General features: G+C 57.6%; 102 protein-coding genes and 1 pseudogene (2 of these 103 cut by a window edge). 61 read left to right on the top strand and 42 right to left on the bottom strand.

Annotation, left to right across the window (positions count from 1 at the left end):
• Positions 1-322: the beginning of a ChaN family lipoprotein gene (locus DFT_RS23815; protein ID WP_054034028.1), read on the bottom strand. 536 nt of this gene lie to the left of the window's left edge; the window shows 322 of its 858 coding nt (coding positions 1-322); it begins with the start codon at positions 320-322; the stop codon falls past the left edge of the window.
• A 334-nt stretch (positions 323-656) separates the two neighbouring features.
• Here DFT_RS23815 and DFT_RS23810 point away from each other — a divergent pair, with 334 nt between their 5' ends.
• Both DFT_RS23810 and DFT_RS23805 read left to right on the top strand, forming a co-directional pair.
• A complete protein-coding gene (locus tag DFT_RS23810) occupies positions 657-1,775 on the top strand; it encodes an oxidoreductase (RefSeq protein WP_054034026.1) in 1,119 nt (372 codons plus the stop codon).
• Positions 1,776-1,779: 4 nt separating this feature from the next.
• The gene (locus tag DFT_RS23805; protein WP_054034024.1) at positions 1,780-2,217 is read left to right on the top strand and encodes a YcgN family cysteine cluster protein; all 438 of its coding nucleotides are present in this window, start codon (positions 1,780-1,782) and stop codon (positions 2,215-2,217) included.
• Positions 2,218-2,227: 10 nt separating this feature from the next.
• On the opposite strand, the gene DFT_RS23800 is transcribed toward DFT_RS23805, so the two are convergent.
• Together DFT_RS23800 and DFT_RS23795 are read right to left on the bottom strand one after the other, a co-directional pair.
• Complete coding sequence (locus tag DFT_RS23800; protein WP_152972131.1) at positions 2,228-4,609, bottom strand: protein kinase family protein; 2,382 nt, start codon at positions 4,607-4,609, stop codon at positions 2,228-2,230.
• Between the two features lie 95 nt (positions 4,610-4,704).
• The gene (locus DFT_RS23795; RefSeq protein ID WP_076750849.1) at positions 4,705-5,451 is read right to left on the bottom strand and encodes an FHA domain-containing protein; all 747 of its coding nucleotides are present in this window, start codon (positions 5,449-5,451) and stop codon (positions 4,705-4,707) included.
• A gap of 232 nt (positions 5,452-5,683) precedes the next feature.
• Between DFT_RS23795 and clpB the strand changes: the two genes are divergently transcribed.
• Positions 5,684-8,269, top strand: a complete 2,586-nt coding sequence (gene clpB, locus DFT_RS23790) for an ATP-dependent chaperone ClpB (protein WP_054034019.1) — start codon at positions 5,684-5,686, stop codon at positions 8,267-8,269.
• Between the two features lie 221 nt (positions 8,270-8,490).
• Here the strand turns inward: clpB and DFT_RS23785 are convergent, their stop codons facing one another.
• Entirely contained in the window at positions 8,491-9,408 is a 918-nt protein-coding gene (locus tag DFT_RS23785; protein WP_054034017.1) for an IF-2B domain-containing protein, read from the bottom strand.
• A gap of 37 nt (positions 9,409-9,445) precedes the next feature.
• Positions 9,446-10,753: an ArsB/NhaD family transporter gene (locus DFT_RS23780; RefSeq protein ID WP_054034015.1), complete on the bottom strand. Its 1,308-nt coding sequence runs from the start codon at positions 10,751-10,753 to the stop codon at positions 9,446-9,448.
• Between the two features lie 237 nt (positions 10,754-10,990).
• On the opposite strand from DFT_RS23780, the gene DFT_RS23775 reads away from it, so the two are divergent.
• From DFT_RS23775 to DFT_RS23730, 10 genes are all read left to right on the top strand, one after another.
• The gene (locus tag DFT_RS23775; RefSeq protein WP_076750848.1) at positions 10,991-12,046 is read left to right on the top strand and encodes a DHH family phosphoesterase; all 1,056 of its coding nucleotides are present in this window, start codon (positions 10,991-10,993) and stop codon (positions 12,044-12,046) included.
• Complete coding sequence (locus tag DFT_RS23770; protein ID WP_054034013.1) at positions 12,043-12,810, top strand: MBL fold metallo-hydrolase; 768 nt, start codon at positions 12,043-12,045, stop codon at positions 12,808-12,810. The genes DFT_RS23775 and DFT_RS23770 overlap by 4 nt, the downstream gene beginning before the upstream one ends.
• Positions 12,811-12,890: 80 nt before the next feature.
• Complete coding sequence (locus tag DFT_RS23765; RefSeq protein WP_054034010.1) at positions 12,891-13,586, top strand: precorrin-2 dehydrogenase/sirohydrochlorin ferrochelatase family protein; 696 nt, start codon at positions 12,891-12,893, stop codon at positions 13,584-13,586.
• Between the two features lie 9 nt (positions 13,587-13,595).
• Entirely contained in the window at positions 13,596-14,417 is an 822-nt protein-coding gene (ccsB, locus tag DFT_RS23760) for a c-type cytochrome biogenesis protein CcsB (protein ID WP_054034009.1), read from the top strand.
• Positions 14,418-14,425: 8 nt separating this feature from the next.
• The gene (gene hemA, locus DFT_RS23755; RefSeq protein ID WP_054034007.1) at positions 14,426-15,694 is read left to right on the top strand and encodes a glutamyl-tRNA reductase; all 1,269 of its coding nucleotides are present in this window, start codon (positions 14,426-14,428) and stop codon (positions 15,692-15,694) included.
• Positions 15,695-15,714: 20 nt separating this feature from the next.
• The gene (gene fabD, locus DFT_RS23750; protein ID WP_076750847.1) at positions 15,715-16,653 is read left to right on the top strand and encodes an ACP S-malonyltransferase; all 939 of its coding nucleotides are present in this window, start codon (positions 15,715-15,717) and stop codon (positions 16,651-16,653) included.
• A gap of 142 nt (positions 16,654-16,795) precedes the next feature.
• Positions 16,796-17,158 carry an RNA polymerase-binding protein DksA gene (gene dksA / locus DFT_RS23745; RefSeq protein ID WP_054034005.1) on the top strand — a complete coding sequence of 121 codons (363 nt, stop codon included), beginning with the start codon at positions 16,796-16,798 and terminating at the stop codon, positions 17,156-17,158.
• Positions 17,159-17,365: 207 nt separating this feature from the next.
• Positions 17,366-18,256 carry a PHP domain-containing protein gene (locus DFT_RS23740; RefSeq protein ID WP_054034003.1) on the top strand — a complete coding sequence of 297 codons (891 nt, stop codon included), beginning with the start codon at positions 17,366-17,368 and terminating at the stop codon, positions 18,254-18,256.
• Positions 18,257-18,263: 7 nt separating this feature from the next.
• Positions 18,264-18,986, top strand: a complete 723-nt coding sequence (gene rnc / locus DFT_RS23735; RefSeq protein ID WP_054034002.1) for a ribonuclease III — start codon at positions 18,264-18,266, stop codon at positions 18,984-18,986.
• Entirely contained in the window at positions 18,983-20,464 is a 1,482-nt protein-coding gene (locus DFT_RS23730; protein ID WP_054034000.1) for a radical SAM protein, read from the top strand. The genes rnc and DFT_RS23730 overlap by 4 nt, the downstream gene beginning before the upstream one ends.
• A gap of 311 nt (positions 20,465-20,775) precedes the next feature.
• On the opposite strand, the gene DFT_RS23725 is transcribed toward DFT_RS23730, so the two are convergent.
• Complete coding sequence (locus DFT_RS23725; RefSeq protein WP_054033998.1) at positions 20,776-22,473, bottom strand: ABC1 kinase family protein; 1,698 nt, start codon at positions 22,471-22,473, stop codon at positions 20,776-20,778.
• Between the two features lie 750 nt (positions 22,474-23,223).
• Between DFT_RS23725 and aroA the strand changes: the two genes are divergently transcribed.
• The 5 genes from aroA (at position 23,224) to DFT_RS23700 (ending at position 28,059) form a co-directional block, all read left to right on the top strand.
• On the top strand, positions 23,224-24,486 hold the full coding sequence (aroA, locus tag DFT_RS23720) for a 3-phosphoshikimate 1-carboxyvinyltransferase (protein ID WP_054033996.1): 1,263 nt from the start codon (positions 23,224-23,226) through the stop codon (positions 24,484-24,486).
• Positions 24,487-24,604: 118 nt separating this feature from the next.
• Positions 24,605-25,702, top strand: a complete 1,098-nt coding sequence (gene aroC / locus DFT_RS23715) for a chorismate synthase (RefSeq protein WP_054033994.1) — start codon at positions 24,605-24,607, stop codon at positions 25,700-25,702.
• On the top strand, positions 25,699-26,853 hold the full coding sequence (locus DFT_RS23710) for a pyridoxal phosphate-dependent aminotransferase (protein WP_054033992.1): 1,155 nt from the start codon (positions 25,699-25,701) through the stop codon (positions 26,851-26,853). Before aroC ends, DFT_RS23710 begins: the two co-directional genes overlap by 4 nt.
• Positions 26,850-27,608 (top strand): prephenate dehydrogenase/arogenate dehydrogenase family protein, encoded by a 759-nt coding sequence (locus DFT_RS23705; protein ID WP_054033990.1) that lies wholly within the window; start codon positions 26,850-26,852, stop codon positions 27,606-27,608. The genes DFT_RS23710 and DFT_RS23705 overlap by 4 nt, the downstream gene beginning before the upstream one ends.
• Before the next feature lie 133 nt (positions 27,609-27,741).
• Positions 27,742-28,059, top strand: coding sequence for an ATP-dependent Clp protease adaptor ClpS (locus DFT_RS23700; RefSeq protein ID WP_054033988.1), 318 nt, complete (start codon positions 27,742-27,744; stop codon positions 28,057-28,059).
• A 76-nt stretch (positions 28,060-28,135) separates the two neighbouring features.
• On the opposite strand, the gene DFT_RS23695 is transcribed toward DFT_RS23700, so the two are convergent.
• The 4 genes from DFT_RS23695 to DFT_RS23680 form a co-directional block, all read right to left on the bottom strand.
• Positions 28,136-29,344 (bottom strand): GNAT family N-acetyltransferase, encoded by a 1,209-nt coding sequence (locus DFT_RS23695; RefSeq protein WP_054034145.1) that lies wholly within the window; start codon positions 29,342-29,344, stop codon positions 28,136-28,138.
• A gap of 65 nt (positions 29,345-29,409) precedes the next feature.
• On the bottom strand, positions 29,410-29,751 hold the full coding sequence (locus DFT_RS23690) for a hypothetical protein (RefSeq protein WP_054033986.1): 342 nt from the start codon (positions 29,749-29,751) through the stop codon (positions 29,410-29,412).
• A gap of 18 nt (positions 29,752-29,769) precedes the next feature.
• Complete coding sequence (locus DFT_RS23685) at positions 29,770-30,210, bottom strand: glycine/sarcosine/betaine reductase selenoprotein B family protein (protein ID WP_054033983.1); 441 nt, start codon at positions 30,208-30,210, stop codon at positions 29,770-29,772.
• A 102-nt stretch (positions 30,211-30,312) separates the two neighbouring features.
• Positions 30,313-31,137 carry a M48 family metallopeptidase gene (locus DFT_RS23680; RefSeq protein ID WP_054034143.1) on the bottom strand — a complete coding sequence of 275 codons (825 nt, stop codon included), beginning with the start codon at positions 31,135-31,137 and terminating at the stop codon, positions 30,313-30,315.
• 225 nt (positions 31,138-31,362) lie between these two features.
• Here DFT_RS23680 and DFT_RS23675 point away from each other — a divergent pair, with 225 nt between their 5' ends.
• The 7 genes from DFT_RS23675 (at position 31,363) to DFT_RS23645 (ending at position 39,397) form a co-directional block, all read left to right on the top strand.
• Complete coding sequence (locus tag DFT_RS23675) at positions 31,363-32,052, top strand: cyanophycinase (RefSeq protein ID WP_054033980.1); 690 nt, start codon at positions 31,363-31,365, stop codon at positions 32,050-32,052.
• Between the two features lie 66 nt (positions 32,053-32,118).
• Positions 32,119-33,381, top strand: a complete 1,263-nt coding sequence (locus tag DFT_RS23670) for a Type 1 glutamine amidotransferase-like domain-containing protein (RefSeq protein ID WP_152972130.1) — start codon at positions 32,119-32,121, stop codon at positions 33,379-33,381.
• Between the two features lie 189 nt (positions 33,382-33,570).
• The gene (locus DFT_RS23665) at positions 33,571-35,223 is read left to right on the top strand and encodes a Gfo/Idh/MocA family protein (protein WP_161807242.1); all 1,653 of its coding nucleotides are present in this window, start codon (positions 33,571-33,573) and stop codon (positions 35,221-35,223) included.
• Positions 35,224-35,251: 28 nt separating this feature from the next.
• Entirely contained in the window at positions 35,252-36,265 is a 1,014-nt protein-coding gene (locus tag DFT_RS23660) for a Gfo/Idh/MocA family protein (RefSeq protein ID WP_161807241.1), read from the top strand.
• A 126-nt stretch (positions 36,266-36,391) separates the two neighbouring features.
• Positions 36,392-37,381 (top strand): GNAT family N-acetyltransferase, encoded by a 990-nt coding sequence (locus tag DFT_RS23655; protein ID WP_054033973.1) that lies wholly within the window; start codon positions 36,392-36,394, stop codon positions 37,379-37,381.
• Positions 37,382-37,444: 63 nt separating this feature from the next.
• A complete protein-coding gene (locus DFT_RS23650) occupies positions 37,445-38,680 on the top strand; it encodes a glycosyltransferase (protein ID WP_054033971.1) in 1,236 nt (411 codons plus the stop codon).
• A 21-nt stretch (positions 38,681-38,701) separates the two neighbouring features.
• The gene (locus DFT_RS23645) at positions 38,702-39,397 is read left to right on the top strand and encodes a PIG-L deacetylase family protein (RefSeq protein ID WP_054033969.1); all 696 of its coding nucleotides are present in this window, start codon (positions 38,702-38,704) and stop codon (positions 39,395-39,397) included.
• 81 nt (positions 39,398-39,478) lie between these two features.
• Here DFT_RS23645 and DFT_RS23640 read toward each other — a convergent pair whose 3' ends face one another.
• Complete coding sequence (locus tag DFT_RS23640; protein WP_054033967.1) at positions 39,479-40,441, bottom strand: carbon-nitrogen hydrolase family protein; 963 nt, start codon at positions 40,439-40,441, stop codon at positions 39,479-39,481.
• Between the two features lie 33 nt (positions 40,442-40,474).
• The gene (locus DFT_RS23635) at positions 40,475-41,095 is read right to left on the bottom strand and encodes a histidine phosphatase family protein (RefSeq protein ID WP_054033965.1); all 621 of its coding nucleotides are present in this window, start codon (positions 41,093-41,095) and stop codon (positions 40,475-40,477) included.
• A 633-nt stretch (positions 41,096-41,728) separates the two neighbouring features.
• On the opposite strand from DFT_RS23635, the gene DFT_RS23630 reads away from it, so the two are divergent.
• Positions 41,729-42,934 (top strand): aminotransferase class I/II-fold pyridoxal phosphate-dependent enzyme, encoded by a 1,206-nt coding sequence (locus tag DFT_RS23630; protein WP_054033963.1) that lies wholly within the window; start codon positions 41,729-41,731, stop codon positions 42,932-42,934.
• Positions 42,935-42,952: 18 nt separating this feature from the next.
• Here the strand turns inward: DFT_RS23630 and DFT_RS23625 are convergent, their stop codons facing one another.
• Positions 42,953-43,690, bottom strand: a complete 738-nt coding sequence (locus DFT_RS23625) for an ABC transporter permease (protein WP_054033961.1) — start codon at positions 43,688-43,690, stop codon at positions 42,953-42,955.
• Entirely contained in the window at positions 43,687-44,661 is a 975-nt protein-coding gene (locus DFT_RS23620) for an ABC transporter ATP-binding protein (RefSeq protein WP_054033959.1), read from the bottom strand. The genes DFT_RS23625 and DFT_RS23620 overlap by 4 nt, the downstream gene beginning before the upstream one ends.
• A 199-nt stretch (positions 44,662-44,860) precedes the next feature.
• Between DFT_RS23620 and DFT_RS23615 the strand changes: the two genes are divergently transcribed.
• Both DFT_RS23615 and DFT_RS23610 read left to right on the top strand, forming a co-directional pair.
• Entirely contained in the window at positions 44,861-46,297 is a 1,437-nt protein-coding gene (locus tag DFT_RS23615; protein ID WP_054033957.1) for a CoA-binding protein, read from the top strand.
• Between the two features lie 65 nt (positions 46,298-46,362).
• Complete coding sequence (locus DFT_RS23610) at positions 46,363-47,064, top strand: TerC family protein (protein WP_054033954.1); 702 nt, start codon at positions 46,363-46,365, stop codon at positions 47,062-47,064.
• Between the two features lie 3 nt (positions 47,065-47,067).
• Here the strand turns inward: DFT_RS23610 and DFT_RS23605 are convergent, their stop codons facing one another.
• From DFT_RS23605 to DFT_RS23585, 5 genes are all read right to left on the bottom strand, one after another.
• Positions 47,068-48,765: an AMP-binding protein gene (locus DFT_RS23605; RefSeq protein ID WP_054033953.1), complete on the bottom strand. Its 1,698-nt coding sequence runs from the start codon at positions 48,763-48,765 to the stop codon at positions 47,068-47,070.
• An 89-nt stretch (positions 48,766-48,854) separates the two neighbouring features.
• Positions 48,855-49,646 carry a 3-oxoadipate enol-lactonase gene (pcaD, locus tag DFT_RS23600; protein WP_054033951.1) on the bottom strand — a complete coding sequence of 264 codons (792 nt, stop codon included), beginning with the start codon at positions 49,644-49,646 and terminating at the stop codon, positions 48,855-48,857.
• Between the two features lie 111 nt (positions 49,647-49,757).
• Complete coding sequence (locus DFT_RS23595; protein WP_152972129.1) at positions 49,758-50,660, bottom strand: HEAT repeat domain-containing protein; 903 nt, start codon at positions 50,658-50,660, stop codon at positions 49,758-49,760.
• A gap of 113 nt (positions 50,661-50,773) precedes the next feature.
• Positions 50,774-54,160, bottom strand: coding sequence for a UvrD-helicase domain-containing protein (locus tag DFT_RS23590; RefSeq protein WP_054033946.1), 3,387 nt, complete (start codon positions 54,158-54,160; stop codon positions 50,774-50,776).
• Positions 54,161-54,162: 2 nt separating this feature from the next.
• A complete protein-coding gene (locus DFT_RS23585; RefSeq protein WP_235506314.1) occupies positions 54,163-55,779 on the bottom strand; it encodes a KamA family radical SAM protein in 1,617 nt (538 codons plus the stop codon).
• 416 nt (positions 55,780-56,195) lie between these two features.
• Between DFT_RS23585 and rdgC the strand changes: the two genes are divergently transcribed.
• The 5 genes from rdgC (at position 56,196) to DFT_RS23560 (ending at position 62,314) form a co-directional block, all read left to right on the top strand.
• Positions 56,196-56,810, top strand: coding sequence for a recombination-associated protein RdgC (rdgC, locus tag DFT_RS23580; RefSeq protein ID WP_054033941.1), 615 nt, complete (start codon positions 56,196-56,198; stop codon positions 56,808-56,810).
• 9 nt (positions 56,811-56,819) lie between these two features.
• Positions 56,820-57,347, top strand: coding sequence for a hypothetical protein (locus DFT_RS23575; RefSeq protein WP_054033939.1), 528 nt, complete (start codon positions 56,820-56,822; stop codon positions 57,345-57,347).
• Positions 57,348-57,637: 290 nt separating this feature from the next.
• Complete coding sequence (gene dnaN / locus DFT_RS23570) at positions 57,638-58,756, top strand: DNA polymerase III subunit beta (RefSeq protein ID WP_054033937.1); 1,119 nt, start codon at positions 57,638-57,640, stop codon at positions 58,754-58,756.
• An 8-nt stretch (positions 58,757-58,764) separates the two neighbouring features.
• The gene (gyrB, locus tag DFT_RS23565) at positions 58,765-61,161 is read left to right on the top strand and encodes a DNA topoisomerase (ATP-hydrolyzing) subunit B (protein WP_054033935.1); all 2,397 of its coding nucleotides are present in this window, start codon (positions 58,765-58,767) and stop codon (positions 61,159-61,161) included.
• A 361-nt stretch (positions 61,162-61,522) separates the two neighbouring features.
• Positions 61,523-62,314 (top strand): thymidylate synthase, encoded by a 792-nt coding sequence (locus DFT_RS23560; RefSeq protein ID WP_054033933.1) that lies wholly within the window; start codon positions 61,523-61,525, stop codon positions 62,312-62,314.
• Positions 62,315-62,325: 11 nt separating this feature from the next.
• Here the strand turns inward: DFT_RS23560 and asnS are convergent, their stop codons facing one another.
• Together asnS and DFT_RS23550 are read right to left on the bottom strand one after the other, a co-directional pair.
• A complete protein-coding gene (gene asnS, locus DFT_RS23555; protein ID WP_054033930.1) occupies positions 62,326-63,690 on the bottom strand; it encodes an asparagine--tRNA ligase in 1,365 nt (454 codons plus the stop codon).
• A 21-nt stretch (positions 63,691-63,711) separates the two neighbouring features.
• Positions 63,712-65,106 carry a Do family serine endopeptidase gene (locus tag DFT_RS23550; RefSeq protein ID WP_076750871.1) on the bottom strand — a complete coding sequence of 465 codons (1,395 nt, stop codon included), beginning with the start codon at positions 65,104-65,106 and terminating at the stop codon, positions 63,712-63,714.
• Positions 65,107-65,166: 60 nt separating this feature from the next.
• Here DFT_RS23550 and DFT_RS23545 point away from each other — a divergent pair, with 60 nt between their 5' ends.
• From DFT_RS23545 to DFT_RS25325, 11 genes are all read left to right on the top strand, one after another.
• Positions 65,167-67,701 (top strand): TIGR03960 family B12-binding radical SAM protein, encoded by a 2,535-nt coding sequence (locus DFT_RS23545; RefSeq protein WP_054033926.1) that lies wholly within the window; start codon positions 65,167-65,169, stop codon positions 67,699-67,701.
• An 84-nt stretch (positions 67,702-67,785) separates the two neighbouring features.
• The gene (locus DFT_RS23540; RefSeq protein ID WP_235506313.1) at positions 67,786-69,318 is read left to right on the top strand and encodes an Rne/Rng family ribonuclease; all 1,533 of its coding nucleotides are present in this window, start codon (positions 67,786-67,788) and stop codon (positions 69,316-69,318) included.
• Positions 69,319-69,585: 267 nt separating this feature from the next.
• A complete protein-coding gene (gene rpmH, locus DFT_RS25335) occupies positions 69,586-69,720 on the top strand; it encodes a 50S ribosomal protein L34 (protein WP_076750845.1) in 135 nt (44 codons plus the stop codon).
• Positions 69,721-69,836: 116 nt separating this feature from the next.
• On the top strand, positions 69,837-70,196 hold the full coding sequence (gene rnpA / locus DFT_RS23535) for a ribonuclease P protein component (RefSeq protein ID WP_054033922.1): 360 nt from the start codon (positions 69,837-69,839) through the stop codon (positions 70,194-70,196).
• On the top strand, positions 70,150-70,377 hold the full coding sequence (gene yidD, locus DFT_RS25330) for a membrane protein insertion efficiency factor YidD (RefSeq protein WP_076750843.1): 228 nt from the start codon (positions 70,150-70,152) through the stop codon (positions 70,375-70,377). The genes rnpA and yidD overlap by 47 nt, the downstream gene beginning before the upstream one ends.
• Positions 70,378-70,508: 131 nt before the next feature.
• Positions 70,509-72,179 (top strand): membrane protein insertase YidC, encoded by a 1,671-nt coding sequence (gene yidC / locus DFT_RS23530; RefSeq protein WP_054033921.1) that lies wholly within the window; start codon positions 70,509-70,511, stop codon positions 72,177-72,179.
• Positions 72,180-72,196: 17 nt separating this feature from the next.
• Complete coding sequence (gene jag, locus DFT_RS23525; RefSeq protein ID WP_054033919.1) at positions 72,197-72,946, top strand: RNA-binding cell elongation regulator Jag/EloR; 750 nt, start codon at positions 72,197-72,199, stop codon at positions 72,944-72,946.
• 64 nt (positions 72,947-73,010) lie between these two features.
• The gene (gene mnmE, locus DFT_RS23520; protein WP_054033917.1) at positions 73,011-74,447 is read left to right on the top strand and encodes a tRNA uridine-5-carboxymethylaminomethyl(34) synthesis GTPase MnmE; all 1,437 of its coding nucleotides are present in this window, start codon (positions 73,011-73,013) and stop codon (positions 74,445-74,447) included.
• Between the two features lie 45 nt (positions 74,448-74,492).
• Positions 74,493-75,161, top strand: a complete 669-nt coding sequence (locus tag DFT_RS23515) for a YkgJ family cysteine cluster protein (RefSeq protein WP_054033916.1) — start codon at positions 74,493-74,495, stop codon at positions 75,159-75,161.
• An 11-nt stretch (positions 75,162-75,172) separates the two neighbouring features.
• Positions 75,173-75,508, top strand: a complete 336-nt coding sequence (locus DFT_RS23510) for a hypothetical protein (RefSeq protein WP_054033913.1) — start codon at positions 75,173-75,175, stop codon at positions 75,506-75,508.
• A gap of 25 nt (positions 75,509-75,533) precedes the next feature.
• Positions 75,534-76,376 carry a 50S ribosomal protein L11 methyltransferase gene (locus tag DFT_RS25325; protein WP_076750842.1) on the top strand — a complete coding sequence of 281 codons (843 nt, stop codon included), beginning with the start codon at positions 75,534-75,536 and terminating at the stop codon, positions 76,374-76,376.
• A 159-nt stretch (positions 76,377-76,535) separates the two neighbouring features.
• Here the strand turns inward: DFT_RS25325 and DFT_RS26890 are convergent, their stop codons facing one another.
• The 4 genes from DFT_RS26890 to DFT_RS23485 all read right to left on the bottom strand — a co-directional run bounded on the left by DFT_RS26890 (position 76,536) and on the right by DFT_RS23485 (position 79,477).
• Entirely contained in the window at positions 76,536-77,420 is an 885-nt protein-coding gene (locus DFT_RS26890; RefSeq protein WP_152972127.1) for a rubredoxin-like domain-containing protein, read from the bottom strand.
• Positions 77,421-77,568: 148 nt separating this feature from the next.
• On the bottom strand, positions 77,569-77,874 hold the full coding sequence (locus DFT_RS23495) for an antibiotic biosynthesis monooxygenase family protein (protein ID WP_054033907.1): 306 nt from the start codon (positions 77,872-77,874) through the stop codon (positions 77,569-77,571).
• Positions 77,875-77,892: 18 nt separating this feature from the next.
• Positions 77,893-79,023, bottom strand: a complete 1,131-nt coding sequence (locus tag DFT_RS23490; RefSeq protein WP_054033906.1) for a sodium ion-translocating decarboxylase subunit beta — start codon at positions 79,021-79,023, stop codon at positions 77,893-77,895.
• Between the two features lie 55 nt (positions 79,024-79,078).
• On the bottom strand, positions 79,079-79,477 hold the full coding sequence (locus DFT_RS23485; RefSeq protein WP_054033904.1) for an OadG family protein: 399 nt from the start codon (positions 79,475-79,477) through the stop codon (positions 79,079-79,081).
• A 298-nt stretch (positions 79,478-79,775) separates the two neighbouring features.
• Between DFT_RS23485 and DFT_RS23480 the strand changes: the two genes are divergently transcribed.
• The 4 genes from DFT_RS23480 (at position 79,776) to DFT_RS23465 (ending at position 83,698) form a co-directional block, all read left to right on the top strand.
• The gene (locus DFT_RS23480) at positions 79,776-81,221 is read left to right on the top strand and encodes an aminoacyl-histidine dipeptidase (protein WP_054033901.1); all 1,446 of its coding nucleotides are present in this window, start codon (positions 79,776-79,778) and stop codon (positions 81,219-81,221) included.
• A gap of 121 nt (positions 81,222-81,342) precedes the next feature.
• A complete protein-coding gene (locus DFT_RS23475) occupies positions 81,343-81,609 on the top strand; it encodes a phosphopantetheine-binding protein (protein WP_054033899.1) in 267 nt (88 codons plus the stop codon).
• Positions 81,610-81,617: 8 nt separating this feature from the next.
• A complete protein-coding gene (locus tag DFT_RS23470; protein WP_054033897.1) occupies positions 81,618-82,769 on the top strand; it encodes a beta-ketoacyl-[acyl-carrier-protein] synthase family protein in 1,152 nt (383 codons plus the stop codon).
• 56 nt (positions 82,770-82,825) lie between these two features.
• Positions 82,826-83,698, top strand: coding sequence for a hypothetical protein (locus DFT_RS23465; protein WP_054033895.1), 873 nt, complete (start codon positions 82,826-82,828; stop codon positions 83,696-83,698).
• A 7-nt stretch (positions 83,699-83,705) separates the two neighbouring features.
• Here the strand turns inward: DFT_RS23465 and typA are convergent, their stop codons facing one another.
• The 3 genes from typA to DFT_RS23450 all read right to left on the bottom strand — a co-directional run bounded on the left by typA (position 83,706) and on the right by DFT_RS23450 (position 88,730).
• Positions 83,706-85,547: a translational GTPase TypA gene (typA, locus tag DFT_RS23460; protein WP_054033894.1), complete on the bottom strand. Its 1,842-nt coding sequence runs from the start codon at positions 85,545-85,547 to the stop codon at positions 83,706-83,708.
• Positions 85,548-85,847: 300 nt separating this feature from the next.
• On the bottom strand, positions 85,848-87,620 hold the full coding sequence (locus DFT_RS23455) for an SLC13 family permease (RefSeq protein ID WP_054033891.1): 1,773 nt from the start codon (positions 87,618-87,620) through the stop codon (positions 85,848-85,850).
• 3 nt (positions 87,621-87,623) lie between these two features.
• Complete coding sequence (locus DFT_RS23450) at positions 87,624-88,730, bottom strand: DUF362 domain-containing protein (protein WP_054033889.1); 1,107 nt, start codon at positions 88,728-88,730, stop codon at positions 87,624-87,626.
• Positions 88,731-88,834: 104 nt separating this feature from the next.
• On the opposite strand from DFT_RS23450, the gene DFT_RS23445 reads away from it, so the two are divergent.
• Complete coding sequence (locus DFT_RS23445) at positions 88,835-89,536, top strand: hypothetical protein (protein ID WP_054033887.1); 702 nt, start codon at positions 88,835-88,837, stop codon at positions 89,534-89,536.
• A 362-nt stretch (positions 89,537-89,898) separates the two neighbouring features.
• On the opposite strand, the gene DFT_RS23440 is transcribed toward DFT_RS23445, so the two are convergent.
• Positions 89,899-90,675 (bottom strand): alpha/beta fold hydrolase, encoded by a 777-nt coding sequence (locus tag DFT_RS23440; RefSeq protein ID WP_054033886.1) that lies wholly within the window; start codon positions 90,673-90,675, stop codon positions 89,899-89,901.
• 16 nt (positions 90,676-90,691) lie between these two features.
• Positions 90,692-91,462, bottom strand: a complete 771-nt coding sequence (locus DFT_RS23435) for an EI24 domain-containing protein (protein ID WP_054033884.1) — start codon at positions 91,460-91,462, stop codon at positions 90,692-90,694.
• Between the two features lie 242 nt (positions 91,463-91,704).
• Between DFT_RS23435 and DFT_RS23430 the strand changes: the two genes are divergently transcribed.
• Positions 91,705-92,325, top strand: a complete 621-nt coding sequence (locus DFT_RS23430; RefSeq protein WP_054033881.1) for a DUF3786 domain-containing protein — start codon at positions 91,705-91,707, stop codon at positions 92,323-92,325.
• A gap of 10 nt (positions 92,326-92,335) precedes the next feature.
• A complete protein-coding gene (locus DFT_RS23425; RefSeq protein WP_054033880.1) occupies positions 92,336-93,775 on the top strand; it encodes an aldehyde dehydrogenase family protein in 1,440 nt (479 codons plus the stop codon).
• 78 nt (positions 93,776-93,853) lie between these two features.
• On the opposite strand, the gene DFT_RS23420 is transcribed toward DFT_RS23425, so the two are convergent.
• Positions 93,854-94,354, bottom strand: coding sequence for an ACT domain-containing protein (locus tag DFT_RS23420; protein ID WP_054033878.1), 501 nt, complete (start codon positions 94,352-94,354; stop codon positions 93,854-93,856).
• Between the two features lie 40 nt (positions 94,355-94,394).
• Complete coding sequence (locus DFT_RS23415; protein ID WP_054033876.1) at positions 94,395-94,940, bottom strand: helix-turn-helix domain-containing protein; 546 nt, start codon at positions 94,938-94,940, stop codon at positions 94,395-94,397.
• A 263-nt stretch (positions 94,941-95,203) separates the two neighbouring features.
• Between DFT_RS23415 and DFT_RS23410 the strand changes: the two genes are divergently transcribed.
• A complete protein-coding gene (locus DFT_RS23410) occupies positions 95,204-96,160 on the top strand; it encodes an ABC transporter substrate-binding protein (protein WP_054033874.1) in 957 nt (318 codons plus the stop codon).
• Positions 96,161-96,348: 188 nt separating this feature from the next.
• On the opposite strand, the gene DFT_RS23405 is transcribed toward DFT_RS23410, so the two are convergent.
• A complete protein-coding gene (locus DFT_RS23405) occupies positions 96,349-96,816 on the bottom strand; it encodes a MarR family winged helix-turn-helix transcriptional regulator (protein WP_054033872.1) in 468 nt (155 codons plus the stop codon).
• Between the two features lie 192 nt (positions 96,817-97,008).
• On the opposite strand from DFT_RS23405, the gene DFT_RS27430 reads away from it, so the two are divergent.
• The gene (locus DFT_RS27430) at positions 97,009-97,230 is read left to right on the top strand and encodes a thioredoxin domain-containing protein (RefSeq protein WP_054033870.1); all 222 of its coding nucleotides are present in this window, start codon (positions 97,009-97,011) and stop codon (positions 97,228-97,230) included.
• A 12-nt stretch (positions 97,231-97,242) separates the two neighbouring features.
• Positions 97,243-97,557, top strand: a pseudogene (locus DFT_RS27425) (redoxin domain-containing protein); the annotation flags it as partial.
• A gap of 204 nt (positions 97,558-97,761) precedes the next feature.
• On the opposite strand, the gene DFT_RS23390 reads toward DFT_RS27425, so the two are convergent.
• The 5 genes from DFT_RS23390 to DFT_RS23370 form a co-directional block, all read right to left on the bottom strand.
• Positions 97,762-98,610 (bottom strand): 3-hydroxybutyryl-CoA dehydrogenase, encoded by an 849-nt coding sequence (locus DFT_RS23390; RefSeq protein ID WP_054033866.1) that lies wholly within the window; start codon positions 98,608-98,610, stop codon positions 97,762-97,764.
• 43 nt (positions 98,611-98,653) lie between these two features.
• Positions 98,654-99,829 (bottom strand): acetyl-CoA C-acetyltransferase, encoded by a 1,176-nt coding sequence (locus DFT_RS23385; RefSeq protein WP_054033864.1) that lies wholly within the window; start codon positions 99,827-99,829, stop codon positions 98,654-98,656.
• A 185-nt stretch (positions 99,830-100,014) separates the two neighbouring features.
• A complete protein-coding gene (locus tag DFT_RS23380; protein ID WP_054033862.1) occupies positions 100,015-100,653 on the bottom strand; it encodes a response regulator in 639 nt (212 codons plus the stop codon).
• Positions 100,650-103,115: a PAS domain S-box protein gene (locus tag DFT_RS23375; protein ID WP_054033860.1), complete on the bottom strand. Its 2,466-nt coding sequence runs from the start codon at positions 103,113-103,115 to the stop codon at positions 100,650-100,652. The genes DFT_RS23380 and DFT_RS23375 overlap by 4 nt, the downstream gene beginning before the upstream one ends.
• Positions 103,116-103,127: 12 nt before the next feature.
• On the bottom strand, positions 103,128-105,533 hold the full coding sequence (locus DFT_RS23370) for a penicillin-binding protein 1A (protein WP_054033858.1): 2,406 nt from the start codon (positions 105,531-105,533) through the stop codon (positions 103,128-103,130).
• A gap of 236 nt (positions 105,534-105,769) precedes the next feature.
• On the opposite strand from DFT_RS23370, the gene hisI reads away from it, so the two are divergent.
• From hisI to DFT_RS23345, 5 genes are all read left to right on the top strand, one after another.
• Positions 105,770-106,150: a phosphoribosyl-AMP cyclohydrolase gene (hisI, locus tag DFT_RS23365; protein ID WP_054033856.1), complete on the top strand. Its 381-nt coding sequence runs from the start codon at positions 105,770-105,772 to the stop codon at positions 106,148-106,150.
• 1 nt (position 106,151) lies between these two features.
• The gene (gene hisG, locus DFT_RS23360; protein ID WP_054033854.1) at positions 106,152-107,027 is read left to right on the top strand and encodes an ATP phosphoribosyltransferase; all 876 of its coding nucleotides are present in this window, start codon (positions 106,152-106,154) and stop codon (positions 107,025-107,027) included.
• A 16-nt stretch (positions 107,028-107,043) separates the two neighbouring features.
• The gene (locus DFT_RS23355; RefSeq protein ID WP_054033853.1) at positions 107,044-108,189 is read left to right on the top strand and encodes a pyridoxal phosphate-dependent aminotransferase; all 1,146 of its coding nucleotides are present in this window, start codon (positions 107,044-107,046) and stop codon (positions 108,187-108,189) included.
• Between the two features lie 21 nt (positions 108,190-108,210).
• On the top strand, positions 108,211-108,942 hold the full coding sequence (sfsA, locus tag DFT_RS23350) for a DNA/RNA nuclease SfsA (protein WP_054033851.1): 732 nt from the start codon (positions 108,211-108,213) through the stop codon (positions 108,940-108,942).
• Positions 108,943-109,159: 217 nt separating this feature from the next.
• Complete coding sequence (locus DFT_RS23345; RefSeq protein WP_054034141.1) at positions 109,160-110,521, top strand: sigma-54 interaction domain-containing protein; 1,362 nt, start codon at positions 109,160-109,162, stop codon at positions 110,519-110,521.
• A gap of 65 nt (positions 110,522-110,586) precedes the next feature.
• Here the strand turns inward: DFT_RS23345 and cooS are convergent, their stop codons facing one another.
• Complete coding sequence (cooS, locus tag DFT_RS23340; protein WP_054033849.1) at positions 110,587-112,572, bottom strand: anaerobic carbon-monoxide dehydrogenase catalytic subunit; 1,986 nt, start codon at positions 112,570-112,572, stop codon at positions 110,587-110,589.
• A 416-nt stretch (positions 112,573-112,988) separates the two neighbouring features.
• Between cooS and DFT_RS23335 the strand changes: the two genes are divergently transcribed.
• Positions 112,989-113,243 (top strand): glutaredoxin family protein, encoded by a 255-nt coding sequence (locus tag DFT_RS23335; protein WP_054033847.1) that lies wholly within the window; start codon positions 112,989-112,991, stop codon positions 113,241-113,243.
• Positions 113,243-113,575 (top strand): ferredoxin-thioredoxin reductase catalytic domain-containing protein, encoded by a 333-nt coding sequence (locus DFT_RS23330; protein ID WP_054033845.1) that lies wholly within the window; start codon positions 113,243-113,245, stop codon positions 113,573-113,575. The genes DFT_RS23335 and DFT_RS23330 overlap by 1 nt, the downstream gene beginning before the upstream one ends.
• A 78-nt stretch (positions 113,576-113,653) precedes the next feature.
• Here the strand turns inward: DFT_RS23330 and DFT_RS23325 are convergent, their stop codons facing one another.
• The 3 genes from DFT_RS23325 to nqrF form a co-directional block, all read right to left on the bottom strand.
• Positions 113,654-114,097: a flavodoxin domain-containing protein gene (locus tag DFT_RS23325; RefSeq protein WP_054033843.1), complete on the bottom strand. Its 444-nt coding sequence runs from the start codon at positions 114,095-114,097 to the stop codon at positions 113,654-113,656.
• A 61-nt stretch (positions 114,098-114,158) separates the two neighbouring features.
• Positions 114,159-114,344, bottom strand: coding sequence for a hypothetical protein (locus DFT_RS23320; RefSeq protein WP_054033841.1), 186 nt, complete (start codon positions 114,342-114,344; stop codon positions 114,159-114,161).
• 314 nt (positions 114,345-114,658) lie between these two features.
• Positions 114,659-115,343, bottom strand: partial view of an NADH:ubiquinone reductase (Na(+)-transporting) subunit F gene (gene nqrF / locus DFT_RS23315; protein WP_054033839.1) — the 3' portion only. 542 nt of this gene lie beyond the right edge of the window; the window shows 685 of its 1,227 coding nt (coding positions 543-1,227); its start codon lies off the right edge, out of view; the stop codon is at positions 114,659-114,661.

The raw sequence follows: 115,343 nt of genomic DNA, 5'->3' as shown, positions 1-115,343 counted from the left end.
CATCGATGCGGCCGCTGATCCATCGATCCAGATCCTCCTGGCTCTCCCGTCGGAACATCTCCAGACCCACCGCCACCTTTTTGCCACCCTCGACGAGGGTGCGGATCACCTCCAGCTGCGCCCGGTGGTGCGCAGTCACCGCGTGATGCTCCCCCACCAGAATGACCCTGGCCTCGGCCAAGCGCTCCAGGGATGCAACGGGCTCGAGCTCCTGCTGATGTTTCAGGTCGTATAGACGCAGTGCCTCGCTGCCCAGCATGGCGTGGCAACCCAGAATCACCCCATAAACAGCGACGGTCAAGGCGATTAGCGGTTTTTTCATGCGCCCCCCTTTACGGTGATGCTGCTCGCTCAGTGTCTCTATCAAGCCGTGTCTCCATAGAACTGGACCAAATATAGCGCGCCGATGCCGTCTGTCAAAATTGAAAACCCTGCCAGTATTAGTGCATATCGTGCTATATAACTTTTGACGACACCGTAAGAAGTCCAATATCTGCGTTGCGCTCATCCCGTCGTCCTTGCGGCGTACCACAAGTTCGCCTCAGGACACGGGATTTCGCGCGCCTTGATCTTGAACTTCTTACGGCGCCGTCCGGCAACGACTTTTTACAAGTTCCATCAATTTTTTTATACCCCACTCGAAAAGAGGCCCACCCATGTTCAGCCACTTGTTTTCCGGCATCACCATCCAGGGAGTGACCCTGCCCAACCGCTTGACCATGGCGCCGCTCTACCTCGGCTATGCCGGCGAGGGCGGCACGGTCAGTCCGATGCTATTGGACCACTACCGCCTCATGGCCCAGAGCGGGGTAGCCATGGTCGTGGTGGAAAACGCCACCGTGGATCATCCCGGCGGCAGCGGTTCGAACCGCACGTTGCGGGCCGACACCGACGAGGGCCTCGATGGCCTGCGCACCCTGGCCCAAACTATCCATGAGGCGGGTGCCCGGGCCTGCCTGCAGATCAACCATGCGGGACGCTTTGCCCACGCTGCCCCCGAACCGCTGGCGCCATCCGCCGTGGAGACCTTCCGCCGAATGCCCAGGGCCCTGGACGAATCGACCATTCAGCACATCATCGGCTGCTATTCCCAGGCCGCGGCGCGGGCCAAGGCCGCTGGGTTCGACATGGTCGAACTGCACGGCGGTACCGGGTACCTGCTGGCCCAATTCCTCTCTCCGCACACCAACCGCCGCGACGACCGCTACGGCGGCAGTCTCGACAACCGCCAGCGCTTCGCCCTGGAAGTGCTGGGACAGGTGAAAGCGGCAGTGGGTCACCTTCCTGTGGGCTACCGCTTTCTGGCCGATGAATGGCTGCCCGGCGGTCTGCAATTGGAGGATTCGCGCCGATTCGCCAAAACCCTGGCGGATGCGGGCATCGCCTACATCTCCGTGATGGGGGGGACCTACGAATCCTTTTCGCGGCCCGAGATCGTGGAAAAATCAAAACAGACCGGCTACATGCTCGATCTGGCGGCGGCCATTCGCGAACAGGTCGATGTGCCGGTCATCGCCGCCGGCCGTCTGTCCACCGGCGCCATCGCCGAACAGGCCGTCGCCCAAGGCAATACCGACCTGATCGGCCTGGCCCGCGTCTTGTGGGCCGATCCCCAATGGCCGCTGAAGGTCCGCGACGGCCGGGAAGACGAGATCATTCACTGCGATCCGAGCTGCGGCGAGGCCTGCATGCAGATGGTTATGAAAGGGCGACCGGCCTTTTGCGTGCGCTGGCCGGCCGAAAAAATGAAAGCCTGGAAGGAAAAGTTCGTTTAGCGCCGTGGACCCTTTCTGGAAAAACAACACCCTGGACCAGCTCACGCCGGCGCAATGGGAAGCCCTGTGCGACGGCTGCGGGCGTTGCTGTCTGCAGAAACTCAAAAATCCCACCACCGGCAAGGTCTACTATACCTGGGTGGCGTGTCATCTGCTGAACATCGAAACCTGCCGCTGTGACCAATACGAGCTGCGCCACGTTCTCGTCCCGGATTGCCTGGAACTGACACCGGGCAATATCCCCAGACTCCACTGGCTGCCGCGAACCTGCGCCTATCGCCTGGTGGCCGCCGGAAAAGAGCTGCCCCCCTGGCATCCACTGGTCAGCGGCAAACCGGAAACGGTGCATACGGCCGGAATTTCCATCCGTCACCGTGCCATTTCAGAAGCATTCGTCCATCCCGACGACGTGGAAAATTTCATCCTGAAAAACCGCTTTTAGACCGCGGCGCCTACATCGTCGCCTGATAGGTGGTGATGTCTTCCGCAAGGTAGGCTCGGCTGCCATAGAGTTCGGGAGCCAGAGCCGGCCAGCGGGCCGGATACATGGCGGTGAAGACGCGCTGGAACATGGCGTCGAGCAACTGGTCGGCGGTGATGGTGGCACTGGGTGCCTTGAGGGTCGCCTCGGCCTGCTGGATCTTTTCCTGGCGCGCCTTGAGCCTTTCGAGGAGCTCAAAATAGAGCAACACTTCTTCCCGGTGCTGGGGTTTGTCCTCGCCGCTCTCCATCTCCTGGGTGAGCTTGCTTCTCATCTGGCCGATTTTTTCGGCGGGGGCCTCTTTAAGATAGCGGCGTTTATCACCGCTGCTGAAAAAGGATTGATCGCTGACCGCCTGGCCGACCATATTTTCGATCTCCCTCAGATCCGCCTTGAGCCCGTCTGCAATGTCTCCGACCAGCGCCTGGGGTATGGTGACATCCACGCGGGCGAACAGGTCGGCGTGCATGGCCATGTTGGTTTGAAACTCAGCCACGGCGCTGTTCCAGAAGAGCCGGTTGATGCGGATCACCTCGTCCATCAGGTCCGGTCCGGCCGGGTCGACCACCTTGAGCCGGTTGAGGATCTCTGGAAAAACGTGGGCGGTGGTGGCGAACAGGTTCTCGCCGCTGACCAGCTTGAAGATGATGGCGATGGTGGCGAACCAGTCCTGAAGATGCAGAATGGTGGGCAGGTCCTCGTAGGCTTCCAGTAGAATGGCATTGGACATGAGATGGGTCGGGGTGGCATACAGGGGGGTTCCGGCCAGTTGGGGCTGGGGTATCAGGATCGGATCTTCGGCATCGGTGAATACGGCTGTCTCCACGTCTATCAGGCCGATGGAGAATTTGTCGGGATGATTGAGAAAGACGGGATAGTCGTCCGGATTTCCGGCCACGAAGAGATTCTCCGGTTTCAAGTCGCGCAGGGCCAATCCACGTTGACCGATCCAGGCCAGCAGGTCCAACATATTGGTCGCCAGGCTCTCGAATTGCCGTCGATGTTGGGAAAATCGCGTTTCGCGAATGTAATCGGTCAGGTGGCGACGATACAAGTCGACTTGGAAGCGATGCGTACGGACCACCTCGGCCAGCAATCGGTTGAGTTGTTCGACCGTTTCGGCAGGCAGCGCAACCTCCTCTCGTCGCAGAGATTCCCCGGCCATGTGGGATAGAAACCACTGCTTGAGGTGGTAGGTGGGCACGGTTTTACTGGCGCCGACCTGTTCGAGCACGTCGCGCATCTGGCCTTCACACCGATAATAGGCATCCTGGAGGGCCTGACAGACCGGTCCGGCCGCCTCGCCATAGCGACAGATGAATCCGTGCTGGTCCCACAGCAATTCCGGATGCTGACGCGCCTCGGCCATGAGCTGGTGGTAACCGTTGTGAATCTCCTCGAGGGTGGCGCTGAGAAAACAGTGTTTGGCCAGATCCATGAAAAAGGCAAAGGAATCGTCGATTTTCAGGTGTTCCTGCAGCTCGCCGTCGGACTGCAACAGGCGAACATACCTTTCTTCCAGCACCTCTTCGGGAAGCTTTTCGCTGTCGGCCAACGGCTGGACCGCCTTCAGGATAACCGACACTCGCGGCACGATGCACGGTCTGGGCGCCAACCGATCGACGATGCGCCCCTCGGCTGCGATCTGGCGTTTGTAATCGCCGAACCGATTCATGGGCACTGGCGGGATTTTAATCACCATATGGGAATCATAGATCACATAAAAGCACCGACTGCGACTGCCGCCACCCTGGCCCAGCATGCCGATGGACATGCGGCGGGTCACCCATTCGTCGCTTTGAAGGATGCGCATCTCGTAGGTTTCATTGGGGCAGGTAAGACGCATCTCGGTGCGGACGAGCTGGGCGGGTGAATCCGGGTCAGCCCCCTGCTGCCGTTTGAACAGCTGAAGAAAAAAGCGCAGCACCTGTTGCTGGTCAGAGAGTTTCGCCGTCGGGCGGGAGGTTTTCCGCGGCAAAATGGTTTTGGGAACAGCAGTGCCCGTTCGCCGGGGTGCACTCAGCGGATGAGCGGCGTGCCTGGCGTCGGCTTCCGGCGTGCGACGGGGTCGCAACAGCATGGCAATCAGGATGGCAACCACCAGCACAGGCGCGCCGATAACCCATTTGGCGTAAAGCTTGAGGGCCTCCTTGTCCACCTCGATTGCGCCGAGCAATTTTCGGAGACCGTTTTCTCCGGCGGACCCATCCAAGCCGGACGGGTCGGACGGGGCTGGGCGCTCCAACCGAACCTGGGCTGCAAGGCGACCGCCGGCCGGCGACTCTCCTGATATTGCCGGGCAAACGCCACCCCACAAGAGCGCGGACAACACGAGCACAGTGATGAGACGCATGAATAGGATAAGGCGTTTGGGCATCGTCGTTTAAAATTTTATGCACACATGGCCGCTCAAGCCATGAAAGACAATCGGTTCGTTCCGGCGACGGGTCACGCGGCCACCCGCTCGCACAATTGCACCTCGAGTTTGATCGGCCCCACCTCCACCACATCCTCGTGGTTGAGTTTCACGGTGCCCTTGACGCGGGCGCCGTTCCGTTTGGGCTTGATCCATCCGCCGGCATATCTCAAAAAGTAGTCCCCCGCCTGTTTGGTAATTACCGCCGCCGGACCGCCCATCAGCACGGCCCACAAGCCACCGATGACGATATCCGCGTCCGGGTTGATACCGATGGCCAACTGCCGCTCTGGCAACGAACGGGTGCCTTCGCCGCCGGCCAGAAAAGCGAGGCGGTCGTTTTTGGGACGCACCGTTTTGGGTTTTGCGGATGCCGACCTGTTTTTCCCGCCTTTGGCATAGGCGTCCGTCATCAGGATCGTGCTTGCGGTGTCCAGATTCCCTGGAAGGGTGTCGAAGGCCTCGTCCGATCGCTCCACGACAATGGTATCGGACCAGTCGGCTTTCAGCACATGTTTACCGATAGTGACCTCGTCGTTGTTGTTGAGCACGATCTGGGTGATGCGCTGGCCGTTGCAGAATGTCCCGTTTTTACTGTCCAAATCAGTTAACAAAATACGATCGCCCTGATGATCGACCCGGGCGTGGTGACCGGATACCGCCAGGTTCTCGATGACCATATTGTTGTCGGTCCGCCGGCCGATGGTCAGCCGGTCCCCTGCACTCAAGGGGTAAGCCGACAGGATTTTGTCTTTGAACATTAGTATAAGTTTCGACATTGTCGGTTTTCCTCACGCTATCGTGTCCTGCCACCGGCGGTTCCGGGTCGCGCGGTGACAAAATTTGTCTCGCCGGTCGGTCGTCCTGCCAGTGGCCCGGCGTCCCGATTCCGATGGCCATCGCCATGATCGCCTGCCGATTCGGTGCCATAGCGGTTTGACAACCCATCGGACATGATTAATCTCTCATAGCTTTTATGCAAAAAACAGACCATTGATTTGGGGAGGAGATATGCGTTTCGACAAGTTTACCATTAAGTCCCAGGAGCTGATTCAAAGTGCCCAGAGTACGGCCAATCGCTTCAACCACCAGCAAATCGAACCCGAGCACCTGCTCGTGACCATGCTCGCCGAACGCGAGGGCGTGGCTAATGCGATTCTGCGCAAACTGGGCGTTAGTCCCGGCGCCATCGCCCAGGAGGCCACCGCGGCGCTGGAGCGTCTGCCCAAGATCACCGGTGCCGGCGATGTCTATTTGTCGCCCCGGGCCAAGGCCGTTTTGGAGCGGGCATTTGCCGAAGCCGACAAAATGAAGGACGAGTATGTCAGCATCGAGCACATCCTTCTGGCCGTGGTGGACGACAAGAGCGGCGATGCACGCAGGATCCTGCAGCGTTACGGAGTGGACCGGGATGCCATATTGAAAGTGCTCATGGAGATCCGCGGCAGCCAGCGCATCACCGACCCCAATCCCGAGGAAAAATACCAGGCCCTGGACAAGTTCAGCCGCGACTTGACCGAACTGGCCCGCCTGGGCAAGATCGACCCGGTCATCGGCCGCGACGACGAAATCCGGCGTATCGTGCAGGTGCTCTCCCGGCGCACCAAAAACAACCCGGTGCTCATCGGCGAGCCGGGCGTAGGCAAGACGGCCATCGTCGAAGGGCTCGCCCAGCGCATCGTGGCCGGGGACGTATCCGAGAGCCTCAAAAATCGGCGTCTGGTGGCGCTGGACATGGGCGCCCTGATCGCCGGCGCAAAATATCGCGGCGAGTTCGAGGACCGGCTCAAGGCCGTGCTCAAGGAGGTGGAAAAGGCCGAGGGCGAGGTGATCCTGTTCATCGACGAACTGCACACCCTGGTGGGCGCCGGCGCGGCCGAGGGGGCCATGGACGCCTCCAACATGCTCAAGCCGGCCCTGGCGCGCGGCACCCTGCGCTGCGTGGGCGCCACCACCATCAACGAATACCGCAAGCATATCGAAAAAGATGCGGCCCTGGAGCGGCGCTTCCAGCCGGTGCTGGTGACCGAACCCACGGTCGAAGACACCATCTCCATCCTGCGTGGCCTCAAGGAAAAGTACGAGGTGCACCACGGCGTGCGCATCAAGGATTCGGCCATCGTGGCCGCCGCTACCCTATCGGACCGCTACATCGCCGACCGCTTTTTACCGGACAAGGCCATCGATTTGATCGACGAATGCGCCTCCAAGCTGCGCATCGAGATCGATTCCATGCCGGTCGAAATCGACGAGGTGCAGCGCAAAATCACCCAGGCCGAAATCGAACGCCAGGCCCTGAAAAAGGAGACCGATGCGGCCTCCCGCGAACGGTTGGCCAAGCTGGAGAACGACCTTGAGGCCGCACGCGCCAACCTGGCCCAGATGAAGGCCCATTGGGATCGCGAAAAGAGGGCCATCGAAACCATCCGCAAGATCAAGGAGGAGCTGGAGCAGGTGGGCATCGCCCAGCAGAAGGCTGAACGGGAAGGGGATCTGGCCCGTGTGGCCGAACTGCGTTACGGCCGGGCCATCGAGCTGAACAAGCAGATGGAAACGGCCCGGGCCGAACTGGAAGCCCTGCAGGCCGAACGAAAAATGCTCAAGGAAGAGGTCGACGACGAAGACGTGGCCGAGGTGGTGGCCCGCTGGACCGGGATCCCGGTCAGCCGCATGCTCGAGAGCGAACGGGAAAAACTGGTGGGTATGGAGGATCGCCTGAGCCGGCGGGTCATCGGTCAGAAACGGGCCATCGAGGCGGTTTCCAACGCCGTGCGGCGGGCCCGTTCGGGGCTGCAGGACCCCAACCGGCCCATCGGTTCGTTCATCTTCATGGGACCTACCGGCGTGGGCAAGACCGAACTGGCCAAGGCCCTGGCCGAATTCATCTTCGACGACGAACAGGCCATCGTGCGGGTCGATATGTCCGAATACATGGAAAAGCATTCGGTGGCGCGGCTGATCGGCGCTCCCCCGGGCTATGTGGGCTATGAGGAGGGGGGGTATCTCACCGAGGCGGTGCGGCGGCGTCCCTATTCGGTGGTGCTCTTCGACGAGATCGAAAAGGCCCATCCCGAGGTGTTCAACGTACTCCTGCAGATCCTGGACGACGGCCGCATGACCGACGGCCACGGCAAGACTGTGGATTTCAAGAACACGATCATCATCATGACCTCCAACGTGGGCAGCCAGTACATCCAGGAGTTGGGCAGCAATCAGCGCAGCGAAATGGAAAGGCGCGTGACCGAGGCGCTGCGGGCTCAGTTCAAGCCGGAGTTTCTCAACCGCATCGACGAGACGATCATCTTCTTCAACCTGTCGGCCGATCAGATCGGGGCCATCGTGGAGATCCAGATCGGACGTCTGGCCAAACGGTTGGCGGATCGCAAGATCACACTGGAATTGGAAGATAGTGCCAAGCGACTGTTGATCGAGATCGGATACGATCCGGTGTACGGCGCCCGGCCGCTCAAGCGGGCCATCCAGCACCACATCGAGAACCCCCTGGCCATGGCCATCTTAAAGGGCGAGATTGCCGACGGCGCCTCGTTGCGCGTGGCGGCCGAGGGAGACCGGATGGTGTTTCGGCCAGCGGCGTGAATCAGTTGGGGGTTGGGTGTCTGGCATTCGTTGGCCGGGTGGAGGATTTCCGTTCAGCTCGACACTTTGGACAGTTAAGTGTCCGTCCACAAATAGGCAAATTGGGTCGAGATCAAGGCGCAAGAAAAATTTAACCGCAGGCATATGGTCGATATTCCGAGGATTAAATTTTTCGCGCAACACCGATATCGGGCCAATTGGCCATTTTTGGACGGACACGTTTAACAACAGCCGAGGCGCCTCGACTGAATCTCTTGGACGTAGGAGCCGATCTTATCTTTGGGAAAGATCCCCTCTTCTGTGATGAGAAAATCGACCATGTCCAGATCCAGCATGTCGTGGGAATAGGTGGTCAGCACATAGTTGGTGTTGTTCTGGACGGTGGCCACCCGCTTTTCGTGGATGCACTGATCCTCGCTCAACCCGTGGGAAAACTTGAGCGTGTTGGCAAAAAGGTAGACCGGAATCTTGTGAAAATGGCACAGGCTGGCGACGTTGGCCGTGCCCACGGCCGAAACCACCTTCATGTCATGGGTAATGGATAGGGCGCCGGTGAGCATTTTGTTGGCCTTGCCGATGTAGTGGCTCAACGAGAATTCGGGCACGGTTTCCAGCTCGACCTGCGCCTGCTTGAGAATATCGATCAGCTTCTTGGTCTTGATGAAGTCCTGTTTGAGCACGATCACCTGGAGACGACGTTCCATCACCTCCTTGGCCAGCGCGATCATCCTGGTCACATCGGAGCTGGCCGTGTGCATGACGATCACGTCGCCGTCGTCGATACAATCGAGCCCGATCTGGATGATCCGGGCCACCTTCTCTTTTATACGATCATGCTTGGCCTGCAGGATCTCGCACGCCTTTTCCCGCAATTGATCCGCCTCCGCGCCGAAATGGGGGGCCATTTCGGTTTCGAACTCCTCGATGAGGTGAATCAGGGGAACGATCTTGGGCCGGGTGTTTTTGATGGCATCGACCAGGGCGGCATATTGGTTGGGGATCTCCTCCGGGGCGCACTTGAGCTCCTGGATGGAGGCCTTGAAGGCCTGAAGGGCCAGCATGGTGGCACGCGAGGAGCCCACCAGATCTTCGTGATCGCGGATCAGTCGACATAAAATGGTTTTGTCTGCTTCGTTCATAGTTCTCTCACAAACGTACCCTTGGTATTGTTCACGATTAAGGCAATGTCAGTCGCAGGAAGATCACCAGGTAGATCGAAGAAAGAATCAGGGTGATGATCGTAATGACGGCGCTGAACTTCATAAACTGGATAAAAGAGATATCGACCCGGAAACGCTTGGCCATGCCCACGGTGACGATGTTGGCCGATGCGCCGATCATGGTGAAGTTGCCGCCCAGGCAGGCGCCCAGGGCGAGAGCCCACCACAGGATATTGTGGGGGATCGGCGTGGTTTCCAGGATCAACCGGACGATGGGAATCATGGTGATGGTGAAGGGGATGTTGTCCAGAAATCCCGAAACGATGCCCGATACCCAAAGCACCATCAACACGATCACATAGGGATTGTCGCCCACTTGAAGGAAAATGTTGCGGGCGATCCATTCGATGACGCCCTTTTCCTCCAGCACCCCCACCAGGATGAAGAGGCCGGCGAAAAAGAGCAGGGTGCTCCACTCGATCTCTTCGAGCATGTGCTCGACGTTCACGCGGGTGATGACAAACAGCACCATGGCCATGAGCAGGGCCACCACACCGGGAGAGAGCTTGGTGATGGTCTGGGTCACGAAGAGCAGAATGGTGAGAATCAGGCAGCCGAGGCTTTTAAACAGAAAAACCCGGTCGATTTTGGTCGCCAGAAACTCGTAACGGATCTTTTCCAGGAGCAGCTGTACGGAAAAAAGCTTGCCAAGGTTGGTGTCGATGGGTTTGAACTTGGATCGATTGGCCACCCAGATATAAAAAAGCACCACCACAAAACAGACGATGATCGGCGGCGTGAGGTTGAAGAGGAACTGGTTGAATGTCAGGCCCACTTTGGAGCCGATGATGATGTTGGGCGGGTCGCCGATCAAGGTGGCCGTACCGCCCACGTTGGAGATGACCGCCTGACTGATGACATACACCTTGGGGTCCAGCCCCATGCCCCGGGTCAGCTCGATGACGATGGGCACAATGATCAGGACCGTGGTCACGTTGTCCAGAAAGGCGGACAGTGACGCCGTGACGATGGAAAACAGGACCAGGATCTTAATCGGGCTGCCCTTGGTCAACTCGGCGATCTTTACCGATAAAATAGTAAAAAAGCCTGATTTCCGGACGATGGCCACGATGGACATCATGCCCAGCAGCAGCATGATGGTCTCGAAATCGATGAATTCGACCGCCTTGTGCTCGGAAACCACGTGCAGCACCAGCAGCACCATGACGCCGAGCAGCGCGGCCACCGCCTTGTTGACCAGTTCGAACGAGATCAATGCGTAGACGATGACGAAAACTACAACCGGAATTAAGGCCCCTTCCATGATGGTTCAACCTTCCCTGTCGCGAGTGGAGATAATTTAGTACAAATATTCAGTGGCTTAAATAAAATTGGGTGATATATCCCCAAATGCGGCAGGTGTCAATGTTCGATTTTGTTCCATTAAACGGCCATAAGGTATGGACCGCCGACGTTTCTATAGGGGGGTTGTCAAGGCACGGTTAAGCTTATAGATTAAGGATAAAAAAAGACTCCAATTTCAGAAAAAGGCACGAGACACATGCCCCTTTCCGCCAAAGAGCGCCTGAGACGCTTCTATAGCCGGTTCAACGGGGATGATCATGTCTTGATTCCCATTGTGGCCGACCCGGATGCCATTGCCAGCGCCATGGCCGTCAAACGGTTATTGTGGCGCAAGGTGGCGAGCGTGACCATCTCCAATCTCAACGCGATCCAGCGCACCGACAATCTGGTGCTGATCCGCCTGGTGGGGGTCACCCTGGTACCGTTCGCACAAATCGACCTGGATCGTCACGAGCGCATTGTACTGGTCGACGGTCAGCTCGACCACCATGAGCTGTTGCTCGGTCTCAAGCCGGATGTGATCATCGATCACCATCCCCCGGGTGCCTCGGCCCAGGCCCCTTTCGTGGACATTCGACCCAAATACGGCGCCACGGCCACCATTATGATCGAATACCTGCGCGCAGCCAAAATCAAGCCGTCCGCCAAATTGGCCACCAGCCTCTATTACGCGATCAAAACCGATACCAGCAATTTCGAACGTCATACCGTGGCCGAGGACCTGCAGGCCTTTCAGTTCGTGTTTCATCTCTCCAATATCGCCTTGGCGCGCCGCATCGAGTGCGCCGAAATCCGGCTCGACTTCCTGAAATTTTTCCGAAAGGCACTGGAAGAGATGCATCTGCACAAGGGGCGCGCCTGTGTCTGTCTGGGCGTGGTCAACCATCCGGATGTGTGCGTGCAAATCGCCGATTTTTTCATGCGCATCGATTCGGTCAACTGGAGCATCGTGGCCGGAGTGCACCAGGGCAAGCTGGTGACGATTTTCCGAAACGACGGCATCCGCAAAGATGCCGGCAGCCTGGCCAAGAACAGTTTCGGTCGCTGGGGCCTTGCCGGCGGCCACAAAAGCGCAGCGAGGGCCGAAGTGCCCCTCGATGCCATCGCGTCGCTCGTCAATGTCACAGATTGGAAAGCGCTTTCCGACTGGATCCGCCTGCGCATCGAGCGGGGCATGCGGGCCGGGCGCCAGAAGCCCCCCCCATCTGAAACGGCGGGCCCGACACAAACCAAGCGGTTGAAATCAAAATGAAAATCACGATCCTGGGATCGGGCACCTGCGTGCCCCGTCTGACGCGCAGCGCCAGCAGCGTGCTGGTGGAGAGCGGCCGTGCCAAAATCCTGGTGGACCTCGGGCCGGGCACCATGCATCGCCTGTTGCAATACGGGTTGACCATCTTTGACCTGACCCACATTTTTTTGACCCATTTTCACCCGGATCACACCGCCGAATTGGTCCCGCTGCTTTTCGCCACCAAATATCCTGACGCCGAGGCGCGCACACACCGTCTGACCCTTGCCGCGGGTACCGGACTGAAACGGTTCTACCAGGGATTGCGGGCGGTCTATGACCATTGGATCGTCCTGCCCGAAGACCAGATGGCCTTGCAGGAAATCGACACCCTGGCCGGTGAGACGATCCGCTATTTCGAAGATTTTGTGCTGACTGCCCGGCCGGTGAACCATCGCCCTGAAAGCCTGGCCTACCGTATCAGCGATCCAGACGGTCGATCGATGGCCTGTTCGGGAGATACGGATGTATGCGATGCTTTGGTCGACGTGGCCCGGGAGGTTGACCTGTTCATTTGCGAGTCGGCCATGCCCGACAGCCACAAAGTGCCGGGACACCTCACCCCCTCTCTGGCCGGCCGCATCGCCGGCCGGGCCGACGCCCGGCACCTGGTGCTCACCCATCTCTATCCCGAGTGCGATGGACAGGATCTTGTCAAACAGGCCGCCGGCACGTATAAGGGGCCGGTGACCGTAGCAGAAGACTTGATGTCCTTCGTTTTGTGATGAAACGTCTTGACGTCTGACAGAAAGCTGTCGGCGAAGGTACGACGTGGCCAGACGCCCAGCCGATGCAAAGGAGGCTTATGAGATACTATCCGGTATCCCTGGACATACAGGGGCGCGCCTGCCTGGTGGTGGGCGGCGGTCAGGTCGGCTCACGCAAGGTGGGCGCGCTGCTGGCGTGCGGTGCCCGGGTCACGGTGGTCAGCCCCCAGGCCACCGAGACCATCGCCAATCTCGCCCAACAGGGTCGCATCACATGGAAGCAGCGCGCCTACCGCAGTACCGACCAGCAGGGCACCTTTCTGGTGATCGGCGCCACCAACGATGAGGCGCTGAACCAGCGCATTCATGACGATGCCGAACAAGCCGGCCGTCTTTGCAACATCGCCGATCAGCCCCAGCGGTGCAATTTCGTATTGCCGTCGGTGGTGCGCCAGGGGAACCTGACCATCGCCATCTCCACCTCCGGTCAGAGCCCGGCCTTTGCCAAATACATGCGTCGGCAGTTGCAGGCCCAATTCGGACCCGAATATGGCCGTTTCCTGGATCTTATGGGGGCGTTGCGCCGGCGACTGCTGGCCGAGGCACATGCCCCCGAAGCGCACAAGCCGATTTTCGAGCGGCTCATTGACGAGGGACTGCTGGCGTTGATTCGCCAGGACGATCACCCGAAAATCGATGCCCTGCTGGCCCGGGTGGTCGGGCCGGACGTGACCTATGCGGGTCTGATGGCGGACGATGCGGTGGATGACCGCCATCTTCCTCCAAAAGAATAAGGAAACCTTATGCAGATCGCCTTTATTGCGGCCATTCTTTTATACATGCTGAGCAGCGCCGCCTATTTCGCCTATCTGTTCATACAGCGCGATCGGCTGCAGCAGATCGGCGGCCTGTTGCTGATGGTCGGATTCGCCTGCCACACGGTCTCCATCGGCTGGGCGTTTGCGGACACCGGCCACGTGCCGGTGAACAATCTTCACGAAACGCTCTCCATGACGGCCTGGGCCGTGGTCGGCGCCTTTCTGGTGCTGAATCTGAAATTTCGAATTAAAATATTGGGGGTTTACGTGGCGCCGCTGGTGGTCTTCATTCTTCTGATCGCCACCCAGTTTCCCCGCGAACCCCTTCAGCCGCAAAATATGCTCAAGGGCATCTGGCTGCTGGTGCATATCATCACTATTTTTGCGGGTGACGCGGCCTTTGCCCTGGCCGCAGGAGTGGGCGGTCTCTATCTGCTCCAGGAACGCAACATCAAAGCCAAGACACGCGGTTTCTTTTTCAAGCGTCTGCCGTCCCTGGATTTGCTTGACACCACCGGATATGCATGTATTGTCTGCGGGTTTACCCTGCTGACCATCGGTTTGATCTCGGGTATGGTCTACGCCAAAATCCTGTGGGGGCGGTTCTGGAGCTGGGACCCCAAGGAGGTGTGGTCGGCCATCACCTGGATCTTCTATGCTGTCCATCTGCATGTCCGTCTGGCCATCGGATGGCGGGGTCGGCGCGCGGCAGTCATGGCCATCGTGGGGCTGGGCGTGTTGCTGTTCACCTTTTTGGGAGTAAACTTCCTGCTTTCCGGCCATCACGGCCAATTTACGCAGTATTAGTTGAATTTATGGACAAACTCATCCTCATTGGCCTGAATCACAAAACCGCACCCATCGAGATCCGGGAGTGCTTTGCCTTTTCCGATGAGGATGCCCGCGCCGCACTCGCCTTGCTGTGCGCGGACCCGGCCATAGAAGAGGCCGTGCTCCTGTCCACCTGCAACCGCGTGGAGCTCATCCTGGTCACCGGCCGGAACGCCAATGCCATCGAAAAAGCAAAACAGTTTCTGGCCCGGACCAAGCAGGTACCCCTGGAACATTTCGACGCCAGCCTCTATATTCATCGGGGTGAAGCGGCGGCCCGCCACCTGTTTCGTGTGGCCGCCAGCCTGGACAGCATGGTGCTGGGCGAACCCCAGATTCTCGGGCAGGTCAAGGCCGCCTATCGCATGGCCACCGAGCTGAGGAGCTCGGGTGTCATTCTCAACCGCCTCTTGCACCGGACCTTTTTCGTGGCCAAACGTATCCGCACCGAAACCGGCATCGGCGATCATGCCGTGTCGATCAGTTATGCCGCCGTCGAACTGGCGCGAAAAATTTTCGGCGAACTGGAAGGTAAAAAGGTCCTGTTGATCGGTGCCGGTGAGATGGCCGAGCTGGCCGTCGAACATCTGATCCACAACCGCACCGGCACTGTGTTTGTGGCCAACCGGACCTTTGAAAGGGGCATGGAGCTGGCCGACCGTTATCATGGCACGGCCATTCATCTTGAGGAGATCGTCCCCCATCTTCAAAAGGTGGACATCATCATCAGCTCTACCGGCTCCCAGGACTATATCCTGAGGACGCCGGACGTGAAAGGCATCATGCGCCACCGTCGTAATCGCCCCCTGTTTTTTATCGACATCGCCGTGCCGCGCAACATCGATCCGCGCATCAACCAGATCGACAACGCCTATGTCTACGACATCGACGACCTCACTCAGGTGGTGGATGACAACATCCAGGATCGCCAGAGGGAGGCCGTAAAAGCCGATCGAATCATCGACTCGGCCGTCATCCAGTTCCGGCAGTGGTATGAGCGTCTGGATGTGGTACCCACCATCAAGGCCCTGCACGCAAAAGTGAGGGGGCTGGCCCACTCCGAAGTGGCCAGGACGCTCGGTCAATTGCCCCATCTCACCCCCCACGATCGGGCGGCGATTGAAATTATGATGGAAGCGGCCGTAAAAAAAATTCTGCACGATCCCACCCAGTTTCTCAAGGGCGACGGGTGTCACGGAGATCGATCGAATTCACTGGACGTCGCGCGCAGACTGTTTAAATTAGACGATTAGGAGATGCAAAGGAGGGGTTCTTGAAAAAGATTGCATTCTTGTTTCCCGGGCAGGGCTCGCAGAAGGTGGGCATGGGCCAGGATCTCTACGAGGCCTTCGAGGATGTAAAAGCCATTTTTACGGCGGCCGACCAGGCGTCGGGCCTGCCGATCACAAAACTGTGCTTCGAGGGCCCCATGGAGACCCTGACCGAAACCGTCAACCTTCAGCCGGCCATCACCGCCGTCAACCTGGCCTGTCTGGTCGGCATCGTAAAAAAGGGGATCACCCCCCAACTTTGCGCTGGGCACAGCCTGGGTGAATACAGCGCCCTCTATGCCGCGGGGGTGGTTTCGGCCACCGATTGCATCAAGCTGGTATACAAACGCGGAGAGCTCATGCAGCGCGAGGCCGATCGACACAAGGGCGCCATGAGCGCCGTGGTGGGGATGACCATCGATCAGCTCCGCCCCACTGTCGAACAGGCGGCAACCAGCGGGATCGTCGCCATCGCCAATCATAACAGCGCCGAGCAGATCGTCATCACCGGTGCGCCCGACGCGGTGCAGTCGACCGGAGATGCCGCAGCGGCCCAGGGGGCTCGGGCCATTGCGTTGAAAGTCAGCGGAGCCTGGCACAGCCCCCTGATCCAGGGCGCCGAAGCGGACTTCAAGGCCTTTCTGGATGGCGTGACGTTTCATGCCCCCAACTATCCAATCATCCACAACGTCACAGCGGATACCGCCGCCGAACCCGACCAGATCAAGCGACTCATGGCGGCCCAGCTTTGCAGCCCGGTTCGCTGGTACGATTCGGTCTTGAAGATGCTCGCCTCAGGAATCGACGTGTTCGTGGAAGTCGGCCCCGGTAAGGTGCTCACCGGATTGGTCAAGAAAATCGTCCCGGCCGGTCACGATGTCCAGCTGTTCAATGTGTACGATATGAAAACCCTCGAAACATTTCTCGATGCGGTGGCCTGATGTAAATACATTGAACCCTGATGGACAGGGGATGCCATGGCAAACATGCATTGTGCAACATTTCGCTTTACATCGATATTTTTAATATGGTAATCGGTCTTTTTTTAATTGGCGAAAACCCAATGCTCAAAGAGAGTTGCCTATGAAAAAGAAAGAACTTAAATATTTTGAGGAACTTCTGCGCAACCGACTCCAGGAGCTGTTGAGCCAGGCCGACCATACTGTTTCGGGTATGACCGAGCAGAAAGAGAACTTTCCAGACCCCACAGATCGTGCCACTTTGGAGTCCGATCGCAATTTCATGCTTCGCATTCGGGACCGGGAACACAAGCTGATTAAAAAAATCAAAAAGGCGTTGGAACGCATTGAGAACGGCACTTTCGGCATTTGTGAATCCTGCGGCGAAGAGATCTCCATCGAACGTCTTAAGGCGCGCCCGATGACCACCCAGTGCATCGAGTGCAAAACCAAAGAGGAGGCCTTCGAAAAGTCCCTGGGTCTTTAAATGCGCCCTCTTTAAATCCTTGACCCGGCCTCGGTCGTCAGAAAAAATCCGCGGTCGTACCCCAGCGATCACCGGCAGGATTGCCGTTGATTGAACATTCTCGGAAACGCCATTCAACTTGCACACGAAGAAGGTTACCGTTCGCCACCCTGGCGCTTCCACGCGTCAGGGTGGCGTTATTTTGCGCGCCAATAGAAAGGTCGTCTCATGGGCATAGAACCGGCTGGAAATATTGATCTCCACATCCACACCACCGCCTCGGACGGCACCTTCACGCCTTCGGAAATCATACAGATGGCCCTGGCAAGAGGGCTTGGGGCCATTGCCATAACCGATCATGACACCCTGGCCGGCAGCCGTGCCGCCCTGGCCATGCAACCGCCCGACCACCTGAACATCCTCAGCGGTGTGGAAATCAGCACCGCAGCTCCGGAGGGATTTCCCATGGCCGGCAGCCTCCACATCCTCGGTTACGGGGTGGACCTCGACGACGAGCCCCTCGAACAGGCCCTGGTCGATCTTCAGCATGGCCGGGACGAACGCATTCCCAAGATCGTCACCAAGCTCAATCGGGCAGGCATTCCCGTTTCCATCGCCGATGTGATGGCCATGGTTGTCGAGGGCAGCGCCGGCCGCCCCCATGTGGCCCAAGCCTTGATCCGTGCCGGGGTCGCACGGGATGTCAACGACGCCTTCGACCGCTTTCTGGCCAAGGGGCAGCCGGGTTACGTCGAAAAAAGACGCATCGATTGCCGGCAGGCCATCGCCTTGATTCGTGGTGCCGGCGGCATCGCAGTGCTGGCCCATCCCTATCTGGCGCCCGGCGGACAAAGCGCGGCCCTGGCCGATCTGCTGGCCACCCTTTGCGACATGGGTCTCCAGGGGATCGAGGCCTACTATTCGCGCCACTCGCCCCAAAACGTGGCCCTCTACCTCGAGATGGCCCGCCGGTTCGATCTGGTCGTCACCGGTGGCAGCGATTTTCACGGCGACTTGATACCGGACATTCTCTTGGGCAACGGCGAGGGGGATCTTTCCATCCCCTACTCGGTATACGAAGCCCTCCTTACCAGAATCGCGAAGCAAAAGGCGGCCTGAGCGCACTATGGATCCCGGCAACGAATATCTTCAACTCCAGCACCACCTGCAATACCAGTTCAACGATATCACCCTCCTGGAGGAGGCGTTGCGTCACAGTTCCTATGTCAACGAGCAGGCCGACGGCGGATTGCGCGACAACGAACGGCTCGAGTTCCTCGGTGATGCAGTCCTCAATCTGGTCATCGGGCACCTGCTCATGCGCGCCTACCCCCAGATGCGAGAGGGCGATCTTTCCCGCATACGCGCCAACATGGTCAACGAAACCCAACTGGCCGACGTGGGCCGCCACATGGATCTGGGACGCTGCCTGATGCTGGGCAAGGGGGAAATCCAGACCGGGGGCCAGGAAAAAAACTCCATTCTAGCCGATGCCGTAGAGGCGATCATTGCCGCCATCTATCTGGACGGCGGCTTTGAACATGCTTTCGCTGCCATCGAAACCCATTTCGGCGATCTCATCGCGGCGGCTCCCGATCTGGTTTCCGGGCAGGATTTCAAGAGCCGCCTGCAGGAATCCATACAGGGAAAAATCCAGGCCCTGCCGAGCTACCGCGTCGTCGATGCCTGCGGTCCCGACCACGACAAGACCTTTTACGTGGAGATGACGGCCGGAGAACTCAAGACCCAGGGCATCGGCAAGAGCAAAAAGCTGGCCGAACAGGACGCGGCCCGTCAGGCGCTGGCCCTGCTGGAAGCAGAAAAAAGAAATCGGGGACCCGAGGCTTGAGCGCACCCACACCTTCGCCGCGACCGTTCATCGTGCCGGTGTTCATTCCCCATGCCGGCTGCCCCCACCGTTGCATTTTCTGCAACCAGCACGCGACAACGGGCCAAAAGGCCTCCATGCCTTCCCTGGTCGATCTACGCAAGCACATCGACGAGTTCCTGGCGCACCGCCGGGACCCGAACCGCTACACCGAAATATCGTTCTACGGGGGCACGTTTCTGGGCCTGGCGAAGGAACAGATCCAACTCCTCCTGGCAACCGCAGCCGGCTATGTGCGTAAGGGCGTGGTCGATGGCATTCGATTTTCCACCCGCCCCGACACCATCGATGCCGAACGATTGGAACTGATTGCGCCCTATCCGGTCACCACCGTCGAATTGGGTGTGCAATCCATGCGGGACGATGTGCTGGCGCATTCGGCCAGGGGCCACACGGCCGAGGAGACCCGCCGGGCCGTCACCCTGCTCGCCGACCGCCCCTATCAGATCGGCCTCCAGATGATGATCGGACTTCCCGGCGACACGGCCGCCGGTGCGCTATCCACCGGACGCCAACTTGCCGGGCTGAATCCCGATTTTGTGCGCATCTATCCGACCGTCGTGTTCAAGGGCAGCCCCCTGGCCCGCTGGTACCAGCAAGGACGCTACGAACCGCTCTCCCTCGAGGCGGCCGTGGCCCTGTGCGCCGAACTCTACCTGATCTTCGCCCGGCATGAGATTCCGGTCATCCGCATGGGGCTTCAGGCCGGACCGGAACTCGAGGCGGACCGGGATCTGATGGCCGGTCCCTTTCATCCGGCCTTCGGTGAACTGGTCCGTTCGGCGGTCTGGCAGGATGCCATCTCCCGGCATCTGGAAAAAGAGGGGACTCGGCGGCGGCGAAGTGCTAATCGAAGTGCATTCCCGCCTGCTGTCCCAAGTCAAGGGCCGGCACGACGACAACATCATCGCCCTGCTGAACCGGCACGAGCTGCGCGCCATGGAAGTGCGGGCCAAGGACACGGTGCCCGAGGATACGGTCCTGGTGAACGGCGTCGCCTGTCGGCGCTGGTAAACCGGCACCCGAAAATTTCCCGGAAGCAATCCACCCAAAATCAATCCGCCCGGTGGATCTCCAAGGTTTCACGGAAATCCACCGGGCGGTCTGGCGCTTCATCATTGGTTTGGGTTTGCAGCCCTATCGGCCGGCCACGACATTCAACAAAAACCCCGGATGGCCGATCAGGGCCGAAAAAATTACATCGTGCGGGGAAACGCCCACACGCACCGGCCGGGCATAATGCCCCCCGTGATGGGGCCGCGGGGGGTGGTGACGATACGCGGGACCCCGATGCAGTCCATAGTGGCCCGGCCCTTTATGGAAGTGGTGATGATGGCCGCCATTGGGTCGATGTTTGTAGATGTTGGGAGGACCTCCCGGCCGGCCGTGGCCACCGGGATGGTGGGGCGCGGCATGATAGCCGTCGTGGCCGCCTTTGAAACTGCCGCGGTCACCCCTGCCGTCGGCCCAGGCATTTCCACCGACGAGAAAAATCGCTGCAACCGCCGCTATCATCCATTGGATCGCTCTTTTTTTCATGATTCACCTCTCGCATGTTGTGTCCCTCGGCCGATGATGTCCAACCATTGCGGGACGGTTTGGCTCGTATGACGCAAGAGGTCCGTCAAATGTTTACGTCAACAAAACCAGGCGTGGCTTTTTGAATCCAACTGGTTTTTTAGTTTCTGAAATTACTGTATTATTTTGATTAGCCCAAGGAATCTTGTAAACCCGACAACCCTTGCAGCCCCTATAGTTTTCCCGACCGGATGATCGAAAAGATCAGCCACAACCCCAGGATCGTGGCGATGCAGTAACCGGTCAGGCCCAGCAGTTGGGTGAGGGGCATGCGGGTTAGACCGAACAGGGAAATATCGATAGCGAGCATGTCGGGGGCCGTGGCGTTGAGGATCATCGATGCGGCGATGATGGAGGCCGACACCACGATGCCGATGGTCAGGCGGTTCAGGCCGGTCTCGAACTTGCTCGAGGCCTCCTCCAATCCACCGTGCCGCAGGTCCAGGCGGTGCTCGCCGAGGGCCAGGCGGCGCAGGATGTCGTGGGTCAACTTGGGCATCCAGCGCAGGTACCCGCCGGCCGCCTTGGCGTCGCGGCCGATGTTCTTGAAGATTTTCTGCGCCTCGTACCCGCGCTGCAGCAGCCGCTTGGCATAGGGGCGGGTCACCTCCAGCAGGCTGGCGTCCGAATCTAAAATTTTACCCAGGGCTTCGGTCTGGATGAAGGTTTTGAGGAGCAGCAACAGGTTGCGGGGGAGGGCAACGCGGTATTTATGCACCAGGCGCATGATCTGATCGTAGACATCCTTGACCGCAATGGTTTTGAGGGCGCGGCCGTAAAATGGCTCGCTGATCTCTTTCAGGTCCATACGAAATTGGATGAAATCCACCGCTTCCGGATGAATCAGGCCGGCGGCCTCGAAGGCCTCCATCACCATGTCGTAGTCGTGTTCGGAAAACCCCAGAAAGACGTTGGCGATCTGCAGCATGGTCTCTTCATCCAGATAGCCCACGATGCCGAAATCGACCAGGCTGACGCGGCCGTCGTACATCACGATGGTGTTGCCCGGGTGGGGATCGGCATGAAAAATTCCCGCCTGCATCAGCTGCCGGGAAAACGAGCGCAACCCGATCATGGCCACCTCCTGAGGGTCGATGCCGTTGCGCCGGATCTCGTCGACCTGATCCATCTTGATGCCGTCGATGTGCTCCATGACCAACACCGATTTGGAGGTGTAGAGCCAGTAGACCTTGGGAATGTATATCTCGTCGTTGTCTTTGAAGTTCTGGGTGAAGCGCTCGATATTGCCGGCCTCCACCAGCATGTCGAGTTCCCGGAAAATGGTCCGCTCGAACTCCTTGACGAGATTGACCGCGCCTAGGATGCGTCCCAGCTCATAACGCTTTTCGATCCTGGCCGCAAAATAGTACATCACCTCGATATCCTTGCGGATAAGCTTGTCGATACCGGGGCGGATCACTTTCACCGCCACTTTTTCGCCGCTTTTCAAATAGGCCGAATGCACCTGGGCCACCGATGCCGCGGCCATGGATTGGGGATCGAAATGGTCGAAGATCTGTGACAAGGGCTGCTTCAATTCACTTTCGATGATCGTCTGAATCTGTTCGAACGGGACGGGCGGAACGCGATCCTGCAACTTGCTCAACTCTTCGATGTAATCAGGGGGAAAAATATCGCCGCGCGTACTCATCAACTGGCCCAGCTTGATGAAGCTCGGCCCGAGCTCCTCGAGGGCCCGCCGGACGCGTGCGGGGTTGGGCAATCCCCCTTTGGTCATTCCAGCGGCGTCCGTTTTGCGACGCCACAGGCGCTCGGAGACTTCGCCGAGTCCGTGTTTGATCAATACGCGTGAAATGGCACCGAAGTGCCGGATACCGCGAATTCGGCGGCTGCTAAACGAAAACTCCATCTTCGCATCCTTATCTGGGAAGTGACGGTCGTGGATCGGTCCGACTTCAGACGTTATGACGTAAAGCGCAGCGGGTGTCAATTTGCTGAACGGAGAGCCTCGATTCTAACTAGTGTCCGTCCACAAATAGGCAAATTTGGCTGAGATCAAGCCGCACGAAAAATTTAACCGCAGGTATATAGTTGATATTCCAAGGATTAAATTTTTCGGGCAACGCCGATATCGGGCAAATTGGACATTTGTGGATGGACACTGACTAAACGCGATTCAACAAACCCGGCGTGGGCGGAGCAGGTGGCCGATGCCACACGCCAAGCGGTCAAGAGCCAGTAAAATGCACGGCGGGCGGCCCAGAAACTCGCTGCGCTCAAACAGTCTGGGCCGCTTGTCCGCCGTTTGCATTCAACTGGCTCTAAGACCGCAGGCTCACGTGGCCCTGGCCACCTGCTCCGCCCACGCCTGCGATGCCCGTTACCAGGAGAATTGTTTTATTAAACAACACCTTGGATGCAAGTCAGTAATTGTGAATCACATTCAGTGAAAACTCCTGACTGGGGAGTTTTGTGTGCACGGAAAGCGACGAAGCGCTTGCTTTGACGCGATGGCCGCGCTAAAAGGAAAAACCGTTCCCGCGGAAATGGCACGACCGCCGACTCCCGCAACACGCAGTATCGACAGCCACCTCCGGCAGCGGGCATCCAGGCCCTTGGCGGCGGTCGAGATCATCCAATGGCCGGGAAAGAGACTAAAATGATTCGGATTGAAGCCCAAACCATCAAAGAGGACCTCACCGTACAGGTGCCCGGCTCCAAGAGCTATACCCACCGCTTGCTCATCGCCGCCGCCTTGTCCGACGGCCGATGCCGGATCAGCAATCCGCTACGTAGCGAAGACACCCGCTTGACCTTCGAGGCCTTGAAACAGATGGGGATCCAGGGTGAGGATCTGGGCGACGATATGGTCATCGAAGGCGCCCATGGCCGCCTGGCCCCGTGCGCCGATCCCATCGACCTGGGCAATTCGGGCACCTCCATGCGCCTGCTCAGCGGCCTGGCCATCCTGGGCCGCGGCGACTACCAGTTTACCGGCACCCCGCGCATGTGCGAGCGCCCCATGCAGGCCCTGCTCGACAGTCTGCAGCAGCTGGGCATCGATGCCCGCTCGACAAAGGGCAACGGCTGCCCGCCCATCGTCGTGCCCGGCGGCCCGCCGACCGGGCGGCACACCACCATCGATTGCGGCACCAGCAGCCAATACCTTTCGGCCCTGTTGCTGACGGCCCCTTGCCTTGAGCGCGGACTCGTCATCGACGTCACCCGCGGGCCTGTCTCCCGACCCTACATCGACATGACCGCCGGCATCATGAAACGGTTTGGTATCGAGCTGCACCAGGATGGATATACCCATTTCGAAGTGCATGGCGGACAAACCTACCGCTCCGGCGATCACACGGTCGAACCGGACGGCTCCCAGGCCGGCTATTTCTGGGCGGCCGGTGCCATCACCGGCGCCAAGGTCAAAGTCCTCGGGGTCACGCCCTCTTCCTGCCAGGGCGATGTGGGGCTGGCCGAGGTCTTCGGCCGAATGGGGTGCCGCGTTGATCATGACCCGGACGGCACGGCCGTGACCGGTGGCGACCTGTCCGCCATCGATATCGACATGGGCCACATGCCCGACATGGTGCCCACCCTGGCCGTGGTAGCCGCTTTTGCCAGGGGCACCACGGTGATCCGCAACGTGGCGCACCTGCGCGCCAAGGAGAGCGATCGCCTGGCGGCCGTCTCCCAGGAGTTGGGCAAAATGGGCATCGCCACCCACTGCGGCCCGGACGAGTTGCGCGTCACCGGCGGGCAACCCCACGGGGCCACCATTGAAACCTATGACGATCACCGCATCGCGATGTGTTTCGCCGTGAGCGGTCTGAGAGTGCCGGGTGTGGTCATCACCGGCGAAGGCTGCGTGGCCAAGTCGTTTCCCAATTTTTGGGAAGTATTCCAAACGCTGTATGCGTAAGTTTTAAGTTTAAAGTGAAAGAATTCTATCGATATTAAAAATCGCCCGGCCTTTGCGCTGCCCCCGGCAGCGCTGACGGTTACATCCGGGCGAAATATTGGCGTCAAAGGATCATGTCATGTCCAGCACGCTTGGCACTTTGTTCCGCGTCACCACCTTTGGCGAGTCCCACTGCAAGGGGGTGGGCGCTGTGGTGGACGGCTGTCCGCCCAACCTGGCATTGAGCGAAGCCGATATTCAGCCCCAACTCGACCGCCGGCGACCTGGACAGAGCAAAATGACCACCGACCGCCAGGAGGCCGACCGGGTGACGATCCTTTCGGGCGTCGAAAACGGCCGTACACTGGGTACGCCCATCGGACTGTTCGTGCCCAACCGCGACCAGCGTCCCGGCGACTATGAAGAGATGTCCCAAATTCCGCGGCCATCCCATGCCGATTATACCTACCAGATGAAGTACGGTATTCGTGCGGCCAGCGGCGGGGGCCGCTCCAGCGCGAGGGAGACCATCGGGCGCGTGGCGGCCGGGGCCATCGCCGAAAAGATCCTGAGCGAGCGTTTCGGGGTGCAGATCGTAGCCTGGGTCAGTGCCGTGGCCGATGTACTTTCCGGGGAGGTGGATATGGCGACGATCACCCGGGATCGGGTCGATGGCAACTTTATTCGCTGTCCGGACGAATCGGCTGCCCGGCAGATGATGGCCGCTGTGCGGGCGGCCCGGGACGATCAGGATTCGTTGGGCGGAGTGGTCACCTGCGTGTGCCGGAACGTACCCGCTGGGCTGGGTGAACCGGTCTTCGACAAGCTCGAAGCCCAGCTGGCGCGAGCCATGCTTTCCATCCCGGCCACCAAAGGCTTCGAGATCGGCTCCGGATTTGCCGGCACGCGCCTGCGCGGTTCCCGGCACAACGATCCTTTCGTTCAAAAAGAGGGCCGCCTGGGCACCCTTACCAACAACAGCGGCGGTATTCAGGGCGGCATCAGCAACGGGGAACCCATCTATTTCCGGGTGGCCTTCAAACCACCGGCCACCATCGGCAGCCCGCAAAAGACGGTCGATTTCAGCGGCGCGTCGGCTGTGCTGGCGGCCAAAGGCCGCCACGACCCTTGCGTGGTGCCCCGGGCCGTTCCCATCGTCGAAGCCATGGCGGCCCTGGTGCTGATGGACAGCATGCTGCGCCAGGCAGCCCGCTGTATCGGGAATCTGCAACCATGATCAGCGCCGCCCCCCATCTGGCCGACCGGCTCAAGCAGGTGAGCGAGTCCCGTACCACCCGCATCTCCACGCTCGCCCAGACCCTGCGCCGGCAAGGACGAGACATCATCAGCCTGGCCGTGGGCGAGCCCGACTTTCCCACGCCCGAGCCGATCATCGACGCGACCCAACGCGCCCTGGCCGACCAGCAGACCCGTTACGGCCCTGTTCCAGGCGAGCCCATCCTGCGGGAGCAATTGGCCGAGGCGTTCGCATCGTTCGGCTACGATCGCGACAACATTCTGGTGACCAACGGCGCCAAGCAGGCCTTGTACTCCCTTTTCCAGGTGCTGTGCGATCCCGGCGACGAAGTGATCCTGACGCGGCCGTGCTGGGTCAGCTTCACCGAACAGATCAAGCTGGCCGGCGCAACGCCGGTGCTGGTCGAAGCCGCCGCCGATTTCCAACTCGATCCGGAGTGCATCGCCCGGGCCGTCACCGCCCGTACGTGCGCGATCCTGGTCAACAGCCCCAACAATCCCACCGGCGCGATATACGAACCGTCGGCCCTGGCCGAAACCGCCCGATTGGCCGCTGACCGCGGGATCTATCTCATTTCGGACGAGGCCTATCACGCCTTTACCTATGACGGCCGCGAGCATCACATGGTCCTGGCAAGCAGTCCGGACCCCCGGCGGGTGATCACGGTGCGCAGCTTTTCCAAGCATTTTAACATGACCGGTTTCCGCCTGGGATATGTCGCGGCCGACAAGGCGATCGTACTCGCCCTGGCCCGCCTGCAGAGCCATCTGACCGGCAATGTCTGCAGCTTCGCCCAATACGGCGCCCTGGCGGCCCTGCGCATGGACCCGGCGATCGTGGCGCAGCGGCGCGCCGCGTTACAAAATCGCCGGGACACGGCCGAGGCCCTTGTCCGGACACTTTTCCCCTGTTCCCACGGGGCGGGCGCCTTCTACCTCTTTCCGGATGTCAACGCCTGCCTGCGGGCGGGTGAAACCAGCGAGGACCTGGCCGAACGCCTGCTCAATCGGGCCGGGGTGGCGGTGGTGCCGGGGGAGGCCTTTCATGGACCGGGCCACATCCGTATCTCCTATGGCATCGACGAGACCCTTCTGCGGCGCGCATTCAAGAACATCAAAGAGGTGCTATGATCGGTCTGATCGGATACGGGCGCTTCGGCCGCCTGACCGTGCGCCATCTCTCCAGAGACATGGAGGTGGCGGTCTATACCCGCGGTGCGGAAAAGGCTGCGGATATCGCGGCCGCCGGCGGACGGCTGGTCTCGATAGAGGAGGCCTGCGCCCGGAACATCGTCATCGTCTGCGTGCCCATATCGGCCATGCAGGCCACCCTGGCGCAAATCGCCCCCTTGCTGCGGCCCGGCGTCACGGTGGCCGATGTGTGCTCGGTCAAGGAGTATCCGGCCCGCTGGATGCGGCAACTGCTGCCGGCGTCGGTGGAGATTCTGGCCACCCATCCCATGTTCGGGCCGGACAGCGCCGCCCATTCGCTGCAAGGCCACAAAATCGTCCTCTGCCCGGAGCGCATCCGTCCTGAAAGATATGAAAAAATCAAAGCCTGGCTCAGCGCCAGGCAACTGCAGATCATCGAAACCACCCCTGCCGAGCACGATCGCAAGATCGCACTGAGCCTCTCCCTCACCCATTTCATCGGCCGCACACTGTCCGAATTCGGCGCCCAGCCCCTGGATATCGACACTGAAGGATACAAGCGCCTGCTTCACATCCTCGGGGTGGTCAAAAACGACACCTGGCAGCTCTTCGAAGACATGCACCGGTACAACCCTTACGCCCGCGAAAAGCGCGAAGCCTTCATGGCGGCCATGGCCCGTATCCACGACCACTTGAAGGAAAAAGAGGATCAGGGCCCCAACCTCATGGGGTAGAGAAAGGCCGCCGGGCCCATTACACAGTAGGCAAAGGCGGCCAAGTCGCTAATCGGGGTTGATTCCACCGGGTCCGTGTTTAGTTTTTCGGTTTTAAGCCAACCGATGGAAACCCAATTTTGCGGAGAGACGCATGACCGTCCAACAGCCGGACACAACCGAAGTCGTCAAGGAGGAGGCCCGGACCCGAACCCAGGAGCCGCCCATGTACCGGGTGATCCTGCATAACGACGACTATACCACCCGGGAGTTCGTGGTGGAGCTGTTGGTGTACGTTTTTCACAAATCCCGCAACGCCGCCATCGAACTGATGTGGCGCGTGCATCGCCATGGCCGGGGTGTGGCAGGGGTTTACGACCGCGACGTGGCCGAAACCAAGGTAGCCGAAGCCACCATGCTGGCCCGCCAGGCCGAATTTCCCCTCCAGGTCACCATGGAGCCCGACCCCTGATTCTCAGGCGTTGCGGATTCCGTCGTCTCCTCAGCGAAGTCGTTCCCTCTGCCAAGGGCGACCGCCTTCCACCTTTCTAATGGGCCATCGTTCCCACCCCGCCCACGTCAGGCAGAGATTTCGCCGAAAACGGCAACTGTGCGTTGAGATCGTCGATTTGGGCCAGTTCAGCCCGATTGATCTCGTCGATAAAACGGTTGAACATCCTCTTCAGACGCGGTTCGTAGAACCGGTGCAGGCTGGTGTTGGCAACGGCCTCGAAGCCGCGGTAGATCTTGTGCGGCGAGCCGGCGCCCGGGTCGAAGCGCTGGATGCCGTGTTCGATGGCCCACTCGATGGGGGCGTAAAAACACATGTTGAAATGCAGGTCCTTGAGCGGCAAGGCACTGCCCCAATAGCGACCGATGAGGGTGTGTCCCTTGTAAAGCAGCATGGAGAGGGCCAGCGGTTGGTCACCGGTGGAGGGGTGATAGGCGGCTGCCAGCAGCAGCCGGTGACGGTAGCATGTGAACAGGTCCTGGAAAAAGGCGGCGTTTAAATACCTGGCGGCCCAAGGGCCGTACTGGGCATTGGTGTTGAGATAATAGCGGTACATGAGGCCGGCCATTTCCGGTGGGATCCGATCGCTGGTCAGCATGCGGATCGTGACCCCTTGCTGTTGCATGCGGCGGCGCTCGCGTCGAATGTTGCGGCGCTGGATCGATTTGAACGGGGCCAGATAATCCTCAAAAGAGGGATAGTTCCGGTTGCGCCACAAAAAACTCTGGTGACGCCAGGGCACATAACCTTGCGCGGCGGCATGATCCATCCAGGCCGGATCCACAAACAGCAGATGGCAGCCGGAGAGGCCGGCCTCCATAGAATAAGCGTCTATGGCATCCCACATGACCCGTTCAATGGCGTGGGCAGGGTCCGTGGCGTCTACGAGAAAACGATAGCCAACCGCCGGTGTGGCGGGACTCATGCCGACCAGCTTGGGGTAATAGCGGATCTGTTGCTGCTCGGCCCAACGCGCCCACCACTGGTCGAAAACAAACTCGCCGCTGCTATGGCTTTTACGATAGAATGGGGCAGCCCCGACGAGCCGGTCACCTTGCCAGACGGTAAGATGCCAGGGTTCCCAGCCGGTGGCCGGCGCGATGCTGCCCGAAGCCTCCAGCAGGTGAAGCCACTGCCACTCGAGAACAGGTGTCTCCAGGGGCAGGGCCAGGCGGTCCCATTGCTCACGGTCGATATCGGCCATGGCCGGGTACCAGCGGATATCGAAGCTCTCTTTAGCGCTCATAAAATTGACCTGGGGCATTCCGGGGCGACAGGTTGACGCCGTTGTCCGATGATAGTGCAGGCAAATTAAGGACGAGTCGGTCGGTTGTCACCCGGGGACGCAGATGGCGAGTGGTCCGTGATCCCCTGATCCTCGCACAAGACACAGGCGTGGTCGGGGTCGGCATCCTTGAGCAGTTTTTCGACGACGATCGTACCCGGCGTATCGATGCGCTGTAGGTGATGGAGCATCAGGCGCAACAGCTGCAATTGGCGGAAGTGCTGGTTGGGGAAACCGAACGGGTGGCCCAGGGGAAATCCGGTGAACAGGGCCCGGGGCGGTTTGACCTTCTGGCTGATGCCTCTGGACAGGGTAATCGAGAGGGTCGGCAGACCGGATGCCTCTATGACGCGCTGGATCAGCCCCACGGACTGATTGCAGATGCCTCAGGCCGGCGTCAACAACACCAGATCAACGGCGTCCTGGCGCAGAAGGCGGGCCACCTCTGGGGCCGTGCGGTGCATGAGGGTATGAATGTGCGGCGGCAGGATATGGCCCATGAACGAGAAGTGGCGGGAAGCCACCGACCCGATTTCTCCGGCCCGGGCCAGATCGCGCAACCGCTCCATGGGAAAGACCACATTGATGTCCCGATCGGCATCCGTATGGTCGTAATAGTTGTGGGTGATCTTTAAATCGGCTGGATCGGCGTCCCCCGGTATGGATCTGAAGGTCGGATCTCCGGCCGGATCGCGCATGTTGTAGGACGCCTCGCTCTTCAAATGGACGCCGGCCGTGGTGACCAACGCCACACGGCTCTCGGAGATCCGGGTCGTGAGGGGGGTCCACGGACTGTCGTCAAACTCGACAAACTTGTGGTTCCGCACCCAACGGTGGAACAGCGCCGGAAACCGGGTGAACAGTTTGGCGAATGCCTGATCTTTAAATGTCTTCAGATCGATAACGCACCTCGCGGTCTTTTGCCGTGCCTACCGTTTACGGGCCTTTTGGTAGTATTCCAAGGCCTCGGGCAGATGTTTCTGAATATCCTTGATGCGGCTGTCCGGGGCCGGATGGGTGGAGAGTAATTCGGGCGGCCGCTCTCCCCCCTCCTGGTTCATGCGCTGCCAGAAGGGCACAGCTTCCCGCGGATCATAACCGGCCATGGCCATCAACACCAGGCCGATGCGATCGGCCTCGCTTTCGTGCAGGCGGCTGTAGGGCAACAGCACCCCCACGCTGGTCCCTAGCCCATACGCCCCCATGAAGAGCGCCTGGGTCTGGGCAGGTTGCTGGGAAAGCGCCACGGCCAGGGCCGCACCGCCCAATTGGGTCAACAAGGCCTGGCTCATGCGTTCGTTGCCGTGGTTGGCGATGGCATGGGCCACCTCGTGGCCCAGCACCACCGCCAGGCCGGTTTCGGTCTGGGTGTATTTCAATATGCCCGTGTAGACGGCCGCCTTGCCGCCGGGCAGAACCCAGGCATTGACGGTCTTGTCGTCTTCGATGAGGTTGAATTCCCAGTCAAATGAGCCGGCCAGGTCGTTTCGCCCCGAGCTTCTCAAAAAATCCTCGGCCGCATTGGCGATACGGATACCCACCTCGCGCACCATGGCCGACTTGGCCTGGTCCTTGGAAAGCTTGCTCTCTTTGAGGGTTTGCTGGTACTGCTCGACCCCCATGCTGGCCAACTGGCTGTTTGAAACCAGGTTCAAACCGCTGCGGCCCGTCACCGGCACCGTGGAGCAGGCCGAAACGAGCAGCATGACGGCCAGTAAGATCCACCATAACCCACATCCATAGCTTCTCTTCATGATGTCATCCTTTTCAAGGGCACCCCGGCCATCCTTTACAAAAGGCGCCGGCGTCATAACATAAAAGGGCGGTTTCAGCCGACATGCAAGGGATTCGTGCGGCTGTGAAATCAAAAGATAACCCAAGTGCCGGATCTTGTCCATGCGCGAAAGGAAATCGGAACCAATGGGCCAACGAACCCACATCATGACAGCGATCGCCGAAGGTCGCCTTGGGACAGCGTGATGGGCCATCTGCTGTTACAAGGCGGCGCCGAATTCAAAGGCCGGATGGCCGCGTCGGACCGCGAGGCCCTGGCCCGTTGCGGTGGAACGGATGGAGCGGTCTTTATCATCCCCACGGCCGCAGTACCCGACAACAACCACCAGCGAGCGGGAGGCAACGGGGAGCGCTGGTTCCGTTCCCTGGGCGCCGTTCGGGTTCAAGTGCTCGACCTGGTCGACCGGCGCGCGGCCAACGATCCGGCGATAGCGGCCCAACTGCAGCCGGGAAGCCTGTTCTATATGCTGGGTGGGTTCCCCGGATTTCTGGCCCGAACCCTGGCCGGCAGTGTGGTCTGGTCGGCGATTCGCGCGGCCTTGGACCGCGGCGCCGTACTGGCCGGCAGCAGCGCCGGTGCCATGGTGATGTGTGACCTTTTTTACGATCCCGCGCAGGCGGACATCGCCACCGGACTGGGGGTGCTGCCCAACGCCTGCGTGCTGCCGCACCACGATACCTTCGGTCGGCAATGGGTCGCCCTTCTGCGCCCGCAGATGCCCCAAGCCACGTTGATCGGAATCGACGAGGAGACAGGGGTCATCGGCCACCTGGAAGAAAATGAGTGGATGGTATATGGTCGGGGTACGGTAACGCTTTACCGGCCCGACGGAATGACGGCGCGGTTCCCCAACGGAATGGTGTTTCACTTTTGATGGACTCGTGAAATGTCTTTGCTGGACGGCGCCGCAAGTTTTGAATTTACCCAAGAAGGGTACACCATGCAAAAACAACCCGGTGTCATTGCGCTCATGGGGTCAGGCGAACTGACCACGACCATGGTCGAAGTTCATAAAGAACTGCTCGAACCTTACGGCGAACGGGCCCAGGCCGTTTTTCTCGATACACCGGCCGGGTTTCAGCTCAATGCCGACGATATCTCCAAAAAGGCGATCGACTATTTCCAGAACCGCGTACTGCGACCCTTGACCGTCGCCTCCCTGAAATCGGCCGAGGCGGGCCGGGAGGGAACCGTCGAACAAGCGTACCGTCGGGTGCGGGAGGCCGATTACATCCTGGTCGGTCCCGGCAGCCCCACCTATGCCTTGCGTCATTGGAAACAGACCCACATCCCCGAACTACTGGTCCAGCGTATCTCAGAAGGCGGCACCTTTGTCGCGGCCAGCGCCGCCGCCCTGACCGTGGGACGCGTCACCCTGCCGGTCTACGAAATCTACAAGGTAGGCGCATCCCCTTTCTGGGCAGAAGGGTTGAACCTGCTGGCCCGGTTCGGGATGAACTGGGCGGTCATTCCCCATTGGAACAACGCCGAAGGGGGCAACCACGACACCCGCTTCTGTTTCATGGGCGCACCCCGCATGGCGCAGCTTGAGGCGCAGTTGCCGGACGGCACCGGTCTGCTCGGCCTGGACGAACACACGGCCCTGATCATCGATCTGGCGCAGGACCGAGCCGAAATCCGGGGTATGGGGTCCGTCACGCTTCGGCGGCATGGCGGTGAGCAGGTGTTTGCCAAAGGCGACCGCATTCCTCTGGGGCTGCTGCGCGGAGAGGACGTGCTGGATGTCAAGGCGCCGGCGTCGGGCGAACCCGCAGGGCCGTCAGCGGACAAGAGAACCGTTGCGGATGGCGAGGACCGCGTCTGGCAGCCGGTTGAGGATCTGGCGGACAAGGTTCAAGCCCATCTCGTTGCCGGCCGGGTCGAACCGGCCACCCAGATCATGCTCGAACTCGAACGCCACATCGCCGATGTCCGCGAGCAGCTTCAGGAGCGCAGCGCGGAAGGCGCCGCTCGCGAGGCGCTGCGCGGCCTGATCGTGCTCTTCGGGACCCATCTGGCCCGGCGGCCGGCGAGCCGCCGCGACTGCCTGGCGCCCCTGGTGGAGCCTCTGCTGGCCCTGCGGGTCCAACTCAGGGAGAAAAAATTGTGGGAGGTCGCCGATGCAATCCGCGACACCCTGCAGCAGGCGGGCGTGCTGGTCGAGGATACGGCCGAAGGCGTGCGTTGGCACCTCATCCGTTGAAGAAACATAAAGTAGTGTCCGTCCACAAATAGGCAAATTTGGTTGAGATCAAGGCGTGCGAAAAATTTTAGCGCAGGCATATAGTTGATATTCCGAGGATAAAATTTTGAGCAGAACGTAGATATCGGGCAAATTGGCCATTTGTGGATGGGCACTAAGTAACCGTTCAGAAAGGGGGCATACCGGATGATGTCGCATCCCAACATCGCCATTTTATGGGTTTCATTGACTTCATGCGAGCGGCACAAGGCATGGCTTTCCGATCTGCAGGCCTTTCCCCACGTCCGCCTGGCGTGCCAACCCCATCTACCCGACAATTTAGACCCCTATCAGGTGGTGATCACCGCCCAGGACGGCTATTCTCCTGCCGAGGTCAAACGTCTGACCGAATTTGCCAGCCGTCGGGGGCATGGCTGGCTGGTGTGGACCGAAGCACCCCAAGCACCGCTTCCTCAAATATGCGGCGTCCAACTACAGACGCTCGATACCCCCACCGAATTGCGGGTGCTGTTCGACCAACCTGAAACGCCCCTGGCCGCCCGCCTTGACGAAGCAATCTATGTGGCCGGCACCCGCCAGACACTCAACATCATCGACTCGCAAACCAACATCGTCATGTACGCCGACTGGCGCTATACCCATCAGGCCGTCCTCACTCAACGCCCCGTCGGCAGCGGCGCCATCGCGACGACCACCCTCCAGGACACCGGGCATCCGGTAGTCCGCAAGGTGCTGTACCGATTGATGCGTCAAATGGCCGGAGAACAACCCCTTCCGCGGGAGATGGGGGCCGCCCTGCTTGGTTATGCACCTTCGGTGGGTCGCCTGCATGGTCTCGGCCTGATGGAAACCCAAGGGTTTATCCTGCGTGCGGCCTGCGATCTCGATCCCAGTCGCCGGGCCCAGTTTCAGACGGATTTCCCCGGCGTAACCATCTACCCTCAAGCCGAAGCACTGGCTGCGGACGACTCGGTCGACCTGGTCATCGTGACCACACCGCCCAATACCCACGCCCGATTGAGCTCGCAGATGATCGCGGCCGGCAAACACGTGGTGTGCGAAAAACCGCTGGCCCTCAACACCCATGAAACGGCCGCCATGGCCGACAGCGCCCGACAGCACCGGAGACTGCTCTGCTGCCACCAGAACCGCCGGTTCGATGCGGACTATCTGGCCATAGAACGTGCGGTCAACAACGACCTGATCGGCGACCTGTTCTACCTGGAGACCTTTGTCGGCGGCTTCCAGCACCCTTGCGGCTACTGGCACTCCCATACCCCGATCTGCGGCGGCACCACCTATGACTGGGGGGCTCACTACCTGGACTGGATCGTGGCGCTGATGCCGGAAACGGTGCACACCGTTCGATGCACCCGCCACCAGCGCGTGTGGCATGACGTGACCAACGCCGACCAGGAGCGCATCCAGATCCGGTTTGCGCACGGCGGGGAAGCGGAGTTCCTCCATTCGGACATCGCCGCGGCCCGAAAACCCAAGTGGTATCTGCTTGGCACCGGGGGCGCCATCGTGGGGCACTGGCAGGAGGTCTGCATCCACCGGCCCGATCCGGTGCACTACTATGACACCCATGCCATACCGATCACCGAGATGACGCCGCGATTGACCGCCTATTGCCGTGACACGGAGGGCCGAATCTATGCGCGCGATTTGCCCGCCCCGCGGCCGTCGCCGTTCGCGTTTCACCGCAATCTGGCCGACCACATCCATCTGGGTGAGCCCTTGGCAGCGCCGCTGGCCGATTCGATGCGGGTGGTAGCGATACTGGAAGCAGCCTCCCGCTCGGCCGCCAACGGCGGAAGCCCGGAGGTCATCGATGGTTGATGCGGGAATTGATATGGGGGGTGAGACAGTGGTTGATAGGATCCAGTGGGGGGTCTTGGGCAATGCCACCATCGCCCGCAAATGCGTGCTGCCCGCCATCCTCAAATCGCGCAACGGCATCGTGCGCATGCTGGGTTCCCGGACACCCGAGCAGGCCGTCGAACAGATGGCCGGGCTCGGCGTCGAGCGGGTGGTAGCGAGCTACCAGGCCGTGCTCGACGATCCGTCCGTGGATGCCGTCTACATTCCTCTGCCCAACCACCTGCACTGTCCCTGGACGATCCGGGCCCTCAATGCCGGCAAGCACGTGCTGTGCGAAAAACCCCTGGCCTGCAATGTTCATGAGGCCCGGGAAATGGCGGCGGCGGCGCGAGCCAATGACCGTCTGCTCATGGAGGCCCTCATGTACCGCTTCCATCCGCGCAGCCAGCAGATCAAACAGCGTGTGGAGCGGGGGGCTATCGGCCGTCCGACCCTGGTCCAGGCGGCCTTTACCTTTCACATGGAGGACGCTGTACTGGCCAGCGGCGACAATGTTCGCCTGGACCCAGAGAGCGGCGGCGGTGCCCTCCTCGACGTCGGTTGCTACGCCGTCAGCACGGCCCGCTGGCTGATGGGCCGGGAGCCGGTGGCGGTCCAGGGAATGGCTGTCCGTAATGAGCGTGGCGTGGATTTGCTCTTTGCGGGACTGCTCGACTTCGGCGGACAGGCCCTGGCCACCTTCGAGGCCGGCTTCATCAGCGCGCTGCAGCAGACCTTTCGCGTGGTCGGCAGCCTGGGCGCCATCGAGCTGCCCCACAATGCCTATATCCCCTGGGATTCCGATGCCGGTTATGTGCTGCGGCGGGCAGACGAGGAGCAGGGCACGCCCATTCGGGTTGGCCGTGCCGACGAGTACCAATTGATGGTCGAGCATTTTGCCGATATGGTGCTCGAACGAACCCCCCGGGCCATCGTCCCGCTCGAAGAGAGCATCGAAAATATGCGCGTGCTCGATGCGCTGGCCGATGCCGCGGTCAAGGGCCGAGCCGTCCACCTTTGACGGCCTCGACCCACGCCGGATTCAATGCGCATCGTGAAGAACCTGAAACGCAGCGCCGAAGCACTTGGCTTGGAAACAGTGGATACAAAACAAAAACAAATGGATATGCCAATTTAAAGTTAAGGAGTGGCCCCCCTGTCGAACCTCTCGGTCCATATCGAAACCCTGGATAGCTATGCGGACATCCTGCGCCGTTCCCCGGTCGCACTCTCCTGGAACTGCCTGTTTACCCGGCCTTTCTGGTTGAAAGCAGTTTGCCGCCATTTGGGAACCCCCGGAGACCCTTGGATCGTAACGGTCAGCGACGGCGACCGCATCCTCGGCATCGCTCCGCTGGCCATCGAACACAAGACCGCACGGTTTCTTGGCAGCCACGAGGTATGCGATTACCAGGACGTGGTCTGTGTTCCCGATACGGGTATCCCGGCCGTGGCCGCCATGCTGGGCCACCTGGCCGCCCAAGGCATCCGGCAACTGGACCTGCGCACCCTGCGGCCCGATGCGACCATTCTCCACGCTTTAAGATCGCTGCTGCCTGGGCAGGTCGAAGCCGGTCTCACCCAGGAGGATGTCGCGTTCGAAGCCGATCTTCCGGGAGACTGGGATGCGTATCTCATGCAGCTCAACGGCAAGCAGCGGCATGAAGTGCGACGCAAGGTGCGGCGCCTGGAAAATCACGGCCTCTTTGCCTACCGGCGCATTGCCGAAAATGACCCCGCTCTCCCGGCTGCCGCCGACACCTTCATCGACCTGTTCCGGCGCAATCGCAACGACAAGGCGGATTTCATGTCCGATGGCATGGCGGCCTATTTCCACGATCTCATCCGCGGCGCGGCGGGTGAGGGGCTGCTGCGGCTTTACTTTCTCGACGTGGACCGGCAGCCCGTGGCCACGGTTCTGTGTTTCGACTACAGAGGCGTTCGCTACCTCTACAACAGCGGATACGACGAGCGTTTCGACGCCTTGAGCGTCGGTGTGCTCAGTAAGGTGTTCAGCATCAATGCCGCCATTGAATCCGGTTGCCGCCGTTACGATTTTCTAAAGGGTGCCGAGGTCTATAAAAAACGCATCGGCGGACACGAGGTGCCGTTGTATCGCCTCCGCATCACGTTGTAAGGGTGCCCTTTACTTGAGTCGTTCAAGCTTTCCTGCATTTATGCGCAAAAGAAACGCTATCGCATGCACACCCCAAAATTGAACATCGCCATGCTCAGCCTCCACTCCAGCCCCATCGGTCCGATAGGCACCCAGGACACAGGCGGCATGAGCGTCTATGTACGCGAGTTGTCCCGCTGGCTGGCGGCCAGAGGCCATCGGGTGGACATCTTCACCTGTGTGGGCGACGGCGCACCGGAGGTCGAACTCTATCCACGGGTACGTCTGATCCGTCTGGGAGGGCCGCTTGGAACAGGACCGCCTAAAGCGGACCTGCCGGCGCGACTGCCCCGGGTATTCGAAGCCCTGGACAGCTACAAGCGCAGCCATCGGCGCAATTATGGCCTCATTCACAGCCACTACTGGCTCTCCGGTGTGGTGGGGTGCATGGCCCGGGACCAATGGAAACGCCCCCATGTGACCACCTTTCACACCCTGGCCGCCCGCAAGAACAGGGATTCATCCATGGAGAACGAACCGGACCTGCGCCTGGCGAGCGAACGGCGGATAGCCGACCTTGCCGACCGGATCATCGTTCCGGTCCAGGACGAGGGTCGCTTTATCGAGGAGACCTATGGCGCGCCACGTTCCAAGATCCACACCATTCCCGGCGGCGTCGATCTGGAACGGTTCATGCCCATGGATCGTTGCACGGCCCGAAGGCAGTTGAATCTGCCGGAAGATGCATTCTTGATCCTTTACGTAGGCCGTTTTGCGCCGTTGAAGCGGGTGGACCATCTGGTCTCGGCCGTGGCACGGCTTCGGTCCCAGGGCAGGCAGATCCAACTGGTTCTCGTGGGTGGCGACGACCCTGGCACGGCCAGCCGACAGGCGCTCGAAGCGGCGGCCGGTCGATTACAGATCGAGGATGCCGTGCACTTTGCGGGTCGGGTGGCCCAGGAAGCGTTACCGGCCTATTACAATGCGGCCGACGTGATGGTCTTGCCGTCGGATTACGAGAGTTTCGGACTGGTCCTGCTCGAGGCGCTGGCCTGCGGTACCCCGGTGGCCGCCACGCGAGTGGGCGTCGCGCCGCAAATCGTCGAAGAAGGGATCAACGGCACCCTGCTGGCGGGCAACCGTGTCTCCGACCTGGTCTCCGGCATCGCCGGCATGATGGAGACAAAACGCGCGGCCGCCGTTCGCTTGCGATCCACGGTAACACCCTACGGCTGGCCGGGCATTGCCGATGCCGTGGTCGATGTTTACGTTTCCGTGAACGCCAACGGCAGCGATCCTGCCGTGACGGAACCCATATGATCTGAAAGGAAGCGTTGTATCGTGAAAGCACCCGTAGACATTCTGGTCATTACCGCTCATCCGGACGACGCGGAGTACGGAGTCGCCGGCACGGTGGCACTGTGGATCCGCGAGGGCCGTTCGGTGGCCTATGTGCTCTGCACCAGCGGCGAAAAGGGGACCTCAGACCGCACCCTGACCCCCGAAAAGCTGGCTGTCATACGAGAGCAAGAGCAGCGGGCGGCCGCCGAGATCCTTGGCGTGCGCGAGGTGGACTTTCTGCGCTACCCGGACCAGAGCATCGAAGACACACCCGAGCTGCGCAAACACATCGTACAGATCATCCGCGCCTATCGACCCCACACGGTGGTGACCACGGATCCTTATCGCCGTTACGTCTGGCATCGGGACCATCGCAATATCGGCCAGGTGGTCCTGGACGCGGCCTTTCCCTTTGCCCGCGACCACGGCGCCTATCCCGATCTGCTGGAAATGGGTTATGAACCCCACAAGATCAAAGAGCTTTGGTTCTTCGGCACCGAAGATATCAACCACTATTCGGACATCGAGGAGACGTTCGACTTAAAGCTGGCGGCCCTCAAATGCCACGCCAGTCAGATGCGGGAACTCGAGCTCGAAAACCTGGACGAATGGATGCGCGCGCGGTACCGTAACCTGGCCAAGGACAGCGAATATGAACTGGCCGAGGCCTTTCACCGTGTCAAACTGCCCGGATAGCCCACAGCGATTATAACTGAATGTCATTCATTAGACCCGGCCCGGGCGGGACAGGTGGCCGATAACCCACAAGACATGGGATCAAGATTCGACTATACGGCGCATGGGTTGCCGGTTCACGTTGAGCTGCAGTACATCCGGACGCGAGTAATGGCCGCCGATATCGCAAATGGACTTGGCCGACAAAATACGAGACGGCGAAGCGTCCGCAATGACGATCGTCTCCGCTGCCTGGGTGGTGCTCGAGACGATCGTCCCGTCGGGGGCAATGATGCTGCCGCCCGCGTCCAAATCGGCCGGCGTGGGAAAGAGTGCGCTGTAGCGATCCGGAATGTCCTGGTCGCGCAAGAGCCCGCCGACCGATATCACATAGCACGATCCCTGTTGGGCAAACGCCTGGGCGAGGATGTCCTCGCTGCCGCTCGGCCAGACCGCCACATGAACCTGCGTTCCCTGTGCGGCCAAGGCATAACCGGGTAGCATCATGCGATGTTCCCAGCAGTTCAAGCCGCTGATTCTGGCATAGGCCCGTTCATACACCACCAGACCGATCCCATCCCCTTCGGCCCAGACCCGACGCTCGAAATCGGTCGGCTTGAGTTTCCGATGCCGACCGAGAATCTTTCCCTCCCGCCCGATGAAAAGCAAGGTGCAGTAGACGCTGGACCGGGTCGTGGAATCGCGTTCGACCACTCCGATGACCACATCGATGCCTGCCTTTTTGGCCGCCTCGCACAGTTGATCCGTTTCTGGACCGGGGACCTTGATGGCGCTGGCGAGGTATTCGGCACGACATTTCATCTGGAGGCCGGAGGAAAAGCCTTCCGATCGGATCCACCAGGGATAACCGGGCAACCAGGTTTCACCGAAAGCGGCCAGTACAGCACCTTGACGGGCGGCATCCTGGATGAGCAGGCACGCTTTATCCGCGGACGCGGCTGCATCGAAGTAAACCGGCGCCGCCACGATTGCCGCCAGCTTGAAGCTGCGCCACAGGGCCGGCGCGGGTGCTGGGTCGACTGTCTTGTTGGGCTCGTTGTGCATGGTCAATCTCTCTCACTCCGATTCGTTTACGGGTTACCGCCAGGGCTGGCTGTAGGCGATTTCCGGTCGTTCCTCATAGGCCGTGGAACGAAAGACCAGCGTGGTCACCGAGGCGTGGGCCGGATAGCCGACCGGGTAGCCGGCCGCCTTGAGCCGGGCCTTGTTGTGCGGCGCCAACTCCCACCCCAGGGCCCACAACGCGGTGAAGGTGACCACGTCCCCATGGGTGACCGCGGCCACCTCTTCCCCTTCGAATTGCCGCCGCATACGCCTTAAGAATTTCTCAACCCGCAGGAAAATATCCACCGGCTGTTCATAATCCTCACCCGCACCGGTATAGATATCGCCGCGCTTGCGGTCGACCTGGTCGCTGGGCACGCCTTCGAAATAGGTATGAACCTCGTTGAGATGGTTGGAAATGTGCAGGGTTGGCCGCTGCTGGAAACTCAGAATTTCGTTGGCCGTCTGACGCGCGCGGAGTAAGGGGCTTGAGAAAACGGCCTGAATCTTTCGATCACCGAGAAAACGGCCGGTCTCCCGGGCCTGCCTGCGGCCGTTGGCGCTCAAACCGAAGCGGGGCAGGCGGCCGTAGAGGATTTTTCGAGGGTTGTGGACTTCGCCATGACGCACGAGATGGATATGTGTTTTTTTCATGCCGCTACCATAACGATGAAATTGAATTGTTGCAATATCGTCCAGTGTTTCAGTTAGAATCGTTGGCTATCTGCCAGCAGTTCTAACTGAATGTGATTTGCCTTGATGGGCGCGCATTACAGAAGTTGTTTGATTAAAAAAATCGCATGGAAACGGTTATGGCAGGCCAGGGTGGGACAGGTGGCCAGGGCCACGTGAGCCTGCGGTCTTAGTGCCGGTTTAATGCAAACGGCGGACAAGCGGCCCAAACTGTTTGAGCGCAGCGAGTTTCTGGGCCGCCCGCCGTGCATTTTACCGGCACTTGACCGCTTGGCGTGCGGCATCGGCCACCTGTCCCACCCGGGCCGGGTTTAATGAATGACATTCAGTTAGAATCGTTGGCTATCTGCCTTAATCGTTGACAAGATAGAGGCACCGCACCTATATTGCCTCAAAGAGATGAGGGTTGCCATGAAACACACTTTTGGCGCCGCGGCCGCCGCGCGCAGCACGGCTCGGGCGGAAGGCGGCGATTAAAACAGACAAATCGTTCACTTCACGCCACGGGCTGTAGCGGTCGGTCCGTGGCGTTCTCTTTAAAGCCCTGGATCGAAAGCAACGGTCCGGGGCTTTCGTTTAAAAGGAGATCATAAGATGGATCAAAAAGGGAAACAACCGATTCAATTTGCCCGCCGGATGTCTCAACTGCCGCCCTATCTGTTCGGCATGATCAACCAGATGAAGATGGAAAAACGCTGGCAGGGCGACGATGTCATCGATCTGGGTATGGGAAACCCCGTGGACCCGGCCCCGGAGCAGGTGATATCCAAGCTGGTGGAGGCGGCCAACGATCCCAAAACCCACCGCTACCCGGCGGCCGACGGCATGCGCAACCTGCGCATCGAAATCGCCAAGAGCTACGAAAAGGATTACGGCGTCACCCTAAATGCCAACACCGAAGTGATGTGCACCATCGGTTCCAAGGAGGGCATCTCCCACCTCTGCCTGGCCCTCATCGGCCCCGGCGACACGGTGCTGGTGCCGGCCCCGGCCTTTCCGGTGCACATCTACGCCGCCATCATCGCCGGCGGCAGTGTGCTGCGAATTCCCCTGGACGAAGAGGGGGCCTTTCTCGAACGGCTGGAAATCATGTGCGCCAATGTCTATCCGCGCCCCAAGGTGCTGATTCTCAACTATCCCCACAACCCCACCGGCGTGCTGGGCAGCATGACGATCTACGAACGGGTCGTCGAACTGGCTAAAAAATACGGCTTCATGGTGATCCATGACTTTGCCTACAACAAGATCACCTTCGATGGCTATGTGGCGCCGAGCTTCATGCAGGTGCCGGGGGCCCGCGATGTGGGGGTAGAGTTCGGCTCTTTTTCAAAGTCCTACAACATGGCCGGTTGGCGTCTGGGCTACTGCGTGGGCAATCCGGAGATGGTGGCCGGTCTGCGCAAGATCAAGGGATATTACGACTATGGCATCTTTTCGGCCATCCAGGTGGCCGGCATCGTGGCCCTGCGCCACTGCGACGAGGATGTCGTCCGCCAGGCCCATATCTACCAGAGTCGCCGCGATGTCCTCTGCGAAGGGCTGGAGCGCATGGATTGGCCGGTGACACGGCCCAAGGCCGGCATGTTCGCCTGGGTCAAGATACCGCCGCCGTACGACCGCTTGGGCTCCATGGAGTTTTCCATCCAGATGATGAAGCGCGCCAATGTGGCCCTGGCCCCGGGCATCGGTTTTGGAGAAGAGGGCGAAGGATATCTGCGCATCGCCCTGGTGGAAAACGAACACCGCATCCGGCAGGCCCTGCGGCAGATGAAGCGGGCCATGAAGGAGCTGGAGGTTTAACAGCGATTCGGCTCGGGCTCAGGCGATCCAGCTCCGGCTGATGCGATAAAGACTCAGGCCGAACAACACCACACAAAAGGCGCTCAGGAGGGTCAGATCGAGGGCGAAGGGCATGATGTTGGCGCCGTGTATGGACCCATGAAACACGTCGACCCCATAGGTCAACGGGAAGACATAGGACAACGGCTTCAGGTAGACCGGCAATTTTTCGATGGGGAAAAAGAGTCCGCATAGAAAAATCATGGGAAAACGGAAAAAGTTGGAGAAGGTCTGCGCTTCGAACACTTCGCTCACGGCCACGGCAATAAAAAGCCCCAAGAACGTGGAGGCCACGGAGATTAAGACCACCGCGGGAACGAAGGCCGCCCACGCCACCTGTGACAGGTCGCTCAAAAAGGCGGCCATGATGACCGGCACAAAGGCGTTGACCGTGCCGAAAAGGATGGCGCCGGCGGTCTTGGCCAGCATCAGCAGTTCCAGGGGAATGGGCGCCAGCAGAAGCCGTTCGAACGAGTGGTTTTTTTTCTCGAAGGTCACCGTTACCGCCAGCATGGAGGTGGTGCCGAAAAGGATGGAAACGGCCACCACACCCGGCAACACCGTGGGAATGCTTCCCAGGCCGCTGCCGGACTTGACGAAAAACATGCCTGTCCAGGCCAGGGGAAAAATCAGGCCCCAACTGATATTGGGCGGTTTCAGGTAATAGGTTCGCAGGTCTTTGAGCAGAATATTCCAGAACGCGATCCAGCGCTTCATTTCGGGCCGCCCCCCTTTTCCTTTTCCTTGTGCATGGCATCCGCCGCGATGCCCGTGATCCGAACAAATATATCTTCCAGCGACAACTGCATCCTGCGCGCTTCGGTAACCTCGGCCCCATGATCCTCCAAAAAGCGAATCAGGGGACCGACATGGATCGGGGTGTCGGCCTGCACCCGGATGCGGCCGGGACCGGGAAGTGAAAACTCCACGCCCGGAAAGGCCTGGGAAAGTCCGGCATGCAACGCCTGGCTGGTATGGGTGCTGGTGATTTGAACCACATGTTTTCCCTGGATCGGCTGAACCAGATGGTCGACCGTATCGACCCGGACGATGCGGCCGGACACGATGAAGGCGATGCGGTCACAGAGCCGTTCCGCCTCTTCGATGTAGTGGGTGGTCAGGAAAATCGTGGTGCCGCTGCGATGCAAGTCGTCGATGAGCTGGCGCAAGTGCCTGGCGCTGGCCACGTCGATACCGGTGGTGGGCTCGTCGAGAAACAGGATGGCGGGCCTGTGGATGATCCCTGCGGCGATGGTGAGCTTGCGCTTCATGCCCTTGGAATAGCCGACGAACTTGCGATTCGCCGCCTCGGCGAGGTCGAAGCGGTCCAACAACTCCCTGGCCCTTGCTTCTCTTTCGGCCTTTCCCATGCCGTAAAGGGCCGCGCAGAAACAGAGATTGCCGAAACCGGTGAGTTCCGGGTAGAGATTGCTCTCGTCCGGCACCACGCCGATCAGATACTGGGCCGAGCGCGGACGGGCGGTACAGTCGATGCCGCCGATATGGATCGTTCCGGCATCGGGTCGCGCCAGGCCGGTGAGCATGTTGATGGTCGTGGTCTTGCCGGCCCCATTGGGACCGAGAAAACCAAAGAGTTCTCCTTCCCGCACGCTGAACGAAATGCCGGCGACCGCATCGACTTTTTCAAACCGCTTGGCGATATTTTCTACGACAATGGCATCGGTCATGTCGCGGCACATCCTTGGTAAAAGAGATTTTTATGGAATAAACCTTTCCTGGTTGGATTTGTCAATCCATCAAAACAGGTCTGCATGATACCGCCTTTTTGCTTGCCAAATCCACGTCGGCCCCATAGTCTTCTTCTCGCATACGGACCGCATCCACCGACCGTCCCGACCGATGACCCCATTCAAAAAGGAGTATGCCTTGGCCCAGCGTTTGACCCCCGCGGATATGGACAAGTTCTTCAACCCGCAAAGCATCGCCCTGGTGGGCGTCTCCCGCTCCGGATGGCGTTTCGGTGGGTTGAGCTTTATGCGCAAACTCATCGATGCGGGTTATGCAGGCCGCCTCTACCCCATCAATGCCAAGGCGGACGACATTCTCGGCGTCAAGGCCTGGCCGGATGTGGCATCGTTGCCCGAAGTCCCCGACCTGGTGATGGTGGCGGTGGCCGCCGCCAACGTTCCCGCGGTGATCGAGGCCTGCGCCGGCAAAGGCGCACGGCACATTCATCTGTTGACCGCCGGATTCGACGAACTCGGCACCGCGGCCGGCCAGGAGATGGCCGCGCGCCTCGTCTCCACCTGCGTGCGGTATGGCATACGGCTGATCGGACCGAACTGCATGGGACCCTATCGGCCGGCCGTGGGACTTACCGCCTGGGGCGCCATACCGGGCGTTGTCGGCCCCTTGGGAATCATCTCCCAGTCGGGGGGCATGACCCAGCGCTTGACCGAGTATGCCGCATCGCTAGGCCTGGGCGTTGAAAAGGCGGTCAGCGTGGGCAACGGCAGTGTGCTCGGTGCGCTCGATTTTCTGGACGCCTTCGGCGATGATCCGCTGATCAAGGTGATCGGTATGTATCTGGAGGGGATCGATGACGGAGGCCGGCTCTTGGAACTTGCCCGGAAGATCGGTCGAAGCAAACCCATCGTCGTTATCAAGGGCGGGCAGAGCGATGCGGGTTCCCGCACGGTGGCCTCCCACACCGGCGCCATGGCCGGTCGCGCTGCCATCTGGGAGGCGGTGTTCCGCCAGGCCAACATGATCCCGGTGCAAACGCTGGACGGCTGGATGGATGCCCTGATGGCGTTTGCCTTCGTTCCTCCGCCGCGCGCCAACGGGGTCTTTATCATCGGAGGCGGCGGGGGCACCAGCGTGTTGTACGGCGACACCTTCGTGCGCGAGGGGTTGAGTGTGCCGCCGCTGGGTGCCCCGACCATGGCGCGCCTGCGCGAGATCGTTCCCGAAGCCGGCTCCATCGCCGGCAACCCGTTGGATATGTGGCAGGTATTCACCGATACCGCCTGCCTGGGCCATCTGATCGACATGGCCGAGGAGGAAGCCGCGGTGGACCTGATCGTGGTCGACCGACTCATTGCCCGAAATGCGTTTCACATGCCCAAAACCCCGGACTTGACCGCCGAGACCCTCGACATGCTCGACACCCGATCGGGCCACAAACCCATTGTGTTCGTGGTGGACTCGGAAGGTGGCGACAGCCGGCTGGCTGCCGACGGGGCGGCCATCAGGGCCGCCTTCGGCACTGCCGGCTATGCGGTATTTCCCTCGATCGGCCGCGCGGCCCGGGCTCTTTCCCGGCTGTGTCGCTACTATGAACGGCGGAAAAAGCGAAAATGACGGCGCCGTCTGAAAATATTACCTGTGAATCCATAAAAATTTAAAAATCTGAAGGAGATATCGCCATGGCGGATTCACTGGCGTTACTGGCCCTGCTGATCGGCCTGGAACTGGTTCTTGGGGTGGACAACGTGCTGGTCATCGCCATCTTCGTCGGCCGGCTGCCGGCGGAAAAGCGCCAGAAGGCGCGGGTACTGGGGCTGGCCCTGGCCCTGGTAGCGCGGATCGCCATGCTCTCCCTGGTCGTCTTTCTAGTGGCCATGACCCGTCCGGTGATCTGGACCCTGTCGGTTCGCGATCTGATTCTGATCGGCGGCGGTTTTTTCCTCCTCTACAAGGCGGTGCGCGAAATCCACCACACCCTGTCGCTCGTGGATGAACGAACGTCCCACGATGCACCCAAAAGCGGCGCCTTCGGGGCGGTGATCGGCCAAATCGTGCTGCTCGACATCGTCTTTTCCATCGACTCGGTGATCACCGCCGTGGGCCTGACGTCCGAATTGTGGATCATCGTCCTGGCCGTGGTGCTCTCGTTCGTGGGCATCCTGTTCTTCGCCCGGCCGATCGGCGAGTTCATCCTCAACCATCCGGCGCTGAAAATCCTGGCGCTATCCTTTCTCATCACCATCGGCGTAACGCTATTCATGGAGGGCATGCACAAACATGTGCCCAAGGCCTATATCTATCTGCCCATGGGGTTCGCCCTCTTCGTGGAAATGCTGCAGATGCGCTACGAACACAACCGTCGCAAGCTGCAAAAGGGATAGGCCCTATTTTTTATTCTGCTCTTCCTCGACCAGCACGCGCCGCAGCACCTTGCCCACGCCGCTCATGGGCAGTTCATCACGGAAATCCACGGCCTGGGGCACCTTGTAGGAGGAGATACGCGGTTTGGCCCAGGCAATGATCTCGTCGGCCGATATCTTTCCCTTGAATTGCGGCTTGGGCACCACGAAGGCCTTGATCACCTCTCCCTTTTTAGGGTCGGGCGCTCCGATGACGGCCACCTTATCCACGGCCTCATGGGTCAGCAGGAACGTCTCCACCTCTTCGGGAAATACGCTGAATCCCGACACCTTGATCATCTCTTTTTTGCGTCCCAGGAAGTAAAGAAAGCCGTCGTCGTCGAACTTGCCCATGTCGCCGGTGTAGACCCATCCGTCGACGAGCGCCTCCCGGGTTTCTTCCGGCTTGTTCCAGTATCCCTTGAGAACGGCAGGGTTCTTGATCACAATCTCTCCCATCTCACCTACGGGCACCTCTTTGGCGCGATCTTCCCAGGAGACGATCTTGATCTGCTGCCCGGGTATGGGAATTCCCTGGCAACCGGCTGCAAATTTGGGTTTGTCGATGGGCATGAAGGTGTCGAAGGTGTGGGTTTCCGTCAAACCATAGGCCGCCTCCGCCAACAGACAGCCGCCGGTATCGTCGGCCCACCGTTTGGCAATCGCTTCGGTCAACTGAATGCCGAAACTGGTGGTGAGGCAGAGCCGCAGGGAAGACAAGTCGTATTGGGGTCGATCGGGATGCCCCATGATGGCCATGTTCATGGGCACCGCCGCCTGGAAGAATTGCACCTTGTATCTTTCGATGGCCTGCATGGCGGCGACGGGATCGAACATCAGCATCAGGATCTGGGTATCGCCCATGGCGATCATGGTATCCACGGCACCCAGCATGCCGGCGATATGGAAGGTGGGCAGAATGGCCAGGCTGATCATGAACTCACCGGGAAGATTCAGATATTGCCGGTTGCCCTCCTTGACGCTCATCAGGGCGGCCACCTTGAAGAGCTTGCCGCTGTGGGTCAGGATGGCGCCCTTGGGCAGCCCGGTGGTGCCGCCGGTAAACTGGAGCTGGACCGGATCGTCGAGTTCCACCGTCACCTTGACCGGATCGGATGGATAGCGGGCGAAGATATCCATGAACTCGGTGGCATCGGGAATCGTGGCCTTGGGGGCCGCCATCATGGGCGCCAGGTTCATGGTCGGTTGCGGGGGCAGAAAATCGTGCAGGCTGGTGACGAGAACGGTTTTCAGATCACTCTCCAGGGTCGCGGCTGCGACCACCGGGTAGAGCAGGTCGAGGCTGACGATGGCCTTGGCCCCGGTATCGCGCAGCTGGTAGGCCAGCTCCCACTCTTTGAACAACGGGCTGCAGGGCACGATGACGCCGCCCATCTTACAGATACCGTAATGGGCGATGTGATATTGGGGGCAGCTGGGCAGAAACAGGGCGATGCGGTCGCCTTTCTGGAAACCGGCATCCATGAGATAATGGGCGAATTGTTCGGACATGCGGTCCAGCTCGCCGTAGGTCACCTCCTTGCCGTAAAAGACGATGGCGGTACGGTCGGGGAACTCCCGGGCATTGTCCCGCAGATACTCGAAAACCGGTTTGCGTCCACGGGGGTAGGTGATCTCCTTGGGTATAAACGATGGCCATTGCTCGATCCAGATGGGCTCCATGCGGTTCTGCCTCCTTGTATGTGCGAGATGGTCCCGGTTTCGATTCTGTTTGACCATCGAAACCGCGAGCGGTGTAGTTGGACTGAAGATTATGCCACAACGCCGAGAAAGCCGAGAAGCGTCCGGTTAAACACCTCGGCCTGCTCGATATTGAGCATGTGGGCCGCATCGGCGATGATGGTGAGCTGTGAGCCGGCGATACGCTCGTGGATGAACCGTGCCGCAGCCACCGGTGTGCCCTGGTCGTGTTCGCCGACTGTAATCAAGGTGGGGACACGAATCGACCGGAGGTCGTCGCGCAGGTCCATGTCGCGAATTGCGGCACAACAGGCGGAAAAACCCTCCGGTGCTGTGGCCAAAATGGCGTCCCGAATCCGTTGGACCGCCTCGGTCAGGCGGGCCTGACCGGTGGCGGTGAACCAGCGCTCGATAGTGGCGTCGGCCACTGCGGACAGGCCCTGGTCGGCGACCACCTGAATCCGTTCCTGCCAGAGATCGGGCGGCGGCATATGGGCCGAGGTGGAGCTGAGGGTCAAGGAGTTTAGCCTGTGGCCATGGGCGCCCCCCAGGCGTTGACCGACCATGCCGCCCATGGAGAGTCCCACGAAATGGACCCTGTCCAGCTTCAATCCGTCCATCAGTGCCACGGCGTCTGCGGTCAACCGATCGATGGTGTACGGGCCGGGCGTCACGGCCGATCGGCCGTGGCCGCGATGGTCGTAGCGTAACACGCGGTACCCGGAAGCGACCAGGGGGTCGACCTGTGGGTCCCACATACCCATGTCTGAAGCCAGGGAATGGGACATCATCACCACCGGTCCCGAGTCGGGGCCATCCCACCGATAGTGGATGACGGCATCGTCGATGGTCATCAGCGGCATCGTCTGCTCCTGTTTGTCAAGGTTTATCGATAGAACATAAAAACCGAAACGGGCCGGCTAAAGCAGGCCCGGACGGATTGATTCAAGGCTTGGATGCGCGTGTCGGTGCGGCTATACCGGCACGGGGCCGTGACCGATGTGGTTAAGGAGCCGCAAAGCGGCCTGTCGAACGACGGGAGAGGCATCCTGAACCAGGGGAAGCACACATAGATCCATATTTTTTCGTCTCAGTTGTCCCCTGTCGGCGCCGGCCAGGTAAACCAGGGCCTGCTCTCGGATTCTTTGATCCGGATCTTCCAGGCACTGCAGATAGAGGTGCAGCGGTTTTTGGGTGCCACACACCGAGTCCAACACCACCAAGGCATCGTAACGCAGGTCGGCATCGCCCTGCCCCAGGTAGTGGGCACAGATTTCGATCACCTCTTTGTGGTGCGATTTAAAACAGCTCAGGTGATACAAGATGCAGCGTTGCTGCTCCTTGGTGCTTCGCCACATGGCATTGGCCAGAACGTCGAAAAGGCGCTCATCGCCGATATTGGCCAAGGCGCCGACAGCGGCCTGCTGCACCTCAGGATCCACGTCGCAGAGGGCGTCGACCAGGGGCCCCACGGCCCGCTGATTTCCCTCCCATCCCAAGGCAAATGCGGCGGCGGCGCGCACGGCCGCATGATGATAGCCCAGATCGGCGATGAGGTTGTCCACCAGGGCGCCATGGTCCTTGGTCATGGCGCCCACCAGGCTCAATTGGGAGGCGGCGGCGTGCCGAATCGTATCGTTCTGGTTCAAATCGGTCATCAGTCGATAGAGCGGCCAGACGGCCCGGGCAGAGCCCATGGAACCCAACAGCAAAACAATTTTCAGTTTGGTTTCATCATCGGCGACATCCAGCGCCTTGATCAGCAGGTCCATGGCCTGATCACCGTCTTGAATCAGTTTGTCCATGGCGTGCAGATAGCCCTTTACCTTTGCAAGCAGGCGTTCATGTCCATTGAATTGGATGACGGTGTGGCTCATCTTTTTTTCGAATCCATCATCGGTCGGTGCTGAAAAAACGAACCGATATTGCCACGCAGGTCCTGGGTTGTCCAGTACAAATTGATCGGTTGTATCCTGGTGTTCGGACGCGATCAAAACAGAGAGAGCTGTTGTGGAGAGGCCTTTTTGACCGGCTGAGAAAGGCGCTCCAGGAGCTTCGGGTCGATGGGCTCCCAGAAGGAGGTGGGCCGCCGCGCTTCGGTCTTACCGTAGAGCGTGCGCTTGCGTGCCCACGATAGATAGAGGCGCTCCTTGGCACGGGTCATGGCCACGAACAGGAGGCGGCGCTCCTCTTCCACATCGCATGCCGCCTGGCCGGGCGGGATATAGGGCACCAGACCCTCTTCGCAGCCGGCGATGAATACCACCGCGAACTCCAAACCCTTGGCGGCGTGCATGGTCATCAGCGCCACGCGCTCGGCCTCGGGCCGATACAGATCGGTGTCGCTCCGCATCACCTGACCGTCCAAAAAAGCCTGCAGATCGCCATCGTAATGGGCGGCAAGCGAAAGCAGGTCCTGGCGCTCCCGGGGATCGATCTGATGGGCCAGCATCGTGCGGGCCAATATCCGTTCGATCATCTCGGCAACACTCAGGTTTGAACCCTCATTTCTCAAGGATTGTACCCGGCGAATCAGATCGACCAGCCGCTGCTGCCGAGCGGTGGACAGACCCTGGATGGGCAACCGTATGGCGCTGTTCAGCGCGCGTTCCAGAGGCAACCCGAGGGCATACGCCCACGTCTTAAAGACGTTCAGGGTGTCCTGGCCGACCCCGGGGGTGACGATATCGTTCAGTTGGCACAGGTCCGCATAGCTGCCGCGCGAGGATATGACACGCAGGAGCGCCATTATTTTTACCATGCCGCGCTGTTGGGTCAGCACCTCCTTGCTGACGAACTGACAGGGAATACCGGCCTTCCGCAGCACCTCGTCGATAAGCCGACCCTGGTCGTTGGTGCGGAAAAGGACGGCAAAATCGGAAAAGCTGCGATCCTCTTTTTTGTCCTGGACCTTGCCGAAATCGATCGCGTGAAAGCCGGTGCCGCCCACCATCTGCTCGATGCATCGGCCGATGGCCACGGCCTCGGCGCGCGCTGATGCGGATTCAAGAATGGTGAGGGTCAGTTTTCCCTGACGCAGGGAATATGTCGTCTCCCGTTCGCCATCGGCCGATTCGCCGTTGCGTTTCAAGGATTGATAGGCGGCCCTGAGAATCGCATCGGTGGATCGATAGTTCTGAACCAGGCGGATGCGCTGTGCGCCTGGATAATCCTCGGCGAAGCGTGAAAAGTAGCGGACATCGGATCCTCTGAAGCCATAGATGGCCTGGTCTGGATCGCCGATGACGCAGATATGGGCCTGCGGCGGGGCCAAAAGCCTGATCAGCCGGTACTGGCCGTGATTGACGTCCTGGAACTCATCCACGAATATGTGGGTAAACCGCTCCTGCAGGTGCCGACACCAGGCCGCGTCGGTTTCCAGCGCATCGACCACCTCCAGGATCAAATCCTCAAAATCGAGCAGTTGCTGCAACGCCAGCAACCGCTGATACGCGCGATAGATATCCCTCAACGGATCGACGTCCGAGCCGCTCGGCAACAGCGGCGTCAAGTCCCCATCGGGTCTCACGAGTCGCTGTTTGGCACTCACCACAAAATCGATCGCCCTGGCCAGGGTGACCTGGCAGGCTGGATTGGCCTCTTTTACCTGCGTCGTGGCATCGGCCAGGATCGCTCCCCGCACGGTGTCATCGGCCAGCCCGTACTCGGCAAATTGGTCGCGCTCCTGCAAGAGGTGGCGGCAGAAGCTATGGAATGTGGCGATGAACGGCCTCTGCGAGCCGGGACCGAGCATGGCGTTCAGTCGCTGGGCCATCTCTCGTGCGGCCCTGTTGGTGAAGGTCACCGCCAGGATCGCGTCGGCCGGGACTTGCCGCTCACGAATCAGGGCGGCCATCCGACAGGTGATGGTGCGTGTCTTGCCGGTTCCGGGGCCCGCGGCGACGATCAAGGCACCCCCTGGATGGTCGACAACCCGCTGTTGGGCGCTGTTTAAAAGAACGTTTTCCGCCAAAGACGCCGTCGGCCCCCTGATGATGCCATCTGTAGGCGGTGGCTCGTCGTCGGCACAGTCTGCTGCCGGTCGGTTTTCTTTGATAGCCTTTGCCTGGCGGCATTCACTATCCGCTATGGCGAACAGCGATGTCTGACCACACAGCTCGCGCCGCTCGTCAGGCTCGAAAAGGCGCACCTGTCCGAATTCCCCGTCGTATCCCGGATCGAAAATGACCCGGCCCTCGCGCATGCGCGCGACCGCCTCCGCGAACAAGGCGATGCCATTTTGACTCAACTCTTCGATCGGCACGTTTCGCAGGATATCGAATTCGCTGCCGTGGCGCCGAATCAGGCGCTGGCAGGCCTGCTGAACCCGTTTGGTGGTCACGGACGTCTGAAAAGTTTCGGCCAGGATCTCCTCTAATGGAATCAGGCTTTCGTAGGGTCTAGCTTTGGGTGGTTGAAGGCCGGATTCCCGATCGGCCAACTGCTCCACGCGATAGAGGACCCCTAATACCAGTGGCTTGCCGCATACCGGGCAGATGCCGTTGAGTGTGCGCGTTTGTTCGGGCTGGCACCGAAAGTTGCATTTGCGATGGCCGTCCACGTGGTATTTACCCTCTTCCGGGTAAAACTCCAGGGTTCCCATAAATTGGTCGGGCGCCGCGGTCTCGAGGGCGTGTCGAATGGGCCCAAAACCCAGCTCGACGTCCAACAGGTTGGCCTCGCGACCCAGTTTGCCCGGAGAATGCGCATCCGAGTTGGAGATCAGGGTAAAACGATCCAGGCCGGACACGCGCCAATTCATGGCCGGGTCCGAAGAGAGGCCGGTTTCCACGGCGAAGAGGTGATCGCTCAAATCTTCAAAGCACGCCTGGACGCTGTCAAAGCCCGATTTAGAGCCGAGCAGGGAGAACCAGGGAGTCCAGATATGGGCCGGCACCAGATAAGCCTCGTCGGATGTTTCCAATACGATTTCGAGTAAGTTGCGGGCATCGAGACCGAGAATCGGACGGCCGTCCGAACGGATATTGCCGATAGGGTCCAGTTTCTGGTTGAACTCCCGGGCGGCCGCCAGATCGGGCATGAACACGAGATTGTGGTTCTTGCGCGTCCGGTCCCCCTTTTTATAGATGTTGCTGATCTCGGTGACCAGCATGAACCGTACCGGTTGGCGGCAGCTGGCGGGGACCTGTTCATCGCATGCGGCGGCAATCTGGGGATCGAGAGCGAAAAGCCCCTCTTCGGCCGGAACCAGTTTGGCGGTGATCTCCTCCCACCAGCCCGGATGGGTGAAATCGCCGGTGGCGATGACCCGGATGCCTTTTATCTGGGCGGCGATGTGAAGATGCTCCAAATCGAGTTGTTGGGACGTGGCCCGCGAATATTTGGAGTGGATATGAAAATCGGCGATGAATGTCATGATCAGTAATAATACCAGATCGTCTTGTAATCGGCGACGTCCTCACCGTCGGCCTTGAGCCGTTTCAGATAATCGTAGATCGGGACATCTTGATACACATAGGTGTCGACCAGGGAAAGCTTCTTCTCCCATGGGTGGAATTCATAGACCCGCTTGCCATCCGGCATGACCGAAATGATGTCGTGATGCTGAGAGGCTTTGAGATAGTTTTTCCCCAAGCCCGGCACATTAAAGACGATCTCGTCGGTGCGCACGGTACCGGGCATCAACCGGGCCTCTTCCTTTTGCTCCTGTTCCAGTCGCGCGATGGGCACCCGGAAATCGTCGGTCTCCTCCTTACCCTTGGTATTGAAGGTGTAGTAAGGCGTCACACCGATCAGGCGCAACTTCTGGCGCAGGAGGCACGCCTCGAATTTTCTCGAATTATAGTACGTAAAGACAAGCTGATTATACACCTCCATACCGAATCGCCGGAATTGCTGAACGGCCTGCATGGCCTGGGGGGTGATTTCGTAAGGATGCTCAAAATGGGTCACGATAATCACTTCCCTTTTGCCGGGAATATGATACCGGCTGATAGCCCGCACCAGGGCGTCGCTGCTTCGCTGCGGCAATGTGACCGGCGTCCGGGTGCCGATACGGATGCGAAGGATGTGTGGAATGGCGGCCAGTCGTGCCATCAAGGCCTCGATCCGCTTGTTGGAAAGCAGGAAAGGGTCACCACCGGTCACCAGGACCTCGTTGATTTCGGGTGTCTCGGCGATCCAGTCGATCGCCGCATCGAGCTTGGATTTGGAAACCACCGACTGGGGGGAATAGACATCCTCTATTTCCCAGTTGCGCTGGCAATAGACGCAGATTTGCGGGCAAGTCAGGATCGGTTTGAGAATCAAGATATTGGGGTATCGTCGGGTGATACCTTCGATGGGTGAGGTGTTGCGCTCGAGCATGAAATCCATGGAGCGGTCGTTCCGTTGTTTGAGCGCCGCCAGGCTGCGGACGTAGTGCAGACTGGGAATGACCTGGGCGCGCACGGCGCGGTCCCTCTTGCCGCCGGTTTCATTATCCAAAAGGGAAAGATAATAGGGGGTGATGCCAAATGGGATGCGATGCTGGCGTGCCAGGCGGACGGCTTCATACTCATCGTCGGTCAGCTTGATGAGCGAGCGCAGCGTATCTGCATCTCGTATGATGTGCCGCACATGCCATTGCCACTTCTCCCATTCCAGGTCTGTGGCGTTAAAGAATTTCAATATTCTGTATTTATTTCTACTTCTTCTTCTAACAGCTTCGTTGTCGAGGCCGCAGGCATAACTTTGCATGTGGTGCTGGGCAGCCTGCGCCAACCGTGACAGGTCTTTGGAGCGCAACTTGGCGGCCTTGACGCCTTCATGTTTGGTGAAGGCCGGTATTTTATCTGTATATATTCCGGATTTCCCGGAGATCCCTTTGATCAAATGCTCCAACTCGGCCAGAAATGCCGGCGATGGATGATCAGCCGGTTTCTTGGCATAATTCGACAATAAGGATTCAATATATTCAATCATGCTGTAGCCGGCCAGGTTTTCGTTTCGCTCGGATATGATTTTGCGAAACACATCAATGGCATCGCGCCTCAAAATATACTCCAGTGGGGGGATATCAGGGTTTTCCTCATAAGTTTCAGCTAGTTGTAATGACAACCAATGACGAATGGCTCTCTTTTTGGCATCACTTTGCTGATCGGAGGTAAGGATGGTTTTGAGCTCCGGGGCCATATCAAGAATGGCCGATAGCCGTGATATTTCCTGTTGTTTATTCATCATTTTCACTTTCAAAAAAATCGGGTTGGATAGTGTTACGGGGAGGATCGGCAAGTGATCCCATTTATTCGCAATTGCTGTTTCTTGCATTCAACTTATGAATATATGGTCCGGGTTGTCAACCGTCACACGAATCGACACCCTAAAAACAGCTTGTTTTATTTAGTTAAAACAGCTATATTTAGTCGTTTTTATTGATAACCACTACACTATATGGTATTTGCAGGACGATCATGGGCTTATTGTCAGCAACGACTTCGGCCACCCGGTACCGGGTGGAAGGTCAACTGGAACACCCTATTATAGATGCGATCGCGGACGGACTCAAACGCTATGCGATTACCGATATCGATGGTCAACCCTCCGACGCGACCGTCGGATGGACCAGTTATCATAATCCGTTCGAACCGGATTTCGAAGGATCCCGTTTTCTGATCGGCACGCATGTGGTCTTTTCATTGCGTATCGACAAGAAATCCATTCCACCGAAATTGTTTCAGAAATATTACACCGGCGAATCATCCAAACGCTTACAGGCCCTGGAACGTGAATTTCTCTCCAAAGATGAAAAGCAGGCCCTGAAAGATCAGATCGTACAGCGATTGAACCAAAAAATACCCGCCACCCCCAGTGTTTATGATGTGGTCTGGCAATACGAAGCCGGCATCGTCTGGTTTTTTTCGAATCTGAAAAGCGCCAACGAACAGCTCGAAACCCTTTTTCATAAAGCGTTCGGTCTTCACCTGGTACGAATGATTCCTTATACCATGGCTTTCTTCGATACATCTCTCACCAATGACCAGCGCGATGTACTGGAAAAACTGGCCTTCACCGAAGAAGAGGTTTGATCACCACCGATGCTTGATATCGCCGTTGCCTATAATCGTTACCGATTCCTTGGAAATGAATTTTTGACCTGGCTCTGGTTTTCCATCGAAAACGATATGGAAACCCTGCGTAGGAGCGACCCTGATTTTCTGGACTTGGATGTGGGTAACCGCATGGTGTTGGAAAACCGGCTGGCCAACGGAAAGGAAAACATCGCCATCAAAGGCGATGCCGCCGGGTTGGAAGAAGCTCTCCTGGCCTTGCGAAAAGGCGCACTGATCACCGATATGCATCTGATATACAAGAGCGGCACTTTGGAGTGGCAATTTGCGCTAAAAGGCGAAAACCTGAGTTTTTCAGCTTTGAAGCTGCCCGAAACCGGCCCCATGGAATCGGCGGATGATAAAGAAGGCGTAATCCTGGAAAAAATCTATCTCTATGAGAAGCCATTTCAGTTAATCGATAAGTTGTTTCAGATATTTATAAAAAACCGACTATCCGCCCAATGGCAGGAGTTGATCATTCCGGGAATGAAAAAATGGCTGACGCCTGAGTAGGATGAACGTTCCGACAATCGCTGCACCCAAGGGTCACAACCAAAAGGTAACAGCAGATCAAAAGTTATTGACAGGGTGTTGATCAAAGAGTGTTCAAAACTTCGTCGTTATCCACAATAAAATGCTTACTATTCAAAAACGGCAGGTTGTTGAACTATTATAAACAGCGTTGTGAACAATTCATAACAATAAAAAATACAGTAAAAGTAAAACATTATATATAATATCAACGTTTGCACCGTCCCTATTAATAACAACATTCTTTAAATAAAAAAAAATAGGGGAAAAAGATGAAGTTTACGATCAAGAAAAGCGACATTGTGGATGTGTTGGGGAAAATCCAGGGGCTAACCGGAAGACGCAGCAATCTGGCGATTACCGAATGTGTTTTGATCACGACTTCGGACGCAAACGTTCATCTGAAAGCCACTGATCTTGAAACCTGTTTCGAAGGATCTCTGCCGGCTATCGTGGAGACATCCGGTACCATTGCCATCAGTGCTCGGAAATTTTACGAAATCTGCCGTGAATTCCCCAGTTCCGATATTTTGATCGATGAGACCGAAAACCGCTGGATCAACATCAGTGATAAAAAGGTGCATTATCACTTGATGGGGATGAACGCCGAAGATTTTCCCGATACGCCGGTTTTTGAAAATGTCGACTTGTTCGAGTTGCCGGCTGCCGATTTTAAACGCATGATCGAAAAATCAACCATGATCAGTGGGATCGGAGAAGATAAAAAACCCCATATCAACGGAGTTCTGTTCGAACGCATCAACCGTGCCGATACCGGGACCATCCGGATGGTCTCGACAGATGGCAGCCGTCTTTCGCGGTTCGATCTGAGCCTTGCAGATAAAGGGATTTCCTGGGAGGGACCGGGAGTCCTGGTGCCCAAAAAAGGGTTGCACGAAGTCAGTAAATTCCTGGATAGCGGCGGTACGGTCCACGTCGGTTTGCAAGACAGTTATTTTATTGTCAAAGGTGCATGCGAGACGATTGCCGTCCGGTTGCTGGAAGGCCAGTTTCCTCCCTATGCCGATTTGATTTCAAGGCAGACGGGACATCGCATTCCCATGCAAAAGGATCTCTTCGTCCAGATGCTCAAACGCATGTCCATCCTTTGTACGGAGAATTACCGTGCCGCCATATTCACTTTTGAAGAGGGGCGCCTGTCGATCAACGCCACCAACCCGGATATCGGTGAATCCAAGGAAGCGATGAGCATCGAATTCGATGGTGACAAGATCGAGGCGGCGTTTAATCCAAAGTTTTTCATCGAAGCGGTATCGGGTGTGGATGATGAAAATATTCTGGTCAATATTGTCAGTGACGACAAACCCTGCCTTGTGGATGGGGTGGAAGATAAATCTTATTTAAGTGCGATTATGCCAATGAGGGTCTAAGTAAACGTATGGAAAAAAAATACGATGCCAGTAGTATTGATGTCCTGGAAGGTTTGAAGCCCGTTCGCCTCAGGCCCTCCATGTATATCGGGAATGTCGATGTGGCCGGGCTTCATCACCTGGTCTATGAGGTGGTGGATAACAGCATCGACGAGGCCATGGCCGGACACTGCGACCGGATCGATGTCAGTGTTCACAAAGACAACAGGGTCAGTGTGGTCGATAATGGCCGCGGCATTCCGGTGGGAATTCATAAGAGTGAACATGTACCTGCCGTGGAAGTGGTTTTGACGAAACTGCACGCCGGTGGCAAGTTTAACAACGACAATTACAAGGTATCGGGAGGTCTTCACGGGGTTGGGGTATCCGTAGTCAATGCGCTATCTGCCCGGTTGGATGTAGAGATTTACCAGGACGGTCAAATATATTCTCAATCTTACGAGAGAGGTCAAAAAATCAACGAGTTGACCATGATTGGGGAAACCGATCGACGCGGGACCAAGATTAGTTTCCTGCCGGATGACACGATATTTAACAGTGTCGATTTCAACTATGAGATTCTGGCGCGCCGCTTAAGGGAGTTGGCCTTTTTGAACAAAGGGGTACGGATCACCCTGGAAGATGAACGCTCTGATAAACGCGATGAATTTTTCTATGAAGGAGGCATCGTCTCGTTCGTCGAATATTTGAACCGCCGCCATGTCGGTTTGCATCCGCCCATTTTCATCGAGGGGGAACGCAACGACACCCAAATCGAAGTAGCGATTCAATATAACGATACCTATACAGAAAATCTTTTTTCTTTTGCAAATAATATTAATACGATAGAAGGCGGTTTTCATCTCATAGGATTCAAGACGGCGCTGACCCGGTCGCTGAATCAATACAGCACCAACGGCAATGTACCAAAAAATCTGAGTGGAAAAATCAGTGGCGATGATGTGCGCGAAGGGTTGACCGCCGTCATCAGCGTAAGGATCAAGTCCCCCCAATTCGAAGGCCAGACTAAGACCAAACTGGGAAACAGCGAAGTAAAAGGGTTGGTCGAGTCGCTGGTCAACGAGAAACTGAGCACGTTTCTGGAAGAAAATCCCGCAGTCGCCAAAAAGATCATCGCCAAGGCCGTGGACGCCGCCCGAGCCAGGGATGCCGCCAAACGGGCCCGAGATCTGGCCAGAAACAAAGGATCTTTAATCGATGCCTCACTTCCGGGAAAATTGGCCGAATGCCAGGTTTCCGATCCGAATTTGCGCGAAATTTTCATCGTGGAAGGGGATTCCGCCGGCGGTTCGGCCAAGCAGGGAAGAGACCGGAAATTTCAGGCCATCCTTCCGTTGAAGGGTAAAATTTTAAACGTCGAAAAGGCCCGTTTCGATAAAATTCTACAAAGCGAAGAGATAAAAAATATCATTACAGCTCTGGGCACCGGTGTCGGCAGTGAAGAATATGACATCGAAAAGATTCGCTACAAGAAAGTGATCATCATGACCGACGCGGATGTGGACGGATCTCATATCCGCACGTTGTTGCTCACCTTTTTTTACCGGCAGATGCCTGAAATTATCGATAATGGGTATCTGTATATCGCCCAACCACCGCTGTTTAAACTGGGTAAAGGCAAAAATGAAACCTATCTCAAGGACGAGCAGGAATTCAATGACTTCTTGTTGAAAAAGATCTGCGAAAAACTCAAAATTGTGGTGAATGAAGGTCAGAAAGAGCTGACCAACCACACGCTCTATTTGTTCGCCGGTAACCTGTCCGAGTACTATGAATCTATAAACAAACTGGAACATCAAGGCATATCCCAGGATTTGGTGGATTTGCTGGTCGAAAAGGAAGTGGAAGACAAGTTTTTTTTACAGGACCGGGAACGCATGGAAAAACTTTGCGTCCATTTGAAAGAAAAGGGGTTTGATGCACAGACGCCGGAGTGGAATGAAGAACGGGGGGTCTTCGAGATTGCCATTCACCGCACGATTGCTGGAAAAACCGTGCAAACGGTAAGGGTCGGTCGAGGACTGATATACTCCACAGAGTATCAAAAGTGTGTCAGCGCCGGAAAAATCATCATGGAGAACAACTATCCCCCATTTGTTGTCAAGAGTGGTGAAGGGGATGTTCCGAGCAGCACGTTTGATAACAAGCGCGACTTGCTCAAATACCTCATCGAAGAGGGAAAAAAAGGAATATCGGTTCAACGCTACAAAGGTTTGGGAGAAATGAATCCCACGCAACTCTGGGAAACGACCATGAATCCGGAGAAGCGGGTACTGCTGCAGGTGGGGGTCGAAGACGCCGTGGAATCGGATGAGATTTTCACCATCCTGATGGGCGACCAGGTCGAACCTCGCCGGGAGTTCATTCAAAACAACGCACTGGAAGTCAGCAGTCTGGATATATAAGGACCAGCCAGGAGTGGCTCACAGGACTGTTTTGGTAAAAAAAGCGGCACCTTTAAAAGGCGAACCCCTAAGGTCTGCGGCCGGACCTTAGGGGTTCTGAATAGGGTGCGCTTTCAGTCAAGTCAGTACATACCACTCCAGCTTCAGTTCAGGACCAATTGTAACAACTCAAAAGGAAAATGAGGAAGAATAGAACGGAATTGCAAGCGCAGCTGACCTTTCGCACAGATAAGGAATGCTGTCAAGCGAAAAACAGTTCTTTTTTTTGTTCGACATAGTCGATAATTCGATTCTATTTTTTTTCTGAAAATACTATTTTTCTCAAATCAACGACCACTGCTAACCAAAGAGAGAATCAGGGATGCACATACACCACATCAAGGCTCGCGATCTCCCGGACCTATGGTTTCAAGCGGTTCACGACATATTGGATCACGGCAGACGTTTTACTATCGACAGGGGTTCTTATGCAGGACAGACGCGACTCGAATATGACTATTTTACGGGTCACGTGCTTTACCCGGGCACCCACCCGCTGATACCGGATATTCCACCGGCCTGCGGTATCCCTAACCCGGTGGAAGAGGCATATATATACGGCGGAGAGGGTTACGAGCGATCTTATATCGAGTATCTCATGACCGGTCACAAGGAGCCCGGAGAATCCTATACCTACGGTGAACGCTTGACCCGCGTACCCATCAACGGCGATAAATTGAAATGGTGGAAATCAGAGAATAAAGAGATTATCGATCTAAGGGATATCGACGGCAGGATCGTTTTCGAGGAGGATGGCCGACTTTACCTCAATCAGATAGAATGGATCATCGATACCTATAAACGTCATGGTCATCGCAACAATCAGATGGTGCTGCAAATCGCTCATCCATCGGATGTCACACTGGTCGATCCACCCTGCTTGAGGTCTATCGACACCCGCATCCAGGACGATACACTGAATTTTTTCGTCTATTTTCGTTCTTGGGACCTTTGGGGCGGGCTGCCGGCCAACCTGGCCGGTATTCAAAACCTGAAAACCTATATGGCCGACGCCATCGGCGTCAAAGACGGTGAAATGATCGTGGAGAGCAAAGGGCTGCACCTGTATGGTTATGCCGAGGATCTGGCCAAACTCAGATGTTTGCGTGTTTGATCGAACGACCCTTAGAAGGAGATGTTTTTCGGTGTCCGCGGAAAGGGAATCACATCCCGGATATTACTGATGCCGGTCATCAACATGATGAGTCTTTCAAATCCCAAACCGAATCCGCTGTGGGGTACGCTTCCGTAATGCCGGGATTGCAGGTACCACCAATAGTTGTCTTTTGAAAGTCCCATGGTCTCCATGCGTCGGACCAGAACATCATAACGCTCTTCGCGCTGGCTCCCTCCGATGATTTCACCGATTTCGGGTACCAGAAGGTCCATCGATGCCACGGTTTCCTGATCATCGTTCAGCCGCATGTAAAACGGTTTGATGTTTTCGGGAAAGTCATAGACAAAAACAGGTCGTTTAAAAACCCGTTCGGTGAGATAGCGTTCGTGTTCGCTTTGTAGATCCTGGCCATAAGAGACCGGATATTCAAACGCATGACCGCTATGCTCGAGCTGTGCCAATGCCTCTTTATAGGGAATGCGGACAAACTCCGATGAAACCAGGAGGTCGAGTTTTTTCATGAGATCTTTGTCCACGAATCGGGCAAAGAGATCTATATCGGCCGAACAGTGGGTCAATGCATGGTTGGTGAGATACCGGATCAACGTTTCGGCCATGGCCACGTTTTGTTCGAGATCGCAAAAGGCCATTTCGGGTTCGACCATCCAGAACTCTGCGGCATGCCGGCGTGTGTTTGAATTTTCGGCCCGAAACGTGGGACCGAAGGTGTAGACATCGCCCAGGGAGAGGGCCAGCATTTCGGCCTCCAGTTGTCCGGACACGGTGAGGTTGGCTTCGGTACCGAAAAAATCATCCGCCACGGATGTTTTGCCGGGAGGCAGCGTGGTGACGCGAAACATTTCACCGGCACCCTCGCAGTCCGAGGCGGTCAAAATAGGGGTATGCACGTAGCGAAAGTCGCGCTCGTGGAAAAATTGATGAACTGCAAATGCCAGTTCGGAACGAATACGAAAAACGGCGCCATATTTATTAGTGCGGGGCCTCAGATGGGCGATGGTACGCAGGTATTCGTCGCTGTGGCGCTTTTTTTGGAGAGGAAAGTCTTCCGGTGCAGACCCGAGGACGGCGATGGCGGTGGACCGAAGCTCCCACTGCTGCCCCTTGCCCTGGGAAGGTACCAGCTGGCCTTGAACGGTCAAAGCCGTGCCGGTGGTCACCTGGTGAATCAGGTCGTCGTAATTGGGCAATGTCTGGTCTGCAATGATCTGGAGGTTGGCGAGGCAGGAACCATCGTTCAACTCGATAAAGGAAAAGCCCTTGGCGTCGCGACGGGTGCGCACCCATCCCTGGACACGTATATTTTCCGAGGGCTCGGTGCGCTTCAATAGTTGTGTAATCTTGGTCCGCTGCACGGCAATTCTCCTGGTAAGCGGCTATGGCGACAATCGGACGGTTAGATAATACACCCGGTCATCGCGCTGAACAAGGAGCAGAACGGAAGATTTCAGCCGCGACTTGATCACTGCATCGCTGAATTCGTCGATCGTGCCAATGGTTTGGTCGTCGAGTTGGACGATGACATCACCCGCTGCCACGCCGATATGAGACAGATGGGATCCTTCTCGCACCTCCGTGATGACGACCCCGCGATCCGATAGAATGCGGAACTGGCGGCGAATGCGCTGATCCACCGGTTGAACCCTGACTCCCAAACGTCGCCAGGACAGTTCCGCTGCGCGCTCGCGGGGATAGGTGCGCGTCTTGATTGAGATGCGTTTGCCGACGGCGTCTCGCAGGGTCGAAAAGTCAACCGTCTCACCGGTCGAAAGGGCACGGACCGCCGCATAATAGTCGTCGACCGAGGTGACGTTGCGGCGGCCAACGGCGGTGATCAGGTCGCCGCTTTCCAGTCCGGCCCGGGCGGCCGGGCTATCCTCTTCGACCTGGGTAACCACCACGCCGTTGACATTCTGAAGGCCGAGATAGGCGGCCATACGGCTGTCCAGATCCTGGACCACCAATCCAATCCAGGCCTGCATGACATGGCCGTACTGAATGAGGTCGGCGATGATGCGTTTGGCTTTGTTGATCGGAATGGCAAAGCCGATCCCCTGGGCCTTGGCGTAGATGGCCGTGTTGATGCCGATCAATTCGCCATTGATATTGAGCAGTGGACCGCCGCTGTTGCCCGGATTGATGGAGGCATCGGTCTGGATAAAGTCGTGAAAGACGCGGTCGTCCGTGTTGATACTGCGGTTGACGGCACTGACCACGCCGGTGGTCACGGTGTGCGAAAAACCGAAAGGGTTGCCGATGGCGATGATGGTTTCACCGATCATGATGTCGTCGGAATTGCCCATCTCGATGGCCGGCAGCGCCGTGTCGGTGTTGATCTGCAGGACCGCCAGGTCCGAATCCGGATCCGCACCGACGATGCGCACGTCGAATTGGCGTTCGTCCTGCAGCGTCACCTTGATCGAGGTGCTGCGTTCGATGACATGGGCATTTGTCAGAATGAAACCGCGCCGGCCGTCGATGATGACACCAGATCCCAAACTGACCCGTTTTTGGGGTTGCTGTTCGAAAAAGTCTCGGAAAAAATTGTCGAACAGTGGATTTCCGCCAAAGGGATTGGGCCGATTGTGGACCTGGTATTCCGAACTGATATTGACCACCGCCGGACCAACCTTTTGAACCGCCTGGACCACCGGGGTTTGTCGATCGAATGCCCAGGCCGGCAAGGCCGAAACGACCGCCAGGAGAACCAGGGTGAGGATGAGGCCGGTTTTGGGCTTGCTTTGAGGGCCAAAGTCTGCCAAAAATACCATTTTTTTCAATTTTCTCCAATAATTGGACCAACATCAACGGTAAATTAGAGCGTTCATATCATGCGAACCACATGCATTCAAGATCTCTTGGGCAACGTCGAAAAGCCGAGCCGCTACCTAGGCACCGAGGTCAATCGATGCGTCAAAAACCCTTCGGATGTCAAGCTCCACATGGCCCTTGCCTTTCCGGATCTATATGAGATCGGCACCTCTCATTTCGGCATTCAGATTCTTTATCATCTGCTCAATCAAAACCCCCAAGTAGCGGTAGAGCGAGTCTATGCCCCGGCCAGAGACATGGCGGAATTATTGCGTCAGCGGCAGGTGCCCCTGTGCAGCCTCGAAACCCAGACCCCTTTGAGCCGTTTTCATGTCATCGGAGTCAGTCTGCTCTACGAGCTCAATTACACCAATGTACTCAACATGCTCGACCTCGCCGGAATTCCCCTTTACGCCCGGCAACGTGATGGCAATCACCCGTTGATCATCGCCGGTGGTCCATGTATCAGCAATCCGGAACCCATGGCGCCATTTTTCGATGCCATGCTCTTTGGCGATGGAGAAGAGGCCCTGCCTCAAATGGCAGCCGAATGGATCGCCTGGAAAGATGCGGGAGGAGGCGACCGACGCCGGCTGCTGGAGCGGTGGTCCCAAATCCAGGGGGTCTATATTCCATCCTTTTTTCATGCCGAGTACGATCGCCGGGGTTTTCAAACATTGACGCCGAAGCATGCCGATCAAGGCACCATCCGAAGGGCCATCGTCGCCGACCTGGATCGTGCCTTTTTCCCCCAACGACCAATCGTGCCCTTCGGCAAGCCGATCCACGATCGGCTGCGGCTGGAGATATCGCGCGGATGTACGCGCGGCTGCCGCTTTTGCCAGGCGGGCATGATCTATCGGCCGGTTCGCGAACGATCGTCGCAGAACCTTCTCGATCTGGTGGACGCATCTCTGGCGTCCACAGGCTACGACGAATTGTCGCTGCTCTCGTTAAGCACCGGCGATTATACGCGCCTGGTACCGCTCATGGAGGCGCTGATGCAGCGTTGCCAGTCGGATCGGGTCGCCGTTTCGCTGCCGTCCATTCGTGCCGGCACGCTCACCCCCCGCTTGATGTCCCTTATAAAAAAGGTACGCAAGACCGGCTTTACCATCGCCCCCGAAGCGGGCAGTCAGCGGTTGCGGGATGTGATCAACAAGAACATCCGTTTCGAGGATGTGGAAAAAACCGTAGCCCATGCCTTCGAGCTCGGGTGGCGGGTCATCAAACTCTACTTCATGATCGGCCTGCCCACCGAAACCGAAGAAGATACAGACGCCATTGTCGACATGGTCCAGGCCCTCAAACAGATTAAAGGTCCGCGCCAGAGGCGAGGACAGATCAACGTCAGTGTGACCACCTTCATACCTAAGGCGCACACGCCGTTTCAGTGGGCCTCCCAGCTTTCAATCGATGCGTCCAGAGCCAAAATGGAACACCTCGCTGCCAAACTGCGACGTCCCGGCGTGCAATTCAAATGGCAGGACCCGAGAATGAGCGAGCTGGAAGGGGTGTTGGCACGGGGAGACCGCCGAATGGCGGAGGTGATCGAACAGGCCTGGCGCATGGGCTGCACCTTCGATGGCTGGAGCGACTGGTTTGATTTCGGACGTTGGCAGCAGGCCATCGAGGCGTGCGGGCTGGATTTTCGGTTTTTCACGGAGCGGGAACGCCAACTGGACGAACCGCTGCCCTGGCAACATATGGATTCGGGTGTGACCGAGGCGTTTTTGAGAGAGCAACTGCACGCGGCACTCAATGGCGAACGGTTGCTGGATTGCCGCAATGGCCCATGTCAACAATGCGGTGTGTGTGATTTCGACACCATTCGGCCGCGCATTTTTGAGGAGGGTCCCGCGAACCGGGAAACGGAAGCGGAGGTGGCTGGCGAAGCCGAAAAAGACCGTTCCGAGCCGGTGGAATACGAAATGGTGTGGACCAAAATGGGGCCGGCGCGGTTTTTTGGGCATTTGGAAATTATCAAAATCATGACCGCCGCCCTGCGTCGCCTCGACCTGGCGCTGATCTATTCCAAGGGGTTTCATCCGATCCCTCAGATTTCTTTCGATAATCCACTGCCCCTCGGGATGGAGAGCGAAGCCGAACGGATGTGGGTGAAAACGGCGGTCCCCTATGACGAACAGGTATTGATGGCCCGTATCAATTCCCAATTGGCGGAAGGTATTCGTCTGACCGGATGTCGGCGGATCGGCGGACGCAAGGATAAATTCAAGCCCGATGAGGATCACTACAACGTCTTTATCGATCCGCGCAGCATCGACCTCGATCTGATCGAACGATTCGTCCAAAGCAGCCAATGGCCTTACGAACGCAAAACCGGAAAGGGGCGGGTTCGCGTGATCGATCTAAAGGATTGCGTCAAAAGCATCGAGGTTCGCGGCCCCCAAACCCTTTATCTGGCGATCAAGCGAATGCCGCCCCATATGATTCGTCCTGGAGTCGTTTTGCAGCAGGTCTTTTCGTTAAAAGAGGAGGATGCCGCTGGCATCCGGGTGGTCCGGTTGGATAAGTCATCGTTGCACAACAATTGACATCGCCCCGCAAAAGGGGTAGAAGTATAAAAACACGCATAAAATTGGTAGGTTATGACAAGCAAAAAAATTATTATCAATGATATGCCACATGAAACGCGGGTGGCGCTGATCGAGGATGGCAATATCGCGGAGCTGTTCATCGAGAGGCAGGGGGCGTCCGATAGTTCCGGAAATATCTACAAGGGGCGTGTCCAGCGGGTTTTACCCGGGATGCAGGCCGCCTTTGTCGACATTGGGTTGCAGCAGGCGGCTTTTTTATATGTCAATGATATCGTTCCCAATAGTCTGGATGGGTTCGGTGAAACTTACCTTGAAAACGGGCTCGACAGCGGCGACGAGGAGTTCAAGAGGCCGGAAATCGACGGCGATAGCGGAAGCGCAGCAGTCTCCGGCCAAAAAGGGGTCGGTAACATTGTCGATCTGATTTCCGAGGGTCAGGAGTTGCTGGTTCAGGTGGCCAAAACACCCATCGGCAGCAAAGGGGCCCGCATCACCTGTCACATATCCCTGCCTGGACGATTCCTGGTTTTGATGCCCAACTCGAATCATATCGGTATTTCGCGCCGAATCGAAGATGAGGCCGAACGCCTGCGTTTGAAAGAGATGGTGACTGCGTTGCGGGGCGATCAAAAAATCGGTCTGATCGTAAGGACAGCCGCCGAAGGGGTCGGTTCCAAGAAAATTGGCCAGGAGTTGACCTTTCTGCTCAATCTTTGGGCTGGTATTCAAAAGAGATTCCACAATACCAACGCGCCGAATCTGATTCACCAGGAGCTTGACATCAGCCTACGGGCGGTGCGGGATCTATTGGTTCATGAAGCCGAGAAGTTGATCATCGACTCCCGTCGGGGATGTCAGGAAATTCTAAGCTTTTTGGACACCTTTATTCCGAACCTTAAGGATTCCGTCGAGCTTTACGAAGGCAGTGAGCCGATTTTTGACTATTACAACCTCGAAGGGGACATTTTCAGGGCTCTGAAAAAGAAGGTGTGGCTCAAGTCCGGCGGTTATATTGTCATCGAACACACCGAGGCTCTGGTGGCCATCGATGTGAACACCGGACGATATGTGGGCAAACACAATCTTGAGGAGACGATATTGAAGACCAATCTCGAAGCCGTCAAGGAGATCGCCTACCAGATCCGGCTGCGGGATATCGGCGGCATCATCATCATTGATTTTATCGACATGGAAAAACGCGCTAACCAGGAAAAGATTTTCAACGCGTTGAGCGAGGCCTTTGCCAAGGATCGTAGCAAGACCCACATTCTGCCCATGTCCGATCTGGGGTTGATCCAGATGACGCGCAAACGCATTCGCAAGCCATTGACCCGGCAGCTTTGCGAACCCTGCTATTACTGTGAAGGAGAAGGCCATCTTCTCTCGAGGAAAACCATTTGCTACAACATCCATCGAGAGATCTTACGGAACAGCAGGGACATGATCGGCAGTGGACTGACTTTAAAAGTCCATCCGCAAATCGCAGAACTGTTGCTAGGCGAGGAAAACCATATCATCGCCACCCTGGAAAAAAGCATCGGGCGACAAGTGACCATCTATCCCGAAACGACTTTTCACCTTGAAGAGTTCGATGTGCTGGAAGCTTATACCTAAGGTCGCTTGAATGATTTTTCGCTGTGAGCACGGGTTGGCGGTTTTAAGTAGAGCAAGTGACCTCCTGCGCCATTCACGCCCCGTTTAATGAATGGCTTTCAGTTAGAATCACCGCGACCGGTTTTTCCATATTGACAAGTTTGAATGGTTATGGTTAATCTCACGGTTTCTGAACTTGTATTTTGGATAACAATACGTTTTGTTTGAAAATATTTGGGCGATGGATCTTGCATCCCAATGGTAACGTGACAACGAGGGAAATTAATCATGAAGAGAACGTATCAACCCAGCAAAATCAAAAGAGTACGGGCGAACGGATTTAGAAAGAGAATGTCCACTAAAGGCGGGCGCGCCGTGATCAACCGTCGCCGTGCGAAGGGTCGCAAACGTTTGGCGCTGTAGCAGGCCAGACGCCCCACTTCTCTTGGACCCACAGCGACCGGATTGTTCAATCGGGTGTAATGGTATAGGAAAAGACTATTACGGTAGCAAGGCATACATTCAGCAAAGCTGACAGGTTGCTCGAGCGATCGGAATTTCTTCGTGTCGGAAATGCGGGCAAAAAGACCGGAAATCGGCATTTCATCGCCTATTTTCTCGTCAATGAAAAAGAGAGATGTCGAATCGGTATTACCGTCAGCCGAAAAGTCGGCAACGCCGCGACCAGGAATCGAATAAAGCGCCTCACTAGAGAGTTTTTTCGTCAAAACCGCCATCTACTCAAAAACCATTGGGATATTCATGTAATAGGCAAAAAAGAGGCGGCAGGCGGCACCAATAAGCTACTGTTTTCAGCTCTCGAAGGAATTTTTAAAAAGATTGCAAATTTCCATGAGGATTCACCGACCTGGGGTGACGGCCGCCAAGTTGTTGATTAGGGTGTACCAACTCGTGCTCTCGCCCATTCTGGGGAGGTCGTGTCGCTTCGAACCGACATGTTCGCAATATGCCATGACGGCCATTGATAGATACGGTGTGGCCAAAGGCAGCCTCATGGCCCTCAAGCGAGTGTTGCGATGTAACCCGTGGTGTGCCGGTGGTTATGACCCGGTTCCATAGGGTGTATCGAGCCATTATGACCTCTTGCCTTGCCGTTCCAACCCGATTTATCCAGCGAATAACAGCCTGTGTGCCGATGTGGCCGAAGGTGCCGTCCTGCATTCTATTCCGATCAACTTGAAGGAGTTTTTATGGAACAAAAGCGTCTTTTAATGGCCATCGGGCTCTCGTTCCTCGTTTTTTTTCTATGGAGCATTACCTTCGGTCCAAAACCCACTCAACAAGTGCCTGTAAGTGAGGAAGCGCAGGAGTCCGAGTCGGCCGCACCTTCTCAGGCTGGACCAAGTCAAGGTATAGGAGCGGACGTGCAGACTACCGCACCGCCCGCATTACCACCCGCCGCAGAGCCGAAGGATCAGTCGGTTGCAGCCAGGACGATCGTGGTCGACACGCCTCTTTTTAGAATGAAACTGTCGGAAAAAGGCGGGGCGGTGGTGAGCATGGTACTCAAAGAGTATAAAGAAACCGTGGCCGCCGACTCTGCGAACAAAGAGTTGGTGGCCCGTGAGATTGCCTCGGGTACGGTACTGTCCTCACTAAGTGCGTATGACCCTGATCTGCTGAGGAGGGGGATTTACAAGGCGCAGATCACTCATGACCAGGTGGTGATCGATAAAGCGCCCCAGGCGGTACTTTTCCGCTACGATCTAGGTAATGGGATTTCAATTGATAAGAGCTATCGTTTTGTTCCGGAAAGCTACGTCATCGGTCTGGATGTCACCGTTCACAATGGCAGTGGTTTGCCGGTGAACACTGGCCTTCAGATCGCCCTGCATGATGTGGTCGACAAAGGTAGTGGCGCTTATGGTTTTGTAGGGCCGAGCGGGTTGATCAACAATAGCCTTACTCAGGTGAAAATTAAGGATATTGAAGAAAGCAGTGAGGTGAGCGGGAGCCTTCGTTGGATCGCCACCGAACGGCTCTATTTTATCAGCAGTGTGATGAGCAAAGAGAGCATCGACGGTCGAATGCTTCTGGATGTTAATGATAATATAGTGGAAAACCAGATGGTTACAAAAACCCAGACCCTTCCCGCCGGTGAGGGTCACGAATGGCGTTTTAGCTTGTTCATGGGTCCCAAGAGCCTCTCGCTATTGAAGTCCGTCGGTAACGATCTGGATCGAGCGATCGACTTCGGTTGGGTAGACATCATCGCCAAGCCGTGTTTGTGGTTCATGAACTTTATCTACCGTTATATTCCAAACTACGGTATCGCCATTATCATCTTGACGATCATCACCCGGTTGCTTTTCTGGCCATTGGCGAACAAAAGCTATAAATCGATGAACGACATGCGCAAGTTGCAACCCTTGATGCAGGAAATCCGGGAAAAATATAAAAACGACAAGGCTAGGATTAATCAGGAAACCATGGCGCTTTACCGGACTTATAAAGTCAACCCCGTGGGCGGTTGTCTTCCTATGTTGATACAACTTCCCGTATTTTTTGCCCTCTATCGAATGCTTTACCAGTCCGTTGAACTACGGCATGCACCGTTTTTCGGATGGATCAACGACCTGTCGGCGCCTGACCGTCTTTTCAGTTTTTCATTTAAAATTCCGTTTATGGAGGCCCCCTATGGGATCCCGGTCCTGACGCTCATTATGGGGGCAACCATGTTGCTGCAGCAGAAAATGTCCCCTGCACCAGGCGATCCGATGCAAGCCAAAATGATGATGCTGATGCCGATTGTATTTACCTTCATATTTATCAATTTTCCGTCGGGGCTTGTGCTCTATTGGCTCATCAGCAACCTCGTGTCCATATCGCAGCAATATTACACAATGAAAAAAGTAGCCTAATGTCTGGAGGTTTAGGCATGACAGATTTTATAGAATATGAAGGCAAGAGTGTAGACAAGGCTTTGGAAAAAGCCTCTAAGGAACTGGATCTGCCCTTGGATCAATTGAGTTACGATGTCATCTCCTACGGATCTACGGGAATCTTTGGATTAGTAGGGGTCAAAAAGGCCAAAATACGTGTAAAAACAAGCCATTTTAAGGGTTCCCTCCATCGAGAGGCAAAACAAAAAGCCAAGGATCTGGTCAAGAGCGCGTTTGGCATCGAAGAAAAGACAGAAGAAGCGCAGGTCGTTTCATCAGTAGACTTGGATTGTGGTAAACAGGCGCTTCAGCGCATCGTCGATGCCATATCAGAGGGGGCCACGATCACCGCCGAGCACAAGAATCACAGGATCATTTTTAAAATCGAGGGCGGTAATAGTGGTCTTTTGATCGGAAAGCGAGGCCAGACCCTCGAGGCGATACAATATTTGATCGAAAAAATCGTTAACAAAAATAATGATAACCGTTTGAGAGTATTGGTCGATGTCGAGGGATATCTCGACACGCGTCAATCCAACCTGAAACGAATGGCTACCAAAATGGCCGAGAAGGCCCAGAAAATTAACAAGCCCGTGACCATCGGCCAAATGAACGCCTACGATAGACGGATCGTTCATCTGCATCTGAAAGACAATCAAGCCGTTCGAACCCAAAGTGTCGGCGACGGAAACTATAGAAAGCTGATCATTTTTCCAAAACGCAAGCGGCATCAGAGGTCCAATTGAGCGGGTATCGTCCCTCGATCACGTAGAAACGGAGGGCGAGAGCAAAGAAGTCAGGCCGAATTTGATGACGACGTTTGCAAGGGAATCCGAGTTCCGTAATGACACCATTGCAGCTATCGCTACCGCGGAGGGCGCCGGAGGTATCGGTATTGTTCGGCTATCCGGCCCGGAGTCCTATGCCATCGCGCGGAAGCTTTTCGTAAGAAGTATAGACAGCGGTTTGACGGCAGAGAACGAGGAAACCGCAATTCCATCCCACCGTTTAGTTCATGGATTTATACGGGAGCCGGCGTCGAGCCGCGTCATCGATGAAGTCTTGCTGGCAGCCATGAAGGCGCCAAAAACCTACACGCGCGAAGACGTGGTCGAGATACATTCCCATGGCGGCACGCTGACCCTAACCAAAATACTCGACCTGGTGCTATTTTCGGGAGCCAGGCTCGCGGAACCAGGTGAGTTTACCCGACGAGCTTATCTCAACGGACGAATCGATCTCAGTCAGGCGGAAGCGGTTGCCGATATCATCAATGCCAGAAGCGATGGCGCGTTGGCGATCGCTGCCCGACAATTGGAGGGTGGGCTCAGACGTCAAATCGATGATCTGTGTTCGCTCATTGTCGAAGTCTTAACAGATCTCGAGGCGGGCATTGAATTTCCAGAAGAGGTGGACATAGACCTGTCCAAGCAGAGGACCGGTTGGATCGATTCTTTAGAAAATGGGATCATTGCGCCCATAAAGCATTTGCTGGAGACTGTTCATAGGGGGCGGCTAATCAAAGAGGGCGTTCGTTTGGTGATCGTCGGGCGCCCTAACGTCGGGAAATCGAGCCTGATGAATGTGTTGGTAGGGAAAGACAAGGCTATTGTCACCCCTATACCGGGGACTACCCGCGACACCGTCGAAGAGACGCTGTTTATCGACAATCATGCCATTCACATCGCAGATACGGCAGGATTGAGAGAGAGCGATGATCCGATCGAGATCATTGGCATGCGCAAGACCCGAGAACGCCTGGATGAGGCGGACCTCATTCTGTTTGTTATCGACGCCCAACTTCCATGGGCTCCAGAGGACTTGTCGATCCTCCAGATCCTTGATCTGGCAAAGACCGTTTTAGTTGTAAATAAAATTGACCTGGCAGAGGAGAATGCGATTCCGCCGTGTCCAAAGGAAATGGCGCAGATCGATCATGTCATAATATCCGCCCAAAATGGAATCGGGTTATCGCAACTTAAGGCGGTTATCTCTCACAGGTGTTTGCAATCCGGGGAATTTCAGGTACAAGAGAATATCGTCACCAGTGTCCGACACCAGGGGCTTCTGGAGGTGGCGCTGGGCGCCACCAGTCGGGCGACCGACATACTGAAGCGCCATGATGGAGAGGAGTTGGTCTGTTTGGAGCTGGAGGAAGCCCTTTTGGCGCTCGGAAGGATAACCGGGGATCGTTCGGATGAAAGGGTGTTGGATTCAATTTTTAATAAATTCTGTATCGGCAAATAGTGCCGGCACACAATTGTTTCACGTGAAACAGTCAGGAGATACCAGATGGATTTCGAGCCATTTTTTAAAGAATATCGCCTATTGGTCGAAAAAGTGGATGATGCGTTTCGCCGGGTCCAACAGGAATATGGCGATTGTGTCTTGTGTAAGGAAGCCTGTTCCGATTGTTGCAACGCTTTGTTTGATTTAACCTTGATCGAGGCGGTGTATATCAAAGAAAATTTCGATCGAATGTTTACAGGGGACCGGCGCGAACAATTGATCGAGCGTGCCAACAGGGCGGATCGGGATATTTGTCGTATCAAGAAGGTGGCAGTCCAGGCCTTGGAAAAAGGAAAGCCGGAAGATGAAATTCTGGAGGACATGGCTTTGAAGCGTGTTCGATGCCCGGCTTTGGATGAGAATAATCTGTGTGCCATTTATGAGGTTCGGCCGATAACCTGTCGACTGTATGGGATTCCCACCGAGATTGGAGGCCGCGCACATTCCTGTGGTATCAGCGGTTTTAAAGAGGGGGTTGCCTACCCGACCGTGAAGCTGGACGCCATTTATCAGCGCCTTTATGAGATCTCGACGGCCTTGGCGCAGGGGGTTGAGAGTCGCTATTCTAAATTGGCGGATATGTTGGTGCCCTTGTCCATGGCGCTTTTGACCGATTACACCGAGGATTATCTTGGCGTAAAATTGAAAGATAGATCAACAGAGGAAAAATAGGGGGCACGAGCATGACGCAGGATGATGCCGCTCAAAGGAAAAAGGCAATTTTCGATGCCATGTCACCGCGCGCCCGCCGGAGAATTGACCGGATCGGCTACGATCGATGGGACCCGTTCGAGGTTCCCAAGGATCCCATCGATATTCGCCGCGATCCTACCCAGCGCACCACGCAACAGCTGGTGGGGGATTTCCTCCAAACAAGAGCTCCTGAACGGCGCACCAACGCTTACAGCCGCGGGGTCCTGGAAATGGCGCTGGGAATCATCAATGCCGATGATCGCTTTATCGGGATGTTTGAATTTGCGTCCTGGTATAGGGAGCAACTCAAAGGGATCGAAAAGTAATCCTGTCTAAAAATAAAGCTTGGAAATGGAAATTGATACCGTTACCTTTCAGCGCGTAGGACACCATATTCACCATCTGTTGAGCCAGAAATACCTGCGTATCACCCCCTCTGGTCTGGCGCAGGCGCTTGCCGCCTATTTTCCTGATGTGAGCCGACCGATTTTTAGAGCCATTCTCCGTGAACTGGTCCAAAAGGGTCTTTTGACCTATTCAAGCCATTTTTCATCCTCCTACATAGAACTCGGCACGCGTTGCCGGGGGCCCGCATCGCCGGGATTGTCTCTTGAAACCGTATCTTCTCAACACCCATCAAGGATGGCTGCGAATGAGGTTACGGTGACGGATGGTGCCGCTTTTGGACAAGGGGACCATCCCACGACCCAGTTGGCGATCGAAGCCATGGATTGGGTTGTCGATATTTGCCAAAACACTAGCCCTTCGGCAATACCGGCTGTTCTGGATATCGGAACCGGAACCGGCATATTGGCAATGGTCGCAGTGCGGCTGGGGTTAGGCCACGCCGTCGCCATTGATCTCGATCAATTGGCCTGCTGTGAGGCCATGAGAAATGTCCATAGCAATGGGCTGTCTATGCGAGTTCATGTCGTTGCCGGTGAGCTGGCTGCGATTCGTCCATCCTCTTTCAAACTCATTATGGCCAATTTGCGACCCCCAACCCTGGTGCGCCTGATGCCCGATATGGTGCGCCATACCGGTCCGGAAGGGTATTGGATCATCACCGGTTTCCGGCCGGAAGAAAAATCTCGGCTGTTCAGTCAGTTGCCCGTGGGTTTCGAGGTGGTATGGGGTGCTGAAAACCGCGGGTGGGGCGCTGCTGCGATTCAAAGGCGCCAGTGGGGTCGATAGGCTGTTTACGTGGCGATCCTGAAAATGGGCCCCGCGGTATGCGGCTGACGCTGATCGTTTAAAATTTGAGCCCTGGTGAGATGGCCTCGCAAAGCCTTACAAATAAAGGCTTTGCGAGGGAAAATCACTTCAGTGGGAACCTTTTGACTCTATTTGAACTTACTTTGTGCGAAAAACCAGTTTTCCGCCATACCAGCCTGCAATGGCGCCGGCAGCCAGGTCAACCAGGTGAAGCAGGAAAAAGAAAAAATTGTTGAACAGACCTTGGGCATAAAGGTCTGGATCCACCAACCACCAGATGGCAAGGATGATGGATAAAAATGTGACAACTCCGGCACAAATCATTTTGATCCGGAAGACCTCTGTCATGCGACCTTTGAAAGTGTTGATCCAGTCGATCATTCCGGTGACAATGACGATGGGCATGGTGAGGGCAACCATGATAATGTTCACCTTTGCGGCTGTCGCCAAGGCTTCTGAGCCAAAAAGAAGCGAGAGAAAAACGAACATCACGGAGATGGGTAGAACGCCGTTTGGGATGTGGACGGCGATCGGGTGACCGTGCAATTCGGTCAGCTTCAAGCTGATGTCTCTAAATCGTTCGGGTATGAAACTGGACGGGTCCCGACCGCCGGCTTTTGGACTTTCGTCATCGGTTATATTCTCCTCAGCCGATGAATGCTCGCCCTGTTCTGATTCCGCCGGATCCTCAGGTAACAAGACGAATTGACTCCGGTCCGCACCACACACCGGACATTTTTCCGGAGGGCTGCTACCGGTATGAATGTAGCCGCATACAGAACAACGCCACCTGGAGTTTTCGTTGACCCCTGAGCTCGCGTCCCCTTCCGCCGGGGCTGGTGCAATATCTCCTGCTTCCTCGAGCAGTATGAAAAGAGACCGATCGGCACCGCAAACCGGGCACGTTTCGGGAGGCGTGTCGCCCTTGTTAATGTAGCCGCAGACCGTGCATTTCCATTGTTTCATTGGGTTGACCTCAAAGCTTAGGGGTGAGTGGGGTTCGGTGACCAGTTGAATCTTCAAATCTTGATACACGAATCCTTGAGATATTTCCAGCGCTTCTGCACGCAGCGCAACCTAAGAGCGCCATATCTCCGACGTGCCCCAATCCATTGGTGAAAAGCACCGTGAGCCGGTAAGACAACTGCCTGTCAGTCGAAAAGCCGTAGTACTATTCGGAGCTGAGCGGGAAGCCGAGCAGGAACTCTTCGTAATCGGTAGGGCGGGTTTGATACAGCTCTAAAATAGATTCGAGTTGTCTTCTCTCCTGGCTATCCCGCCACTCGTACCAGTGCTCAGGACTCTGCCAGGTACTGATGACAATCAAATTCAACGGAAAGCCCTTTTTTGAAAGGGTTTCCCCGTAAATGTAACCGGGCTGATGCATGGCGCGTGAACGAAGGTCGTTGAGCAGCGAAAGAATCTGAGGGGTCTTTCCTTCCTTGAAGCGTCTTTTGATCAAAATTTTGGCGATCATGGCGGATGCTCCTTTGGGTCAACCCATCATGAAGCTCCACAAGATACCGGCGCAAATGGCAGAGCCGATGACACCCGATGCATTGCAGGCCATGGCGTGCATCAGCAAATAGTTGCCTGGATCTTCTTTCTGAGCGGTCAAGTGGACTTCACGCGCAGACCCCGGAACCGCTGAGACGCCAGCGGCGCCTAGCAACGGGTTGATTTTTTCCTTAAGAAAAAGGTTCATGAGTTTGGCAAAAAGAACACCGGAGGCCGTGGCTATGGAAAAGGCGATGGATCCGAGAAAAAAGATACCCAATGCCTTGGGCGTGATGAACACATCGGCCTGGGTGCTGGCACCGACTGTAAATCCCAGGAAAATGGTGGCCGTGTCGATGACGGCCGAACTGGCGGTTTTGGCGAGACGGTCGACCACCCCGGAAACCTTCAGGATATTCCCCAGGAAGAAGGGCCCCAACAATGGAATGGATGCCGGTGCCAGGAAACAGCAGAGCAGAACGCCCACAACGGGAAAAAAGACGAGCTCCTTGCGTGAGACATGCCGCTCGGTATCGGGCATGCGGATCAGGCGTTCTCGCCGTGTGGTCAAAAGCCGCATGATCGGAGGTTGTATGATGGGGATGAGCGCCATGTAGGAGTAGGCGGCAATGGCCACGGGTCCGATCAGATGCGGCGCAAGCTTGGCGGTGAGGAAGATGGAGGTCGGCCCGTCGGCGCCGCCAATAATGCCTACGGAGGCCGCTTCCTGGGGTGTAAAGCCGAGGGCGAGTGCGCTGAGCAATGTGAAGTAGATGCCCATTTGGGCAGCGGCGCCAAGCAGCATCAGCTTGGGCCTGGCGAGCATGGAGGAAAAATCGGTCATCGCGCCCAGTCCGAGAAAGACGATGGACGGATAGAGTCCACTGGTAACACCGAAGTAAAGATAGTGCAACACGCTGTTGTCTTCGTAGATGCCCAACCCAAACCCCTTGAAAAAGGGAATATTGCCGATGATGATGCCAAACCCGATGGGCAGCAGCAGCAGGGGTTCGTACTTTTTGGCGATCGAGAGATAACAGAAGAGAATCCCGACGAGAATCATCATCAAGTAGCGCCAGTCGGCCATCGCAAAGCCGGTGTTTTTCAAGAAGTCTAAAGCCAGTTCCATAGGTCAGGGTACCTCGATGGGTCGATGATCGATCGCTCGTTGGGCGATCGTCTGGTTAAGCGTTCTTCCAAGAAAACGTGCCGTCACCGGCGGCAATCAAGAGACCGTTCTCTCTAAGAGTTCGCAAGGTTAGGTGTGGGTGGGGCAGCTGGTCCTTTTTGGCCAACCGATAGAGTTGGGCGAGGTCGAATCGCTCTCCCATGCCAGCCGTCAAAGACTGGTAGAGTGTGATCGTGGCCTCCAGATCGTTGAGCAAGTCTGCGTGGCTGACCGGCGCCGGTTTGCTTTCTTCCACAGGCAGGCCCTTGGCCTGCCTTTCAAAAAACCCTATTATTTTATGCAGTTGAGAAATTATAAGGGCCAGTATAGACAACCCCAACATGACCAGGATGGCTCCGGTGAAGGCCATTGCCCAGCCATTGTTGGCGGCGATTCTTGATAGATCAAAGATCATGGGGTCACACCCTCCGGCAATTACGATTCACAGTGGTTTATGATGGGTCAGGCCCGCTGTTTCCCGGCAACCTTGCACCCGACGGGCCATAGGACCTACAAGCGGTTCGTTTTTCGACCATACTTAAGGCAAAAAGTCAACTAACAAATGGCCACGATTACCTTAACGATCTGAATTTTAAATAATAATGCATAAGCATTGACAATGTTCTACCCCTCTTTTATGCTTTGCCACGCATGGCGATCGGCCCACCGCCTGGGACAAGATCACGTGACGACCGAAAGCAAAGGATAGTGCCATGGACGAAAACACGAGAATTGTTTTGGACTACTTTGAGCGGATCAATGCCATTCCACGCTGTTCGAAGGCAGAGGGTCGCATACGGGAATGGCTCCAACGTTGGGCCGGCCAAAGAGGGCTTTCAACAAAAGGTGATGCGGTGGGCAATCTGGTCATACGGGTCCCCGCCAGCCCGGGATATGAAATGGCGCCCTGCGTAATCCTACAGGGCCACATGGATATGGTGTGCGAAAAGACACCGGATTCCCCCCATGATTTTACCAGCGACCCGGTTTGCAGCCACATGGAAGGCGATTGGCTGACCGCTGATCGTACGACCCTGGGGGCCGATAACGGCATTGCCATCGCATATGCCCTGGCGCTGGCCGATGGTGAAGCGGTAAAGCATCCACCCCTGGAGCTGCTCTTCACGGTGGACGAAGAGACCGGGCTCAACGGGGTCAAGGCAATGGCGCACGATCTGATTACTGGAAAAATCCTGATCAACCTCGATTCCGAGGACGAAGGCGTGTTTACCATCGGGTGCGCCGGCGGCAGGGATATCACCATGGTCTTACCGTTGCAGACAGAACCTTTGTCCAAGGGAAGCCAGGCGCTCCGGGTGGTGGTGGGCGGGCTCAGAGGCGGCCATTCGGGCATCGATATTCATAAACCACGTGCCAATGCCAACAAGCTCCTGGCGCGGGTTCTCGACCATGTGCTGCAGGGCACGCCTTGCCGTCTGATTTCCTTCGACGGCGGTACACGGCACAATGCCATTGCCCGGGACGCCACCGCCATCCTGGCGTGCGACGCATCGGCGTATCCATCGGTGGTCCGAGCGGTTGAAGATATGGCCGGCCGCATAAAGCAGGAGTATGAGGACAAGGAACCCAACCTGTATATCAAGGCAGTTCCTGAATCCCTGCAGACCGACAGGGGCGCCACTGCCGAGGAAACCCGACGGGCCGTCGATCTCCTGCTGGCCTTGCCCCATGGCGTGGCCGGCATGTCAACGGCCATCGAGGGGCTGGTGGAAACATCGAACAATCTGGCAACCGTTCAACTACAGAACGGCCGCATGACGATCCTGTCCAGCCAGCGCAGCGCGGTTCCCTCGCGCCTGGACGAAATCTCCGGCCGGGTCCAGGCCGTTGCCCGTCTTGCGGGGGCCGAAGTAATAGAGAGCAACCCATATCCACCATGGCAGCCGGATCCTGGATGTGATCTGTTGAAGCGCTCCGAGGCGGTCTATCGAGGGCTATATGGCCAGGCGCCGCTCATTCAGGTGATCCACGCCGGGTTGGAGTGCGCCATCATCGGAGATGTATACCCGGGAATCCAGATGATTTCCTTCGGCCCCACGATTCGCAATCCGCACTCGCCTTCGGAAAAACTATACGTACCATCCGTCGCAAAGGTGTGGCAGCTCCTGGGCGCACTGCTGGCATCCTGGGATGGATGAGGATAATTGTTGACCTTCTGTAGGCCCTTCCATTATCTTGCAAATTTCGCCGATGGTGTCGGCTGGCAAACCGTCCGGCACATGACGGCAAATACAACAGTGAAAGGTATTTGTGCTTGGCATGAAAGGATCTCTGGATGTTGATCTGAAAAACAAGATCAAAACTCTGATCGTCGAAAATTGCGATCTGGATATCGAAATTGCGGATATCGACGATGAGGCCCCTCTTTTTCAACGAAATTCACCGCTTGAACTCGACTCGATCGACGCGCTGCAGATTTCCATCGCCATTCAAAACACCTTCGGCATTGCCATTCGAGACAGCAAGGAGATGCGACGCGTCATGACCTCGATCAACAGTTTTGCCGACTACATTCAACCGGAGTGATCAAACAATTGACCGAAAAGGCATTCATCCGCGGCAAGGCGGTTCATTGTGCATTGGGAGAAGAGGTCGGATCTGTGGTCGCCGCCATGCGTGCGCACCAATGCCAAACGACCGAAGTGCCGCTGTCGCTCATCAATCTCGATTATGCGCGGCCCTATTATCGGCTGCCAGTGAAGGATGGCGATCCACCGCCTAATAGCGAGGCTTTTTTCTACACCGTGTTGTTCCGCACAGTGGAAAAGGCCATTGCCGATGCGGGTTTGCAACCGCATGAAATAGAAGAGATGCCGATTTTCTTCGGCTCGACCTCCATCGATATTCCGCTCTACGAGGAGACCTATCGAACGGCCAGCAACGTGCTTTCCCAGACCTCGTCGGGATACGGCAACATCGCCAACGAGATCGCCCGGCACCTCGGAGTCAAGGCCGGCTGCTACACCTTTACCACCGCGTGCACCTCCAGCGCCAACGGTGTGCTATATGCGTCGGCCATGATGGGCCAGGGCGCGTTCGATCGCGCCCTGGTGGTCGGTTACGATCTGTTCAGCAATCTGGGGTTCTATGGTTTCGAGGCACTCAAGCTGATCGCGCCGCCACCTTACCGACCTTTCGATAAACAGCGCATGGGGGTCATCATGGGCGAGGGGTGCGGCGCCATCGTGTTGGATCGCTATCGACGGGATGCCAACGATTTTTATTGCCTGGGAGGTGCGAATGCCTGCGATACCCATAGCGTGACGACCCACGATCCGGAAGGCCATGCGATTGCCGCCGTGATGCGGGAGGCATTGGCGAGCGCCGGAGCGAGGCCGGAGGAGATCGATGTGATCAAAGCCCATGCCACCGGCAGTTATCACAACGACTTGACCGAGTGCAACGGCCTTAAACAGGTGTTTGGCGATCACTTGCCGCCGGTGACCGGATTGAAACCCTTTGTCGGTCATACGGTGGGCGCCTGTGGCGCGATCGAGCTGGTTCTTTTGAGCGAGGCGGCCAAGGCGGGATTCGTACCGGCCACCTTGGGATTTGAAACGCCGGACGAAGAGTTGGGGGTCGTTCCCATGACCGATGATCTGGCGATCGAAAGCGGGACCTTCCTGCTGAATTACTTCGGTTTCGGTGGCAATTGCGTCTCCCTGGTCGTCTCCAACCGCGATTGAATCGATGCGGCCAAGCCATGCACGCCACGACACAAACAACATCAGGCGAAGCGAACATGTACATTCATAACCACGGAACTTTTGTCGGCCGGCCGGTGGCGGACATGAAGTACTACAAAGAAGACGTCAGCCGGTACACCCGGTTGCACTTCCGCAGAGCCAACCGCTTTGTGCTGCTATCGCTGGCCGGCGCCTGCCGCTGCGCCCATGAACAGTCGATCAAGAAGAATACCGGCGTCTATCTGACCACAGAGAACGGCAATCTGGGAGATACCGAGACCGTCCTGCACCAGATTTATCAGATGCGTCAGTTCCCCATGCCCTACAATTTCATCAACACCATGAGCAACACGGCATCTTTTTATGTGGCCCAGAGCCTGGAGCTGCTGGGACGCAACATGACCTTCTCCAGCAAACTGCTTTCGTTCGAACGCGGCCTGGAGTTGCTGCATTGCGACATGGTTGCAGGGTCCGTGAACGAGGCCTTGATCGGCGGGGTGGATGAAGCGAGTTTTTCCAAGACGCAATTCGAGGCCAAATTCGATCGACGGTACGAAGACTACAACATGGTCGAGGGCAGTTGCTGGCTGCTGATCAAAAAAGATGCCGAGCGGGCCATGGGTGAGATCGGCGTCATCGCCGCGTTCGCCGATCTTGGAAAGCTCCTTGGATGGATTGGACGCCAGGCTTTTGAGCGGCCGGTGTTCGTGGCTCACGGCATCCTGGTGGACCCGGAAGATAAGAAGGCGGTCGGCCATGCGCTGCCCGATGCCACACTTTTTGATCCCATCGGCGATATCGGCTATTTCGATTCCGCCCCGGCCTCTGCGGTGACCCATTTTCTGCAGCGCGATGGCGGCGCCTGCCTGATCCACGTCAACAAGGATACCCGCGGCCAGTTCATGGTCATGCGGGTGGAGAAGTACTAGCTCGCGGTTACTCCTCGGCCTTGACCTTTCCCCTCTGGCGGTGTCGCTCCTGTATCGACAGGATGTTTTTGCGCAGCCGAATGGCCTTGGGCGTGATTTCCACCATTTCGTCTTCCCGAATAAAATGAATGGCGCGCTCGAGGGTCATGGGCTTGATCGGGCTGAGGATCACCGCCTCGTCGTGCCCTGAGGCGCGGATGTTGGTCAGCTTCTTCTCCTTGCAGGGGTTTGCGTTGAGGTCGGTTGGCCGATTGTGTTCGCCGAAGATCATCCCTTCGTAGACAGGATCGCCAGGCCGGATGAAGAGAATTCCCCTGGGCTCCAGGTTGAACAGGGCGTAGGCCACGGCCGAGCCCTGGCGATCGCTGACGATGGAGCCGGTGTAGCGGCTGGGAAAATCGCCGCGATAGGTGTCGTATCCGTCGAAATAGGTGTTGAGCAACCCGGTGCCCTTGGTGTCGGTGAGAAACTCGTCCCGGTAGCCGATCAGGCCGCGCGAAGGGATGGAGAACTCCACGCGCACCCGGCCGCTGCCGTGGTTGATCATGTTGATCATCTGCGCCTTCCGGGACGACAGTTTCTCGGTGACCACGCCCAGAAAACCTTCGTCGCAATCCACGAAAAGGTGCTCGATGGGCTCCAGTCGCTCGCCATCGTGTATCTTGAAAATCACCTCGGGCCGGCCCACGGCCAGTTCGAAGCCTTCCCGGCGCATGGTCTCGATGAAGATCGCCATTTGAAACTCGCCGCGCCCCTTGACGATGAATACTTCGCGGTTGTCGGTTTCTTCCACCTGGATGGCCACGTTGCGCAGGGTCTCTTTCAGCAGTCGCTCGCGAAGATGGCGCGACTGGCTGTATCGACCCTCGCGTCCGGCAAAGGGTCCGGTATTGACGGTAAACCGCATGCCTACGGTCGGTTCGTCCACGCGGATGCGTGTGAGCGCCTGGGAAGTACTTCGGGTGCAAATCGTGTCGCCGATGCGCACCTCGTCGATGCCGGCCAGCACCACGATATCGCCGGGGTCGGCCTCCGGCACGTCGATGAGACTCGGGCCCTGATAGGTTTGCAGGCTGGCCACCTTGAGCGGCCGTTGCCGGGCGTCTGCACCGATGCACACGAGGCTGTCTTTGATTCGCGCGTGCCCGTTGGCCACTCTACCCACGGCGAGGCGGCCCAGATAGTCCGAATAGCCCAGGTCCGAGACCAGCATTTGAAAGGGTGCGTCCGGGCTATGGCTCGGTGCCGGGATATGGGTCAGGATCATCGCCATCAAGGGATCGAGGTTCCGGCCGCGTTCGTCGGGTTTTGCCTGGGCGATGCCGTCCCGGCCGATGGCATACAGGAAGGGAAAGTCGAGCTGGGTGTCGGTGGCATCCAGATCGATGAACAGGTCATAGACCTGGTCGAGCACCTTTTCGGCCCGGGCGTCCTTGCGGTCGATCTTGTTGATCACCACGATCACCTTGAGGCCGGCGGCCAGGGTCTTTTCCAGGACGAAGCGGGTCTGGGGCAGGGGACCCTCGGAGGCGTCGACCAACAGGAGCGCCCCGTCGGCCATGGAGAGGGCGCGTTCCACCTCGCCTCCGAAATCGGCATGCCCCGGGGTGTCGATGATGTTGATTTTCACGCCCTGCCAGAGCACGGCGCAGTTCTTGGCGGCAATGGTAATCCCCCGCTCGCGCTCCAGATCCATGTTGTCCATGAGGCGTTCGTTGACGGCCTGGCCGTCGCGGATCAGCCCGCTTTGCCGGAACATGGCGTCCACCAGCGTCGTTTTGCCGTGATCCACGTGGGCGATGATGGCCACGTTGCGTATCTTATCGTTTTTAACAGGCAGAGTTGCCATAGGTTTTTCTCCTCAGCGAAAACCGCCATATTTAATACACCCCCCAAGAATTGTCCATCTTTGTTTTGCAAAAACAGCAATTCTAACTGAATGCCATTCCTTAAATCCGGCCCGGGTAGGACAGGTGGCCGATGCCATGCGACATTTTTTATCCAACAAATTCTGGATAGCAAGCCCTTCAGAGTGAATCATATTAAGTCAAACTGCGGTTGCAAGAATGGGAAGGGATGCCGGTCGAGGGAGCGGTCTTGAAGCCTCGCGCCGCTTGATCCTTGCCTTTTTGTTCCTTTATCGCCCGGTTCAAAAGGGCCAGAAGATGGGGACCAGGATCGTACCACCGACGATGACCAGCAAATTCAGTGGAATTCCCAGCTTGAGATAGTCGCTGAAGCGGTAGCCGCCCGGCCCGTAGACCAGCAGGTTGGTCTGGTATCCGATGGGTGTGGCGAAGCAGGCACTGGCGCCAAAGCAGACGGCCATGATGAAGGGTTTGGGATCCACCTGCAGTCCGACGGCTGTGGAGATGGCGACTGGCAGCAGCAACACCGCGGTCGCGTTGTTACTCAGAACCTGCGTGCTGATGCTGGTGAGCAGGATAAATCCACCCAAAACCAGATGAGGCGACCATCCCTCCAGGGCGCTTAAGAACAGCTGGGCGTAGTACCGGCTCGTGCCGGTCTGGTCCATGGCGGTTCCCAGGGCGATGGTGCCGGCGATGAGCATGAGGACATTGCTTTGCAGGGCGCGGTAAGCCTCCTTGAGGGAGAGCGCGCCGGTCAGGACCATGAAGAAGACGGCGGCCAGTGCACACACCATGATATTTGCCAGGCCGGTGGCGGCCGCCACCACCATGGCGGCAAAGATGCCGGCGGCCAGGGGCGCTTTGCGGCTGTGGACGATTTCATGATGCACATCTTCCACCATGATCCAATCGCTGCGACCGCGAAACTTGTCGACCCGGCTGACGGAACACCACACTAGAAGGATATCGCCAATTTTCAGCCGGATATCTTTAATCTTATGTTCCGTATAGTGCAGTCCGCTGCGCTCGACGGCCACGATATGCAGGTCCTCGTCTCGTGCCAGGTGGGTTTCTCCCAACCGTTGACCGAGCAGGTCGGATTGGGGCGGAATGATCAATTCCATTACCAGCATATCATCCTGACCGTTGAACGCGAGGCCCTTTTCGGACGGCGGCAGCTCCACGTCTTTACCTTGGAGAATATGGTTGAGGTCGTTCGGCGATCCCTTTACCAGCAGCAGATCGTCGGGCGCGATGGTTACGGTGTCTCGGCAGGGATGGAAGATATGGGAATAGCGGATCAGCTGGAGCACTTCGATCCCCGGGTATTTATTGGGCAGCTCTAGACAGGGATCCATATGGATCAGGCCGCTCCCCCGGGGAACGGTCAATTCGGCCAGATAGCGCCGTTTGGGTTCATTCTCCAGTTCGCAGGTGGGATTGTTCAGGTCGGGCATGAGGCGCGGGGCGGCGATCAGGATTAGCACCAGGCCGGCGATGGCCAGGGGCAGTCCCACTTTGCCCAGCTCGAACATGGAGAGGCTGCCGAACCCGTACTGAGATGACAGATCGCTGACAATGATGTTGGTGGATGTGCCGATCAACGTGCAGGTACCGGCCAGAATCGATATGTAAGAAATGGGAATCAGGTACTTGGACGGGCTGAAGCCGAGGCGGCAGCCCATGCTGATGATGACCGGAATGAAGAGCACCACCACCGGCGTGTTGTTGATAAAGGCCGAGGCCACGGCCACGATCAGCAGCACCACCAGCAGGGCCAAAACGGCTCGGCCCCGGGCCAGGGTCATGACCTTCTGCCCGATGAACCCTACCACGCCGGTGCGGATCATGGCCTGGCTGATGAGAAACATGGCCCCTACCGTGATCACGGCGGGATTGGCAAATCCGGCCACAGCCTCCTGTGGGGACAATATGCCGCTGAGGGTCAGGGCCGTCATGATGCCGATGGCGGTCAGGTCGATGGGGATGCGTTCGCTGATCAACAGGTAGAGGGTGACCGCCAGAATAATGGTAACGATGGCAATTTCCATGGGCTATAAGCGTATCAACTCGTAGCTGCGGGATCCCAGGCCGATCTTTTCGGCATATTCCAGTTGAATCGGCCAATCTACCTCGGGATAGAGCCCTTTGAATTTATCGCCGCCGGGTTCGGTGTTGATTTCAAGCCGGCAATGGGCCAGTGCCGGTTCGGCATTGACCAGATCCACCGACGCCTGATCGATGGCCACAGGGTCCAGGGAGGCGACCACCCCGATGTTTTTCACGATGGGTGCGTCGTTGGAACCATAGCAGTCGCAGGCCGGCGACACATCGGTGATGAAGTTGACGAACAGGGCCTTGCCAGCCTTTTGCTTGAGCACCGCAGCCGTATATTCCACCATGCCCTCCAGGAAAGCGGGGATCTCCTGGTTCCAGGCCAACTCGATGGCCGAGTTGGGACAGATCAGGATGCACTCACCGCACCCGATACAACGCTCCTCGTCGATGACCGCCTTTTCGTCGATAATCGAAAGGGCGTGCTGGGAGCAGTGGTCCACGCAAGCGCCGCAGCCGATACAGTGCTCGGCTTTGACCTGGGGCGATACGGTGGAGTGCATGGCCAGCTTGCCCTTGCGCGATGCGCAGCCCATACCGATGTTTTTGATGGTACCCCCGAAGCCGGCCAGCTCGTGCCCCTTGAAATGAGCCAATGAAATCAACGCATCGGCCTGCACGATCTCTTTGCCGATGTATGCGCTTTCAAAATGTTTGCCGTAGATCGGCAGGGCCTCTTCGCTTTTGCCGCGCAACCCATCGGCAATGACAAGCGGTGCCTCGACCACGGCGTAGGCGAAACCGTTCTGGATGGCGGTGGTCAGGTGGCTGGGCGCATCGCTGCGTGTGCCGGCGTACAAGGTGTTGGCATCGGTCAGAAACGGGCTGGCGCCGAGGCGTCGGATGGCCGACACGACCCGTCGCGCATAGATCGGCCGAATGAAGGCGGCGTTGCCCATCTCGCCGAAATGGATCTTCACGGCCACCAGATCCCGCGGCGCGATAATTTTTGAAAGGCCGGTTGCCTCGAGGACGTGCTCGAGCTTGGCCATAAAATTTTTTTCCACATCGGCGCGGCAGTCGACAAAAAAGACTGGGCTGGACATGAGACCTCCTTTAGGAATGAATGGGGTTGCGGTGCGGGAAAGCACAAGATAGTGTTCCAAACATACGGACCGATATCCTTCACGTCAAGAAAGACGATCCAACCATGGAAATAGAAAAACGACTCGCGCTTCTGGAAAAAATATACCGTGTCCACGAAGCCTTCTGTGCTGGTTTTCCTTCAGCCTGCCGAAAAGGGTGTGCATTGTGCTGCACGGCCAATGTGACCATGACGACCCTGGAGGGGGTCATGATCCACAACCATTGGCTGGCTGAAGGGGGGAGTGCGCCGGTGGGGGTGCTTCAGGCCGCCGCCCGGCGGCCCCGTTTTCAGCCCAGGATCACCACCAATCACCTCGCTGCCCTCTGTGTCCGACCGCAAGCGGGAGACCCCGAGGCGTCCGAAGAGGCGGCCGACCCCCGAGTGGGCCCATGTCCACTGCTCGTGGGAAACCTTTGCTCGATCTATGCTGTCCGCCCCTTTGGGTGCCGGGCCATGGTGTCGTGCAGCGACTGCGCCGCACATGGGGCCGCGGACATGCCCGATGAGGTGCTGGCGGCCAATACCCTGGTGTTGCAATTCATCGAAGCCATCGACGATGGCGGTCTGACGGGCAACCTGACCGATGTGCTGCTGCATTTAGCCCAGATGGAGCGGCCCGATGCATATCAATGCAATGAGAGACGGTCTTTTTCCAATGGACTGGCCGCCAACCGACCCATCCCCTGTCTGATGGTGCCGCCCGAGCAGCGGGAGCGGGTTGCCCCCCTGTTGCAAGCCATCCGACGAATCCTGACGACGCCGTAAGAAGCCCAATATCTGCGTTGCGCTCATTCCGTTGTCCTTGCGGCGTACGACAAGTAAGCCTCAGGGCACGGAATTTCGAGCGCCATGACCTTGAGTTTCTTACGGCGTCGTCCTGCAATGACTTTTTTACATAGCCTTCAATCTTTACGGCACCGTAAGAAGCCCGGAATTTGTTTTTCCCGTCATCCCGGCGGAACCCGGGATCCAGTATTTTCAATATGTTCTGGATGCCGGCGTTCGCCGGCATGACGCCCTGCGACGTTTTTCAGTTATATTAATCTTGAACGGGCAGGACTGACGAGGGCGATTTCCAGATTGAACCGTATGCGGCCATCGTGCTGGAACGGGCGGTTGAACTCGCGTCAGCGTTGGGCTTGCGCGTCGGTCTCGGCCGCATCGGCCGGATGGCAACCGCCGTTGTCGAGAAATTTGTCCCAAAGACGTTTGAAGCTTTCGTAGTCGTGGCCGCCGGGTACGGTGAACACACGGTCCGGGGGCAACACCTGGGCCAGGAGGCGCTGGCCGTCCACGTAAGGGTCTTTTTCTCCATAGCCCAGGTAGATCGGCTTGGTCGGCTGTTCGGCCACGTTTTGTTTGAGCCAGCGCCACAGCATGCGCTGCCATTTCTTGTCAGGATCAAAGTTTCCGGGCTCCCAGTGGTGCACGCCGCCGGCCGTAGCGATTTCGTTGAGCAGTGAACGGTAGCCGAGAAAGGGGGCCACCAGATAGATGCCCTGTACATCTTCGGGATGATCGATCGTATAGAGTAGGGCGCCCAGGCCCCCCATGGAAAATCCGATCAACCAGATCTCCTTGTAGCCCTGGGCATGGGCCGGATCGATGACGTCTTCCTTCATGCGTTTGATCAGGGAGCGATCGGCATAATATCCAAAATGCGCGTTGGGCGCCACCATGTCAAATGGCGCGTGACGCTCGAAGATATCGGCCACCAGGCCTTCTTTTTCGAAGCTGTAATGGTTGCCGCCCATGCCGCGCATGAAGACGATGAGTCGCTCCTTGGTGCTGCTGTTGGGATGGTCATAGGTCACCATCTCCATGGGCGCCTTGTTGAACAGACTGCAGCTCGCATAGAGGGGCAGCAGTAACAGCGCCCCGAGCATTTGAAAGGTGGTCTTCACGGCAGGCGAATTCCTTTCATTCGGGCGGTTCGGCGGGCGCGGCCGCTTCCGTCGGTGCGGCCGGCAGCGGATCGATGCGCTCCACATAGTAGAGTGTGGCCCCTACCGGTGCAAAGGCGAGCAGAACGATGTTGAGAAGCGGGATCAGAAACAGCACGCCGAACCCCAGGTGAAATCCCAGGTTGCGGCGTAGAAACCCCAGTCGCTGTCCGAAGGGTTCGAGGCGGCGGGCCGGCACCAGATCGGTGTTGTCCCACGCCAGGAAAACTCCGGCGGCCAGGGGCGAGAGAAGGGTAAGCAAGGGGCCGATGGGCGTGAACCAGGCCAGGACCATGAGCAGCAAGGAGATGAGCACGGGCAGCGTGGCACGCGGAATCTCCTGACGCAGCAGGTAGAACAGGTATGAAAACATTGCCAAGCGGGTTTCTGAAGACTTCACCTTGCCACTGACCTTGCGTTCCGTGATTTGGGACATGACATCCATGATAAATACGCTGAAAAGCAACTGGGACACCAGAAAGCCGACCAGGGCCGAAATGGCGATGAGCACCAGGGCCAGCAGCCAGGAGGTCACATACCACAACCAGGTAAGCCAGGCACTTTCCGGCTGGCGCCACATCAAGGCGAGGATCTCTTCATAGTTGACCAGAATCACTGCCGCCGCGACCACGGAGATGAGGATGATGACGATCAACCGGACCAGCCCGAGCAGCAGCAGCTTGGCGTTGCGCAGCCCGAATTTCAGCCCCTTGAAATTATAGGCGATGCCTTGTAAAAAAGATGTCATCGGCGTGCCCCCTGTCGGTTGGCCGGTCCATTGGTAGGCGAATCGGTTGATACAGACCCCTATATCCTTACACATAAATCGGCCCCGTGGCAACCACGCCCCATGGATTTGTCTTCGGCCCCGAACGTCTTATGGTAGATGTATAATCGACTCTGACGGGAACCTCGAACTGCTTCTGAGCGCGGGGAGATCTATGAACAGTGAAACGGTATCGACCCTGATGCCAGTTGGGAAGAGCCATCATGATACTTGAAATGGCGGCTGTGGGCGGGCATCGTTATATCTATTCGCAGCTGTTGGCGCGTTTGGCCGGAATGGACCTCGGTGCCGCAGCCGAATCACTCCAGCTCGAGACTTATGCTTCGGGTGAAGTGGCGGTGCCGTTTCTGGGGGCGACCTTCCTCGCCTCGCGGGACGGGGTAAGGCGCGCGGACGGCGGCCGTTTCCTGGATGCTGACGGGAGCGTGATCCTCCACTACCTGCTCGCAGCCGGCCCCATCCAACCGGCCTGGTATTTCGTAACCTTGGCCGAGCTGGCCGGCCCCCTCTTTAAACAGGGCAGCTACAGCCAAAGCGCCTTGGAGCGGCCGGTCGTTGAACGTTTTCAGGGACGCCTGCCCGAACTGCTGACCGCCGCCGCAGCGCTTGGCGGTGAGGAAGGCGGCGACGCCGGCCTGGGCGCGGTGAGCCTGATCTTCGATCTGCTGCCGCATATTCCTTTGCAGCTCCTATTTTACGACCGCGACGAAGAATTTGGGGCCCGGGCGACCCTGCTGCTGGATCGCAACGCCACCACTCAATTGGAGTTCGAAGTGTTGGCCGTGGCCGTGACCCGTTTCGTGCAAACTCTGACCCAAGCGTAAGGAGAATGTCATGCTCAAGGAATCCTACCCGCTCTACCTCGGCAATCGGCCCGAGCTGCCCAACACCGACCTGGAGGTGGTCGACAAATATTCCGGACACACCGCCACGCGGGTGCCCCTGGCCGATGCGACCACCATCGACCGGGCCATCGAAATGGCCCATGCCGCCAAATCCCACATGGCAGTTTTGAAACCTTACGCCCGGCAGCAGATGCTCTATGCCTGCGTAACGGAGTTCGAACGGCGGCGGGACGATCTGGCGCTCAGCCTGTGCATCGAGGCCGGCAAACCCATTTCCGACGCGGAAGGGGAGGTGACCCGACTCATCGACACCTTCCGGGTGGCCGCAGAAGAGGCGGTGCGCATCGGCGGCGAGACCATTCCGTTGGAGATCAGCGCCCGGGCCGACGGCTATCGCGGCATGACCCAGCGGGTGCCTTTGGGGCCGTGCGCCTTCATCAGCCCGTTCAACTTCCCGCTCAACCTGGTGGCCCACAAGGTGGCCCCGGCCATAGCCGCCGGTTGCCCGTTCGTGCTCAAGCCGGCCAGTGCCACGCCGGTGGGCGCTCTGATCATCGGCGAGGTGCTGGCCGGGATCGGACTTCCCGAAGGGGCCTTCTCAATTTTGCCCTGTCCGCGCGACGGCGCCGATCAGCTGGTCACCGACGACCGGATCAAACTGCTCAGCTTCACCGGATCGGATGCAGTGGGCTGGGGACTCAAGGCCAAGGCGGGCAAGAAGAAGGTGGTGCTCGAACTGGGCGGCAACGCAGCCTGCATCGTGGACGAGACCGCGGACATCGATGACGCCGTGGCGCGCCTGGTGATCGGCGCCTTCTACCAGTCCGGCCAGAGTTGCATCAGTGTGCAGCGCATCCTGATTCACGAGAAGGTCTACGATCAGGTGCGCGAAAAATTGGTGGCCAAGGTCAAAGCGCTCAAGGCCGGCGATCCCAAGGAACGCGGCACCTTTATCGGGCCGATGATTTCGGAAAAAGAGGCCGTCCGGCTGGCGTCGTGGATAGAGGCAGCCGTCGCGGCGGGCGGGCGGGTGTTGTGCGGCAACGCCCGGGAAGGCGCCATGCTGTCGGCCACGCTGCTCGAAGAGGTGCCCGCCGACGAGAAACTCTGCCAGGAGGAGGCCTTCGGGCCGGTGGCCGTGCTGTCGCGCTTCACCGATTTCGAAGCGGCCCTGGCCGAGGTCAACGCCTCGCGGTACGGCCTGCAGGCCGGCGTCTTCACGCGCGATCTCTACCGGGCCCAGATGGCTTGGGACCGGCTCGAAGTCGGAGGGGTTGTGGTGGGCGATATCCCCTCCTGGCGGGTCGATCACATGCCCTACGGCGGTGTCAAGGATTCGGGCATCGGCCGCGAGGGGCTGCGCTACGCCATCGAAGAGATGACCGAGATCCGGCTGTTGGTCATTCGAACGCCACCAACGGCAAAGTGATTCTTCTATCGCTTGGGCCGGCTAAGCTGTTTTTCGCTCCGGCATGGCCTTCACGCCCACCCGGAGCCCCGTCTGAGATCAGTCCGGGTTGTACTCCTTGAACACCTTGGCTGCCAGATCGATGTCGTCCGGACAGAAGACGAACAGGCAGGGTTGGTCGGCATGGACCGCCGACCCATAGACATAGTTGATGTTGATGCCGGCCTCGCCGAGCTGGCCGGCAATGCGGGAGATTTCGCCGGGTTTGTTGGTCAGGGTCACGGCGATGACCGGCATCATGTCGAACAGGTAGTCGTGTTCGGTGAGCAGGTCGATGGCCTGGTTGATGGTGCCGTGGGCCGGCAGCAGCCGGATCAGGGCGAAATCCGCCGAGTCCTTGCTCATGGAGCTGTAGCTGGCCGCCGAAGCGATACGCTTGAGGGATTTGCCGCGCGCCTTGAAAAGCTCCTTCACGTAACTGGAGGCGTCCTGGATCGTGATGGCGTCGATGTTGATCCCGGCTTCACCCAGCAGCGCGGTGAGCTTTCCCAGCTCGCCGGGCACGTTTTTCAAAAAAAGGGAGATTTCGGTGCGCACCATTGCAAGGCTCCTTGTGCCGTTCAGGACGGCGATTTGAGGACTAGGGATTGTAAACCACCACCAACAGTTCGGCATCCTCCTCGCTGATATTGCGCATATGGTGCTGGATGCCCGAATTGAAGTGCAGCGACTCGCCTGGCGACAGCCTGTTGACATGCTCGCCCACCGTCACCTCCACCGTTCCCTCCAGGACGTAGACGAACTCTTCCCCCTCGTGTCGGTATCCCACCCCTTTGTGTTCCTGCAGGGCCTTAATCTGGATGCGGAAGGCTTTCAGGTGCTTGTGATCGGCGCCGGGCGTCAGCGGCGTATAGGCATAGTTTTTTGTCCGCTTGGCGTAGTCGGCGGCGCGCCGGTCGCGGCTTTTCTGCTCGTCCTGGAGCAGGTCCTCGGAATCGATGGCCAAGGCTCGCGAGATCTGCAGCAGGGTGCCGACCGGCGGGATCTCCTCGCCGCTTTCGATCTGCTTGAGGTACGCGATAGTGAATCCCGTGTCATTGGCCAGTTGATCCAGGGTCACCTTTTTACGGTTGCGGAATGTCTTGATTCGCTTGCCGATGGGCGAAGCTGTTTTGGCGCGTGCCATGGCGACTCCTTTGTCCGGTCAGTTACCGGTCGGGTTAAAGGGCGCTTGGTGCGAGGAACTTACCCGACAGGATAAGCCATAGTCGCCGATAAGATCAAGTCCTGGATCCACAATTCAAGGGTTCTAACTGAATGCTATTCAGTTTCAATCCCATCAAACAGTTAAAGTTTCAATCGGACCGGCCCGATAGTTCTTTCGGATTGTGGTTAAAAGTTCCAATGGCATGGACGAACTCAATTTAATCGCGCTTATGGAGGAACCCGATGAACGCATGCATCAAGGTTTTATCTACGGTCTTTGCTCTACTGATGATTATGACGTCAGTCGTCCTTCCCGCCGGGGCGGACAGCGCCAAGGCTCTTTTGATCTACTGGCGAGGCGAAACACCCTGCGAAAAGGCCCTGAAATCAGGCCTTAAAGATCTCGGTGTCAATATCCAGTTGTCCGAGTTCGACGCCCAACAGGACAAGGGCAGACTGACCGATTATCTTGCCACCATCGACGAGAAAAAATTCGACTTCATTTATACCTTCGGTACCACGGCCAGTCTTGAAACGGCCAAGGTGGTTAAACGGACGCCGATCCTTTTCGGCATCGTCACCAATCCTGTCCAGGCCGGGCTCATTCAAAACTGGGAGTCTTCGGGCAACAATGTGACAGGTGTAAGCCATGCGGTCCCCTATCAGGATCAGGTGGATTTCATGACGCGGCTGGGAAAATTCGAGCGGGTCGGTATTCTCTATGACCAGAACGCCGCCAATGCCCAGATCGCTTTCGATGAGCTGAAGAAGCTTCTGGGGGAGAAGGGAATAAAAATCGTCGGCGCTCCCGTGACGTCGGAGGCGGACCTGGAAGGCGGCATCAAGTCGCTGGCAGACCAGAAAGTGGATCTCGTCTACTTGCCTTCGGACAGTCTGATCATATCAAAGGCCGATTCGATCGTCGCCGCACTCACTACCCAAAAAATTCCGACCTATGGTGCCGTCGAATCCTTTATGCAGAAAGGTGCCCTGGCAGGTATTGTCAGCAGCTATGAGATGGTCGGCAAGGCACTCGTGGAAAAAGCCGCGAAGATCTTGAAAGGAATACCGGTATCTCAAATTCCTTCCAGCCATTTGCCCTTTGAGATGTTGACGGCGATCGTCAACGCCAAAACAGCCCAGCAAGTCGGTGTCTCCATTCCTTATGAGGTGCTCAGTCAGGCTCAAATATTGGAGTAGGGCCCGTCCACCCATGTCCCCTTGGCCCGATAACGGCGTCGCACGAAAAATTTAATTCGCAGCATATCAACCCTACACGTGTGGTTGAATTTTTCGTGGGCCTGTCCTGTCGGTCTTGAGCAGGGATCTCGACCCGATTGGCCTCTTCCAGGGATGGACACGCGTCTCAGCGGATGCTGCCATTATTCCTACTCGGGAAGACAACTGTTGGTGGCGGCATCGAAGGCACGGATTCGTTCGAGCAGTGCGGTCAATTGGGTTTTGAGCCCGATGAACTGGTCTACGGTCAATCCGCTCCGACACAACAGTGTTTCGGGCACCGCATAGGCCTTCTTCTTCAAATTCAGTCCTTTTTGGGTCAGATAGATCTGCACCACGCGCTCATCCGTGCTGGATCGCCGCCGTTCGACCAGGCCGGCGGACTCCAGCCGTTTGAGCAGCGGTGTCAGGGTGCCTGAGTCAAGGTACAGTTTCTCACCGAGGGCCTTGATGCTGACCCCGTCCTTTTCCCATAAAATCAGCATGACCAGATATTGCGGGTAGGTAATGTCCAGCTTGGCCAGCAGGGGCCGATAGGTCTTGGTCAATCCTCGCGAACAGGCATAAAGAACGAAACAAAGCTGGTTATCCAACCTGAGAAGCGCATCGTTTTCCATTAGAAAAGCCCCTGTTATTTTTTAGCTGTTTTGAGTTTTGCACAATTTAATTTGAAAAACAATCGATAGGTCGGCGCTAAATGTATTGTGCACAATTAAATTTTGTGATAGCAACTTATCCCTCTGGCAGATCCCCAGGTGGTAACGGCAATTTTTGCGTTTTCTGACAATCCAAAGGTGATAGGAGGTGACATGATGCGGAAAAAGTTGATGATAGGCCTTGCCTCGGCCGGGTTGATTTTTTTTGGATGTGCGGCGAACAACCAGGCGCTTGGCCCTCACCATGTGGGTGGCACGGCCGAGGATTTTACTCTTCAGGACCAGAATGACGAATCAGTTACGTTGAGCGGGATGCTCGAGGGGCGCCGGGGTGCGGTGATCGCTTTTTACCCAAAGGACGACACAAAAAACTGAACGGCCGAATTTGTTGAGTTTCAACAAAACATCGCGCAGTTTGAATCGAGAAATATCCAGGTGATCGGCATTAGCAAAGATTCCACCGCTTCGCACCGTAAATTTATCGCCAGGCACAAACTCAACGATTTGACCCTGCTTTCCGACCAGGAGATGAAAGTCATTCGGGCTTACGATGCCAAGCACTGGCTGCTTCCGGTCGCCAGCCGGGTATATATCATCATCGACAAGGATCGCAGAATTCTATTCAGGGAGAACACCGGGTTTTCGCTTCTCGAAAATCAGACCGAAACATTGATCCGAAACATCGACGAACTGATTCGCTGATCCGTGCCTATGCGAAGTTAACCCAAGCGAAGGGTTTTGCTGCCGCTTGGATGGAACGGATGGAAAACGGCCCGCAGGGCCGCCGCTTTCATCCACCGTCGATAACTCTTGGCGGTGTGTAAAAGCGGTGTCCCGCGGGTCGCTCGTCGCTTTTTATCTTCCTGAAGTCACGCACGTGCCGGCAAGGTGCGGTTGCAGGTACTCCTAATACTCGTAGAATCCCTTGCCGGTCTTGCGGCCCAGCCAGCCTGCTTCCACGTACTTGCGAAGCAGAGGACAGGGGCGGTACTTGGAGTCTTTGAAGCCTTCGTAAAGGGTCTCCATGATGGCCAGACAGGTGTCCAGTCCGATGAGATCGGCCAGGGTCAGCGGGCCCATGGGGTGGTTCATGCCGAGCTGCATGACTGTGTCGATGGCTTCGCGGGTGCCCACGCCATGGTAGAGGGCGAAAATCGCTTCGTTGATCATGGGCAGAAGAATGCGGTTGGCGATGAAGCCGGGGTAGTCGTTGGCTTCGGCCGGGGTCTTGCCGAACTCCACCGAGAGGTCCCAGGTGGTCTTGAAGGTCTCTTCGGAGGTGGCGATGCCCCGGATTACCTCGACGAGTTTCATCAGGGGCACCGGGTTCATGAAGTGCATGCCGATGACTTGGGCCGGCCGCGAAGTCTGGGAGGCGATGCGGCCGATGGGGATGGACGAGGTGTTGGTGCTCAGGATCACTTCGGGCCGACAGATCTTGTCCAGCTTGCGGAAGATCTCGAATTTGAGGTCTTCGCGCTCCACGGCGGCTTCGACCACGAAGTCGGCGCCGGCCATATCGTCCAGGGACGTACTCGGTTGGATGCGTCCGAGGACATCACTCTTCTGGGCCTCGGTCAGCTTGCCCTTTTGAATCCCCTTGTCGAAGAATTTGGTGATCGTGCTCAGACCGCGTTGCACGAATTCGTCCTTGATGTCGTTCATGATCACGTTCAGGCCGCTTTGAGCCGCCACCTGGGCGATGCCGCAGCCCATCTGACCGGCGCCCACCACGCCAAAGGTTTTGATCTCCATCCGCTTGCTCCTTTTTTGATGTATTGATGTGTCGTGGATCGACTTATCGTTTTACGACCAGTGCAACGGCTTCTCCACCGCCCAGGCATAGGGAGGCCACGCCGATTTTGCTGTCGCGCCGGATCATTTCGTAAAGCAGGGTGACCAGTACGCGGCAACCGCTGGCGCCGATGGGATGGCCCAGGGCCACCGAGCCGCCGTTGACGTTGGTCTTGTCCGGGTCGAGCTCGAGCTCCTGCATGACGGCGCAGGTGGAGCCGGAAAAGGCCTCGTTGATCTCGAACAGATCCACCTGGTCGATGCCGATGCCCTCTTTTTTGAGCGCCTTGGGCACGGCCCAGATGGGGGCCACCAGCACGTACTTCATGTCGATGCCAAATGAGGCCTGGGCCCCGACGGTCGCCATGATATTGCAGCCCAGGGCTTCGGCCCGTTCGCGCGCCATGACCACGACGGCCGCGGCACCGTCGCTGATCACCGACGAATTGCCGGCCGTGGTGACGCCGCCCTTCTTGAAGGCGCCGGGCATCTTGGACAGGATCTCGAAGCTGGTTTCGCGCGGGCACTCGTCGCTGTCGAAAATCTTGGGATCTCCCTTGCGCTGGGGAATGGCGACAGGCAGGATTTCATCCTTGAATCGTCCCGCGGAGATGGCGGCCAAGGCTTTTTTGTAGCTCTGGTCGGCATAACGATCCTGGGTTTCCCGGGAGATGTTGTACTTCTCCGAGCACAGTTCGTTGGAGATGCCCATGTGAAAGTCGTTGACAATATCCCACAGGCCGTCGTGGACCATGTGGTCCTGCATCTGGCCCGGGCCCATGCGGTAGCCGAAGCGCGCCTTTTCCAGGTAGTAGGGCGCCATGCTCATGTTTTCCATGCCGCCGGCCACGACAATATCGGCATCACCCAGTTGAATGGCCTGGGCTGCGAGCATCACGGATTTAAGGGCCGAGCCGCACACTTTGTTGATGGTAATGCATTCGGTTTCCCAGGGCAGACCCGCCTTGATGGCCGCCTGCTTGGCCGGGTTCTGGCCGTATCCGCAGGGCAGCACCTGGCCCATGATCGCTTCGTCGACTTGAGCCGGCTGGATACCGGCGCGCCGGACTGCTTCGGCCATGACCATGCCGCCCAGATCGGTGGCCCCGATGTTGGTCAAAGCACCATTGAATCCGCCCAGTGGCGTGCGGACCGCACTGACAATCACTGCTTCACGCATATTGTCCTCTCCTTGTGGTGGTTGGCATTAGGGTTGGCAATAGAATATCAAACACTCTTTCTACGAACCTGTGGCCCTCAATGCAAGCCTCTTTTTCAACGCATAGCAATTCCAATTGAATGCCATAGGCTCACGTGGCCCTGGCCACCCGCCCCACACACGCCTGCCATGTCCGTGTCTTTCGCCTAAGGTTCGATCAGGCCGTTCTGGATGGCAAAGCGGGACAGGTCGGCGTTGTTGCGCAGGTGGAGTTTTTTGAGCAGCCGGAAACGGTAGGTGTCCACGGTCTTGATGCTGATGTGGTAGGTTTCGGCAATCTCTCGGTTGGTGTGTCCCAGGGCCAGGCGGCGCAGCACCTGCAGTTCCCGGGTGGAGAGATCGTCGAGACCCGACGCGCCCCGCCGGCCCTTGGAAACCCGCAAAGCCAGGGATTCGGTGGCATCGTCGGTCAGATAACGCGCGCCGCTGATAACCTTGCGGATCGCCTTCACCAACTGCTCGGGCGCAGACTGCTTGGTGATGTATCCCATGGCGCCGGCCTCGATGGCGCGCACTACGTATTGGTTTTCCGCGTGCATGGTCAGGACGATGATCGGAAGCTCCGGAAATTCGGGATGGATGCGGCCGATGACTTCCAGTCCGTCGATCTGCGGCATGGAGAGATCCACGACGGCCACGTCGGGGCGAATCTCGCGAATCATACGGATGGCTTCACTGCCGTCGGCCGCCTCGGCGACCACCTCCATGTCGCCGCTCTCTTCGATCAGGCGACGCAGCCCTGCGCGAACGATGCTGTGGTCATCTGCCAAAAACACTCGGATCATATGGTGCCTCCAAAGGAGCCGGTCAACCGTACCTGGAACTGGACCGCGGTGCCCCGGCCCGGCAGGGAGGCGACATCGAGACGTCCACCCACCAAAGCGGCCCGCTCCCGCATGCCCGCCAAACCCAGCATCTGGTTTTCCGAAAGCGCACCAGGATTGAAACCCACGCCATCGTCGCGGACGTCGAGCACCAGGATGTCGTCCGCCATGCGTAAATCCACTTTGGCCCGGTTGGCCCTGGCATGCCGCGCCACGTTGGTCAGCGCCTCCTGGGCGATACGATAGGCGGCCGTGGCGATGGTGTTTTCCACGGCGGGAATGGCGCCGTGGTTGAAAATACAGGCGATTTCTGCCCGCCGTTCGAATTCGGTCGTATACCATTCCAGGGCCTCGACCAGCCCCAAGTCGTCCAGCACGCCGGGGCGCAGGCGAATGGCCATGGCGCGCACCTCCTCGATGGTGGTGTCCACCAGTTCGCAGATGGCCCTCGCGCGTTCGGCGGCCGGCGTGTCCTTGCCCTTCAGGTGTTCCTGCAGCCATACCGCATCCATGCGCAGCGCCGTGAGCAGCTGCCCCAGTTCGTCGTGCAGTTCCCTGGCGATCAGCGCCCGTTCCTTTTCCTGGTTGGCCATGATCGACCCGGATAGCCGGCGCAGCTGTTCCTGGGCACGCTTCAGCGCTGTGATGTCTGCGGCGATGCCGCAAACCCCCTGGATCTTGCCCGATGCCTCGTAGATGGGAAACTTGACCGACAGGTAGGTCTGGCGTCCTTCGGGTAGTGGAATCTGCTCTTCGACATGCAGGGATTCGCCCGTGGTCAGGACCTGTTCGTCGTTGGCGCTGAATTGCCGGGCCACTTCGGCGGGCAGGAGTTCGTCGTCGGTTTTGCCCCGGACCTCGGCGCTGGTCACCCCGAACAGCTTTTCGAAACGCGAGTTGACCAGCAGGTAACGTCCCTGGGTATCCTTCATGTAGACCACCGCCGGTGTATATTTAAGGATGGCCGTGATTTCACTGGTACGCTTGCGAACTTGCTGCTCCAGCTCCTTGGAATAGCGGCTCAGTTCCTCTTTGGCGATGCGCAGCGCCTCTTCGGCCCGGTTGCGTTCGGTCACGTCGATGGAGACCGCCAGGGACCGCTGGATGGTGCCGTCCGGGCCGCGGTCGGCGATGGCCGACAGCAGGATATCGATGGTTTCGCCGTTTTTTTTGATCAGCCGGTAGGGCACATCCTTGACATGGCCGTATTTGAAAAACTGCGGCAGGCTCACCGAGGCAGCGTATTGCCGGGATTCGGGCGCCAGAAAATCGGTGAGCGGCCGGCCCAGGGCCTCTTCCCGGCTGTAGCCGGTGGTCTCCACCCAGAAATCGCTGACGCTGAGCAGCCGGCCCTGCCGATCGATGGAGTGCAGCATGGCCGGGGTGTGGTGATACAGCGAGCGGTAGCGGTTTTCGCTTTGGCGCAGGGCCTGTTCGGCAGTGCGGCGACGAAGAATTTCGCGGCTGGCTTTCTGATAGAGCACCAATACCGATATGCCGATCAGGACCGATAGCAGCAGGGCCACCGGGCGCACGATGCTCAGCAGCGGTCCGGAGACCGATTGGGAGATGGCGCGCGTGTTGCGCAGATAAAGAATATGCCAATCGGCGAAGCGGTCGATGTCGGCCCGATGGATCAAATAGCGTTGACCGTTGCGATCGGTGACATAGTTATCGTTTCGGATGAGGCCGGTCCATTCCCACGGTCCCGGCCCGAACTGCCGGGTTTCGCGCAGATCCCGGAGTTGTTCGGGTGACAGACGCCAGGCGAGATGGAATAGCCATTCGGTCCGATTGGAGATAAAGATCACGCCGGCCTCGTTGATGACCAGGACAATGTCCTCCGCAGGCAGCCCCAGTTCTTGTTCGATGATTTCGATGGAGGACTTGATCACCGCCACCCCGATCGGCCTGTCCTCGGGATCGGAATAGACCGGATACGCATGGTACACGCCGCGTTTGCCGGAGGTGACGCCCAGGGCCAGATAGGTGCCGTGCCCCCCCCTGATCGCCTGCTGGAAATAGGGGCGGAAGCGGAAGTTTTGGCCGACGAAGCTGTCGACCTCCCTGCGGTTGCTCGAAGCGACGGTCATCCCATCGCGATTCATCAGGTAGCAGACGTCGGCGTTGAGGGTGGCCGCGAAATGGTCGAGCATCACGTTGCCGCGGTACAGGGCATCGGGGGTGTCGATCAGCAGGGCCTCCTGCAGCGCCGGCAGGCCGGCCAGGGTGACGATGGTGTTGTGGTGTTCGGAAAGAAACGAGGTGATGCTCTTATGGATCAACTGGGTCCGCGTGGCCGCCCCCTGCTCGGCTTCGGTGAAGGCGGCCCGGCGCAGGGCCGAGTAGTAAAGCACACCGCCGGCCGAAGCGGATAGAAACGCCAGCAGCGAGAGCACCATGAGAATGTGGCGAAGGCCCATAAACGGATTGTTTTACATGTCCAGTTTGAAAAACTGATCCGGTGCGGTCACCGTGCCCGGTTTGGGCGTGGATTCGGTCGGCACGGTGCCCTCCTTGAAACACTCGAAGATCGTGTGCTTGGATTCCGGGATGGGCAACAGGCCCGTATCGGCATCGATTTTGGCAAACACCACGCCTTCGGGGACTTGAAAAATACGTACCGGTTCATTTTTGAGGATCTGCTGCATGAATCCAAGCCAGATCGGACTGGCGGCCCGTGAGCCGGTTTCACCCTTGCCCATGGAGCGCTCCTGGTCGTAGCCGACCCAGACGCCGGTAACAAAGCGTGGCGTGTAGCCCACGAACCAGGCGTCGAACAAGTTGTTGGTCGTGCCCGTCTTGCCGGCCACCGGACGCTTGAGCGCCCTGACCCGTTGGCCGGTGCCGAATTTGACGACGCCTTCCATCAGGCTGGTCATGATATAGGCGGTGCTCGGTTCGATCACCTGTTTACGGACCGGATCCATCTCTTCGAGGACATTGCCGTCGCGATCCTCGATCTTGGTAATAAATGCGGGTTCCACTAGATAGCCCTGATTGGCAAAGACCGAATAGGCCTTGACGATTTCCAGAAGGGACACGCCCGAAGAGCCCAAGGCAATGGATAGGTCCCGGCTCAGATCCGACTCGATGCCCAGTTTGCGGGCATAGTCGATCACATAGTCGATGCCGATATCCTGCATGATTTTGATCGTGACGACGTTGCGCGACTGGGCCAGCGCCTCACGCAGCAGGGTCGGACCGTAGAATTTTTTCCCGTAGTTTTTCGGCTTCCAGGTGAAATCGTGTTCTTCGTCTTCGAAGACGATGGGCGAATCGATGATGGTGGTGGCCGGCGTGTAGCCCCGGTCCAGGGCGGCGGCATAGATGATCGGCTTGAAGGCCGAACCTGGCTGGCGGCGCGATTGGGTGGCGCGGTTGAACTGGCTCTCCATGAAGTCCCGACCGCCGACCATCACCTTGACCAGGCCGGTGCCGACCTCGATACACACCAGGGCCGCCTGAACCTCCGGCACCTGGTCGAGATTCAGCTGCCACAGATCCGTCTTGGGATCGTGCTCGACCAGTTCGACCAATATCACGTCGCCCACGGACAGCGCCTGGCTCGGACGGGTGAGGCGGGCCGCGAAAAAGGAGACGTCGGGGTTGGGCTTGCGCGCCCAACGCATCTTTTCGAATGGGATCACGCCGCGCCGGTCTCCCATGCGCACGGTCACGCGTCCGGCCTTGTCGTCCACATCGATCACCACCCCTCGGATGCTGGCGTCCTTTTCGGGAGGCTTTTCGGCGAACTCTTTGAGCAACTCCTGGGAAAAGGCTTCGATTTCGTCGGGGCTCAGCTTCTCAAGGGGGCCACGGTAACCCTCCCGGCGATCCAGCTCCTTTAGCCCGTTTTGAATCTCCGCGCGGGCCGCTTTCTGCATTTCGATGTTCACGGCCGCATAGATCTTCAACCCGTCGCGATAGAGCGTCTCCTCGCCATACTTTTTCTCCACGTAGCGTCGGATGTCCTCGGTGTATACGGGTACCTGCTCCAGGTACCAGTTGCGGCGCGGGTGGATGTCCAGTTGGACCGACATGGCCTCGGAGGCTTCGATCTGGGTGATGTAGCCTTCGTCCACCATGCGGTTGAGCACATAGATCTGTCGTTGCTTGGCCCGCTCGGGATAGTGAAACGGCGAATAGCGGCTCGGCGCCTGGGGCAGACCGGCCAGAATGGCGCATTCGGCCAAGTTGAGGTCTTTCACCGGTTTACCGAAATAATTTTCGGCCGCGGCCTCGACGCCATAAGCGCCATGGCCCAGGTAGATCTGGTTCAGGTAAAGATAGAGAATTTCGTCTTTGCTGAAGGTCTTGTCGATCTGATAAGCCAGCAGGGCCTCTTTGATCTTACGTTCATAGCTGCGTTCCGGGGTCAGCAGAAAACTTTTGGTGACCTGCTGGGTGATGGTGCTGCCGCCCTGAACGATGGCGCCCGCTTCCAGGTTTTTGAAAAAGGCGCGCACGATGCTGAACACGTCGATGCCCCGGTGTTTGTAAAAGCGGGCATCCTCGGCGCTGATAAAGGCCTGTCGCAGTTGAAGGGGAATATCTTCCAGCGGGACCACGATGCGCCGTTCGCGGTAGAATTCGGCGATCTTGCGGTTGTCGTCAGACAAAACCGTGGTGACGATCGACGGATGATAATCCTTCAAGGTGGAGATCTTGGGAAGGTCCCGGCTTAAATAGAAGAAGATGCCCACTGTGGCGGCGCCGGCCACCAGCATGAGCAGGAAGACCGACCACAGGGACCATTTGATGATCCTGGACCAGGTGTTGCCGTTTTGTTTGCGTGCCCGCTTTTTTAAAATCTGCGAGGTACTGACGGGTTTTGCCATATGGGTTGACCTGATCGGCGCCCCATGCGACCGCGTTCCCGCAATTGCCCCGAGGCGCCGCCTTCCGATACAGATTGAAATTTGTTGAACTTATCAAAAAAGGAGGGTGACGGCAAGCTGTTCAAAAAATGTTCCATCCAATGCGCTAACCGAAAAAAAATTTGACTCTGTCCGCAATAATCGGTACTTGACCTGTTTTTATTATCGCATATGATCTCACAGGCGAGGAGGTGGACATGAAGGCAGTGCTTGATTTCAAAAAAATGGACGGCTTGGTACCGGCGGTGGTTCAGGACCATCAGACCGGCGAGGTCCTCATGGTCGCCTTCATGAACCCCGAGGCGTGGGAGACCACCCTGAGTACGGGCAAGGCCACCTTTTACAGCCGTACCCGTCAGACCCTCTGGACCAAAGGGTTGACGTCGGGCAATGTGCAACTGGTCAAGGAGATCCGCATCGATTGCGACGATGATACAGTGGTGCTCAAGGTCGAGCAGGTTGGCGGGGCGGCCTGCCACACCGGCCACAGGAGTTGCTTTTTCAAACGTGTAGACAAGGATCAAAATGTCGAAGTGGTCGGCGAACCGGTGTTCGACCCCAAGGAGGTCTATAAATAAGATGTCACTCCCATTGAAACTCGGTATTCCCAAGGGCAGCCTGCAGAACGCCACCATTGCGCTGTTCAAGCGTTCCGGCTGGACCATTGATGTGAACGGGCGCAGCTATTTTCCCGAAATCAACGACGCAACCATCGACTGCGCCATCTGTCGGGCCCAGGAGATGTCGCGTTATGTCGAAAACGGCACCCTGGACGCCGGTTTGACCGGCAAGGACTGGATCGCCGAAAACCGCTCGGATGTGCACGTGGTCGACGACCTGGTCTATTCCAAGGTCAGTTCGCGCCCGGCGCGCTGGGTGCTGGCCGTGCCCTACGATTCCGGCATCAAGACGCTCGAGGACCTGGCCGGCAAAAAGATCGCCACCGAACTGGTGGCTTACACCCAGCGGTTTTTCAAGGAGCGCCACATCGATGTGTCGGTGGAGTTCTCCTGGGGCGCCACCGAGGCCAAGGTGGTCTCCGGGCTGGCCGACGCCATCGTCGAGGTGACCGAGACGGGCAGCACCATCAAGGCGCACGGGTTGCGCATCATCTACGAGCTGATGCAGACCAACACCCAGCTTATCGCCAACCACGAAGCCTGGAAGGACCCGGCCAAACGGGAAAAGATCGAACAGATCGCCCTGCTGCTGCAGGGCGCCCTGCGCGGCGAAAAGCTGGTAGGCCTGAAGATGAACGTATCCGGGGAGAATCTGGAGACCGTGGTCAACCTGCTGCCCAGCCTCAACGCCCCCACCGTGTCTCCGCTCTATCAGTCCGAGTGGTTTGCCGTGGAGAGCGTGGTCGATACCCAAGTGGTGCGCGATCTGATTCCCAAATTGCTCAAGGCCGGCGCCGAAGGGATCATCGAATATCCGTTGAACAAGGTCGTGTAAGGGGGCCGAAAAGGTTATGGTTGCCAAGCGCGTCGACGAGATGACGCCCTTTATCGTGATGGATGTGCTGGAAAAGGCTGGCGAGATGGCGGCCCGGGGCATCGACATCGTCCACCTTGAAGTGGGCGAGCCGGACTTCGACACACCGCCATGTGTGACCGAGGCCGTCTGCCGGGCCATGGCCGACGGGTTCACCCACTACACCCACAGCCTGGGGTTGCCGGCTTTGCGCGAGGCGATCTGCGGCGATTATCACGAAAAGTACGGCGTGACGGTGGACCCGGATCAGATCGTGGTCACGGCGGGCAGCTCGCCGGCCATCTTCATGGCCTGCGCCGCCCTGCTCGAGGCCGGTGACGAAGTGATCCTGTCAGACCCCCACTATGCCTGCTACCCCAACTTCGTCAATTTCCTGCAAGCACGCTGCGTGACCGTGCCGGTGAGCGAGACCGACGGTTTTCAATACCGGCCGGAGGAGATCCAGGAGCGTCTCGGATCCCGCACCCGCGCCGTCTTCATCAATTCACCGGCCAACCCCACCGGCACTCTGCTTTCGGCCGACCGCATGCGGGCCATCGCCCAGATGGGGCCCTACGTGCTTTCCGACGAGATCTATCACGGCCTGGTTTACGAGGGCAAAGCCCACTCGATTCTCGAGTTCACCGACCGCGCCTTCGTGGTCAACGGCTTCTCCAAGCTTTATGCCATGACCGGCCTGCGCCTGGGATATCTCATCGCACCCAAACCGTTTGTGCGGCCCATCCAGAAGTTGCATCAGAATTTTTTCATCTCGGCCAATGCCGCCGTACAGATGGCCGGCATCGCCGCCCTGACCCGGGCCGGAGCGGACGTGGCCCGCATGGTGGCCATCTACGACGAGCGACGGCGTTTTATGGTGCGACGACTCAAGGAGATCGGTTTTCAAATCGCCGTGGAACCCACAGGTGCCTTTTATGTCTTCGTCAATGCCGGGCACCTTTCCCAGGACTCTTACGCCCTGGCCTTCGACATTTTGGAACAGGCGCATGTGGGCGTCACGCCGGGCATCGATTTCGGTGCCGGCGGTGAAGGGTTTTTGCGCTTCTCCTACGCCAACTCCCTGGAAAATATCCGCGAAGGGCTCGACAGCCTGCAAGCGTATGTACAGCGGCGTATCGGGTAAGAGATATTTCGGAGCCGCCTCGTGAAACAAAAAACAGCCGTTGCATCCGCCCGATGGCTCTGGTCTCCCCTGGTGCGCGGAACGCTCGTCAAGCGCTACAAGCGTTTTCTGGCCGACGTGGTCCTGGACGATGGCCGAGCGGTAACGGCGCACTGCCCCAACTCGGGCAGCATGGCGGCCTGCAGCGAACCCGGGCGCCCGGTCTACCTCTCGTTCCATGACGATCCCAAACGCAAGTTGAAGTATACGTGGGAACTGATCGAGATGCCCACCTCCCTGGTGGGCATCAATACGTTGGTGCCCAACCGGCTGGTGGCGCTGGCCGCGTCCCACGGCGCTGTGCCGGAACTGGCAGGATATGAACAGGTGGCCACCGAGGTCAAGGTGAGCGCGCATTCGCGCCTGGATATCAAGCTCAGCGGCATCGGTCGTACCGATTGCTACGTAGAAGTGAAAAACTGCACTCTGGTGGAACAGGGCGTAGCGAGGTTTCCGGACGCCCGCACGGTGCGGGGGCAGAAGCATCTGGACGAATTGCTCGCCATCAAAAACAGCGGCACCCGGGCAATGATGTTCTTCGTGGTGCAGCGCTGCGATGCACAGGTTTTCGAGCCGGCGGATGCGATCGATCCGGAGTATGGACGACGTCTTCGTGAGGTCGTCTCAGAGGGTGTGGAGATCGTCGTGTACGATGTCTCCATCGACCTCGAGGGCATCTCCCTGAACCAGCCCTTGCCTCATCGCCTCTCCTGATCAGCGTCTCGTCAGCGTCCCTCCACAAAGTGGCCATTTGTGGCGGGGTACGCGGTAACAGACCCATATCAATTGACATTACCATCTCTCTCATATAGATTTTCGGTCGCTTGGACGTTTAAGGCCGAGACCTTAAATACCTTCGCATCTCGGATGGAACGCGGCCCGTGTGCATCGGCCCCTGATTTGACCGGAATTCGATACCCATGTGACCATCATGCCGGATAGAAAATTCGTCACCACCATTGCCAGTCGAGAAAACCTGGTCCGCATATTGGACAACCTGAAAGAGGGCATCATTGCCCACGACTTGCAGCGGCGGATCTTTTTCTTCAATGCCGAAGCCGAACGCATTACCGGTTATCGCCGCGAGGAGGTGTTGGGCCGGGATTGCCACACGGTGTTTGAAGGCCCCTTCTGCGGTCAGCGCTGCTCGTTTTGCGACGGGGGTCCCATCCTGCAGGATCATGTCGCCTATCCGCTGACCATCACCTCCAAGAGCGGCGAAACTCGGCGGGTCGAGTTTCGGGCCACCATGATGCGCGGGGATGACGGAGAATATTCAGGCGTGCTGGCCGCCTTCAGCGACGTCACCGAGTTTCTCGAGTTGCAGCGCCGGAGTGGCGAATTGAATCGATTCGCCAACATCATCGGCGGCGACAGCAAGATGCGCGCGGTCTATCAGCAGATCGTCGATGTGGCCCAATACGATTTTCCGGTGCACCTGTTCGGCGAGACCGGCACCGGCAAGGAGCTGGTGGCCAATGCGGTGCACAACGAGAGTCGCCGGGGGGGTGCACCGTTCGTGCCGATCAACTGCGGGGCGCTGCCCGAAGGATTGATCGAAAGCGAGCTGTTCGGGCATGTCAAAGGTGCCTTTTCCGGAGCCATCCGGGATAAAAAGGGGCGCTTCGAGCTGGCCGACGGTGGCACGGTCTTTCTCGACGAGGTGGCCGATCTGCCCAAATCGCTGCAGGTGAAACTGCTGCGTTTTCTGCAGGAGGGCACCTTCGAAAAGGTCGGCGGCGAGCGCACCATCAGCGTCAATGTGCGCGTGATCAGCGCTACCAACAAGGACTTGAAGGAAGAGGTGCGGCGCGATGCCTTCCGTGAAGATCTTTTCTACCGCCTCAATGTGATCCCCATCCACATCCCCCCCCTGCGCGAGCGGAAAACCGACATCCCGCTGCTGGCCGAGCATTTTCTGCGTCAGGTGGCCGAACGCAACGAACGGTCGGTGCCAGCGATTTCCGAGGCCGCCCTGGCGCTCATGATGGATTACGGCTGGCCCGGAAACGTGCGGGAGCTCCAAAATGCCGTGCAGTTCGCCATCGTCAAGTGCAACGGCAGGGTGATTATGCCCCATGACCTGCCGCTGGAACTGCGCGAATTGGCGCGCGCACTGCCATCGCCGGCTCGGCCGAGCGGGGGCCGAACCCGACGCCTGGAGATCGGGGCCGTCCGGGAGGCCCTGGTCAAGACCGGCGGTAACAAGGCCGGCGCCGCCCGCGAATTAGGGGTCGGTCGCGCCACGCTCTATCGTTTTCTAACCGAGCATGTCGATATGCTGGAACGATAAAGAAAGGGCGCCCCTGGATGGGGCGCCCTTTGGTTTGATGGTGTGATTGAATCGAGATTGCGCCGTTAGGCCGCATCGATCGAGCGTCGATCGGACATGTCCATCAGGACGCGTTCGCGAGCCTTGTCCAGACCCAGCGCCTTGCGTTTCTTGTCGATGTGGGCGATCATGAGTCTGGCGATATCATGGGGATTGACGGCAAAACCCCACTTCCCGAGACCCATGGTCTCAAGATCTTCGAACAGGTGTTTGTGGAACTTGGTGCCTTCGACGATGGGGAAGGTGACCCCGAAGACCGTGTAGACGCCCGAGGCCACAAAATAGTGGCCGATGGAAATCGCCTTTTCACTCATATACTCCGGCGCACAGCCGGCTACCGGCAGATCGGCGATGGTGTCGCCCAGCCCTCCGGTTCGGACCATTTCGGATGCGGCAATGAGAATGCGGCTGTTGTCCACGCACGAGCCGAGGCCCAGCACCGGCGGCATACCCACGGTTTCGCAAACCTCCTGTAACCCCGGACCGGCCAGATGGGCGGCTTCAGGGGTGGTCAGGCCCGCTTTGGCCAGAGCGATCTGGGAGCAGCCGGTCTGCAGCACCAGTACATCGTTCTTGATCAGTTCCTTGACCAGCTCCACGTGCACCCAGTCCTGCTTGATCCGCGGGTTGGTGCAGCCGACCACGCCGGCCACGCCCCGGATGCGGCCGTTGATGATGTTGTCGTTGAGCGGTGTATAAGAGCCGCGGAACGATCCGCCCAGCATGTAGTTGATATATTCATGGGAAAAGCCATGAACGCCGATCCCCACATTTTTCGGGATCTCGATCTTGGCCGTGCGATTTTTAAACCGCGTAATCGCCCTGATAACCAGTTCGTCGGTGGTCTCTTTGGGGTTGTGGTCGTCGAATTCCACATGGGTGGCGCCTTCGATGTGGCAGCGCGGATTGGTGGTAATGAGCGGCGTGTTGTAGCATTCGGCCACCTTGACCAAACCCTGTTTGATGCACTGTACGTCCACGGCCATCATATCCACTGCGCCGGTGATCAAAATCGCTTCGGTGGACATGAAGTTGCCGGCATGGGGAATGCCGTGACGCACGAGCACCTCGGCGCCCGAGCAGCACATGCCGACCAGGTTGATGCCCTTGGCGCCGGCCGCCTTGGCCGCTGCGACCAGGGTGGGTTCGTTCACCGAGGCGATCATCGACTCGAACAGATTGGGTTCGTGACCATGGATGATGATGTTGACCTGGTCTTCCTTGAGCACGCCCATATCCACTTCGATGCTTACCGGGGATGGCGTTCCAAAGAGGATGTCCGAAATTTCCGTCGCGACCATAGAACCGCCCCAGCCATCGGCCAGCGCGGTGCGGCTGCACTGCTTGGTGATATTTGCGTAGTGCTGGTCCACCCCGATATGGGTGCGGTGCATCATCTCCATAATTTCGCGCATGGCACCGCGTGGCACGATGCCGAGCTTGCGCCAAGTCTCGAGAGTCTTGGGCGGCACCCGTTTGGCAAAGGGGATTTCGCCTTCGACCTGGGTGTAAGTCCTTTCCAGCTCTTCGTATAGATCGGTGGCGATTTCCTTGACCGTGCGTCCCTCGGTTTCAATACCGATGGATTGGGCGACGGCTTCCAGTTTTTCAACATCCTTGATTTCGTAGTCCTTGATTTTGCCGTTGACCACGCCACGGAACACATCCACCATGCTCATGCCATGGTCGGTGTGAGCCGCACAGCCAGAGGCCACCATGCGGGCAAAGTTCCGCGCCATGATGGTATCGATGGTGGCACCACACACACCGACTTTGCCGTAAGGGTCTTTGGCATTGAGGCGGCATGGTCCCATGAAGCAGTGCTTGCAGCAGGCCGAATCTGCACCGATCGGGCAAGCCTTCATGTTTGCCGCCCGGTCGAAGGCGGTTTCCACACCATCGGTGCGTCCCTTGATGATCATTTTCTGGGTTGCATCACAGATGGTCAAATCCTGCACGGGTACCTGCTTGGCCTCTTTGGCGACCTTTTCCACTTTTTCCTTGATGTCCATATTGTCTCCCTTCTTGGAAAGATTATGTTTGGATGGCCTTATTCCGATGTTCTTTTCCAACGTTCCTGTCGCGGTATGCTTTCGGGATTTCCACGGGGTGTCGGATATTCCGCCTTCCGATGAGATTTGACGACGCTGATTCTTACCATTCCATCAGCCTTGGCACATACTATAGCTTAATAGGAATAATTACTATTTTTCTAAACTGGTTTAGGATGGGATGTCAAGCACAGATTCAATAGGAATGAATATTTTCCTTGATTTCTCAGGATGCCTGCCATTTGCATTCTGACAGGAGTTGTACTAAAGGAAAACGAAGTATCGGGTGCCCGGCGGTAGAGCAAAGAACGATCATATACCTGTGCATTCGATTTTTCATATGCCAACCCTCTCGATACAATGAAAGGAAAGATGTCATGGCCCAAGAACCTGTCAAAATATTCAGTTTGAGCACCTGCAGCCACTGCAAATCCACCAAGAAGCTGCTGAATGAATGCACCGTTAAATATGAGTTCGTGGATGTGGATCTTCTGGAAGGAGACGAGCGAAAGGCAATCCTGGAAGACGTCAAGAAATTCAACCCCAAATGCTCGTTTCCGACCATCATTATCGGTGACAAGGTGATCGTCGGTTATAAGGAGGCCGAAATCAAGGAGGCATTGGGCATATAATGGATACCCAGCAACTTTACGAAAATCTGAAAAAGATTCAAGAGGCCAAGGGATATTATTTCAATAAGGATAAAGCACGCGTGTTTGAATTGCTGGACGCCTTGTTGAAGAACAAGGATCGGTACGGCTATATGGCCTGTCCCTGCCGGCTGGCATCAGGCAATCGGGAAGCGGACAAGGATATCGTCTGCCCCTGCGTTTACCGCGAACCGGATGTCAAGGAGTTTGGCAGCTGCTATTGCAATCTGTATGTCTCCAAAGCCTGGAACGACGAAACCATTCCCCACGACTACGTTCCTGAACGGCGGCCGCCCGAGAAGATGGGATTTTAGTCCCCGCATGTTCATCCATCGGAGGTTGCGTCGACTCACCTTGGGCCGCATCCGATGGTGAATCGACGCAAACAGACCTTAGGACAGCTTGCCGGCAACCGCTCGACCATAGTCCTGGCAGGCTTTCGTGCCGTCTTGGGTCCCGATGACGTGCTCTTTCAGATTCAGCGCACCCAAATCCACCATATCCATTTTATACACATGTTGCATGGTATCAAAAACCATGGGACCCGACTCACCGCTGTGGGTATACGAGCAGAATGCCCCTCCCATCTTACCGGTCAAGTTGGCCTTCTGGGCCAGAAATAGAAACGTCTTCATTCCATTGGTCATATCGCGATGATAGGTCGGGCAGCCGAAAATATATCCGGCGTAGCCTTCCAGATCCTTTTCGCTCGATATTTCAGCGACCTTGCGCACCACGGCCTCTTGTCCGGCCATGCGCACCCCCTCGGCGATAAAGTTGGCCATCTTCTCGGTCATCCCTGTCCTGCTGATATACGCGATCAATACCTTGTGCATGCCTGCCTCCTCCTTATGAACGATTACTTGTTAAAGCCCTGGGTTGATTAAATGGGAACACCTACTTATCCTCGATGGTGAATCGTGCCAGATTGGATCTTTGGGGCACAAACTCACCAATGGGAACCAGCTTTTTATTGAACTTGACGCAGTCAACGATCGTATTCCACAGCTTTTCGAGATCGGCGGTTTCGAGCGTGTTTTCAGGCACAAATTCGACAATGTTTTTATCTACCTTGATTTTCATGGGATCCCCCTTGCGTGTTATGGGTTTAGGTGTTGATCTCTGTCTTCTCATCATATGGACGGTCGCCGTTATGGGCTCGTCCGTTGGTTCATCAAGAACTGTGCCAGGCTCAAAAATCGCCCTGCTAAAAAAGTAATGGTTTAATATCATATAGATATTGAGCTTCCGGTGGTGACTGAACACCCGTATGGTTCGTCCGTTTCTGTTTGTGAGACACCTGTGTCTCAGACATTCAAGACAGCTGTAATGGGGTCGTTAGGTGTAATCAAGCGCAGGTCGATCGGCCGAGCAAGTGAGGTGCGAGCGAATTGTGACTATCCGAATTTGTCGTAAGCGATCATGTCGTTTTCAACGCCCAAATCGTATAACATCTTCTCAACGGCAGCCACCATGGGCGGCGGACCGCACAGGTAATACTCGATTTCGGTCGGGTCAGGGTGGTCGCCCAGGTACTGTTTTAGTGCCACCTGGTGGATGAACCCGGTGGGTCCATGCCACTTGTCCTCGGGTTGCGGATCGGACAGGGCCACGTGGTAACTGAAGTTGGAAAAACGCGCTTCGAGTTCCTTGAACTCCTCGTCGTAAAACATCTCCTGCCGCGATCGCGCTCCATACCAGAAGGTGATACGTCGTTTGGACTCTACGCCCAGCAGCAGCTGACGGATGTGGCTGCGCAACGGGGCCATGCCAGCGCCGCCTCCGATAAAACACATCTCCCGTTCGGTCTGCTTGGCGAAAAAATCGCCGTAGGGGCCGCTGATCGTTACCCGATCGCCCGGCTTGAGGTTGAAGACGTAGGAGCTGCCCACGCCAGGCGGCAGATCCTCTTTGCCCGGCGGCGGGGTGGCGATGCGGATGGTGAACTTGAGCAGGTCGGTTTCGACGGGCGGATTGGCCAGTGAGTAGGCCCTGTTGGCTGGTTCGTCAGACTTGGCCTTGAGCGTCAGCAGGTTGTATTGTTTCCAGGCGGCCTTGTATTTTTCGGCCACGCTGAAGTCT

It is taken from the genome of Desulfatitalea tepidiphila (genome assembly GCF_001293685.1).
In the GTDB taxonomy this organism is placed as follows: Bacteria; Desulfobacterota; Desulfobacteria; order Desulfobacterales; family Desulfosarcinaceae; genus Desulfatitalea; species Desulfatitalea tepidiphila.
The sequence above is the reverse complement of the archived record's forward strand: the minus strand, read 5'-3'. Positions and strand labels throughout refer to the sequence as shown.

What these genes read in the sequence shown, in the direction of transcription:
- DFT_RS23355 (WP_054033853.1), top strand. Translation starts at nt 107,044, where the DNA reads ATGGTTGCCAAGCGCGTCGACGAGATGACGCCCTTTATCGTGATGGAT.
- DFT_RS23595 (WP_152972129.1), bottom strand. Translation starts at nt 50,660, where the DNA reads ATGAGCCACACCGTCATCCAATTCAATGGACATGAACGCCTGCTTGCA.
- hisI (WP_054033856.1), top strand. Translation starts at nt 105,770, where the DNA reads ATGAAGGCAGTGCTTGATTTCAAAAAAATGGACGGCTTGGTACCGGCG.
- DFT_RS23590 (WP_054033946.1), bottom strand. Translation starts at nt 54,160, where the DNA reads ATGACATTCATCGCCGATTTTCATATCCACTCCAAATATTCGCGGGCC.
- DFT_RS23625 (WP_054033961.1), bottom strand. Translation starts at nt 43,690, where the DNA reads ATGAAGCGCTGGATCGCGTTCTGGAATATTCTGCTCAAAGACCTGCGA.
- DFT_RS23475 (WP_054033899.1), top strand. Translation starts at nt 81,343, where the DNA reads ATGAAAGGATCTCTGGATGTTGATCTGAAAAACAAGATCAAAACTCTG.
- rpmH (WP_076750845.1), top strand. Translation starts at nt 69,586, where the DNA reads ATGAAGAGAACGTATCAACCCAGCAAAATCAAAAGAGTACGGGCGAAC.
- DFT_RS23490 (WP_054033906.1), bottom strand. Translation starts at nt 79,023, where the DNA reads ATGGAACTGGCTTTAGACTTCTTGAAAAACACCGGCTTTGCGATGGCC.
- pcaD (WP_054033951.1), bottom strand. Translation starts at nt 49,646, where the DNA reads ATGCCGCTGATGACCATCGACGATGCCGTCATCCACTATCGGTGGGAT.
- aroA (WP_054033996.1), top strand. Translation starts at nt 23,224, where the DNA reads ATGATTCGGATTGAAGCCCAAACCATCAAAGAGGACCTCACCGTACAG.
- DFT_RS23515 (WP_054033916.1), top strand. Translation starts at nt 74,493, where the DNA reads ATGGATTTCGAGCCATTTTTTAAAGAATATCGCCTATTGGTCGAAAAA.
- DFT_RS23650 (WP_054033971.1), top strand. Translation starts at nt 37,445, where the DNA reads ATGCACACCCCAAAATTGAACATCGCCATGCTCAGCCTCCACTCCAGC.
- DFT_RS23510 (WP_054033913.1), top strand. Translation starts at nt 75,173, where the DNA reads ATGACGCAGGATGATGCCGCTCAAAGGAAAAAGGCAATTTTCGATGCC.
- rnc (WP_054034002.1), top strand. Translation starts at nt 18,264, where the DNA reads ATGGATCCCGGCAACGAATATCTTCAACTCCAGCACCACCTGCAATAC.
- DFT_RS23610 (WP_054033954.1), top strand. Translation starts at nt 46,363, where the DNA reads ATGGCGGATTCACTGGCGTTACTGGCCCTGCTGATCGGCCTGGAACTG.
- dnaN (WP_054033937.1), top strand. Translation starts at nt 57,638, where the DNA reads ATGAAGTTTACGATCAAGAAAAGCGACATTGTGGATGTGTTGGGGAAA.
- DFT_RS23495 (WP_054033907.1), bottom strand. Translation starts at nt 77,874, where the DNA reads ATGATCGCCAAAATTTTGATCAAAAGACGCTTCAAGGAAGGAAAGACC.
- DFT_RS23680 (WP_054034143.1), bottom strand. Translation starts at nt 31,137, where the DNA reads ATGAAGAGAAGCTATGGATGTGGGTTATGGTGGATCTTACTGGCCGTC.
- DFT_RS23405 (WP_054033872.1), bottom strand. Translation starts at nt 96,816, where the DNA reads ATGGAAAACGATGCGCTTCTCAGGTTGGATAACCAGCTTTGTTTCGTT.
- DFT_RS23780 (WP_054034015.1), bottom strand. Translation starts at nt 10,753, where the DNA reads ATGGAAGGGGCCTTAATTCCGGTTGTAGTTTTCGTCATCGTCTACGCA.
- DFT_RS23640 (WP_054033967.1), bottom strand. Translation starts at nt 40,441, where the DNA reads ATGCACAACGAGCCCAACAAGACAGTCGACCCAGCACCCGCGCCGGCC.
- DFT_RS23455 (WP_054033891.1), bottom strand. Translation starts at nt 87,620, where the DNA reads ATGGAAATTGCCATCGTTACCATTATTCTGGCGGTCACCCTCTACCTG.
- DFT_RS23810 (WP_054034026.1), top strand. Translation starts at nt 657, where the DNA reads ATGTTCAGCCACTTGTTTTCCGGCATCACCATCCAGGGAGTGACCCTG.
- DFT_RS23635 (WP_054033965.1), bottom strand. Translation starts at nt 41,095, where the DNA reads ATGAAAAAAACACATATCCATCTCGTGCGTCATGGCGAAGTCCACAAC.
- DFT_RS23785 (WP_054034017.1), bottom strand. Translation starts at nt 9,408, where the DNA reads ATGAACGAAGCAGACAAAACCATTTTATGTCGACTGATCCGCGATCAC.
- DFT_RS23710 (WP_054033992.1), top strand. Translation starts at nt 25,699, where the DNA reads ATGATCAGCGCCGCCCCCCATCTGGCCGACCGGCTCAAGCAGGTGAGC.
- DFT_RS23700 (WP_054033988.1), top strand. Translation starts at nt 27,742, where the DNA reads ATGACCGTCCAACAGCCGGACACAACCGAAGTCGTCAAGGAGGAGGCC.
- DFT_RS23425 (WP_054033880.1), top strand. Translation starts at nt 92,336, where the DNA reads ATGCTCAAGGAATCCTACCCGCTCTACCTCGGCAATCGGCCCGAGCTG.
- aroC (WP_054033994.1), top strand. Translation starts at nt 24,605, where the DNA reads ATGTCCAGCACGCTTGGCACTTTGTTCCGCGTCACCACCTTTGGCGAG.
- DFT_RS23545 (WP_054033926.1), top strand. Translation starts at nt 65,167, where the DNA reads ATGCGAACCACATGCATTCAAGATCTCTTGGGCAACGTCGAAAAGCCG.
- DFT_RS23485 (WP_054033904.1), bottom strand. Translation starts at nt 79,477, where the DNA reads ATGATCTTTGATCTATCAAGAATCGCCGCCAACAATGGCTGGGCAATG.
- DFT_RS23410 (WP_054033874.1), top strand. Translation starts at nt 95,204, where the DNA reads ATGAACGCATGCATCAAGGTTTTATCTACGGTCTTTGCTCTACTGATG.
- jag (WP_054033919.1), top strand. Translation starts at nt 72,197, where the DNA reads ATGACAGATTTTATAGAATATGAAGGCAAGAGTGTAGACAAGGCTTTG.
- DFT_RS23330 (WP_054033845.1), top strand. Translation starts at nt 113,243, where the DNA reads ATGGATACCCAGCAACTTTACGAAAATCTGAAAAAGATTCAAGAGGCC.
- DFT_RS23675 (WP_054033980.1), top strand. Translation starts at nt 31,363, where the DNA reads ATGGGCCATCTGCTGTTACAAGGCGGCGCCGAATTCAAAGGCCGGATG.
- DFT_RS25325 (WP_076750842.1), top strand. Translation starts at nt 75,534, where the DNA reads ATGGAAATTGATACCGTTACCTTTCAGCGCGTAGGACACCATATTCAC.
- DFT_RS23775 (WP_076750848.1), top strand. Translation starts at nt 10,991, where the DNA reads ATGCCCCTTTCCGCCAAAGAGCGCCTGAGACGCTTCTATAGCCGGTTC.
- cooS (WP_054033849.1), bottom strand. Translation starts at nt 112,572, where the DNA reads ATGGACATCAAGGAAAAAGTGGAAAAGGTCGCCAAAGAGGCCAAGCAG.
- yidD (WP_076750843.1), top strand. Translation starts at nt 70,150, where the DNA reads ATGAGGATTCACCGACCTGGGGTGACGGCCGCCAAGTTGTTGATTAGG.
- ccsB (WP_054034009.1), top strand. Translation starts at nt 13,596, where the DNA reads ATGCAGATCGCCTTTATTGCGGCCATTCTTTTATACATGCTGAGCAGC.
- DFT_RS23435 (WP_054033884.1), bottom strand. Translation starts at nt 91,462, where the DNA reads ATGACATCTTTTTTACAAGGCATCGCCTATAATTTCAAGGGGCTGAAA.
- yidC (WP_054033921.1), top strand. Translation starts at nt 70,509, where the DNA reads ATGGAACAAAAGCGTCTTTTAATGGCCATCGGGCTCTCGTTCCTCGTT.
- DFT_RS23560 (WP_054033933.1), top strand. Translation starts at nt 61,523, where the DNA reads ATGCACATACACCACATCAAGGCTCGCGATCTCCCGGACCTATGGTTT.
- DFT_RS23630 (WP_054033963.1), top strand. Translation starts at nt 41,729, where the DNA reads ATGGATCAAAAAGGGAAACAACCGATTCAATTTGCCCGCCGGATGTCT.
- DFT_RS23345 (WP_054034141.1), top strand. Translation starts at nt 109,160, where the DNA reads ATGCCGGATAGAAAATTCGTCACCACCATTGCCAGTCGAGAAAACCTG.
- DFT_RS23420 (WP_054033878.1), bottom strand. Translation starts at nt 94,354, where the DNA reads ATGGTGCGCACCGAAATCTCCCTTTTTTTGAAAAACGTGCCCGGCGAG.
- hisG (WP_054033854.1), top strand. Translation starts at nt 106,152, where the DNA reads ATGTCACTCCCATTGAAACTCGGTATTCCCAAGGGCAGCCTGCAGAAC.
- DFT_RS23575 (WP_054033939.1), top strand. Translation starts at nt 56,820, where the DNA reads ATGCTTGATATCGCCGTTGCCTATAATCGTTACCGATTCCTTGGAAAT.
- DFT_RS23415 (WP_054033876.1), bottom strand. Translation starts at nt 94,940, where the DNA reads ATGGCACGCGCCAAAACAGCTTCGCCCATCGGCAAGCGAATCAAGACA.
- DFT_RS23430 (WP_054033881.1), top strand. Translation starts at nt 91,705, where the DNA reads ATGATACTTGAAATGGCGGCTGTGGGCGGGCATCGTTATATCTATTCG.
- DFT_RS23695 (WP_054034145.1), bottom strand. Translation starts at nt 29,344, where the DNA reads ATGAGCGCTAAAGAGAGCTTCGATATCCGCTGGTACCCGGCCATGGCC.
- DFT_RS23380 (WP_054033862.1), bottom strand. Translation starts at nt 100,653, where the DNA reads ATGATCCGAGTGTTTTTGGCAGATGACCACAGCATCGTTCGCGCAGGG.
- mnmE (WP_054033917.1), top strand. Translation starts at nt 73,011, where the DNA reads ATGACGACGTTTGCAAGGGAATCCGAGTTCCGTAATGACACCATTGCA.
- DFT_RS23765 (WP_054034010.1), top strand. Translation starts at nt 12,891, where the DNA reads ATGAGATACTATCCGGTATCCCTGGACATACAGGGGCGCGCCTGCCTG.
- DFT_RS23550 (WP_076750871.1), bottom strand. Translation starts at nt 65,106, where the DNA reads ATGGTATTTTTGGCAGACTTTGGCCCTCAAAGCAAGCCCAAAACCGGC.
- DFT_RS23770 (WP_054034013.1), top strand. Translation starts at nt 12,043, where the DNA reads ATGAAAATCACGATCCTGGGATCGGGCACCTGCGTGCCCCGTCTGACG.
- DFT_RS27430 (WP_054033870.1), top strand. Translation starts at nt 97,009, where the DNA reads ATGATGCGGAAAAAGTTGATGATAGGCCTTGCCTCGGCCGGGTTGATT.
- DFT_RS23445 (WP_054033887.1), top strand. Translation starts at nt 88,835, where the DNA reads ATGGAAATAGAAAAACGACTCGCGCTTCTGGAAAAAATATACCGTGTC.
- gyrB (WP_054033935.1), top strand. Translation starts at nt 58,765, where the DNA reads ATGGAAAAAAAATACGATGCCAGTAGTATTGATGTCCTGGAAGGTTTG.
- dksA (WP_054034005.1), top strand. Translation starts at nt 16,796, where the DNA reads ATGAAAAAGAAAGAACTTAAATATTTTGAGGAACTTCTGCGCAACCGA.
- DFT_RS23375 (WP_054033860.1), bottom strand. Translation starts at nt 103,115, where the DNA reads ATGGGCCTTCGCCACATTCTCATGGTGCTCTCGCTGCTGGCGTTTCTA.
- typA (WP_054033894.1), bottom strand. Translation starts at nt 85,547, where the DNA reads ATGGCAACTCTGCCTGTTAAAAACGATAAGATACGCAACGTGGCCATC.
- clpB (WP_054034019.1), top strand. Translation starts at nt 5,684, where the DNA reads ATGCGTTTCGACAAGTTTACCATTAAGTCCCAGGAGCTGATTCAAAGT.
- DFT_RS23670 (WP_152972130.1), top strand. Translation starts at nt 32,119, where the DNA reads ATGCAAAAACAACCCGGTGTCATTGCGCTCATGGGGTCAGGCGAACTG.
- DFT_RS23450 (WP_054033889.1), bottom strand. Translation starts at nt 88,730, where the DNA reads ATGTCCAGCCCAGTCTTTTTTGTCGACTGCCGCGCCGATGTGGAAAAA.
- DFT_RS23665 (WP_161807242.1), top strand. Translation starts at nt 33,571, where the DNA reads ATGTCGCATCCCAACATCGCCATTTTATGGGTTTCATTGACTTCATGC.
- DFT_RS23800 (WP_152972131.1), bottom strand. Translation starts at nt 4,609, where the DNA reads ATGCGTCTCATCACTGTGCTCGTGTTGTCCGCGCTCTTGTGGGGTGGC.
- DFT_RS23605 (WP_054033953.1), bottom strand. Translation starts at nt 48,765, where the DNA reads ATGGAGCCCATCTGGATCGAGCAATGGCCATCGTTTATACCCAAGGAG.
- DFT_RS23795 (WP_076750849.1), bottom strand. Translation starts at nt 5,451, where the DNA reads ATGTCGAAACTTATACTAATGTTCAAAGACAAAATCCTGTCGGCTTAC.
- DFT_RS23325 (WP_054033843.1), bottom strand. Translation starts at nt 114,097, where the DNA reads ATGCACAAGGTATTGATCGCGTATATCAGCAGGACAGGGATGACCGAG.
- rdgC (WP_054033941.1), top strand. Translation starts at nt 56,196, where the DNA reads ATGGGCTTATTGTCAGCAACGACTTCGGCCACCCGGTACCGGGTGGAA.
- DFT_RS23740 (WP_054034003.1), top strand. Translation starts at nt 17,366, where the DNA reads ATGGGCATAGAACCGGCTGGAAATATTGATCTCCACATCCACACCACC.
- DFT_RS23390 (WP_054033866.1), bottom strand. Translation starts at nt 98,610, where the DNA reads ATGGAGATCAAAACCTTTGGCGTGGTGGGCGCCGGTCAGATGGGCTGC.
- DFT_RS23370 (WP_054033858.1), bottom strand. Translation starts at nt 105,533, where the DNA reads ATGGCAAAACCCGTCAGTACCTCGCAGATTTTAAAAAAGCGGGCACGC.
- DFT_RS23725 (WP_054033998.1), bottom strand. Translation starts at nt 22,473, where the DNA reads ATGGAGTTTTCGTTTAGCAGCCGCCGAATTCGCGGTATCCGGCACTTC.
- DFT_RS23480 (WP_054033901.1), top strand. Translation starts at nt 79,776, where the DNA reads ATGGACGAAAACACGAGAATTGTTTTGGACTACTTTGAGCGGATCAAT.
- DFT_RS23320 (WP_054033841.1), bottom strand. Translation starts at nt 114,344, where the DNA reads ATGAAAATCAAGGTAGATAAAAACATTGTCGAATTTGTGCCTGAAAAC.
- hemA (WP_054034007.1), top strand. Translation starts at nt 14,426, where the DNA reads ATGGACAAACTCATCCTCATTGGCCTGAATCACAAAACCGCACCCATC.
- DFT_RS23620 (WP_054033959.1), bottom strand. Translation starts at nt 44,661, where the DNA reads ATGACCGATGCCATTGTCGTAGAAAATATCGCCAAGCGGTTTGAAAAA.
- DFT_RS23465 (WP_054033895.1), top strand. Translation starts at nt 82,826, where the DNA reads ATGTACATTCATAACCACGGAACTTTTGTCGGCCGGCCGGTGGCGGAC.
- DFT_RS23385 (WP_054033864.1), bottom strand. Translation starts at nt 99,829, where the DNA reads ATGCGTGAAGCAGTGATTGTCAGTGCGGTCCGCACGCCACTGGGCGGA.
- DFT_RS23335 (WP_054033847.1), top strand. Translation starts at nt 112,989, where the DNA reads ATGGCCCAAGAACCTGTCAAAATATTCAGTTTGAGCACCTGCAGCCAC.
- DFT_RS23705 (WP_054033990.1), top strand. Translation starts at nt 26,850, where the DNA reads ATGATCGGTCTGATCGGATACGGGCGCTTCGGCCGCCTGACCGTGCGC.
- DFT_RS23540 (WP_235506313.1), top strand. Translation starts at nt 67,786, where the DNA reads ATGCCACATGAAACGCGGGTGGCGCTGATCGAGGATGGCAATATCGCG.